At 71.6% G+C, this 112,223-nt stretch carries 108 protein-coding genes, 7 tRNA genes and 1 pseudogene (2 of these 116 cut by a window edge); 82 read left to right on the plus strand and 34 right to left on the minus strand.

Translation table 11 applies throughout. The features are described 5' to 3' along the window. On the plus strand, nt 1-726 hold the 3' portion of the coding sequence (locus MQE23_RS35515) for a DUF2510 domain-containing protein (RefSeq protein WP_243382870.1). It extends 192 nt beyond the left edge of the window; 726 of the gene's 918 nt are visible here — the last part of the coding sequence; its start codon lies beyond the left edge, outside the window; it ends in the stop codon at nt 724-726. 20 nt (nt 727-746) lie between these two features. On the opposite strand, the gene MQE23_RS35520 is transcribed toward MQE23_RS35515, so the two are convergent. Further along, a complete protein-coding gene (locus tag MQE23_RS35520) occupies nt 747-1,949 on the minus strand; it encodes an amino acid deaminase/aldolase (protein ID WP_243381271.1) in 1,203 nt (400 codons plus the stop codon). 1,272 nt (nt 1,950-3,221) lie between these two features. Here MQE23_RS35520 and MQE23_RS35525 point away from each other — a divergent pair. Genes MQE23_RS35525 through MQE23_RS35535 form a run of 3 tightly spaced genes read left to right on the plus strand, consistent with a single transcriptional unit; the run spans nt 3,222 to nt 5,998 of the window. After that, nucleotides 3,222-4,034 carry a hypothetical protein gene (locus MQE23_RS35525; protein ID WP_037667244.1) on the plus strand — a complete coding sequence of 271 codons (813 nt, stop codon included), beginning with the start codon at nt 3,222-3,224 and terminating at the stop codon, nt 4,032-4,034. A gap of 8 nt (nt 4,035-4,042) precedes the next feature. After that, on the plus strand, nt 4,043-5,209 hold the full coding sequence (mycP, locus tag MQE23_RS35530) for a type VII secretion-associated serine protease mycosin (RefSeq protein ID WP_037667255.1): 1,167 nt from the start codon (nt 4,043-4,045) through the stop codon (nt 5,207-5,209). Nucleotides 5,210-5,269: 60 nt separating this feature from the next. After that, nucleotides 5,270-5,998, plus strand: coding sequence for an SseB family protein (locus MQE23_RS35535; protein ID WP_243381273.1), 729 nt, complete (start codon nt 5,270-5,272; stop codon nt 5,996-5,998). Nucleotides 5,999-6,015: 17 nt separating this feature from the next. Here MQE23_RS35535 and MQE23_RS35540 read toward each other — a convergent pair whose 3' ends face one another. Beyond that, on the minus strand, nt 6,016-6,372 hold the full coding sequence (locus MQE23_RS35540) for a DUF1844 domain-containing protein (protein WP_082319848.1): 357 nt from the start codon (nt 6,370-6,372) through the stop codon (nt 6,016-6,018). Between the two features lie 394 nt (nt 6,373-6,766). On the opposite strand from MQE23_RS35540, the gene infC reads away from it, so the two are divergent. The 10 genes from infC (at nt 6,767) to MQE23_RS35590 (ending at nt 17,612) form a co-directional block, all read left to right on the plus strand. Beyond that, a complete protein-coding gene (gene infC / locus MQE23_RS35545) occupies nt 6,767-7,417 on the plus strand; it encodes a translation initiation factor IF-3 (protein ID WP_128092545.1) in 651 nt (216 codons plus the stop codon). Nucleotides 7,418-7,525: 108 nt separating this feature from the next. Beyond that, a complete protein-coding gene (gene rpmI, locus MQE23_RS35550; protein WP_003989075.1) occupies nt 7,526-7,720 on the plus strand; it encodes a 50S ribosomal protein L35 in 195 nt (64 codons plus the stop codon). Nucleotides 7,721-7,815: 95 nt separating this feature from the next. Beyond that, nucleotides 7,816-8,199 carry a 50S ribosomal protein L20 gene (gene rplT, locus MQE23_RS35555; RefSeq protein ID WP_010045263.1) on the plus strand — a complete coding sequence of 128 codons (384 nt, stop codon included), beginning with the start codon at nt 7,816-7,818 and terminating at the stop codon, nt 8,197-8,199. 92 nt (nt 8,200-8,291) lie between these two features. Further along, on the plus strand, nt 8,292-9,152 hold the full coding sequence (locus MQE23_RS35560) for an RNA methyltransferase (RefSeq protein ID WP_243381275.1): 861 nt from the start codon (nt 8,292-8,294) through the stop codon (nt 9,150-9,152). A gap of 54 nt (nt 9,153-9,206) precedes the next feature. Continuing rightward, nucleotides 9,207-10,349 carry an ATP-binding protein gene (locus MQE23_RS35565; protein WP_020272347.1) on the plus strand — a complete coding sequence of 381 codons (1,143 nt, stop codon included), beginning with the start codon at nt 9,207-9,209 and terminating at the stop codon, nt 10,347-10,349. A 129-nt stretch (nt 10,350-10,478) separates the two neighbouring features. After that, nucleotides 10,479-11,606 (plus strand): phenylalanine--tRNA ligase subunit alpha, encoded by a 1,128-nt coding sequence (gene pheS, locus MQE23_RS35570; RefSeq protein ID WP_020272346.1) that lies wholly within the window; start codon nt 10,479-10,481, stop codon nt 11,604-11,606. Further along, entirely contained in the window at nt 11,606-14,119 is a 2,514-nt protein-coding gene (gene pheT / locus MQE23_RS35575) for a phenylalanine--tRNA ligase subunit beta (RefSeq protein WP_020272345.1), read from the plus strand. The genes pheS and pheT overlap by 1 nt, the downstream gene beginning before the upstream one ends. A gap of 230 nt (nt 14,120-14,349) precedes the next feature. Next, nucleotides 14,350-15,360 carry a PP2C family protein-serine/threonine phosphatase gene (locus tag MQE23_RS35580; RefSeq protein WP_347710151.1) on the plus strand — a complete coding sequence of 337 codons (1,011 nt, stop codon included), beginning with the start codon at nt 14,350-14,352 and terminating at the stop codon, nt 15,358-15,360. Between the two features lie 258 nt (nt 15,361-15,618). Next, a complete protein-coding gene (locus MQE23_RS35585) occupies nt 15,619-16,959 on the plus strand; it encodes a hypothetical protein (protein WP_020272343.1) in 1,341 nt (446 codons plus the stop codon). A 107-nt stretch (nt 16,960-17,066) separates the two neighbouring features. Continuing rightward, nucleotides 17,067-17,612 (plus strand): NUDIX hydrolase, encoded by a 546-nt coding sequence (locus MQE23_RS35590; RefSeq protein ID WP_003989067.1) that lies wholly within the window; start codon nt 17,067-17,069, stop codon nt 17,610-17,612. Nucleotides 17,613-17,614: 2 nt separating this feature from the next. Here MQE23_RS35590 and MQE23_RS35595 read toward each other — a convergent pair whose 3' ends face one another. Continuing rightward, nucleotides 17,615-17,872, minus strand: coding sequence for a hypothetical protein (locus MQE23_RS35595; protein ID WP_010045250.1), 258 nt, complete (start codon nt 17,870-17,872; stop codon nt 17,615-17,617). 218 nt (nt 17,873-18,090) lie between these two features. On the opposite strand from MQE23_RS35595, the gene MQE23_RS35600 reads away from it, so the two are divergent. Then, nucleotides 18,091-18,321, plus strand: a complete 231-nt coding sequence (locus MQE23_RS35600; RefSeq protein ID WP_243381277.1) for a hypothetical protein — start codon at nt 18,091-18,093, stop codon at nt 18,319-18,321. Between the two features lie 22 nt (nt 18,322-18,343). Here MQE23_RS35600 and MQE23_RS35605 read toward each other — a convergent pair whose 3' ends face one another. Next, on the minus strand, nt 18,344-19,219 hold the full coding sequence (locus MQE23_RS35605) for a 3-hydroxybutyryl-CoA dehydrogenase (protein ID WP_037668906.1): 876 nt from the start codon (nt 19,217-19,219) through the stop codon (nt 18,344-18,346). A gap of 180 nt (nt 19,220-19,399) precedes the next feature. Here MQE23_RS35605 and MQE23_RS35610 point away from each other — a divergent pair, with 180 nt between their 5' ends. Next, a complete protein-coding gene (locus MQE23_RS35610) occupies nt 19,400-20,638 on the plus strand; it encodes a family 10 glycosylhydrolase (RefSeq protein ID WP_243381278.1) in 1,239 nt (412 codons plus the stop codon). A 1-nt stretch (nt 20,639) separates the two neighbouring features. Here the strand turns inward: MQE23_RS35610 and MQE23_RS35615 are convergent, their stop codons facing one another. Further along, complete coding sequence (locus MQE23_RS35615) at nt 20,640-20,840, minus strand: DUF1918 domain-containing protein (protein WP_010045242.1); 201 nt, start codon at nt 20,838-20,840, stop codon at nt 20,640-20,642. A 93-nt stretch (nt 20,841-20,933) separates the two neighbouring features. Continuing rightward, nucleotides 20,934-21,854, minus strand: a complete 921-nt coding sequence (locus MQE23_RS35620; RefSeq protein WP_243381280.1) for a DMT family transporter — start codon at nt 21,852-21,854, stop codon at nt 20,934-20,936. Between MQE23_RS35620 and MQE23_RS35625 the strand changes: the two genes are divergently transcribed. The 3 genes from MQE23_RS35625 to MQE23_RS35635 all read left to right on the plus strand — a co-directional run bounded on the left by MQE23_RS35625 (nt 21,853) and on the right by MQE23_RS35635 (nt 24,437). Next, nucleotides 21,853-23,289, plus strand: a complete 1,437-nt coding sequence (locus MQE23_RS35625; RefSeq protein WP_243381282.1) for a PLP-dependent aminotransferase family protein — start codon at nt 21,853-21,855, stop codon at nt 23,287-23,289. The two genes, MQE23_RS35620 and MQE23_RS35625, sit on opposite strands and share 2 nt — an antisense overlap. Nucleotides 23,290-23,329: 40 nt before the next feature. Beyond that, on the plus strand, nt 23,330-23,770 hold the full coding sequence (locus tag MQE23_RS35630; RefSeq protein WP_243381283.1) for a GNAT family N-acetyltransferase: 441 nt from the start codon (nt 23,330-23,332) through the stop codon (nt 23,768-23,770). Nucleotides 23,771-23,843: 73 nt separating this feature from the next. Next, complete coding sequence (locus tag MQE23_RS35635) at nt 23,844-24,437, plus strand: histidine phosphatase family protein (protein ID WP_020272334.1); 594 nt, start codon at nt 23,844-23,846, stop codon at nt 24,435-24,437. Here MQE23_RS35635 and MQE23_RS35640 read toward each other — a convergent pair. Continuing rightward, nucleotides 24,419-24,919: a DUF6314 family protein gene (locus tag MQE23_RS35640; RefSeq protein ID WP_037668900.1), complete on the minus strand. Its 501-nt coding sequence runs from the start codon at nt 24,917-24,919 to the stop codon at nt 24,419-24,421. The two genes, MQE23_RS35635 and MQE23_RS35640, sit on opposite strands and share 19 nt — an antisense overlap. A 137-nt stretch (nt 24,920-25,056) precedes the next feature. Between MQE23_RS35640 and MQE23_RS35645 the strand changes: the two genes are divergently transcribed. After that, nucleotides 25,057-27,540 (plus strand): alpha-L-arabinofuranosidase C-terminal domain-containing protein, encoded by a 2,484-nt coding sequence (locus MQE23_RS35645; RefSeq protein WP_243381285.1) that lies wholly within the window; start codon nt 25,057-25,059, stop codon nt 27,538-27,540. A gap of 75 nt (nt 27,541-27,615) precedes the next feature. Here the strand turns inward: MQE23_RS35645 and MQE23_RS35650 are convergent, their stop codons facing one another. Next, nucleotides 27,616-28,251 carry a VOC family protein gene (locus MQE23_RS35650; protein WP_243381287.1) on the minus strand — a complete coding sequence of 212 codons (636 nt, stop codon included), beginning with the start codon at nt 28,249-28,251 and terminating at the stop codon, nt 27,616-27,618. Between the two features lie 86 nt (nt 28,252-28,337). On the opposite strand from MQE23_RS35650, the gene MQE23_RS35655 reads away from it, so the two are divergent. The 8 genes from MQE23_RS35655 to MQE23_RS35690 all read left to right on the plus strand — a co-directional run bounded on the left by MQE23_RS35655 (nt 28,338) and on the right by MQE23_RS35690 (nt 35,744). Then, a complete protein-coding gene (locus MQE23_RS35655) occupies nt 28,338-29,024 on the plus strand; it encodes a VanZ family protein (protein ID WP_243381289.1) in 687 nt (228 codons plus the stop codon). A gap of 9 nt (nt 29,025-29,033) precedes the next feature. After that, entirely contained in the window at nt 29,034-29,729 is a 696-nt protein-coding gene (locus MQE23_RS35660; protein ID WP_020272329.1) for a response regulator transcription factor, read from the plus strand. Further along, a complete protein-coding gene (locus tag MQE23_RS35665; protein WP_243382872.1) occupies nt 29,722-30,801 on the plus strand; it encodes a HAMP domain-containing sensor histidine kinase in 1,080 nt (359 codons plus the stop codon). Before MQE23_RS35660 ends, MQE23_RS35665 begins: the two co-directional genes overlap by 8 nt. A gap of 82 nt (nt 30,802-30,883) precedes the next feature. After that, complete coding sequence (gene argC, locus MQE23_RS35670) at nt 30,884-31,912, plus strand: N-acetyl-gamma-glutamyl-phosphate reductase (protein WP_243381290.1); 1,029 nt, start codon at nt 30,884-30,886, stop codon at nt 31,910-31,912. Beyond that, the gene (gene argJ / locus MQE23_RS35675; protein ID WP_037668891.1) at nt 31,909-33,060 is read left to right on the plus strand and encodes a bifunctional glutamate N-acetyltransferase/amino-acid acetyltransferase ArgJ; all 1,152 of its coding nucleotides are present in this window, start codon (nt 31,909-31,911) and stop codon (nt 33,058-33,060) included. The genes argC and argJ overlap by 4 nt, the downstream gene beginning before the upstream one ends. Continuing rightward, the gene (argB, locus tag MQE23_RS35680; protein ID WP_020272325.1) at nt 33,057-33,980 is read left to right on the plus strand and encodes an acetylglutamate kinase; all 924 of its coding nucleotides are present in this window, start codon (nt 33,057-33,059) and stop codon (nt 33,978-33,980) included. Before argJ ends, argB begins: the two co-directional genes overlap by 4 nt. Before the next feature lie 8 nt (nt 33,981-33,988). Then, entirely contained in the window at nt 33,989-35,191 is a 1,203-nt protein-coding gene (locus MQE23_RS35685; RefSeq protein WP_037668913.1) for an acetylornithine transaminase, read from the plus strand. Nucleotides 35,192-35,198: 7 nt separating this feature from the next. Next, a complete protein-coding gene (locus MQE23_RS35690) occupies nt 35,199-35,744 on the plus strand; it encodes an arginine repressor (RefSeq protein WP_010045203.1) in 546 nt (181 codons plus the stop codon). A gap of 93 nt (nt 35,745-35,837) precedes the next feature. Here MQE23_RS35690 and MQE23_RS35695 read toward each other — a convergent pair whose 3' ends face one another. The 6 genes from MQE23_RS35695 to MQE23_RS35720 all read right to left on the minus strand — a co-directional run bounded on the left by MQE23_RS35695 (nt 35,838) and on the right by MQE23_RS35720 (nt 41,572). Beyond that, nucleotides 35,838-36,641, minus strand: coding sequence for an FAD:protein FMN transferase (locus tag MQE23_RS35695; protein ID WP_243381292.1), 804 nt, complete (start codon nt 36,639-36,641; stop codon nt 35,838-35,840). Next, nucleotides 36,634-37,689, minus strand: a complete 1,056-nt coding sequence (locus MQE23_RS35700) for an FMN-binding protein (RefSeq protein ID WP_243381293.1) — start codon at nt 37,687-37,689, stop codon at nt 36,634-36,636. Before MQE23_RS35700 ends, MQE23_RS35695 begins: the two co-directional genes overlap by 8 nt. A 40-nt stretch (nt 37,690-37,729) precedes the next feature. Next, nucleotides 37,730-39,112 (minus strand): ferredoxin reductase family protein, encoded by a 1,383-nt coding sequence (locus MQE23_RS35705; RefSeq protein WP_020272322.1) that lies wholly within the window; start codon nt 39,110-39,112, stop codon nt 37,730-37,732. A 168-nt stretch (nt 39,113-39,280) separates the two neighbouring features. After that, nucleotides 39,281-39,979, minus strand: a complete 699-nt coding sequence (locus MQE23_RS35710; protein WP_020272321.1) for a L,D-transpeptidase family protein — start codon at nt 39,977-39,979, stop codon at nt 39,281-39,283. Nucleotides 39,980-39,982: 3 nt separating this feature from the next. Beyond that, nucleotides 39,983-40,570: a pyridoxamine 5'-phosphate oxidase family protein gene (locus tag MQE23_RS35715; protein WP_020272320.1), complete on the minus strand. Its 588-nt coding sequence runs from the start codon at nt 40,568-40,570 to the stop codon at nt 39,983-39,985. A gap of 117 nt (nt 40,571-40,687) precedes the next feature. Then, nucleotides 40,688-41,572 (minus strand): hypothetical protein, encoded by an 885-nt coding sequence (locus tag MQE23_RS35720; RefSeq protein WP_243381295.1) that lies wholly within the window; start codon nt 41,570-41,572, stop codon nt 40,688-40,690. Nucleotides 41,573-41,790: 218 nt separating this feature from the next. Here MQE23_RS35720 and MQE23_RS35725 point away from each other — a divergent pair, with 218 nt between their 5' ends. The 5 genes from MQE23_RS35725 to MQE23_RS35745 all read left to right on the plus strand — a co-directional run bounded on the left by MQE23_RS35725 (nt 41,791) and on the right by MQE23_RS35745 (nt 47,762). After that, the gene (locus MQE23_RS35725; RefSeq protein ID WP_020269495.1) at nt 41,791-42,987 is read left to right on the plus strand and encodes an argininosuccinate synthase; all 1,197 of its coding nucleotides are present in this window, start codon (nt 41,791-41,793) and stop codon (nt 42,985-42,987) included. 69 nt (nt 42,988-43,056) lie between these two features. After that, nucleotides 43,057-44,490 (plus strand): argininosuccinate lyase, encoded by a 1,434-nt coding sequence (gene argH, locus MQE23_RS35730; RefSeq protein WP_243381297.1) that lies wholly within the window; start codon nt 43,057-43,059, stop codon nt 44,488-44,490. 143 nt (nt 44,491-44,633) lie between these two features. Beyond that, on the plus strand, nt 44,634-45,605 hold the full coding sequence (locus MQE23_RS35735) for an aldo/keto reductase (RefSeq protein ID WP_020269493.1): 972 nt from the start codon (nt 44,634-44,636) through the stop codon (nt 45,603-45,605). Between the two features lie 85 nt (nt 45,606-45,690). Continuing rightward, nucleotides 45,691-46,242: a TetR/AcrR family transcriptional regulator gene (locus tag MQE23_RS35740; RefSeq protein WP_243381298.1), complete on the plus strand. Its 552-nt coding sequence runs from the start codon at nt 45,691-45,693 to the stop codon at nt 46,240-46,242. Further along, nucleotides 46,239-47,762, plus strand: coding sequence for an MFS transporter (locus MQE23_RS35745; RefSeq protein WP_243381300.1), 1,524 nt, complete (start codon nt 46,239-46,241; stop codon nt 47,760-47,762). The genes MQE23_RS35740 and MQE23_RS35745 overlap by 4 nt, the downstream gene beginning before the upstream one ends. Before the next feature lie 35 nt (nt 47,763-47,797). Here MQE23_RS35745 and MQE23_RS35750 read toward each other — a convergent pair whose 3' ends face one another. Further along, the gene (locus MQE23_RS35750) at nt 47,798-48,472 is read right to left on the minus strand and encodes a lysophospholipid acyltransferase family protein (RefSeq protein WP_020269491.1); all 675 of its coding nucleotides are present in this window, start codon (nt 48,470-48,472) and stop codon (nt 47,798-47,800) included. 405 nt (nt 48,473-48,877) lie between these two features. Between MQE23_RS35750 and MQE23_RS35755 the strand changes: the two genes are divergently transcribed. From MQE23_RS35755 to MQE23_RS35765, 3 genes are all read left to right on the plus strand, one after another. Then, the gene (locus MQE23_RS35755; protein WP_020269490.1) at nt 48,878-50,068 is read left to right on the plus strand and encodes a glycerophosphodiester phosphodiesterase; all 1,191 of its coding nucleotides are present in this window, start codon (nt 48,878-48,880) and stop codon (nt 50,066-50,068) included. An 88-nt stretch (nt 50,069-50,156) separates the two neighbouring features. After that, entirely contained in the window at nt 50,157-50,663 is a 507-nt protein-coding gene (locus MQE23_RS35760) for a sigma-70 family RNA polymerase sigma factor (RefSeq protein ID WP_243381301.1), read from the plus strand. A gap of 45 nt (nt 50,664-50,708) precedes the next feature. Further along, on the plus strand, nt 50,709-51,206 hold the full coding sequence (locus MQE23_RS35765) for a GNAT family N-acetyltransferase (RefSeq protein ID WP_020269488.1): 498 nt from the start codon (nt 50,709-50,711) through the stop codon (nt 51,204-51,206). A 67-nt stretch (nt 51,207-51,273) separates the two neighbouring features. Here MQE23_RS35765 and MQE23_RS35770 read toward each other — a convergent pair whose 3' ends face one another. Together MQE23_RS35770 and MQE23_RS35775 are read right to left on the minus strand one after the other, a co-directional pair. Next, entirely contained in the window at nt 51,274-51,702 is a 429-nt protein-coding gene (locus MQE23_RS35770; RefSeq protein ID WP_243381303.1) for a hypothetical protein, read from the minus strand. Next, nucleotides 51,683-52,042 carry a hypothetical protein gene (locus MQE23_RS35775; RefSeq protein ID WP_020269486.1) on the minus strand — a complete coding sequence of 120 codons (360 nt, stop codon included), beginning with the start codon at nt 52,040-52,042 and terminating at the stop codon, nt 51,683-51,685. The genes MQE23_RS35770 and MQE23_RS35775 overlap by 20 nt, the downstream gene beginning before the upstream one ends. 69 nt (nt 52,043-52,111) lie before the next feature. Between MQE23_RS35775 and MQE23_RS35780 the strand changes: the two genes are divergently transcribed. The 6 genes from MQE23_RS35780 (at nt 52,112) to cbiE (ending at nt 57,907) form a co-directional block, all read left to right on the plus strand. Then, on the plus strand, nt 52,112-52,762 hold the full coding sequence (locus tag MQE23_RS35780; protein ID WP_020269485.1) for an HAD family hydrolase: 651 nt from the start codon (nt 52,112-52,114) through the stop codon (nt 52,760-52,762). Between the two features lie 386 nt (nt 52,763-53,148). Further along, complete coding sequence (locus MQE23_RS35785; protein WP_020269484.1) at nt 53,149-54,183, plus strand: ATP-binding cassette domain-containing protein; 1,035 nt, start codon at nt 53,149-53,151, stop codon at nt 54,181-54,183. Beyond that, a complete protein-coding gene (locus tag MQE23_RS35790) occupies nt 54,180-54,887 on the plus strand; it encodes a methionine ABC transporter permease (protein ID WP_010045156.1) in 708 nt (235 codons plus the stop codon). Before MQE23_RS35785 ends, MQE23_RS35790 begins: the two co-directional genes overlap by 4 nt. 62 nt (nt 54,888-54,949) lie before the next feature. Next, nucleotides 54,950-55,768, plus strand: coding sequence for a MetQ/NlpA family ABC transporter substrate-binding protein (locus MQE23_RS35795; protein WP_020269483.1), 819 nt, complete (start codon nt 54,950-54,952; stop codon nt 55,766-55,768). Between the two features lie 140 nt (nt 55,769-55,908). Beyond that, nucleotides 55,909-56,541 (plus strand): GNAT family N-acetyltransferase, encoded by a 633-nt coding sequence (locus MQE23_RS35800; RefSeq protein ID WP_020269482.1) that lies wholly within the window; start codon nt 55,909-55,911, stop codon nt 56,539-56,541. A gap of 145 nt (nt 56,542-56,686) precedes the next feature. Beyond that, a complete protein-coding gene (gene cbiE / locus MQE23_RS35805) occupies nt 56,687-57,907 on the plus strand; it encodes a precorrin-6y C5,15-methyltransferase (decarboxylating) subunit CbiE (RefSeq protein ID WP_020269481.1) in 1,221 nt (406 codons plus the stop codon). Nucleotides 57,908-58,250: 343 nt separating this feature from the next. Here cbiE and MQE23_RS35810 read toward each other — a convergent pair whose 3' ends face one another. Next, on the minus strand, nt 58,251-59,513 hold the full coding sequence (locus MQE23_RS35810; protein WP_243383011.1) for a hypothetical protein: 1,263 nt from the start codon (nt 59,511-59,513) through the stop codon (nt 58,251-58,253). On the opposite strand from MQE23_RS35810, the pseudogene cobT reads away from it, so the two are divergent. The 4 genes and pseudogenes from cobT (at nt 59,514) to MQE23_RS35830 (ending at nt 65,047) form a co-directional block, all read left to right on the plus strand. Further along, nucleotides 59,514-62,355: pseudogene (cobT, locus tag MQE23_RS35815) on the plus strand (nicotinate-nucleotide--dimethylbenzimidazole phosphoribosyltransferase). A gap of 159 nt (nt 62,356-62,514) precedes the next feature. Continuing rightward, nucleotides 62,515-63,756: a uroporphyrinogen-III C-methyltransferase gene (gene cobA, locus MQE23_RS35820; RefSeq protein WP_020269478.1), complete on the plus strand. Its 1,242-nt coding sequence runs from the start codon at nt 62,515-62,517 to the stop codon at nt 63,754-63,756. A gap of 63 nt (nt 63,757-63,819) precedes the next feature. Beyond that, the gene (locus tag MQE23_RS35825; protein ID WP_020269477.1) at nt 63,820-64,638 is read left to right on the plus strand and encodes an RNA methyltransferase; all 819 of its coding nucleotides are present in this window, start codon (nt 63,820-63,822) and stop codon (nt 64,636-64,638) included. 16 nt (nt 64,639-64,654) lie between these two features. Beyond that, nucleotides 64,655-65,047 (plus strand): NUDIX domain-containing protein, encoded by a 393-nt coding sequence (locus MQE23_RS35830; protein ID WP_020269476.1) that lies wholly within the window; start codon nt 64,655-64,657, stop codon nt 65,045-65,047. A 70-nt stretch (nt 65,048-65,117) separates the two neighbouring features. Here the strand turns inward: MQE23_RS35830 and MQE23_RS35835 are convergent, their stop codons facing one another. After that, on the minus strand, nt 65,118-66,617 hold the full coding sequence (locus MQE23_RS35835; RefSeq protein WP_243381305.1) for a serine/threonine-protein kinase: 1,500 nt from the start codon (nt 66,615-66,617) through the stop codon (nt 65,118-65,120). A 195-nt stretch (nt 66,618-66,812) separates the two neighbouring features. Here MQE23_RS35835 and MQE23_RS35840 point away from each other — a divergent pair, with 195 nt between their 5' ends. The 4 genes from MQE23_RS35840 to MQE23_RS35855 all read left to right on the plus strand — a co-directional run bounded on the left by MQE23_RS35840 (nt 66,813) and on the right by MQE23_RS35855 (nt 69,129). Continuing rightward, on the plus strand, nt 66,813-67,052 hold the full coding sequence (locus tag MQE23_RS35840) for a hypothetical protein (RefSeq protein WP_051185556.1): 240 nt from the start codon (nt 66,813-66,815) through the stop codon (nt 67,050-67,052). A 234-nt stretch (nt 67,053-67,286) separates the two neighbouring features. Next, complete coding sequence (locus MQE23_RS35845; RefSeq protein WP_020272470.1) at nt 67,287-67,493, plus strand: hypothetical protein; 207 nt, start codon at nt 67,287-67,289, stop codon at nt 67,491-67,493. A gap of 324 nt (nt 67,494-67,817) precedes the next feature. Next, nucleotides 67,818-68,759 carry an aminoglycoside phosphotransferase family protein gene (locus tag MQE23_RS35850; RefSeq protein ID WP_243381306.1) on the plus strand — a complete coding sequence of 314 codons (942 nt, stop codon included), beginning with the start codon at nt 67,818-67,820 and terminating at the stop codon, nt 68,757-68,759. Nucleotides 68,760-68,838: 79 nt separating this feature from the next. After that, nucleotides 68,839-69,129 (plus strand): zf-TFIIB domain-containing protein, encoded by a 291-nt coding sequence (locus tag MQE23_RS35855; RefSeq protein ID WP_082319853.1) that lies wholly within the window; start codon nt 68,839-68,841, stop codon nt 69,127-69,129. A gap of 93 nt (nt 69,130-69,222) precedes the next feature. On the opposite strand, the gene MQE23_RS35860 is transcribed toward MQE23_RS35855, so the two are convergent. From MQE23_RS35860 to MQE23_RS35880, 5 genes are all read right to left on the minus strand, one after another. Further along, nucleotides 69,223-69,294, minus strand: a tRNA-Val gene (locus MQE23_RS35860). A gap of 43 nt (nt 69,295-69,337) precedes the next feature. After that, nucleotides 69,338-69,409 (minus strand) — tRNA-Val (locus tag MQE23_RS35865). Nucleotides 69,410-69,434: 25 nt separating this feature from the next. After that, nucleotides 69,435-69,506 (minus strand) — tRNA-Val (locus MQE23_RS35870). Nucleotide 69,507: 1 nt separating this feature from the next. Further along, nucleotides 69,508-69,581 (minus strand) — tRNA-Cys (locus tag MQE23_RS35875). A 35-nt stretch (nt 69,582-69,616) separates the two neighbouring features. Beyond that, nucleotides 69,617-69,689: transfer RNA gene (locus MQE23_RS35880), tRNA-Gly, on the minus strand. A 176-nt stretch (nt 69,690-69,865) separates the two neighbouring features. On the opposite strand from MQE23_RS35880, the gene MQE23_RS35885 reads away from it, so the two are divergent. The 3 genes from MQE23_RS35885 to MQE23_RS35895 are packed head-to-tail and all read left to right on the plus strand — an operon-like array spanning nt 69,866 to nt 72,606. After that, complete coding sequence (locus MQE23_RS35885) at nt 69,866-70,909, plus strand: chorismate-binding protein (protein WP_020272474.1); 1,044 nt, start codon at nt 69,866-69,868, stop codon at nt 70,907-70,909. Then, complete coding sequence (locus MQE23_RS35890) at nt 70,906-71,727, plus strand: aminodeoxychorismate lyase (protein WP_020272475.1); 822 nt, start codon at nt 70,906-70,908, stop codon at nt 71,725-71,727. The genes MQE23_RS35885 and MQE23_RS35890 overlap by 4 nt, the downstream gene beginning before the upstream one ends. A gap of 54 nt (nt 71,728-71,781) precedes the next feature. Next, nucleotides 71,782-72,606 carry a GNAT family N-acetyltransferase gene (locus MQE23_RS35895; protein WP_243381308.1) on the plus strand — a complete coding sequence of 275 codons (825 nt, stop codon included), beginning with the start codon at nt 71,782-71,784 and terminating at the stop codon, nt 72,604-72,606. A gap of 63 nt (nt 72,607-72,669) precedes the next feature. Here the strand turns inward: MQE23_RS35895 and MQE23_RS35900 are convergent, their stop codons facing one another. Continuing rightward, a complete protein-coding gene (locus tag MQE23_RS35900; RefSeq protein WP_020272477.1) occupies nt 72,670-73,206 on the minus strand; it encodes a DsbA family protein in 537 nt (178 codons plus the stop codon). 163 nt (nt 73,207-73,369) lie between these two features. On the opposite strand from MQE23_RS35900, the gene MQE23_RS35905 reads away from it, so the two are divergent. Then, the gene (locus MQE23_RS35905) at nt 73,370-73,807 is read left to right on the plus strand and encodes a hypothetical protein (protein WP_243381310.1); all 438 of its coding nucleotides are present in this window, start codon (nt 73,370-73,372) and stop codon (nt 73,805-73,807) included. 152 nt (nt 73,808-73,959) lie between these two features. After that, the gene (locus MQE23_RS35910) at nt 73,960-74,136 is read left to right on the plus strand and encodes a hypothetical protein (RefSeq protein ID WP_020272479.1); all 177 of its coding nucleotides are present in this window, start codon (nt 73,960-73,962) and stop codon (nt 74,134-74,136) included. A gap of 81 nt (nt 74,137-74,217) precedes the next feature. Here the strand turns inward: MQE23_RS35910 and MQE23_RS35915 are convergent, their stop codons facing one another. Continuing rightward, complete coding sequence (locus MQE23_RS35915) at nt 74,218-74,778, minus strand: CGNR zinc finger domain-containing protein (RefSeq protein ID WP_020272480.1); 561 nt, start codon at nt 74,776-74,778, stop codon at nt 74,218-74,220. A 314-nt stretch (nt 74,779-75,092) separates the two neighbouring features. Next, nucleotides 75,093-75,506, minus strand: a complete 414-nt coding sequence (locus MQE23_RS35920) for an SsgA family sporulation/cell division regulator (protein WP_004002642.1) — start codon at nt 75,504-75,506, stop codon at nt 75,093-75,095. Between the two features lie 191 nt (nt 75,507-75,697). On the opposite strand from MQE23_RS35920, the gene MQE23_RS35925 reads away from it, so the two are divergent. From MQE23_RS35925 to MQE23_RS35955, 7 genes are all read left to right on the plus strand, one after another. Continuing rightward, nucleotides 75,698-76,156, plus strand: coding sequence for a TIGR02611 family protein (locus MQE23_RS35925; protein ID WP_020272481.1), 459 nt, complete (start codon nt 75,698-75,700; stop codon nt 76,154-76,156). A gap of 79 nt (nt 76,157-76,235) precedes the next feature. Further along, nucleotides 76,236-76,307 (plus strand) — tRNA-Val (locus tag MQE23_RS35930). Nucleotides 76,308-76,732: 425 nt separating this feature from the next. Continuing rightward, nucleotides 76,733-78,022, plus strand: a complete 1,290-nt coding sequence (locus tag MQE23_RS35935) for an extracellular solute-binding protein (protein WP_020272482.1) — start codon at nt 76,733-76,735, stop codon at nt 78,020-78,022. Continuing rightward, on the plus strand, nt 78,022-79,023 hold the full coding sequence (locus MQE23_RS35940) for a sugar ABC transporter permease (RefSeq protein WP_037669026.1): 1,002 nt from the start codon (nt 78,022-78,024) through the stop codon (nt 79,021-79,023). Before MQE23_RS35935 ends, MQE23_RS35940 begins: the two co-directional genes overlap by 1 nt. After that, nucleotides 79,020-79,913, plus strand: coding sequence for a carbohydrate ABC transporter permease (locus tag MQE23_RS35945; protein WP_020272484.1), 894 nt, complete (start codon nt 79,020-79,022; stop codon nt 79,911-79,913). The genes MQE23_RS35940 and MQE23_RS35945 overlap by 4 nt, the downstream gene beginning before the upstream one ends. Before the next feature lie 7 nt (nt 79,914-79,920). Then, on the plus strand, nt 79,921-80,511 hold the full coding sequence (locus tag MQE23_RS35950) for a hypothetical protein (protein ID WP_020272485.1): 591 nt from the start codon (nt 79,921-79,923) through the stop codon (nt 80,509-80,511). Nucleotides 80,512-80,624: 113 nt separating this feature from the next. Then, nucleotides 80,625-83,360: a hypothetical protein gene (locus MQE23_RS35955; protein WP_020272486.1), complete on the plus strand. Its 2,736-nt coding sequence runs from the start codon at nt 80,625-80,627 to the stop codon at nt 83,358-83,360. A 49-nt stretch (nt 83,361-83,409) separates the two neighbouring features. Here MQE23_RS35955 and MQE23_RS35960 read toward each other — a convergent pair whose 3' ends face one another. The 4 genes from MQE23_RS35960 to MQE23_RS35975 form a co-directional block, all read right to left on the minus strand. Then, nucleotides 83,410-83,616 carry a hypothetical protein gene (locus MQE23_RS35960; protein ID WP_020272487.1) on the minus strand — a complete coding sequence of 69 codons (207 nt, stop codon included), beginning with the start codon at nt 83,614-83,616 and terminating at the stop codon, nt 83,410-83,412. Between the two features lie 11 nt (nt 83,617-83,627). Beyond that, nucleotides 83,628-84,986, minus strand: a complete 1,359-nt coding sequence (locus tag MQE23_RS35965) for a diaminopimelate decarboxylase (protein ID WP_020272488.1) — start codon at nt 84,984-84,986, stop codon at nt 83,628-83,630. A gap of 284 nt (nt 84,987-85,270) precedes the next feature. Then, nucleotides 85,271-86,932: a helix-turn-helix domain-containing protein gene (locus tag MQE23_RS35970; RefSeq protein ID WP_020272489.1), complete on the minus strand. Its 1,662-nt coding sequence runs from the start codon at nt 86,930-86,932 to the stop codon at nt 85,271-85,273. A 134-nt stretch (nt 86,933-87,066) separates the two neighbouring features. Continuing rightward, entirely contained in the window at nt 87,067-89,508 is a 2,442-nt protein-coding gene (locus MQE23_RS35975; RefSeq protein WP_243381312.1) for a hypothetical protein, read from the minus strand. 61 nt (nt 89,509-89,569) lie between these two features. Between MQE23_RS35975 and MQE23_RS35980 the strand changes: the two genes are divergently transcribed. Further along, nucleotides 89,570-90,016 (plus strand): SRPBCC family protein, encoded by a 447-nt coding sequence (locus MQE23_RS35980; protein ID WP_020272491.1) that lies wholly within the window; start codon nt 89,570-89,572, stop codon nt 90,014-90,016. Nucleotides 90,017-90,055: 39 nt separating this feature from the next. Continuing rightward, a tRNA-Val gene (locus MQE23_RS35985) sits at nt 90,056-90,127 on the plus strand. Nucleotides 90,128-90,196: 69 nt separating this feature from the next. On the opposite strand, the gene MQE23_RS35990 is transcribed toward MQE23_RS35985, so the two are convergent. Continuing rightward, nucleotides 90,197-90,925 carry a 3'-5' exonuclease gene (locus MQE23_RS35990; protein WP_020272492.1) on the minus strand — a complete coding sequence of 243 codons (729 nt, stop codon included), beginning with the start codon at nt 90,923-90,925 and terminating at the stop codon, nt 90,197-90,199. Between the two features lie 167 nt (nt 90,926-91,092). On the opposite strand from MQE23_RS35990, the gene MQE23_RS35995 reads away from it, so the two are divergent. From MQE23_RS35995 to MQE23_RS36010, 4 genes are all read left to right on the plus strand, one after another. Then, complete coding sequence (locus MQE23_RS35995) at nt 91,093-91,659, plus strand: DUF4365 domain-containing protein (protein ID WP_020272494.1); 567 nt, start codon at nt 91,093-91,095, stop codon at nt 91,657-91,659. After that, nucleotides 91,656-92,891 carry a hypothetical protein gene (locus MQE23_RS36000; protein WP_243381313.1) on the plus strand — a complete coding sequence of 412 codons (1,236 nt, stop codon included), beginning with the start codon at nt 91,656-91,658 and terminating at the stop codon, nt 92,889-92,891. Before MQE23_RS35995 ends, MQE23_RS36000 begins: the two co-directional genes overlap by 4 nt. Nucleotides 92,892-92,983: 92 nt before the next feature. Further along, a complete protein-coding gene (thrS, locus tag MQE23_RS36005) occupies nt 92,984-94,960 on the plus strand; it encodes a threonine--tRNA ligase (RefSeq protein ID WP_037666960.1) in 1,977 nt (658 codons plus the stop codon). An 89-nt stretch (nt 94,961-95,049) separates the two neighbouring features. After that, a complete protein-coding gene (locus MQE23_RS36010; protein ID WP_020270008.1) occupies nt 95,050-95,607 on the plus strand; it encodes an HIT domain-containing protein in 558 nt (185 codons plus the stop codon). A 116-nt stretch (nt 95,608-95,723) separates the two neighbouring features. On the opposite strand, the gene MQE23_RS36015 is transcribed toward MQE23_RS36010, so the two are convergent. Further along, nucleotides 95,724-97,391 carry a membrane protein gene (locus MQE23_RS36015; protein WP_037666962.1) on the minus strand — a complete coding sequence of 556 codons (1,668 nt, stop codon included), beginning with the start codon at nt 97,389-97,391 and terminating at the stop codon, nt 95,724-95,726. Between the two features lie 172 nt (nt 97,392-97,563). Beyond that, nucleotides 97,564-99,762: an elongation factor G-like protein EF-G2 gene (locus MQE23_RS36020; RefSeq protein ID WP_243381314.1), complete on the minus strand. Its 2,199-nt coding sequence runs from the start codon at nt 99,760-99,762 to the stop codon at nt 97,564-97,566. A gap of 215 nt (nt 99,763-99,977) precedes the next feature. Between MQE23_RS36020 and pgsA the strand changes: the two genes are divergently transcribed. The 14 genes from pgsA to MQE23_RS36090 form a co-directional block, all read left to right on the plus strand. Then, nucleotides 99,978-100,754, plus strand: coding sequence for a phosphatidylinositol phosphate synthase (pgsA, locus tag MQE23_RS36025; RefSeq protein WP_243381316.1), 777 nt, complete (start codon nt 99,978-99,980; stop codon nt 100,752-100,754). Continuing rightward, nucleotides 100,751-101,659: a phosphatidylinositol mannoside acyltransferase gene (locus tag MQE23_RS36030; protein ID WP_020270012.1), complete on the plus strand. Its 909-nt coding sequence runs from the start codon at nt 100,751-100,753 to the stop codon at nt 101,657-101,659. Before pgsA ends, MQE23_RS36030 begins: the two co-directional genes overlap by 4 nt. Next, entirely contained in the window at nt 101,656-102,819 is a 1,164-nt protein-coding gene (locus MQE23_RS36035) for a glycosyltransferase family 4 protein (RefSeq protein ID WP_020270013.1), read from the plus strand. The genes MQE23_RS36030 and MQE23_RS36035 overlap by 4 nt, the downstream gene beginning before the upstream one ends. A gap of 44 nt (nt 102,820-102,863) precedes the next feature. Next, nucleotides 102,864-103,406, plus strand: coding sequence for a hypothetical protein (locus MQE23_RS36040; RefSeq protein ID WP_020270014.1), 543 nt, complete (start codon nt 102,864-102,866; stop codon nt 103,404-103,406). A 136-nt stretch (nt 103,407-103,542) separates the two neighbouring features. Beyond that, nucleotides 103,543-104,454, plus strand: coding sequence for a pyridoxal 5'-phosphate synthase lyase subunit PdxS (gene pdxS, locus MQE23_RS36045; RefSeq protein ID WP_020270015.1), 912 nt, complete (start codon nt 103,543-103,545; stop codon nt 104,452-104,454). A gap of 5 nt (nt 104,455-104,459) precedes the next feature. Continuing rightward, nucleotides 104,460-105,062 carry a pyridoxal 5'-phosphate synthase glutaminase subunit PdxT gene (gene pdxT / locus MQE23_RS36050; RefSeq protein ID WP_020270016.1) on the plus strand — a complete coding sequence of 201 codons (603 nt, stop codon included), beginning with the start codon at nt 104,460-104,462 and terminating at the stop codon, nt 105,060-105,062. A gap of 51 nt (nt 105,063-105,113) precedes the next feature. Next, nucleotides 105,114-105,866: a YebC/PmpR family DNA-binding transcriptional regulator gene (locus MQE23_RS36055; protein ID WP_020276516.1), complete on the plus strand. Its 753-nt coding sequence runs from the start codon at nt 105,114-105,116 to the stop codon at nt 105,864-105,866. Nucleotides 105,867-105,981: 115 nt separating this feature from the next. Continuing rightward, on the plus strand, nt 105,982-106,512 hold the full coding sequence (gene ruvC / locus MQE23_RS36060; protein ID WP_037673017.1) for a crossover junction endodeoxyribonuclease RuvC: 531 nt from the start codon (nt 105,982-105,984) through the stop codon (nt 106,510-106,512). Next, entirely contained in the window at nt 106,509-107,114 is a 606-nt protein-coding gene (gene ruvA / locus MQE23_RS36065; protein WP_020276518.1) for a Holliday junction branch migration protein RuvA, read from the plus strand. The genes ruvC and ruvA overlap by 4 nt, the downstream gene beginning before the upstream one ends. A 45-nt stretch (nt 107,115-107,159) precedes the next feature. After that, entirely contained in the window at nt 107,160-108,230 is a 1,071-nt protein-coding gene (gene ruvB / locus MQE23_RS36070; RefSeq protein ID WP_020276519.1) for a Holliday junction branch migration DNA helicase RuvB, read from the plus strand. A gap of 185 nt (nt 108,231-108,415) precedes the next feature. Next, a complete protein-coding gene (gene yajC / locus MQE23_RS36075) occupies nt 108,416-108,934 on the plus strand; it encodes a preprotein translocase subunit YajC (RefSeq protein ID WP_020276520.1) in 519 nt (172 codons plus the stop codon). A 132-nt stretch (nt 108,935-109,066) separates the two neighbouring features. Then, entirely contained in the window at nt 109,067-110,833 is a 1,767-nt protein-coding gene (gene secD / locus MQE23_RS36080) for a protein translocase subunit SecD (protein WP_020276521.1), read from the plus strand. A 1-nt stretch (nt 110,834) separates the two neighbouring features. Beyond that, nucleotides 110,835-111,950, plus strand: coding sequence for a protein translocase subunit SecF (secF, locus tag MQE23_RS36085; protein WP_020276522.1), 1,116 nt, complete (start codon nt 110,835-110,837; stop codon nt 111,948-111,950). Then, nucleotides 111,947-112,223, plus strand: partial view of an adenine phosphoribosyltransferase gene (locus tag MQE23_RS36090; protein ID WP_020276523.1) — the 5' portion only. 263 nt of this gene lie beyond the right edge of the window; 277 of the gene's 540 nt are visible here — the first part of the coding sequence; it begins with the start codon at nt 111,947-111,949; its stop codon lies beyond the right edge, outside the window. Before secF ends, MQE23_RS36090 begins: the two co-directional genes overlap by 4 nt.

Below are 112,223 nucleotides of genomic sequence, written 5' to 3' on the forward strand. Positions count from 1 at the left end.
GCGATCGTCACCGGAGCCCTCGTCCTGGGCGACGACGGTGACGGCGCGGAGACGCGAACGGCCCCGACATCCGCGCCCCCGGCCCCGAACGGACCGTCGGCGACGACTCCCGAGGCGTCCCCGTCCCCGTCCACGTCCGAGCCGTCCGCCGACGACCCGGCCGTCGTCGAGGACCAGCTCAACGGCGTCACCTTCCCGCTGCTCGACGGCTGGGTCCGGCCGCAGTACGTGGCCCAGGACGACGTCGTCATGACGACCGACGGCACCTACGACTGCCCCGGCGGCGTCGGCCTCTGCCGCCACGGCCTCGTCTTCTCCCGCACGGTGACCGAGAACGACGAGAAGTCCCCCGAGGCCCTCGCCAAGGCGGACATCAAGAACGCGGCCGACGAGGCCTACGACCGCGACACGCTCGGCCGCGAGCTCTACGGGGGCATCGAGTCGCACCAGCAGGTCGAGTCGGGGCCGGTCGCGGTGGCGGGCCGCGCCGGGTACCTCGTGCGCTGGCGCGTGCGGACCGCGAAGGGGCCGGGCGGCTACGTCCAGTCGCTCGTCTTCCCGTCCAGCGTCGGCACCGAGTCGCCCGTCCTCGTCCGCTACGTCTTCGACGCGGGCGAGGACGGACCACCGCTCGCCGACATGGACCGCATCACCAAGGGCATCCGGCCGTTCGGCGACGCGGACACCGGCGGCGGCGTGGGCAGCAGCATCGGCCCGCCGGACTGAACGGCACCGACAGCGGGCCGCTACAGGAAGGTGTGTCCCTCGCCGCGGTAGGTCGGCACGGTCGCCGTCACGGTGTCCCCCTCGACCAGGTGCAGCACGTCGAACCGCTCGCACAGCTCACCGGCCTTCGCGTGCCGGAACCACACCTTGTCACCGATCAGCAGGTCGTCGGCGGGCGAGCCGAGCAGCGGCGTCTGCACCTCACCGGCCCCCTCCTGAGGGTCGTAGCGCAGCCCCTCCGGCAGATACGGCACGGGCAGCCGGTCGGGCCCGGCCGCGCCGGAGGCGGGGTACCCGCCACCGAGGACCGTCACGACCCCGACGCCCGGCCGCCGTACCACGGGCTGGGCGAAGAGGGCCGCCGGACGCCCGCTGAACGACGTGTAGTTGTCGAACAGCCGCGGCACGTACAGCCCCGACCCGGCGCCGATCTCGGTCACCGCGTCCTCGGCCGCCGTGTGCTGCACCGAGCCGGTGCCGCCGCCGTTGACGAACTCCAGACCCGGCACGACGGCCCGCACCGCACGCACCACCTCCGCACGCCGTTCGGCGAGTTCACGCCTGGCGGCGGCCTGCATCAGCCGGACGGCACGGGACCGCAGCGGCCGCCCCGCCACCGCGTCCCCGACACCGGCGACGTGCCCCTCGTACGCCATGATCCCGACGACCTCGAAGCCCGGCCGGCGGGCCACGGCCCGGGCCACGTCGGCGACCTGGGCGGGGGAGTGCAGCGGCGAACGCCGGGCCCCGACCCGCACCCGCCCGCCGAGCAGCTTCAGGGAGGTGTCCAACTCCAGGCAGACGCGCACGACTTCACGACCGCCACCCCGCGAGGCGTCGATGAGATCGAGCTGGGCGACGTCGTCGACCATCACCGTCACGGCGGCGGCGAGCTTGGGATCACCGGCGAGTTCGGCGTACGCGGCCCGGTCCGCGGACGGGTAGGCGAGCAGCACGTCGTCGAACCCCGAGCGCGCCAGCCACAGCGACTCGGCAAGGGTGAACGACATGATCCCCGCGAAACCGTCCCGGGCCAGGACGCGTTCCAGCAGCGCCCGGCATCGCACCGACTTGCTGGCGACCCGTACGGGCTTGCCCCCGGCGCGACGGGCCAGATCGGCGGCGTTGGCGTCGAAGGCGTCCAGGTCCACGATCGCGAGGGGGGCGTCGAGATGGGCGGTGGCCCGGTCGTAACGGGCCCGGTCGGAGGCGCGCGCAGTCATGAACGCAGCCTGCCAGACAGGATTACCGCAGGGTAGGGGGACGTTCCGGGCAGATGCCCCGGGCTCGTGGACCGGTTCCCGTTCACGCAGGAACAAGCCGTAGAGTGACGCGCACGTACGGCGGAGCGGCGCCGGCCGGACTTCCGCGCCGGGATGACGCTCCCTCCGTACGGGTATGTGTGCCCGGGACGACTCAGTTCCGGGCCTCGGGCGGGACGACACCGGCCCGCGCAGTGCGCAGCGGCCCGGGTACGAGGAAACGGGGGGTGCATGAGCACGGAAGCACAGCGTGCCTCTTTCCCCCCGCGCCCCAGCACTCCGCCACGCCCTGCACACCCCCCGGCCTCGCCCGAAGGCGCCCAGGCGGCAGTCCCGGGTGCGCGGCGTCCCTCGCCGGAGCGGGACACGGACTCGTCAGGGTCTGCTGCCGCCGGGCAGGAAGCGACCTCTGGGAGCGGTGGAGCGGCCTCCGCCAAGACCGACGGCCCGAACGGCGGCCGCCGTTTCCCGACCTTCGACGACACCATGTCCCGGCGCACCGAGCCCGCCGCACCCCGGCGTGGCGAGTCGGCTGCTTCCCGGGGTGGTGAGTCGGCTGGTCCCTGGCGTGGCGAGTCGGCTGCTTCCCCGGGTAGCGAGTCGGCTGCTCCCCGACGCGGCGAGTCCGCTGCTCCCCGGGGTAGTGAGTCCGCTGCTCAACGCGGTGGCGAGTCGGCTGTTCCCCGGCGCACCGAGCCCGCCACACCCCGCCGTAGCGAGCCCACAGCCCCCCGCCGTACCGAGCCAACCCCCGCCCCGCCCCCGCCCCGCGCCTCCGACCGGTTCCCGGACACGCGGCCCGGCGTCGGCCGTGTGACGCGACCCGAGTCGAACAGGCCGTCCACCCCGCCCGACGCCCCTCCGCGACCGCGTCACCTCCCCACGCCGGGCTCGTCCGGCGGGCCGGGGTACGCCCCCACGACACGTCGTACCGGCGCCCCCGCCGAAAACTCCTCGGAGACGACCGCACGCCTGCGACCGGTCCCCGCCGGCCCGGCACCCGCCGAGCGAGCCGCGCGCCCGTCCTCCGAGCCTGCTGAATCCTTCGGCCGCCCCGGTTCCACGCGACCCGGTGTTCCGCCACGCCCCGCGCGGGAGCCACAGGCCACTGCCGAAACCGCCGACGGGCGTGGCATGCGCATGCCCTCCCCGCCCGCCCACCGGCCCACGGAGGTCTCTCCCGACCCGTCCCTCTCCTGGAGCGCCACTCCGCCCTCCGGCACACGCCCCGTCGTGTCCTTCGGAAAGCCCGAGGGGTACGACGGTGACGCGCGGCCCCGGCCGCTCGGACGGCGCGGGGCCTCCCAGGCCGCCGCTGCCGCCGTCTGTCTCGTGCTCGGGCTGGGGCTCATCTCGGGCGCGGTCACCGGGAGCTGGCTCGTGGGGGACTCCGGGGAGGAGGGCTCGCGCAGCACCTTCGCCGCGGCCGGCAGCCTCTGGCACAGCGTTCCCGTCGACCAGCTGTTCCCGCCCACCGTGCAGGGCCAGGGCGCCGGCCCCGGCGGAGCCGACCGCACCTGGACCCGGATCGCCGTCGCCCCGGACAGCGGCTGCAAGGACGCCTTCGACCCCCTGCTGCGCAAGGCCCTCGCTCCCGTCGGCTGCGAGCGGCTCCTGCGCGCCACCTACACGGACGCCACCGAGAGCTATGTGACCACCGTCGGCCTGCTCTTCACCACGGCCGACGCCCAGGGCATGACCTCTCTCGCGAACCGTTTCCGCAAGGAGCGCCTGGACCGCCGCAGCGACCTGATGCCCCTGCCGTACGCCGCGAAGGACACGCCCGCCGCCCACTTCGGCCCGGAGCAGCGCGCCGCCTGGACCGTCTCCGTGCTGACCGAGGCCCCGGTCGTCGTCTACGCCGTCTCCGGCTGGGCCGACGGCCGTACGGTCGACGACCCGCAGCCCGCCGGGGACGCCATGCAGTCCGGCGCCACCACCGCCCCCGCCCAGGCCGGCCTCGGCAACGAGGCCCAGGGCCTCGCCGACCGCGTCGAACGCGGCCTGCGCAAGAACGTCCGTCCGGCCACGGAGCAGCCGTCGTGAAAGCCGTCATGTCCCGCGCGGGCGGGTTCCTGAGTGTCCTCCTCGCCGCCGGCCTCGTCCTGGTCCCCTCCACCACCGCCCACGCCGACGGCATCCGCGCCCAGCAGTGGGCCCTGGAGGCCATGCACACCCAGGAGGCCTGGCGGACCACCAAGGGCGAGGGCGTCACCGTCGCCGTCCTGGACACCGGCGTCGAGGCCGACCACCCCGACCTGATCGGCAACGTCCTCACCGGCAAGGACCTGGTCGGCTTCGGAGCCGAACCCGGCGACCGCGCCTGGGCCCGGCACGGCACCGCCATGGCCGGCATCATCGCCGGGCACGGACACGGCCCGGGCGACGCCGACGGCGTCCTCGGCATCGCCCCCGAGGCGAAGATCCTCCCCGTCCGCGTGATCCTGGAGGACGGCGACCCCTCCCGCGCCAAGGCCCGCAGCACCCGCGGCAACGCCCTCGCCGACGGCATCCGCTGGGCCGCCGACCACGGCGCCGACGTCATCAACCTCTCCCTGGGCGACGACTCCGCCTCCGCCCATCCGGAACCCGCCGAGGACCAGGCCATCCAGTACGCCCTGAAGAAGGGCGTGGTCGTCGTCGCCTCCGCAGGCAACGGCGGCGAGAAGGGCGACCGCATCTCCTACCCGGCCGCTTACCCGGGCGTCATCGCCGCCACCGCCGTGGACCGTGCCGGAACCCGCGCTCCCTTCTCCACCCGCCGCTGGTACGCCACCGTCAGCGCCCCCGGCGTCGACGTCGTCATCGCCGACCCCGACCACAAGTACTACGAGGGCTGGGGCACCAGCGCCGCCGCCGCCTTCGTCTCCGGCGCCGCCGCCCTGGTCAAGGCCGCCCACCCCGATCTGAACCCGGCCCAGATCAAGTCGCTCCTGGAGGACACCGCCCGCAACGCCCCCGTCGGCGGCCGCGACGACTCCCGCGGCTTCGGCTTCGTCGACCCGGCCGCCGCCATCAAGGCCGCCGACCGGCTGAAGCCGCAGGGCCTCCACTCGGCGTCGTACGGCGCGAAGTACTTCGGCAGCGGCCCGGACGCCACCGGCTCCGGCGACGACACCTCCGACTGGGCCGCCCCCCTCGCGGGCAGCGCCGGCGGTGTCCTGCTGGTCGCGGCCGTGGTCCTGTGGCGCGGCCGCCGCGCGAGCCACGACGAGTTCTGAGCTTCGGCCGGCCGGACCGCCCGCCGAAGCGTCGGCACCCGGCCTATAGGGTCGATGACCGTGGCGAACAAGAACATCCCCGACTCCGGCTTCTCCGACGACGACGGCTCCGCCGACCCCCGGCTGAGCGCGGCACTCGCCGCCTGGTCGGAAGACCGCAGCGCCGTGGGCCCGGTCCTCGACGCCCTCAAGGGCGCCCGGCTGCTCGTCCCCGTCGTGGCCGTGCTCGGCGAGGTCGAGGAGGACGAGCGGGGACTGCGCCGCGAGAAGACCAGCGACATGGCCGTGCCGACCCTCAAGGCCGGGAACCGCACCGCCCTGCCCGCGTTCACCTCCACCGACTCCCTTGCCCGCTGGGACCCGGCTGCCCGCCCCGTCGCCGTGCCCCTGCACCAGGCCCTCCAGGCCGCCGCGCACGAGAAGGCGGACACGCTCGTGCTCGACCTGGCCGGGCCCGTGCCCTTCGAGCTGACCGGCCCGGCCCTGCTCGCGCTCGCGGAGGGCCGCACGACGACCGACCCGCTCGCCGACCCGGCCGTCGTCGGGGCGGTGCGCGACGCCGTCGCCGCCGAGCCCGCCGTCCTGCGCGCCCACCTCGGCCCGGGCCAGGCCGACGGCACCCTCGCCCTGGTCCTGGACCCGGCCGCCGCCCCCGCCGAAGCGGCCCGGGCGGTCGCCCGGCGGCTCGCCGCCGACGAGACACTGAGGGCCCGCCTGGTGCACGGCCTCGACCTGGCACTGCTGCCGGCCGGGGCCACGCCACCGGGCGAGCCCTTGTACGAACGCTGAGGGACCTGCCGTACCGGCTAGCCGTAGACCGGGCCCGTGTACTTCTCGCCCGGGCCCTTGCCCGGCTCGTCCGGGACGAGCGACGCCTCGCGGAAGGCCAGCTGGAGCGACTTCAGGCCGTCGCGCAGGGGCGATGCGTGGAACGAGCTGATCTCGGTGGCGGACGCGTCCAGCAGGCCGGCCAGCGCGTGCACCAGCTTGCGGGCCTCGTCCAGGTCCTTGTGCTGGGCGCCCTCCTCGGTCAGACCGAGCTTCACCGCGGCGGCGCTCATCAGGTTGACGGCGACCGTCACGATCACCTCGACCGCCGGGACCTCGGCGATGTCGCGGGCCATGGCGTCGAAGTCGGGGGACTCAGGAGGGGTCTCACTCATGCCCCACACGATAGGCGCAGGCCGGGCGTGCGCCGCACCAGGCCCCGGGGCGCCACGATTAGCTGTTCCTGGCCATTGCTGGTAATCTCGTGTAACGACCGGTCGGACCCGTATGCCTCGCGGCCCGCGAGCCCGACCCACAAGTGGAGGCTTTCGAACTCCCACCTGACCGCCCCCAGGGCGGCGGGTCACCGGTCAGATGGTTCCGCCCCAGTGGCGATCCGTCCGAAATCGCGCCCCGCGGCTCCCCCGCGGCGGTGCTCCGGTAGTTCGAGGAGCCCCGCCTGGGAATCGTCCGGGGCATTTTTTGTGCTTCGGCGCGGTTAGGTCTATCGAACAGAGACGTTACGCGGCCGTCCGCCAGACCGTCGCGTGGTGCTACCGAGGAGGATCCATCAGCGCCGAGCCCCGCATCAACGACCGGATTCGCGTTCCCGAGGTGCGACTTGTCGGTCCCAGTGGCGAGCAGGTGGGCATCGTCCCCCTGGCCAAGGCACTGGAGCTTGCGCAGGAGTACGACCTGGACCTGGTCGAGGTCGCGGCGAACGCCCGTCCGCCCGTGTGCAAGCTCATGGACTACGGGAAGTTCAAGTACGAGTCGGCCATGAAGGCCCGTGAGGCGCGCAAGAACCAGGCGCACACGGTCATCAAGGAGATGAAGCTCCGGCCGAAGATCGACCCGCACGACTATGACACCAAGAAGGGTCACGTCGTTCGGTTCCTCAAGCAGGGCGACAAGGTCAAGATCACGATCATGTTCCGTGGTCGCGAGCAGTCCCGGCCCGAGCTGGGCTACCGACTGCTCCAGCGGCTCGCGGAGGACGTCCAGGACCTCGGTTTCGTCGAGTCGAACCCGAAGCAGGACGGCCGAAACATGATCATGGTCCTCGGTCCGCACAAGAAGAAGACCGAGGCGATGGCCGAGGCTCGCCAGGCGCAGGAGGCCCGCAAGGCGGAGGCGAAGGCCAACCCCGGCCGCTCGCAGAACGCCGCGGACGCCGACGCGGACGTCGAGGCACCGGCCGAGGAGCCCGCCGAGGCGTGACCCCTGGGGACGCGAGTCCCAGGAAGCAACCGAAACAAGACGACGCTCCACCGTGCCCGGTTTCGCGACCGGGCACCGGAGCGCCACCGACGAGGAGAGTACGGCGCTATGCCGAAGAACAAGTCGCACAGCGGGTCCAGCAAGCGCTTCAAGGTCACCGGCTCCGGCAAGGTGCTCCGTGAGCGCGCCGGCAAGCGCCACCTGCTCGAGCACAAGTCGTCCCGTGTGACGCGTCGCCTCACCGGCAACGCCGAGATGGCCCCGGGCGACGCCAAGAAGATCAAGAAGCTTCTCGGCAAGTGACGCTCCGGCGCGCGAGCGCCGTACGTCAGGACCGGGACCCAATCGATACCGGGCCGTGTGAGGACCACCGCGGCCCCGCTACAAGGAGTTAAAAAGTGGCACGCGTCAAGCGGGCAGTGAACGCCCACAAGAAGCGCCGGGCGATCCTCGAGCAGGCCTCCGGCTACCGCGGTCAGCGTTCGCGCCTGTACCGCAAGGCCAAGGAGCAGGTCACCCACTCGCTGGTCTACAACTACAACGACCGCAAGAAGCGCAAGGGTGACTTCCGCCAGCTGTGGATCCAGCGCATCAACGCCGCTGCCCGCGCCAACGGCATGACCTACAACCGCTTCATCCAGGGTCTGAAGGCCGCGAACATCGAGGTCGACCGCAAGATCCTGGCCGAGCTGGCCGTCAACGACGCCGGCGCCTTCGCCGCGCTCGTCGAGGTCGCCCAGAAGGCGCTGCCGAGCGACGTCAACGCCCCCAAGGCGGCCTGACGCCGGCTCCGAGCCGATGTGACGGAAAGGACCCGCAGGCCCAGCGGCCTGCGGGTCCTGCTGTGCAGCCAGCTACTGAGAAAGCGAACGCAATGCCCCCCGCCACCCCCGAGCTCATCTCCCCCCGCTCCCCCCGCGTCCTGGCCGCGCGGCGGCTGGCGAAGCGGAACTTCCGGGGGAAGGAGCGGCTGTTCCTCGCCGAGGGGCCGCAGGCGGTGCGGGAAGCGGCCGGGCACCTGGCCGGGGGCGCGGCCACGCTCGTGGAGCTGTTCGCCACCCTGGAGGCCGCCGAGCGGTACGCCGACATCGTGGGGGCGGCCCGGGACGCCGGCGCCCGGGTGCACCTCGCCGCCGAGCAGGTCATCGCCGACATCTCCACCACCGTCACCCCGCAGGGCCTCGTCGGCGTCTGCCGGTTCCTGGACACACCCTTCGAGGAGGTCCTCGCGGCGCGCCCCCGGCTCGTCGCTCTCCTCGCCAACGTCCGCGACCCGGGCAACGCCGGAACCGTGCTGCGCTGCGCCGACGCCGCCGGGGCCGAGGCCGTCGTCCTGACCGACGCCTCCGTCGACGTGTACAACCCCAAGGCCGTCCGCGCGTCCGTCGGCTCCCTGTTCCACCTGCCCGTCGCCGTCGGCGTCCCCGTGGAGCAGGCGGTCGAAGGGCTGCGGGCCGCCGGTGTGCGCGTCCTCGCCGCCGACGGGGCCGGCGACCGCGACCTCGACGACGAGCTCGACAAGGGCACCATGGGCGGGCCGACCGCCTGGGTCTTCGGGAACGAGGCCTGGGGCCTGCCGGAGGAGACCCGCGCCCTCACCGACGCCGTCGTCCGCGTCCCGATCCACGGGAAGGCCGAGAGCCTGAACCTCGCCACCGCCGCCGCCGTATGTCTCTATGCGTCGGCGCGCGCACAGCGCGCCGCCGGAGGGTGCCGCTCCGTCACCGGGAACTAGTAGGGTGACCAGCTCAGGGACCCCTCTGTGGAGCCTTGGAGGTGGGGTACGGGGATGAGCGCCGGCACGAGCAGCGCACCGGGGGCCCAGGACGCCGGGAGCCCGCCCGCCGCGTCCCGGCCACCCGGTGATCTCGCCGACGTCGGCATCGACCCCGACATGCTGCCCGACGGACTCGTCGTCGCCGACGAAGAGGGCCGGGTCGTCTGCTTCAACGCCGCCGCCGAGCGCATCACCGCCGTCCGCGCCCGGGACGCCCTCGGGCAGAGCCTGGAGAAGGCCCTGCCATTAGAGGATCTGGAGGGGCGCCGCTGGTGGCAGCTGACCGACCCTTACGGCGGCCTCGCGATCCGGGTCGGACAGCCCGAGCGCAACCTCCTCCTCCCCGGCGGCCGTGAGGTGCTGGTCTCCGCGCGCTACGTCCGCACCCGGCCCACCGGGCCCCTGAGGCGCCTGGTCGTCACCCTGCGCGACACCGAGGCCCGCCGCCGCACCGAGCGCAGCCACGCCGAGCTGATCGCCACCGTCGCCCACGAACTGCGCTCCCCGCTCACCTCCGTCAAGGGCTTCACCGCCACGCTGCTCGCCAAGTGGGAACGGTTCACCGACGACCAGAAGCGGCTGATGCTGGAGACCGTCGACGCCGACGCCGACCGCGTCACCCGGCTCATCGCCGAGCTGCTCGACATCTCCCGGATCGACTCCGGCCGCCTGGAGGTGCGGCGCCAGCCCGTCGACATCGGCGCCGCCGTGGGCCGGCACATCCAGGCCTACGTCGCCGCCGGGCAGCCCGCCGACCGGTTCCTGCTGCGCGTCCAGCAGCCGCTGCCCGACCTGTGGGCCGACCCCGACAAGATCGACCAGGTGCTCAGCAACCTGCTGGAAAATGCCGTGCGGCACGGCGAGGGAACTGTCACGATCGACGTCACGGCCACGGCGTCCCCTCGTGAGGGCGAGGACACCGGTACGTCGGTCACGGTGAGCGACGAGGGGCCCGGCATCCCGGAGGAGTCCATGAACCGCGTCTTCACCCGCTTCTGGCGGGGCAGCAAGCGCGGCGGCACGGGCCTCGGGCTCTACATCGTCAAGGGCATCGTCGAAGCCCACGGCGGCACCATCACGGTCGGCCGCGCCCCCGGCGCCGGCGCCGAGTTCCGATTTACGTTGCCCGTGAGCGCTCCGGCCTATCTCGCCTGAGCAGCCCGCGGGCGCATTCGTACACCTCCACCCCGTTAGACTCGGCCATTGGCACCTTTGTGTCCCGCAGACGGCCGTCGGAGTCGGTGACGGGGACCTCCAGCCAGCCAATCGGAAGCACGGGAAGAGATGTCGGCACCGAATAAGTCGTACGACCCTGTAGAGGTCGAGGCGTTGAAACCGGAAGAGATCGAGCGCATGCGGGACGAGGCGCTCGCCGCCTTCGCCGCCGCGGACTCCCTCGAAGCGCTCCACGAGGCCAAGGTCGCCCACACCGGCCCCGCCTCCCCGCTGGCCCTCGCCAACCGCGAGATCGGCGCCCTGCCCCCGCACGCCAAGGCCGACGCCGGCAAGCGCGTCGGGCAGGCCCGCGGCGCCGTGAACAAGGGCCTCGCCGCCCGCCAGACCGAGCTGGAAGCCGAGCGGGACGCCCGTGTGCTGGTCGAGGAGGCGGTGGACGTCACGCTGCCCTACGACCGCGTACCGGCCGGCGCCCGGCACCCGCTCACCACGATGATGGAGCGGGTCGCGGACGTCTTCGTGGCCATGGGCTACGAGGTCGCCGAAGGGCCGGAGGCCGAGGCGGAGTGGTTCAACTTCGACGCGCTCAACTTCCTGCCCGACCACCCGGCCCGCCAGATGCAGGACACGTTCTTCGTGCAGGGCCCGAAGGGCACCGAGGAGTCCGGGTCCGGCGTCGTGCTGCGCACCCACACCTCCCCGGTGCAGGCCCGCGCCCTGCTCGACCGTGAGCTGCCGGTCTACATCGTCTGCCCCGGCCGGGTGTTCCGCACCGACGAGCTGGACGCCACGCACACGCCCGTCTTCCACCAGATCGAGCTGCTCGCGATCGACGAGGGCCTGACCATGGCGGACCTCAAGGGCACCCTGGACCACATGGTGCAGTCCCTGTTCGGCGAGGACATGAAGACCCGGCTGCGGCCGAACTACTTCCCCTTCACCGAGCCGAGCGCCGAGATGGACATGCTCTGCTACGTCTGCAAGGGCGAGTCCATCGGCAACCCCGACCGGCCCTGCCGCACCTGCTCGTCCGAGGGCTGGATCGAGCTCGGCGGCTGCGGCATGGTCAACCCGCGGGTGCTGACCGCCTGCGGCGTCGACCCCGAGAAGTACAGCGGATTCGCCTTCGGGTTCGGCATCGAGCGGATGCTGATGTTCCGCCACAACGTCGAGGACATGCGAGACATGGTCGAGGGTGACGTCCGGTTCACCCGGCCGTTCGGGATGGAGATCTGATGCGGGTCCCGCTTTCTTGGCTGCGGGAGTACGTCGACCTGCCGGCGACGGAGACCGGCCGAGACGTCCAGGCCAAGCTCATTTCGGCCGGTCTGGAGGTCGAGACCGTCGAGCAGCTCGGCGCCGACCTCAAGGGCCCCCTGGTGGTCGGCCAGGTGGCGACCATCGAGGAGCTGACGGAGTTCAAGAAGCCGATCCGCTTCTGCACCGTCGACGTCGGCCAGGCCAACGGCACGGGCGAGCCCCAGGAGATCGTCTGCGGCGCCCGCAACTTCGCCGTCGGCGACAAGGTCGTCGTGGCCCTGCCCGGCGCCGTCCTGCCCGGTGACTTCCAGATCGCCGAGCGCAAGACCTACGGCAAGATGTCCCGCGGCATGATCTGCTCCAGCGACGAGCTGAACATGGGCGACGACGGCACCAAGGGCATCATCGTCCTGCCGCCGGAGACCGAGGTCGGCAAGGACGCGATCGAGCTGCTGGAGCTGGTCGACGAGGTCCTCGACATCGCCGTCACGCCCGACCGCGGCTACTGCCTGTCCATCCGCGGCGTCGCCCGCGAGACCGCCATCGCCTACGGCCTGCCGCTGCGCGACCCGGCCCTGATCGACGTGCCGGGCCCGAACGCCTACGGCTACCCGGTGCGGATCTCCGACCCCACCGGCTGCGACCGCTTCACGGCCCGCACGGTGACCGGCCTGAGCCCCGAAGCCCGCTCCCCGATCTGGCTCCAGCGCCGGCTCCAGAAGGTCGGCATGCGCCCGATCTCGCTCGCCGTCGACGTCACCAACTACGTGATGACGGAGCTCGGCCAGCCGCTGCACGCCTACGACCGCGGCCTGGTCCAGGGCACCATCGGCGTGCGCCGGGCCGAGCCGGGCGAGAAGCTCACCACCCTCGACGGCGTCGAGCGCACGCTGGACGCCGAGGACCTGGTGATCACCGACGACCGCGGCCCCATCGGACTCGCCGGCGTCATGGGCGGCGCCAACACGGAGATCGCCGACCACGACGACACGGAGAACGCCACGGCGGACGTCGTCATCGAGGCCGCGCACTTCGACGCGGTGTCGATCGCGCGTACGGCCCGCCGGCACAAGCTGTCCTCCGAGGCGTCCCGGCGCTTCGAGCGCGGCGTCGACCCGCAGGCCGCCGCTGCCGCCGCGCAGCGCACGGTGGACCTGCTGGTGCTGCTCGCGGGCGGCACCGCCGAGGCCGGCGTCACCGAGGTCCTCGCCCCGACCGCGCCCCGCACCATCACGATCCCGGCCGACCACCCGGACAAGGTCGCGGGCGTGGCCTACGGCCGCGAGACCGTCGTGCGGCGGCTCCAGGAGGTCGGCTGTGACGTGTACGGGCAGGACGAGCTGATCGTCACCGTGCCGTCCTGGCGGCCCGACCTCACCGACCCGAACGACCTGGCCGAAGAGGTCATCCGGCTGGAGGGCTACGAGAACCTGCCCTCCACGCTGCCCAAGCCGCCGGCCGGTCTCGGCCTGACCAGCCGGCAGCGGCTGCACCGCCGCGTCGGCCGGGCCCTGGCCGGTGCCGGGTACGTCGAGGCGCTGAACTACCCGTTCATCGGCGAGCAGGTCTTCGACCAGCTCGGCCTCGAAGCGGACGACCCGGCCCGCCGCGTCGTGAAGCTCAGCAACCCGCTGAGCGACGAGGAGCCCGCGCTGCGCACGACGCTGCTGCCGGGCCTGCTCACCGCTCTGCGGCGCAACGACGGACGGGGCTCGCACGACCTCGCGCTGTTCGAGACCGGCCTGGTCTTCCGGCCGCGTGAGGAACAGCGGATCGCCGCCGTGCTGCCCGTCGACCGCCGCCCGACCGACGAGGAGCTCGCCGAGCTGAACGCGGCGCTGCCCGAGCAGCCGCGGCACGCCGCCGTCGTCCTCGCCGGTGCGCGGGAGCAGGCCGGCTGGTGGGGCAAGGGCCGTCCGGCCGACTGGGCCGACGCGGTCGAGGCGGCGCGGAAGGTCGCCCACGAGGCGGGCACCGAACTCATCATCCGCAAGGGGCAGTACGGGCCGTGGCATCCGGGCCGGTGTGCCGAGCTGGCGATCACCGTGGACGGTGCCGAGCGGGTCGTGGGCCACGCGGGGGAGTTGCACCCGCGCGTGGTGAAGGCGCTGGGGCTGCCGGAGCGTACCTGCGCGATGGAGATCGACCTGGACGCGGTGGAGTCGGCGGGTGACGCCATGGTGAAGGCGCCGCGCATCTCCACGTTCCCCGTCGCCACGCAGGATGTCGCCCTGGTCGTCGACGCGGTCGTTCCGGCGGCGGAGGTCGAGGAGGCCCTGCGTGCCGGTGCCGGGGAGCTGCTGGAGTCGATCCGGCTGTTCGATGTGTACGAGAACGCCGAGCAGTTGGGCGAGGGGCGGAAGTCGCTCGCGTACGCGTTGCGGTTCCGGGCGGCTGACCGGACGCTGACCGTGGATGAGGCTTCTGCGGCTCGGGACGCGGCGGTGGCCCTTGCCGGTGAGCGCGTGGGCGCCGAGTTGCGGAGTTAGCGCCGTGGGGGCTGTGCGGTGGTGTCGGCTGCGGGTTCGATGTGGCTGGTCGCGCAGTTCCCCGCGCTCCTTGAGGCGGGTCACCTCACTCGTTTGAGTGGTAAGGGTAGGTAAGCCTGCCCTTCTGGGTGTGCTGTCGACAGAATCGGACCGGCCCGTCTGGGCCGGTCCGATTCTGTGTGTCAGGGGCCTATTGGGGGGCCATCGGCATGATCCGCGTCAGGGGTCGGGTGCGAAGTCTCGGTCTGCCGGCTGTGTGGGGCGCGGCGGCCGTCACGTACAAGCTGGCCTGTCCGCTCGCCCAGGAGACCGGCCTCGAAGCGCGGATCGTGACCAGCGCCGTGTTCTTCGCGGTCGGTACCGGGCTGATCCTCCATGTGCGGCACACGCTGATGCGTGAGCTGCGGCAGTTGCGCCGCGTCGCGGGTGCCGCGCAGAGCGCGCTGCTGAGGCCGCTGCCCTCGTGCGTCGACGGACTGGACGTCGCCGCCGCCCAGTTGTCGGCGGAGCGTGGGGCGGCCATCGGCGGTGACCTGTACGAGGTCGTCGCCACCGAGTACGGAGTGCGGGCCGTGATGGGCGACGTACGCGGGCACGGGATCGGGACGTTCGGGACCGTCGCCGCCGTGCTCGGCTGTTTCCGTGAGGCCGCGCACGACGAGAAGGACCTCGGCGGTGTGCTGCACCGGCTGGAACGCGCCCTGGCCCGGCACCTGCGCCAGGAGCATCCGGCGGGCGCCGCCGAGGAGTTCGTGACCCTGCTGCTCGTGGAGATCCGCGCCGACGGGGAGATGACCGCACTGAACTGCGGGCACCCGTGGCCGTACCGGCTGAGCGGCACGGACGTCGGCCAACTCGCCCCCGTCGATCCGTATCCGCCCCTGGGCCTGTTCCCGCTTCCGGCCGAGCTGCCCACCGTAGGCCTGGGGTATCTGGAGCACGGTGATGCGCTGTTCCTCTTCACGGACGGTGCCCAGGACGCGAGGGACGCGCGCGGCCGGTTCTTTCCGTTGCCGCATGCTCTGACGAAGGCAGTGCGGGACGCGCCGTTCTCCTCGCAGACGATCCTGAGCAGGATTTCGCACGACCTTCTGCACCACACGCGAGGCGGACCGACGGACGACATCGCCCTGATGATCCTCACCAGGAGCGGGTGCACGTCCCTCAGGGGCACGGGGAACTGCGCGACCGGCCACGACGCACCCGCAGCCGACAACGCACCCGTCACACAACGGCGATGAACCACCCGGCGTGGCCGGCGGAGCCGTCCGCCCCGCCACGGAGTGTCGGGCAGGCAGCTGGGCGGACGGCGGAAGCGGGCCGCCGCACTGTACGAGGGGGAGCCGGCGGCCCGGCCGGCCTCTTGCGAGGCATTTCAGTCAACCGGCTGACGACTCTCCGCGACAGTGCGCACACAGTGCGGATTCGAGCACTCCGTTCACACCCCGTGTGAAGGCGGAGCCACTAATCTGGCCGCACCGAGCCACCGGGGGGCCCACATGCAGCCCAATACTCTGCTCGACGCGATCCTGGACGAGGCCGGGATCTCGCACGCGGGGCTGGCCGCACATGTCAACCAGGCGGGACGGGCGCGGGGCCTGTCCCTGAGGTACGAACACACCGCCGTCGCCCGGTGGTTGAAGGGGCAGCGTCCCCGGGGCCAGGTGCCCGACCTGATCTGCGAGGTGCTCGCCGCCCGGCTGCGGCGGCAGGTCACCCTGGACGACATCGGCCTGGGCGTGCCGGGCGAGCCGTCCGCACCGCACACCGGCTCGCTGTCCGGCTTCGTCGAGCGGGCCACCGCACTGTGGCGCTCCGACCAGCAGCAGCGCCCGCACATCCTGGGCGCCCCCGCGCTCACCGGCACGCCCGCCGTCATGCCGGTGTGGGAGTGGGAGAACCCGCCCGAGGACGTGGACGTCTCACGTGGCGGCAGACACCGCGTCACCCCGAGCGACCTGGAGATGCTGCGGGCAGCCCGTACGCACTACGAGCAGATGTACCGCAAGGCCGGGGGCATCGCCACGCGGGCCCGCATCGTCGGCTTCCTCAACGCCGAGGCCGCGCCGCTGCTGCGCGGCAGCTACACCGATGAGACGGGCCGTCAACTCCACCGCGCGACCGGCGGGCTGGTGGCCGTCGCCGGGATCTGCGCCTACGACTCCGACGCGCACGGCCTCGCGCAGCGCTACTTCCACCAGGCCCTGCGGCTCGCCAAGGCCAGCGGGGACCGGGGACTCGGCGCGTACATCATCGCGCTGCTGGTCAACCAGTCGCTGTTCATGCGGGAGTACCGGCAGGCCGTCGCCTTCGCGGAGGCCGCGCTGCGGGCCGCCGGCAAGCACATCACCCCGGCGCTCGCCTCCGACCTGTACGCGATGCAGGCGAAGGCGTACGCGCATCTCGGGGACGGCACGAGCGCCCTGTCCTGCATCCGGCGGGCCGAGCAGGCCGCGGCACGCATCCGGCGTGGCTACGAGCCCGACGAGACCGGCTATGTCCAGCCGGGGCTGGTCAACGTCCAGGTGGCGGAGGCGCTGCTGAGTCTCGGGGAGATCGCGGCCGCCGGCGAGCATGCCGCGGCCGCGGTCGACAACCCGGCGCACGACCGCGGCCGGGTGCACCGGCTGGCCATGCTCAGCACGATCGAGCTGCGGCAGGGCAACGCGGACAAGGCCGTGGCCATCGCCGTGCAGATGGCCGAGCAGGCCCGCGGCATGGAGTCCCAGCGGCTGCGCGACCGGCTGCGCGCGGTGCGGGAGCACCTGGTGCGCAGCGGCTGCGCCGGCACGGCCGAGGCGGCCGAACTCATCGACGGGGCCCTGCGCGTACCGTTGTAGACCCCGGGCGACGGCACCCGTGTCATCCCGAGCGACTGCCTGTGCGCCTGCTGTCAGTACGTCCCTACTGCGATATTGCCACTTACTCGACGGAAGGTGGCAGAACCGTGCAGTGGACGAAACACAACGAACAAGCTGTGTACTCAAACCGCTGGTTCAGCGTCAATCTCGCGGATGTCGAACTGCCGGACGGCCGGCACCTCGACCACTTCCTCATACGGCTGCGGCCCGTTGCCGTGGCCACGGTCGTGAACGAGGCCAACGAGGTGCTGCTGCTCTGGCGGCACCGCTTCATCACCGACAGCTGGGGGTGGGAACTCGCGGCGGGCGTCGTCGAGGACGGCGAGGACGTGGCCCGCGCGGCCGCCAGGGAACTGGAGGAGGAGACCGGCTGGCGGCCGGGACCCCTGCACCACCTGATGAGCGTGGAGCCGTCCAACGGGCTCACCGACGCCCGGCACCACGTGTACTGGGCCGACGAGGGCGAGTACGTCGGGCACCCCGTGGACGACTTCGAGTCGGACCGCCGGGAATGGGTTCCCCTCAAGCTCGTCCCCGACATGGTCGCCCGCGGGGAGGTCCCGGCCGCCAACATGGCGGCCGCGTTACTGCTGCTGCACCATCTCAGGCTCGGGCAGGACACGTTGCCCTGATCTCAACGTCCCAGTGCCTGCCAGATCGCCACGACGAGAGCACCCACGGCGGTGAGGGCGGCGACCGCGGGCAGCGGCCAGCGCGCGTGTTCGAGTGAGTTGATCCGGGTGTTGAGCTCGTCGAGTTCCTTGGCGGTCTCCTCGGTGCGGTGGCTGAGCAGAGCCAGCCCGCCCTCGACACGGGCGTACGCCACATCGAGGCGGCGTCGTAACTCTGCGAGTTCTCCGTGAACGACCGGATGCTCGGGATCGACGGTCACGAGTCCGCTCCTTTCCGTAGTCGCTGCACATCCCTTGCATGCGCACTGGGAGTCAACTCGCCTGGTGGATGCCTGGGGAGAGTGTGCGACGGGCATATGCGAGCCCGGCGCGCACACGGTGTGTGAATGCCACGGGCCCGGCACCAATTCCGGTGCCGGGCCCGTAGGTTGGCCGGATCCTGACCGTCAGTAATCAGCCTCGGGGGTACCCGGGGCGCATGACGAAGTGGCAGAAGAACGCGGCGTACGCGCTGGCGGTCTACGCGCTGATGGTCGCGGTGTTCCGGTACTCCTCGGGAGGGCAGGAGTGGGGCACGGCGCTGCTGCTCGCTCTCGTGACCACTCCGCTCGCCCTCTGGATGGGCTGGCTGCGCAGCCGCCTCAACGAGCAGGCGGCGGAATGGGGACGCCGCCGGTTCCGGCCGTGGCCGGAGGAGCGGCGGCGCTGAGATGCCGGCGTCAGCAGGGCGGTCAGTCGTACGTGTAGAAGCCCGATCCCGTCTTGCGGCCCAGCCGGCCCGCGTCGACCATGCGCTGGAGGAGCGGGGGAGCGGCGTACAGGGGCTCCTTGTACTCCTCGTACATCGACTGGGCCACCGAGGCGACCGTGTCCAGGCCGATGAGGTCGGAGAGCTTCAGCGGGCCCATCGGGTGGGCGCAGCCCATCTCCATGCCGTTGTCGATGTCCTCGCGGCTGGCGATGCCCGTCTCGAACATCCGGATCGCGGAGAGCAGGTACGGGATCAGCAGCGCGTTCACCACGAAGCCGGAGCGGTCCTGGGCACGGATCGCGTGCTTGCCCAGCACCTTCTCGGTGAACAGCTGGGCCCGGCTCAGCGTGCCCTCGGACGTGGTGAGGGCCGGGATCAGCTCGACGAGCTTCTGCACCGGGGCCGGGTTGAAGAAGTGGATGCCGATGACCTGGTCGGGCCGCGAGGTCGCCACCGCCAGCTTCACCAGCGGGATGGAGGAGGTGTTGGAGGCCAGGATGGCGTCGGGCCGGGTCACGACCTGGTCGAGCACCTGGAAGATCTCGGTCTTGACCTGCTCGTTCTCGACGACGGCCTCGATCACCAGGTCGCGGTCGGCGAACTCGCCGAGGTCCGTGGTGAAGCTCAGACGGGCCTGTGTGGCCTCCAGCTCCTCCTCGGTGATCTTGCCGCGCTCGGCTGCCTTGGCCAGGGAGTTGAACAGCCGGGTCCGGCCGATCTCCAGGGCCTCGCCGGTGGTCTCGGCGACCATGACGTCCAGACCGGACCGGGCGCACACCTCGGCGATCCCCGCGCCCATCTGACCGCAGCCCACGACTCCGACGCGTGCAATGTCTCCCGCTGGGATGTCCGTCACATCGTCCCTTTCGCTGCTGATCCACTTCTGGGCAGGTGCTCCGGGGTCCGGTCCCTGCTCCGTTCGTGCACGTTACTCCCAAGTATCGATGATCGATCGCCGGGGTCGCGCCCGCTTCGGGCATGCTGGGCGCGGAGCGATCCGCGACCGGGCGGATCCGCGGCTTTTTGGGGCATGCGGATGGGACGAGTGTCACGCAGGGCGTTCGCGGTGGCGGCGCTGTCGGCTTTCACGATGGTGCCTCCGGCGTCGGCCGCCCCCCAGCGCAACGGCAGGGGCCACAACAGGGCGGCCTCCGAGATGCGGGGCGTGTGGCTGGCCACCGTGGCCAACCGGGACTGGCCGTCGAAGCCGGGGCTGACCGCCGCGCGGCAGCGGGCCGAGCTGATCACCCACCTCGACAGGGCCGCCCGCAACCGGCTCAACACCGTGTTCTTTCAGGTCAGGCCCACGGCGGACGCCCTGTGGCCCTCGCCGTTCGAGCCGTGGTCGCAGTACCTCACCGGCACCCAGGGCAAGGACCCCGGGTGGGACCCGCTGGGCACGGCCGTGGCGGAGGCCCACGCCCGCGGCCTGAAGCTGCACGCCTGGTTCAACCCCTACCGGGTCGCCGCCCACACCGATCCGACCCGGCTGGCCGCCGGCCACCCCGCCCGCAGCAACCCGGACTGGGTGGTGGCGTACGGCGGGAAGCTCTACTACAACCCCGGGCTGCCCGAGGTCCGGGCCTTCGTGCAGCACGCGATGCTCGACGCGGTGGAGAAGTACCCGGTGGACGGCGTCCACTTCGACGACTACTTCTACCCGTACCCGGTGGCGGGCCAGGGCTTCGACGACGACGCGGCCTACGAGGAGTACGGCGCCGGCTTCCCGAACCGGGCGGCGTGGCGGCGGGACAACATCGACAAGCTGGTGCGGGAGACGGCGGAGCGCGTCAAGCAGGTCCGGCCCGGCACCCCCTTCGGCGTCAGTCCCTTCGGCGTGTGGCGCAACGCCGCCACCGACTCGCGCGGCTCGGACACCCGGGCGGGCGTGCAGACGTACGACGACCTGCACGCGGACACGCGCAAGTGGGTGCGCGAGGGCTGGATCGACTACATCGTCCCGCAGCTGTACTGGAACATCGGCTTCGCCGCCGCCGACTACGCGAAACTGCTGCCCTGGTGGGCGGACGTCGCGCGCGGCAGCTCGACGCGGCTGTACGTGGGGGAGGCGCTGTACAAGGCCGGTGACCCGGCGCAGCCCGCGGCCTGGCAGGACCCGGCCGAGCTGTCCCGGCACCTGACGCTGGCCGGGGATCACGCGCAGGTGCGCGGGCACGTCTTCTTCGCCGCCAAGGACATGGCGACCGATCGGATCGGGGCGATGGCGAGGGTGGCCGCCGACCACTACGGGCAGCCGGCGCCGCCGCCGCGCTGAATCACGGCCCGGTGGTGGTCTCCCGGTGCCGGATCTCGGTGTCGGGTCCCGGCGAGCACACGCCCTCGTGCCCGTCCTCGAACCGGACGCGGTACGGGGGGTTGCCCTCCTGGCCCAGCACTTCGACGATCTCGCCGACCTTGTCGTGCTGACCGACCACCCTGCCGTGCTGGACAAGCTGGTCGCCCACGGTTGCGCGCATCTGGGGCCTCCTCACGAGGTGCGGAGCAAGCGGTCCGTGGCCTTTGAGTCTACGGCCGGGGGCGCGACTCGGCAGGGGCCGTGCGTGCCCTGCTCAGCCGCGCGCCCGTTGTGTGACGGCGATGCAGACCAGCACCGCCACGGCTGTCAGCGGGGCGGCCACCGGCAGGTGCTCGCCCAGCAGCAGCACCGACCACACCAGTGTGAGCAGGGGCTGGGCGAGCTGCAACTGGCTGGCCTTCGGGATGCCGATGGCCGCCATGCCCCGGTACCAGACGACCAGCCCGAGGAACTGCGAGCCGGCCGCGACCCACAGCAGCCCGGTGACGCTGTGCGCGGTCAGCCGTACGGGTTCCTGCGCGAGGGCGAACGCGGCGACGGGCACGGTCAGTGGCAGGCACAGCACCAGCGCCCAGCCGATGACGTGCCAGCCCGGCATGACCCGGGCCAGCCGGCCGCCCTCGGTGTAGCCGGCCGCGCACACCAGCAGCGCCGCGAAGAGGTACACGTCGGCCGTGCTCAGGGCGCCGCCGCTCTGCTGCACCGTGAAGGCCAGCACCGCCGCCGCACCGGCCACGGACGCCGCCCAGAACGTGCGTGAGGGCCGGGTGCCGACGCGCAGGGCGGACAGGAGCGCGGTGGTCAGCGGGAGCAGTCCGACCACGACGGCGGCGTGCGCGGTGGTCGAGGTCTCCAGGGCGAGCGTGGTGAGCAGCGGGAAACCGAGCACGACACCGGCCGCCACGACCGCGAGGCCGGGCCAGTGGCGGCGGGCGGGCAGCGGGACGCGCAGGGCCAGCAGCGCACCGCCGGCGATCACCGCGGCCAGGACACTCCGGACGGCGACGAGCGACCAGGGCCCGAAGCCCTCCAGACCCCAGGCGGTGGCGGGGAAGGTGAGGGAGAAGGCGATGACGCCCAGGCCGGCCTGGAGGGTGCCGAGGCCGGGCCGCTGCTCCCGCTCCGTGGCGACTGCTATCCGGGAGGCGGTAGTAGCGCTACTCTTTACTCTCATGCAAGAGCGTAGCAGCGTCGGTGAACTGGTGGAGCAGCTGCGGCGAGAGCTCGACCGCTACTCGCCAGGTGGAAAGCTGCCGTCGAGCCGGGCCCTGGTCGAGCGGTTCCGGGTGAGCCCCGTGACCGTGTCGCGGGCGCTGGCGCAACTCGCCGCCGAGGGGCTGGTCGTCACCCGGCCCGGCGCGGGCGCGTTCCGCGCGCAGGCCCGTACGGCACCGGCCCCCGCCGGGGACACCTCCTGGCAGGAGGTCGCGCTCAGCGCCGACGGTGCCGCCGATCTCGTACCGCGCTCCGTGGACGCCTCCGGGGTGCTGGTCTCGCTGGCCGCCCCGCCGCCCGGCGTCATCGAGTTCAACGGCGGCTACCTGCACCCCTCGCTGCAGCCGGAGCGCGCGATGGCCGCTGCCCTGTCACGCGCCGGACGCCGCCCCGGTGCGTGGGGGCGTCCGCCCGTGGAGGGGCTGCCGGAGCTGCGCGAGTGGTTCGCGCGGGGCATCGGCGGGTCCTTCACGGCCGCCGAGGTGCTGGTCACCGCGGGCGGGCAGTCCGCCCTCACCACCGCCCTGCGTGCCCTCGCCCCGTCCGGCGCCCCCGTCCTCGTCGAGTCGCCGACCTACCCCGGCATGCTCGCCATCGCCCGTGCCGCGGGCCTGCGCCCGGTGCCCGTACCGGTCGACGCGGACGGGGTGAAACCCGCGCTGCTCGCCGACGCGTTCCGGGCCACCGGCGCCCCGGCCTTCGTCTGCCAGCCCCTCTTCCAGAACCCCACCGGTGCCGTGCTCGCCCCCGAGCGGCGCCGCGAGGTGCTGCGCATCGCCCGCGCGGCGGGCGCGTTCGTCGTCGAGGACGACTTCGTGCGCCGGCTCGTGCACGAGGACGCGGGACCGCTGCCGCGCCCGCTGGCCGCCGACGACCCCGACGGCGTCGTCGTCCACGTCTGCTCCCTCACCAAGGCGACCTCGCCGAGCTTCCGGGTGAGCGCCCTGGCCGCGCGCGGCCCGGTCCTGGAGCGGCTGCGCGCCATCCAGGTGGTCGACACCTTCTTCGTGCCCCGGCCCCTTCAGGAGGCGGCACTGGAACTCGTCGGCTCGCCCGCCTGGCCGCGCCATCTGCGAGCGGTGTCCGCCGAGTTGAAGGCGCGCCGGGACGCGATGACCGCCGCGCTCGCGCAGCACCTGCCGGAACTCGTCCTGTCGCATGTGCCGTCCGGCGGCTACCACCTGTGGCCGCGCCTGCCGGACGGGACGGATGAGCCGGCCCTCGCGGCGGCCGCCCTGCGCGCGGGCGTCGCGATCACCCCCGGTCGCCCCTACTTCAGCGCCGAGCCGCCGGCCGCGCACATCCGGCTGAGTTTCGCCGCGGTCGCGGGGACCGGGGAGATCACCGAGGGCGTACGGCGGCTGCGTACGGCCTGCGATGAGGTGCTGGGATAAGAGTTCGACGCATGGGCCGCCGACCTGCCAGCATCCCGTCATGACCGACACGCCGAGCCTGCCCGAGGGCTACGAGATCTCCACCGACCCCGCCCGCGTAGACGCCGAGCGGGTCCACCACTGGCTGTCCACCGACGCGTACTGGGCGCTGGGCCGCCCCCGCGAGAAGCAGGACCGGGCGATCGAGGGGTCGCTCAACTTCGGCGTGTACGACACGGTGTCGGGGGAGCAGGTGGCGTACGCCCGGGTCATCACGGACCGGGCGACCTTCGGATGGCTGTGCGACGTGTACGTCGACCCGTCGGTGCGCGGCAAGGGCGTCGGCACCGCGCTCGTGGCGGCCGTACGGGACGAGCTGCGGCAGGACGGGGTGCGCCGGGTCCTGCTCGCCACGCAGGACGCGCACGGCGTCTACGCGAAGCTCGGGTTCGCGGCGCTGGAGCGGCCCGAGCACTGGATGGCTCTCATCTTCGGCCCGTGAGGGCCGGTGCACCCTGGGTAACTCCTGGGTAACACCTCTTGACCTGCGCACTTGCGGCGCTCACCATCACCGCATGCCACTTCGGGTCACGTTCGTCGCCGCCGCGCGCAGCTCCCCGCTGCTCGCCGAGCGCTTCGAGGACGACCGGCCGCTGGACCAGGCCGGCTGGGGTGAGGTGGAGCGCGTCGCCCACGAGCTGCTGCCGCTCGCCGCGGCCGAGCTGCGCTACTGCTCGCCGACCCCGCGCAGCCGTGCGACGGGGGAGGGGCTCGGGTACGCGCCGCTCGTGCAACTCGGGTTGCGGGACTGCGACATGGGCCGGTGGCGGGGGCTGACCCTGGGCGAGGCCATGGCCAGGGAGCCGGAGGCGGTGGACGCCTGGCTCGCCGACCCGCGCGCCACCCCGCACGGCGGTGAGTCGCTGGTGGACTTCATCACCCGCGTCGGCGGCTGGCTCGACACCCGGCCCGTCGAGGACGGCTGCCGGGTCGTGGCCGTCGCGGAGCCGTCCGTGATCCGCGCCGCCCTGGTGTACGCCCTGAAGGCACCGCCCTCGACGTACTGGAACATCGACGTCCGCCCGTTGTCGACGACCGCCGTGACGGGCCGGGCGGGGCGCTGGAACCTGCGCTTCGACGGGGTGCCGGCTCAGACTTCGCGGGCGTAGCCGGTCTCGGCTTCGCGTGCGTAGTCGGTGCGCAGGACGAGGTCCTTGGCCGGGCCGCGTACGTGCCACACCGTCCGCCAGTGGTCCGGGTCGCGGACGGTGAACTCGCCGCGGTAGAGGTCCGCCGCGCAGGGGTGGTCGGCGACGTGCCGTCCGGAGGTCAGGTCCAGGTCGTGGAACGGCCGCCCGTCCGCGAACCGCACGTCCGCCGTGCCGCCCGGGCCCGGCAGGAACCGCAGCGTCCGTTCGGCGGGCCGGGCGACGCCCTGCCAGACGAACGTGCCGGACTCGTGGTGCAGCAGCCCTCCGCCCTGGAGCAGCCCTCCGCCTTCGAGCAGCCCGCCGTTCTCCTCCGCGGTGAACACGGTGGTCCCGGTGAACTCCCCCTGCTCGCCGCTCGCGAGATCCCGCACCGACCGGGCCACGCGCCAGCGCCCGGTCAGATACGCCAGTACGTCCGGCACTGGCCAGAACTCGCCCATTCCGTACCGCTCTCTGTCCCAGCCGTTGCTGCGCGACCCATTGACGCGCATCCGCCCCCTCCCTATCTTGCCGTTCGAAGTGCTGATCAATGTCTGATATTTCGAACACCCCTCTACCAGAGAGCCGCGGAGTATCCATGCCACGCACCGCCCGCACGCGATGGAGAGTCGGTCTCACGGCCACGGCCCTCCTGACGGCAGCAGCCCTCGTACCGGCCCCCGCGCACGCCGAGGACGTCACCGACTACGCGATCACCGTCGACCCGTCCGCCAAGGGCGCGGCGATCGACGACACGATGTACGGCGTCTTCTTCGAGGACATCAACCGGGCCGCCGACGGCGGTCTCTACGCCGAGCTCGTGCAGAACCGCTCCTTCGAGTACTCCACCGCCGACAACGGCTCCTACACGCCCCTGACCTCCTGGACGGCCGGCGGTACGGCCGAGGTCGTGAACGACTCGGGCCGCCTCAACGAGCGCAACCGCAACTACCTCTCCCTGGGCGCCGGTTCCTCCGTGACGAACGCCGGCTACAACACCGGCATCCGGGTCGAGCAGGGCAAGAAGTACGACTTCTCCGTGTGGGCCCGCGCCGAGAGCGGCAGCACGCTCACCGTCTCCCTCAAGGACGCGGCGGGCACGCTGGCGACCGCCCGGCAGGTGGCCGTCAAGGGCGGCTGGGCCAAGTACAAGGCCACCTTCACCGCGACCCGCACCAGCAACCGCGGCCGCCTCGCCGTGGCCTCGGCGAACGCGGCCGCACTCGACGAGATCTCGCTCTTCCCGCGCGACACCTACAAGAACCAGCCGAACGGCCTGCGCAAGGACCTCGCCGAGAAGATCGCCGCCCTGAAGCCGGGCTTCGTGCGCTTCCCCGGCGGCTGCCTGGTCAACACCGGCTCCATGGAGGACTACAGCGAGGCCTCCGGCTGGCAGCGCAAGCGCAGCTACCAGTGGAAGGACACCATCGGTCCTGTCGAGCAGCGCGCCACCAACTCCAACTTCTGGGGCTACAACCAGAGCTACGGCCTCGGCTACTACGAGTACTTCCGCTTCTCCGAGGACATCGGCGCCATGCCGCTGCCCGTCGTCCCCGCCCTGGTGACCGGCTGCGGCCAGAACAAGGCCACCGACGACGACGCCCTGCTCAAGCGGCACATCCAGGACACCCTCGACCTCATCGAGTTCGCCAACGGCCCGGCGACCTCCGAGTGGGGCAAGGTCCGCGCGCAGATGGGCCACCCCAAGCCCTTCCACCTCACCCACCTCGGGGTCGGCAACGAGGAGAACCTCCCCAAGGAGTTCTTCGCCCGCTTCCAGCAGTTCCGGGCCGCCATCGAGGCCAAGTACCCGGACATCACCATCATCTCGAACTCGGGCCCGGACGACGCCGGCACGACCTTCGACACGGCCTGGCAGCTCAACCGCGAGGGCAACGTCGACATGGTCGACGAGCACTACTACAACAGCCCGAACTGGTTCCTGCAGAACAACGACCGCTACGACTCCTACGACCGCAAGGGCCCCAAGGTCTTCCTCGGCGAGTACGCCTCCCAGGGCAACGCCTGGAAGAACGGCCTCTCCGAAGCCGCGTACATGACCGGCCTGGAGCGCAACGCGGACATCGTCAAGCTCGCCTCGTACGCCCCGCTGCTCGCCAACGAGGACTACGTGCAGTGGCGGCCGGACATGATCTGGTTCAACAACCACGCCTCCTGGAACTCGGCCAACTACGAGGTCCAGAAGCTGTTCATGACCAACGTCGGCGACCGCGTCGTCCCCTCGAAGGCCACGACCACGCCGAACGTCAGCGGCCCCATCACGGGTGCCGTAGGCCTCTCCACGTGGGCGACGAGCGCCGCGTACGACGACGTGAAGGTCACCTCGGCGGACGGCTCGACCCTGCTCAACGACGACTTCTCCGGTGACGCCTCGAAGTGGACCACCAGTGGCCGGGGCAGCTGGAGCATCCAGGACGGCCAGTACGTCCAGACCGACACCGCCGCCGAGAACACCATGGTCACGGCGGGCGACCCGTCCTGGAAGGACTACGACCTGCATGTGAAGGCCACCAAGAAGTCCGGCAAGGAGGGCTTCCTCGTCGCCTTCGGCGTCAAGGACACGGGCAACTACTACTGGTGGAACCTGGGCGGCTGGAACAACACCCAGTCCGCGATCGAGCAGGCCGTCGACGGCGGCAAGGGCACGCTGATGACGAAGGCCGGGTCGATCGAGACGGGCCGTGCCTACGACATCGACATCAAGGTGCGCGGCCGTCAGGTCACCCTGTTCCTGGACGGCAAGGAGTGGGGAAGCTTCAAGGACGACAAGCCGGCCGAGCCCTTCCGCCAGGTCGTGACCAAGGACGCGAAGACCGGTGACCTGATCGTCAAGGTGGTCAACGCCCAGTCCGCCGAGGCCCGTACGGCCGTCGACCTGGGTGGCGCGAAGGTCGCTTCCACGGCCCGTGTGACCACGCTGGCCGCCGACGAGGACGCGGTGAACACCGAGACGGACACGCCGGTGACGCCGGTGACGTCCACCTTCCGGGGGGTGGCCAAGAAGTTCACCTACACCTTCCCGGCGAACTCCGTCACCTTCCTTCGGATCAAGCAGAGGTAGCAAGCACCTCGCGTGGGCCGCTGCCCCCTGGGGCGGTGGCCCACGCACCTGCCCGGGTGCCGTCGAGGATCCGCGTCAGTGCGAGCCGAGGACGCAGAACTCATGGCCCTCCGGGTCGGACAGGCACGTCCACGGCACGTCACCCTGGCCGAGGTCGAGGTCGGTGGCGCCGAGGGTTTTCAGCCGGGCCACCTCCGCTGCCTTGTCGTCACCGGGGTAGGGCAGCAGGTCGATATGGACGCGGTCCGGCACGGTCTTCGCGTCGGACGAGCGACGGAACTCGAGGTACGGTCCTACGCCCTCGGCGGAGCGCAGCACCGCGTGTTCGCCGGTCACCTCGTGCAGGGTCCAGTCCGTCGCCTCGCCCCAGAATCCGGCCATGGCCCGCGGATCGGCGCAGTCGACCACCACCCGGGCGATCGGCCCGGTGTCCCGGTGGATCTCCCGAGGCTCCAGCACACAGAACTCGTTGCCCTCCGGGTCGGCGAGGACCGTCCACGGCGCGTCGCCCTGGCCCACGTCGGCGGGCGTCGCACCGAGAGCCTTCAGGCGCGCGACCAACTCCGGCCAGACGAAGCCGTCGCCGGGTTCCACGTTGGTCACACCGGGTCCCTCGCTGGAGACACCCCAGCCGAGCGCGTCCGCCCAGAAGCGGCCGACCGCCAAGTCGTCGAGGGCCTTTATGTTCACCTGAACAGGTCGCAGTGCCATACCGGCGATCTTGTTTCCGCGTGTATCGCGGGCGTATGGAAAATCGCATACGCCGCCGCAACGGCCCGCCGCCTCCAATGGGGGGCATGACTTCCGACGCATCCCTGTCGGCACCGCCCCGCCGCACGCGCGGGATCGTGCTCCTCGCTCTCGCCGTCCTCGGCCTGGCGAGCGCCTTGTTCGTCGTGCGGCGGCCGCTCATGATGTCCGCTCCGGTGTGCATGGCCGGGCGGTGGCACGGCTGCTTCGACACGTTCAACGGCGTGGTGCTCATGACGTTGGTCGCGCTGCCGCTCGCCGCGCTGGTGGTGTGGGCCCTGGCGCGCCGTCGGCGTGCCGCAGGCGTCACGTCGGCATGGCGGAAGTCGCTGGCCGAGGTGGGCATGGTCCACGGGACGGTGCCGTTCCTGTGGCTGACCATGATGCCGGGCGCCGGTGCCGGCGTCGTCCCCGGCCGGCTGAGCCTGGTGCCGCTGCGGGACCTGGTCACGATGGGGCCGCTCGGGATCGCCGGGAACCTGCTCGTCTTCGCGTCGCTGGGCTTCTTCGCCCCGATGCGGTTCGCGGCGCTGGCGTCTCTGCCGCGAGTCCTGGCGCTCGCGGCAGGCTGCTCGGTCCTGGTCGAAACCGCGCAGTACGTGCTGCGGCTGGACCGGGTCTCCTCCGTCGACGACGTCCTGGTCAACACCACCGGCGCCGTGCTGGCCGCACTGGCCTCGCGCCGCTGGTGGCGCACGTCTTCGCATACGTCTGTGACATGCCGTGCTGCTTAGGCTTCGGGCATGCGCGTACTGATCGTGGAGGACGAGCCCTACCTGGCCGAAGCCGTCCGTGACGGTCTGCGGCTGGAGGCGATCGCCGCCGACATCGCCGGCGACGGCGAAACCGCCCTGGAACTGCTCAGCGTCCACTCCTACGACCTCGCGGTCCTCGACCGCGACATCCCCGGCCCCTCCGGCGACGAGGTCGCCCGGCGCATCGTCGCCTCCGGCAGCGGCATCCCGATCCTCATGCTCACCGCGGCCGACCGGATCGACGACAAGGCTTCCGGGTTCGAGCTCGGCGCCGACGACTACCTCACCAAACCGTTCGAGCTGCGGGAGCTCGTCCTGCGGCTGAGGGCGCTCGACCGCCGACGCGCCCACGCCCGGCCCCCGGTCCGCGAGATCGCGGGCCTGCGGCTGGACCCCTTCCGCCGGGAGGTCTTCCGCGACGGACGCTACGTCCCGCTCACCCGCAAGCAGTTCGCCGTGCTGGAAGTCCTCGTTGCCGCCGAGGGCGGGGTCGTCAGCGCCGAAGAGCTGCTGGAACGGGCCTGGGACGAGAACGCCGACCCCCTCACCAACGCCGTGCGCATCACCGTCTCCGCACTGCGCAAACGGCTCGGCGAGCCATGGATCATCGCCACGGTGCCCGGCGTCGGCTACCGGATCGATACCGGCAGGGACACCAACGACCCCGGCCATGCGCATGCGTAGACGCCCCGGGCTCAGCGCCCGGCTGAAGCTCACCCTCAGCTACGCCGGATTCCTCGCCGTCGCCGGCGCGCTCCTGCTGGCCGTGGTGTGGATGTTCATCCTGCGCTACGTACCCGACAACAGCCAGGGCCTGCTCGGGACCTCGCCCAACCGCTACCTCCTGGTGCGCACCTTCGCCCCCGCAGCGGCCCTGGCGATGGGCTTCCTGCTCGTGTTCGGCCTCGTCGGAGGATGGATCCTCGCCGGCCGGATGCTCGCACCGCTCGACCGGATCACGGCCGCGGCGCGGCTGGCCGGGACCGGATCGCTGTCCCACCGCGTCCGCATGGAGGGCCGCCGCGACGAATTCCGCGAACTCGCCGACACCTTCGACACCATGCTCGAACAACTCGAGTCGCACGTCGCCGAGCAGCAGAGGTTCGCCGCGAACGCCTCCCACGAACTGCGCACCCCGCTGGCGATCTCGCAGACGCTGCTCGACGTAGCCCGCAAGGACCCCACGCGGGACCGAGGCGAACTCATCGAACGCCTGCACGCTGTCAACGCGCGCGCGATCGGCCTCACCGAGGCCCTCCTGCTGCTCAGCCGCAGCGACCGCGGCACCTTCACCCGCGAGAGCGTCGACCTCTCCCTCATCGCCGAAGAGGCCGCCGAAACCCTGCTCCCCCTCGCCGAACAGCGCGGGATCACGCTCGACGTCACCGGCGGAGCGGCCCGGGCCGTCGGCTCGGCGGAACTCCTGCTGCGGATGGTGACGAACCTCGTCCAGAACGCCCTCGTCCACAACCTCCCCGCAGGCGGCACCGTGACGGTCTACACCGAGGCGCACGGCGGCACGAGCCTGCTGCGGGTCGAGAACACGGGCCGCCGGCTCCCACCGGAACTGGTGCCGACCCTCACCGAACCCTTCCAGCGCGGAACGGAACGCGCACGCACCGACGAGCACGCCGGCGTCGGCCTCGGCCTGGCCATCGTGCACAGCGTCGTCCGCGCCCACGACGGGGCCCTGGAGCTCGTCTCCCGCCCGGCCGGCGGCCTGGTCGTCACGGTCCGGCTTCCCGGCACGCCGTAGGCAGCCTTTCCCGGGCATGGCGTGCGTGATTGCATAAAACTGCAGAGCAACGTATAGTCATGCCCTCTAAGGAGGAGGTTCCATGGCGGTACGTGCGGCAGTGGCCGGAGCGAGTGGATATGCGGGCGGGGAACTGCTGCGTCTGCTCCTGGCGCACCCCGAGGTCGAGATCGGCGCCCTGACCGGCAACTCCAACGCGGGGCAGAAACTCGGTGCGCTCCAGCCGCACCTGCTGCCCCTGGCCGGCCGAGTGCTCCAGGAGACCACGCCGGAGGTGCTCGACGGCCACGACGTCGTGTTTCTCGCGCTGCCCCACGGCCAGTCCGCCGCCGTGGCCGAGCGGCTCGGGCCGGACGTGCTGGTGATCGACATGGGCGCCGACTTCCGGCTCACGGACGCCGCCGCCTGGGAGCGGTTCTACGGCTCACCGCACGCCGGAACCTGGCCGTACGGCCTTCCCGAACTGCCGGGCGCCCGCGCCGCGCTGGAGGGGTCCAAGCGCGTCGCGGTGCCCGGCTGCTACCCCACGGCCGTCTCGCTGGCCCTCTTCCCGGCGTACGCCGCCGGACTCGCCGAGGCCGAGGCCGTGATCGTCGCAGCTTCCGGCACGTCCGGCGCGGGCAAGGCGCCCAAGCCGCACCTGCTGGGCAGCGAGGTCATGGGCTCGATGTCCCCGTACGGCGTCGGCGGCGGGCACCGGCACACCCCCGAGATCACCCAGAACCTCAGCGCGGCCGCCGGCGAGCCGGTCTCCGTCTCCTTCACGCCGACCCTCGCGCCGATGCCCCGCGGCATCCTCGCCACGTGCAGCGCGAAGGCGAAGGACGGCGTCACCGCCGAGTCCCTGCGCGCCGCCTACGAGAAGGCCTTCGCCGACGAGCCCTTCGTGCACCTGCTGCCCGAGGGCCAGTGGCCCGCCACGGCGTCCGTCTACGGTTCGAACGCCGTTCAGGTGCAGGTCGCGCACGACACGGCCGCCGGACGGATCATCGTGATCAGCGCCATCGACAACCTCACCAAGGGCACCGCCGGCGGTGCCGTCCAGAGCATGAACCTCGCCCTGGGGCTCGACGAGACCACCGGACTGACGACGATCGGAGTTGCGCCGTGAGTGTGACGGCAGCGAAGGGATTCACGGCGGCGGGCATCGCCGCCGGGATCAAGGAGAACGGCAACCCCGACCTGGCCCTCGTGGTCAACACCGGGCCCCGCCGCGCCGCCGCCGGCGTCTTCACCTCCAACCGCGTGAAGGCCGCCCCGGTGCTGTGGTCCGAGCAGGTCGTCAAGAGCGGCCAGGTGTCCGCCGTCGTCCTCAACTCCGGCGGCGCCAACGCCTGCACGGGCCCGAAGGGCTTCCAGGACGCGCACGCCACGGCCGAGAAGGTCGCCGAGGCCCTCGGGCGGGGCGCCATCGAGGTCGCCGTCTGCTCGACCGGCCTGATCGGCATCCTCCTGCCGATGGACAAGCTGCTCCCGGGCGTGGAGGAGGCAGCCGCGTCGCTGAGTGAGCACGGCGGTGAGAAGGCCGCGATCGCCATCAAGACCACCGACACGGTCCACAAGACGTCCGTCGTCACCAAGGACGGCTGGACCGTCGGCGGCATGGCCAAGGGCGCGGGCATGCTCGCCCCCGGCCTCGCCACCATGCTCGTCGTCCTCACCACGGACGCGGACCTGGACAATGACGTACTCGACAAGGCCCTGCGGGCGGCCACCCGGACGACCTTCGACCGGGTCGACTCCGACGGCTGCATGTCCACCAACGACACCGTGCTGCTGCTCGCCTCCGGCGCCGCCGGCGTCACCCCGGAGTACGACGAGTTCGCCGAGGCCGTCCGGCAGGTCTGCGACGACCTCGGTCAGCAGCTCATCCGGGACGCCGAGGGCGCCAGCAAGGACATCAAGGTCGAGGTGATCAACGCCGCGACCGAGGACGACGCCGTCGAGGTGGGCCGCTCCATCGCCCGCAACAACCTCCTCAAGTGCGCGATCCACGGCGAGGACCCCAACTGGGGCCGCGTCCTGTCCGCCATCGGCACGACGAAGGCCGCCTTCGAGCCGGACCGGCTCAACGTCGCCATCAACGGCGTCTGGGTGTGCAAGAACGGCGGTGTCGGCGAGGACCGCGACAAGGTCGACATGCGCTACCGCGAGGTGCACATCGTGGCCGACCTCGCCGCCGGGTCCGAGACCGCCACGATCTGGACCAACGACCTCACCGCGGACTACGTCCACGAGAACAGCGCGTACTCGTCATGAGCACCACCCGCAAACACACCGCCCTGCCCAAGGCCCAGATCCTCATCGAGGCGCTGCCCTGGCTGGTCCGGCACAACGGCAAGACGGTCGTCATCAAGTTCGGCGGCAACGCCATGATCGACGAGGACCTGAAGGCCGCCTTCGCCCAGGACGTCGTGTTCCTGCACCACGCCGGTCTCAAGCCCGTCGTCGTGCACGGCGGCGGCCCCCAGATCAGCGCCGCCCTCGACCAGCACGGCATCGTCAGCGAGTTCAAGGCGGGCCTCAGGGTGACCACCGAGGACGCCATGGACGTCGTACGGATGGTGCTGGCCGGCCAGGTGCAGCGCGAGCTGGTCGGGCTGCTCAACCAGCACGGTCCGCTCGCCGTCGGCCTGACCGGCGAGGACGCGCACACCATCACCGCCACCAAGCACCAGCCCGAGATCGACGGCGAACTCGTCGACATCGGGCGGGTCGGCGAGATCACCGCGATCGACACGGGCGCGATCGAGGCCCTGCTCGCCGACGGCCGCATCCCGGTCGTCTCCTCGATCGCCCGCTCCCAGGACGACGGACATGTCTACAACGTCAATGCTGATACGGCGGCTGCGGCACTCGCTGCTGCACTGGGCGCCGAAACCCTCATGGTCCTCACGGACGTCGAGGGACTCTACGAGGACTGGCCGAACAGCGACGAGGTGATCAGCCGTCTCACCGCCTCCGAGCTGGAGCGGCTGCTGCCCGAGCTGTCCTCCGGCATGGTGCCGAAGATGGAGGGCTGCCTGCACGCCGTACGCGGCGGCGTCACCACCGCCCGGGTCATCGACGGCCGGGTCCAGCACTCGATCCTGCTGGAGATCTTCACCGACGAGGGGATCGGCACGATGGTCGTGGCCGACGAGAAGCCCGAGGGACCGGGCGAACAGGGGGAGTCGTGAGCAACGTCGTGGGCAATCAGGAACTGACCGCGCGGTGGCAGAACGCGCTCATGAACAACTACGGCACCCCGAGGCTGCCGATCGTCCGCGGTGAGGGCACCAAGCTGTGGGACGCCGACGGCAAGGAGTACCTGGACTTCGTCGGCGGCATCGCGGTCAACGCGCTCGGCCACGCCCACCCGGTTGTCGTCGAGGCCGTGAGCCGGCAGATCGCCTCCCTCGGCCATGTCTCCAACCTGTTCGTCGCCGAGCCGCCGGTCGCGCTCGCCGAACGGCTGCTCCAGCTCTTCGGCCGCGACGGCAAGGTCTACTTCTGCAACTCCGGCGCCGAGGCCAACGAGGGCGCCTTCAAGATCGGCCGGCTCACCGGGCGGACCCACATGGTCGCGACCGAGGGCGGCTTCCACGGCCGCACCATGGGCGCCCTCGCACTCACCGGCCAGCCCGGCAAGCGGGAGCCCTTCCTGCCGCTGCCCGGCGACGTCACGCACGTCCCCTACGGCGACGCGCAGGCGCTGGCCGCCGCGGTGACGGACGAGACGGCCCTGGTCATCATCGAGCCGGTCCAGGGCGAGAACGGGGCCGTGGTCCCGCCCGCCGGCTACCTCAAGGCCGCCCGGGCCATCACCGCCTCCACCGGCGCGCTGCTCGTCCTCGACGAGGTGCAGACCGGCGTCGGCCGGACCGGGCACTGGTTCGAGTACCAGGCCCACGAGGGCGTGCTGCCCGACGTCGTCACCCTCGCCAAGGGCCTCGGTGGCGGGCTGCCGCTCGGCGCGACCGTCGCCTTCGGGCGCGCCGCCGAACTGCTCCAGCCCGGCCACCACGGCACGACCTTCGGCGGCAACCCCGTCGCCTGCGCCGCCGGGCTCGCCGTCCTCGACACCATCGAGAACGAGGGGTTGCTGCAGAACGTCAAGCGGCAGAGCGAGAAGTTGCGGGACGGGATCGAGGGCCTCGGTCACGAGTTGATCGATTTCGTCCGGGGCGCGGGTCTCCTCCTGGGTATCGTGCTCACCGAGCCGCTCGCGCCCCAGGTGCAGCAGGCGGCTCAGGACGCCGGCCTCCTGGTGAACGCGCCCGCTCCCGACGTCGTACGGCTCATGCCGCCGCTGAACATCGGTGACGACGAGGTGGACGCCTTCCTCCGGGCGCTGCCCGGCGTCCTCGACGCAGGCGCAGCCGACGGGGACGGACGATCCGGGGAATGAGACGACGATGAGCCAGGCGCAGGACCACGAGCAGCCGGGGGCGAACGGGCCCGCCGTGCCGCAGACCCGCACCGCACGCCACCGCCGGATCGTGGACATCCTCAACCGGCAGCCCGTGCGGTCGCAGAGCCAGCTGGCGAAGCTGCTCGCCGACGACGGGCTGAGCGTCACGCAGGCGACGCTCTCCCGGGACCTGGACGAGCTGAACGCGGTGAAGATCCGCAACACCGACGGCGACCTGATCTATGCGGTGCCGAGCGAGGGCGGTTTCCGCACGCCGCGCGCACCGCTGGGCGGGTCGGCGAAGGAGGAGCGGATGCGGCGGTTGTCGCAGGAGCTGCTGATCTCCGCGGAGGCTTCGGCGAACCTCGTGGTCCTGCGGACTCCTCCGGGGGCCGCGCAGTTCCTGGCGTCGGCGATCGACCAGGCCGAGCTGCACGACATCCTGGGGACGATCGCCGGTGACGACACGTTGCTGCTGATCAGCCGGAATCCTGACGGGGGGCAGGCGCTGGCCGACCATCTGCTGAGGCTGGCGCAGAACGGGCACTGAGCACGCCGTGGGGGTTGCCGTTGGTGGTTGTGTGCGGGTGTGCTGTGGTCGCGCAGTTCCCCGCGCCCCTGGGGCATCCGCCCCAGGTCCCACTCACCCCAGCCGCGCCGCCAACCCCCCGGTACAGCGCACCTCATCACCCGCGGTGATCAACAGCGCCTCGACCCCCGGCAGCGACTCCAGCCACGTCAAGCCCTCCCGCGACCCCATCGCGAACGCCGCCGTGGCCCAGCAGTCCGCCCACGTCAGCCGAGGCCCCACCACCGTGACGGCGACCAGGTCGGTCACGGCCGAACGGCCCGTGCGCGGGTCGACGATATGCGCGCCCCGCTCCGCGGTCCCGGACGTGGCCACGGCCAGTTCGTCCACCCCCGCCGCGGAGATCACCGCCGCGAGACCCCCCGGTCGCAGGGGATCCGAGACTCCGACGCGCCACGGCCGCTGCGCACCGGGAACACCGAGCAACTGCACATCGCCGCCGCCGTTGACGCTCACCCCACTCACCCCGGGCACCGCGGCCAACTGCCGTGCCGCCCGCTCGACCGCCCAGCCCTTCACGATGCCGGTCGGATCGAGGCGGCCCCCGTACGACGTGCTGAACCAGCCGTCGCTCAGCCGCTCCGCCTCGGCCGCCAGCTCCAGCACCTCGGCGACCTCGGGATCACACTCCTCGACCGTCCGCTCACCGCGTTGCAGCCGGGAGATCTGGCTGTCCTCGCGGTAGGTGCTGAACACCTCGTCGACCCGGTGCAGCCCGGCGACGGCTTCGTCCACCGCCGCGCGCACGGCGCCGGGATCCCCGCCGCGGACGTCGAAGGAGAAGACGGTCCCCATCGTCTCCTCCGCATGACGTACCGCGGCGGGAGCCTGTGCGGAGTCGGCCACCGTGTCAGCCACCGGCCTGGTCCAGCGCCGACTGGAGGGACTGCTTGTAGCCGGCACTGGTGTAGGTGGCTCCGGAGACGGCGTCGATCTGTGCGTTTCCGGCCGCGACGGCCGCCTGGTTGAGGCGGGGGACGGAGGAGGAGGTGATCTGGTCGCTGCGGCCGCCCTTGGGGGCCTGGACGGCTTCGGCCTTGGTGATCTTGCCGCCGGCGACGGTGATGCGGACCTGTACCGGGCCGTACTGGGTCTGCGCCACGCTGCCGGTGAGGGTCTGCGTCTGGGCCTGACCGCCCCCGGAGCCGGCGGCCTGGGACGAACCGCCCCCTGCCGGAGCCTTGTCCAGTGCGGACTGGAGGGACTTCTTGTAACCGGCGCTGGTGTAGGTGGCGCCCGAGACCGCGTCGATGTCCGCGCTCCCGGCCGCGACGGCCGCCTGGTTGAGGCGGGGGACGGAGGAGGAGGTGATCTGGTCGCTGCGGCCGCCCTTGGGGGCCTGGACGGCTTCGGCCTTGGTGATCTTGCCGCCGGCGACGGTGACGCGGACCTGCACCGGGCCGTACTGCGTCTGCGCCACATCGCCGGTCAGCGTCTGGGCGTTGCCCGAGCCCTGCGCGCCGCCGGCCGAGGCCTTGGCCTTGTCCAGCGCCGACTGGAGGGACTTCTTGTAGCCGGCGCTGGTGTACGTCGCCCCGGACACGGCGTCGATGTCCGCGCTCTGTGCGGCGACCACCGCCTGGTTGAGGCGGGGCACGGAGCTGGCGGTGATCTGGTCGCTGCGGCCGCCCTTGGGGGCCTGGACCGCCTCGGCCTGAGTGATCTTGCCGTTGCTCATGGTCAGGCGCACCTGCACCGCGCCGTACTGCGTCTGCGCCGCGTCACCGGTGACCGCGCCGTTCACGCCGCCCTGCGGGGCCTGCCCGGCCGCCGCGGGCGGCGCCTGCCCCGCCGCCTGGGCGGAGCCCGGGTCGGAGGCCGGCTTCAGTGACAGCAGCAGCACGATCCCGGAGACGGTGGCTGCGCCGGCGAGCACGGCACGCCGGACGGGGTGAGACTTCCTCATCGTTTCTCAAGCTCCTGAAGGGCCGTTGATGTCCCGTCGCTCACATCTCGAACGACTCGTGATGGATACGGCGGGCGGGGACTCCCGCGCCGCGCAGTGCCTCGTACACCGACTGCGCGAAGCCGGGCGGCCCGCACATGAAGACGTCGTGGTCGCCGATGTCCGGGATCTTCCGCCGGAGGGACTCCGCGGAGATGTCGGGGCGTTCCCCGTCGGGGCTGTTGACCGCGTACATCAGCCGCGCCCCGCGTTCGTCGGCGATCTTGGCGAGTTCGCCCCACAGGGCCAGGTCCTGGGTGCTGTTGGCCCGGTAGAGCAGCGTGATGTCGCCGGAGGCGCCGGGCAGCGTCTCGAACAGGGCCCGCATCGGGGTGATGCCGACACCGCCCGCGACCAGCAGCACCTTGCCGCGGCTGCGGCGTTGCGCGGTCATCGCGCCGTACGGGCCCTCCGCCCACACCTTGGTGCCGGGCTCGAGTTCGCGCAGCCGGGACGTGTGGTCACCGATCGCCTTGACGGTGATCCGCAGCATGTCCGGGCGGGGCGCCGCCGACAGGGAGTACGGGTGCGAACTGAAGCGCATGCCGGGCGCCTTGAACCGCCAGCGGAAGAACTGGCCCGCCTCCGCGCCCATCCGGTGCAGCTTGCGCCCGCCGATCAGCACGGACACGATCCCCGGGGTCTCCTCGATGACCGCCTCGACCCGCATCCGGTGCCGCAGGTTCAGCCGGATCGGGGTGAGGATCCGGTACCAGAGGACGAGCGCGGTCACCGCGCCGTACAGCCCGTACCAGAAGGTCTTCGCGGCGGGCTCGACGGCGAACTCGTTGCCGGTCGTGATCTGGTGCCAGAACGTCATGTACACCGACGCGTAGGTGAGCAGGTGCACGTGGTACCAGGTGTCGTACCCGATCAGACGGCGGACGCCGCCGATCGAGAGGATCCCGATGACGAACAGCAGGCCCGTGCCGATGGCGGCCTTGCCCATGTCCGGCAGCTGGTTGATGGAGTCGATCGTCTGCTGGACGATGTCGCCGAGCCCCTTGCCCGCCTGGAGGGCGTAGCCCCACATGGTGAGGAAGACGTGCGCGAGGACCAGGCAGAGCGTGTAGCGGCCGGTCATGGCGTGCCAGCGGGCGACCCGGTCGGTGCCCACTCGCCGCTCCAGCGCGGGCACCCGGGCCATCTGGAGCACCACCAGCGCCATGAGGTAGCCGGCGAGCAGGCCGGTGATCCGGCCCGCGGCCAGGATCTTGCTCGTGGTGTCCGCGAGGGACGGTGTGTTGTCCCACCACAGCCACAGCACGGCCGCCGCACCTGCCCACAGGGCGATCAGCAGCGGTACGGCCGGGGAGCGGCGCGGGCGGATGCGGCGCATCGTCTGGCGGCGGGCGGCACGGCCGCCTGCGAGCGTGGTGGTCACGGTTCCTCCGTGGGGACTTGACCCTTGGCCCACAGATACGTGCCGGGACACGGGAGTGTTCAGCCGCGTACCGAGTCGTGTGCGCACGGAGGTGACCAGCGGTAACCCGGACGGGCGCCAAGGCGGCCTCCCGGCTCCAGCAGCGGGCGCCGGAGCGGCGTCCCGGCTCTAGTAGCGCGTGACGGCGGTGGTCCCGCTCGCCGTCCCGACGGCGATGTGGGGGCGCTTCGCCGGGTCGGCCCAGCGGAGGAGCGTCCGCATGGCGCGCTTCGGCACGGACACGCACCCGGCCGTCGCCCCCCGCCCGTTGACATGCAGGAAGATGCCCGCGCCGCGCCCCCGCACCGGACGCTCGTAGTTGAAGCCGATGACGAGCGCGTGCGCGTACCGCTCGCCGTAGGTGATCAGGTGCTCGGACTCGGCGGCCCGGCAGTCGGCCGCGCGGGGCTCAGTCCAGCGGTTGTAGGAGCGGGAGCCGTTGTCCTGGCACCACCAGGAGTTCCGGTGCACCCGGCGGTACCTGTACGCCGTTCCGCGCGGCGCCGCCTTGATGCCGAAGGCGTACGGCAGCCCGTACAGACCCGTGGGCGTCGTGTTCGTCCCCTGGGTACGGGACGCGCCCTCGGCCAGCCCGTTCGCTCCGAACCGCGCGGGAGCGGAACCCGCCCTCACCCACCGCCCACCCCTGAGGTCCCACCAGGTGACCGTGCCCGTCGTCGAGGCCTTCCGCGGGGCGACCGCGGTGATCAGCTGGGTGCCGCCGCCGGTGTCCGTCATCCGGGCCGGCAGCGGGGACGAGGGGGCGGGCGGCCCGGCGCCGAGCACGACGAGGGAGGAGACGGCGAGGGCGACGGCACCGGGGCGCATGCCTCAGACGGTAGAGGGCGGCAGCGGCAACGGCAGCCCGGGTAGTCCGTCCAGGCTGGTCGCGATGTGCTCCTTCTTGGTGAAGTAGGCACTGAGCGAGGCGTCGTCCTCGCGGGCGAAACGCTTGCCGTGCAGGTCGCGTTCCGCCTCGTACGCCATGAAGGGCACGGCGTAGCCGCAGGTGTCGCGGACGAGTTCGGCCGTGACGACGATGATCGCGCGCAGCCCGTGCTGTGCCGGGTCGATGTCCGGAAAGTGGCCGAGCAGCTCTCCGAAACGGGGGTCGTCCCGGAAGACCGGCTCCCCGCGCCCGTGCACCCGGACGATGTTCGGCGGGCCCTGGAAGGCGCACCACATCAGGGTGATCCGCCCGTTCTCCCGCAGATGGGCGATGGTCTCGGCGTTGGAGCCGGCGAAGTCGAGGTAGGCGACGGTGTGGTCGTCGAGCACCACGAAGGAGCCCTTGAGTCCCTTGGGGGAGAGGTTGACCGTGCCGTCGGCGGACAGGGGAGCGGTGGCGGTGAAGAAGACCGGCTGCGCTTCGATGAACGAGCGGAGCCGGCCTTCTATGCGCTCATGTGTTTTTCCCATGCGACCGATTATGACGCAGGTCTTTCGACTGCCTAAAGGATGGCGTGTCCAAGGAATTGCCGCTCCCGTGGCCGCCCCGGCCGGCGCTCACGCGGGGCGGCCACAGTGCCTGTCACCTCACTTGGTGAGCGTGCAGGCGGCCAGGGAGTCCAGACCGGCCGGCTTCTCGGCCGTGCGGCCGATGGCCGTGGCGATGCGGTTGACGGTGGAGATCCGCTTGTCCTCCAGCGGGCCGAGGATGGCGTTCTGGACGAAGTTGGGCCCGCCCTGGCCGACAGTGTCGACGAGGCGCTTGTTGGCCTCCGCGACCTGCGTGTCCAGCAGCGCCAGGTTGCGGTCGACCTCGGCCTGGGCGGAAGCCGGGATCGCGGGCAGCTGGGAGGCGACGTCCGGGCAGCTGATCGTGCCGGCACCGGCGTTGCCCGCCTCGCCCGCACCCGCGTCCTCCCCGGCGCCCGCACCGGCCTCGGCACCCGCGCCGGCTTCGGCGCCCGCACCGGCCTCCTCACCGGCGCCCGCCTCGCCTCCCGCCGCCTCGCCCGCTCCGGCGCCGCCGTCGGCGTTGAGCTGGCAGGCGGCGAAGGCCTCCAGCCCCTCCGGCTTCTCGGCGGCACGCCCGATCGCGGTCTCGATGCGGTTCAGGGCGGCGACGCGCTTGTCCTCCAGCGGGCCGAGGATGGCGTTCTGGACGAAGTTGGGCCCGCCCTGGCCGACGGTGTCGACGAGACGCTTGTTGGCCTCCTCGATCTGGGTGGCCAGATCGCCGAGATTGCGGTCGACCTCCGCCTGCGCCGAGGCGGGGATGTCAGGCAGCTGGCCGGTGACGTCCGGGCACGTGATGGTGCCGGGACCCGCCAGCGTCCGGGCGTTCGTCCCGCCGCTCTCGGGCGTCTCCCCGGCGAGGGCGAAGCCGGCGATCACCGTGCCGGACAGTGCCACCGCGGCGGCGCCGCCGATGAAGCCGACGCGACGCTTGTTGTACTTCGGAAGAGCCCTGGACATGCGGATGCCTCACTAGGGGTCGGGGGATCGTCGGGTGTCGAAACGCGGCGCCTGCGTTCGGCGAGAGGTACGGGTAAGCGGTTTCGCGCGTTCAAAGGATCTTCGAAGTCGTTTCGGCATGGCCGGAATCAGGCCCTCGGTCCGAGACCGATTGACGAATCATGCAGAGCTCTGCATAATCATGCACGTCAGTATTCGCAGTATGAGGGGAAGAACCCGTGACCGAGCGCGTCGTACTCGCCTACTCCGGCGGTCTTGACACCTCCGTCGCCATCGGCTGGATCGCCGAGGAGACGGGCGCCGAGGTCATCGCGGTCGCGGTGGACGTCGGCCAGGGCGGCGAAGATCTGGACGTCATCCGCAAGCGCGCCCTCGCATGCGGCGCGGTGGAGGCCGAAGTGGCCGACGCCAGGGACGAGTTCGCCGAGGAGTACTGCCTCCCGGCGATCAAGGCCAACGCCCTCTACATGGACCGCTACCCGCTGGTCTCCGCCCTGTCCCGGCCGGCGATCGTCAAGCACCTCGTCGCCGCCGCCCGCAAGCACGGCGCCACGACCGTCGCCCACGGCTGCACCGGCAAGGGCAACGACCAGGTCCGCTTCGAGGCCGGCATCGCCGCCCTCGCCCCCGACCTGAAGTGCATCGCCCCGGTCCGTGACTACGCCATGACCCGCGACAAGGCCATCGCCTTCTGCGAGGACAAGGGCCTGCCGATCGCGACCACCAAGAAGTCGCCTTACTCCATCGACCAGAACGTCTTCGGCCGCGCCATCGAGACCGGCTTCCTCGAGGACATCTGGAACGCGCCGATCGAGGACATCTACGAGTACACCCAGAACCCGGCCCTCGCGCGCGAGGCCGACGAGGTGGTCATCACCTTCAAGGAGGGCGTGCCGGTCGCCCTCGACGGCAAGCCCGTCACCGTCCTCCAGGCCGTCCAGCAGCTCAACGAGCGCGCCGGAGCCCAGGGCATCGGCCGGATCGACATGGTCGAGGACCGGCTCGTCGGCATCAAGTCGCGCGAGGTCTACGAGGCTCCGGGCGCGATCGCCCTGATCACCGCCCACCAGGAGCTGGAGAACGTCACCGTCGAGCGCGAACTCGCCCGCTACAAGCGGGGCGTCGAGCAGCGCTGGAGCGAGCTGGTCTACGACGGCCTGTGGTTCTCCCCGCTCAAGCGCGCTCTCGACGGCTTCGTCAACGAGGCCAACCAGCATGTCACCGGCGACATCCGCATGACCCTGCACGGCGGCCGCGCGGTCGTCACCGGCCGACGCTCCGAGCAGTCGCTGTACGACTTCAACCTCGCCACCTACGACACGGGCGACACCTTCGACCAGTCCGCCGCCAAGGGATTCATCGACATCTACAGCCTGTCGTCGAAGATCGCGGCACAGCGTCAGCTGCGGGCGTAGCGCGACGGGAACCCGGCGTGGGCATATAAAGGTCCGCGTCACATCCAAACCTCTCTAGGAGCAACGCAAGTGAGCAGCAACAGCGGTGACGTACGGCTCTGGGGCGGCCGTTTCGCCGACGGTCCCGCCGAGGCCCTGGCCAAGCTGTCCGCCTCCGTCCACTTCGACTGGCGGCTCGCGCCGTACGACATCGCCGGTTCGCGTGCGCACGCGCGCGTGCTGCACAAGGCGGGCCTGCTCACCGAGGACGAGCTGACCCGGATGATCGCCGGGCTCGACCAGCTGGAGGCGGACGTCGCCGACGGCTCCTTCGTGGGCACCATCGCCGACGAGGACGTGCACACCGCACTGGAGCGCGGCCTGCTGGAGCGGCTCGGCCCCGACCTCGGCGGCAAGCTGCGCGCGGGCCGCTCCCGCAACGACCAGGTCGCCACCCTGTTCCGCATGTACCTGCGCGACCACGCCCGCGTCATCGGCGGCCTGATCGCCGAGCTCCAGGACGCGCTGATCGGCCTGGCCGAGGCCCACCCGGACGTGGCGATGCCCGGCCGCACGCACCTCCAGCACGCCCAGCCCGTCCTCTTCGCGCACCACGTCCTCGCCCACGTCCAGTCCCTGTCCCGGGACGCGGAGCGGCTGCGCCAGTGGGACGCGCGCACGGCGGTGTCGCCCTACGGCTCGGGCGCGCTGGCGGGCTCCTCGCTGGGCCTGGACCCGGAGGCGGTGGCGAAGGACCTCGGCTTCGAGCACGGCAGCTCGGGCAACTCCATCGACGGCACGGCGTCCCGGGACTTCGTCGCCGAGTTCGCGTTCATCACGGCGATGATCGGCGTCAACCTCTCCCGGATCGCCGAGGAGGTCATCCTCTGGAACACGAAGGAGTTCTCCTTCGTGACCCTGCACGACGCGTTCTCGACGGGCTCGTCGATCATGCCGCAGAAGAAGAACCCGGACATCGCCGAGCTGGCCCGTGGCAAGTCCGGCCGTCTGATCGGCAACCTGACGGGCCTGCTGGCCACGCTCAAGGCCCTCCCGCTCGCGTACAACCGCGACCTCCAGGAGGACAAGGAGCCCGTCTTCGACTCCATCGACCAGCTGGAGATCCTGCTGCCGGCCTTCACCGGCATGATGGCCACCCTCACCGTCCACCGGGAGCGCATGGAGGAACTGGCCCCCGCCGGTTTCTCCCTCGCCACGGACATCGCCGAGTGGCTGGTCAAGCAGGGCGTCCCGTTCCGCGTCGCCCACGAGGTGGCGGGTGAGTGCGTGAAGGTCGCCGAGGGCGAGGGCAAGGAACTGGACGAGCTGACGGACGAGCAGTTCGCGAAGATCTCGTCCCACCTCACCCCGGAGGTCCGCTCGGTCCTCAACGTCCCCGGAGCCCTGGCCTCCCGTAACGGCAGGGGCGGCACGGCCCCGAGCGCGGTCGCGATCCAGCTGGCAGAGGTGAAGGCGGACGTGGCGGCCCAGCGCGAATGGGCTCTGGCCAAGAAGAAGAGCTGAGACCTCAGGGGCGCGGGGAACTGCGCGAGCAACCAAGCACTACCCGCACCCGCAAACAAACAACAAGCCCCGAGCTCTGAGGCGAAGGTCATCCCGAGGGTTACGTTGGTCGAAAGCCGCAGCCGACCGAACGGAGCCTCCGGATGCCCTTCGCCCGCCTGGCCAATGCAACAACCCCCACCTGCCACATCGGCCTCGGCCTCGCCGCCGTCGGACGCCCCGGCTACATCAACCTGGGCCGCGATCAGGACCTGCCGGCAGAGCGCACGGTCGACGCTCTACGCGAGCGCACACATGAACTCCTGGACGCCGCCTACGCACAGGGCGTCCGCTACTTCGACGCCGCCCGCTCCTACGGCCGCTCGGAAGAGTTCCTCGCCGACTGGCTGAACACGAGGCCCGGCCTCGATGACATCGTCGTGGGCAGCAAATGGGGCTACACCTACACCGCCGACTGGTCCACGGACGCCGAGACGCACGAGGTCAAGGACCACACCCTCGCCACCTACGAACGGCAGCGCGCCGAGAGCGACGCCCTGCTCGGTGACCGGCTCGACCTCTACCAGATCCACTCGGTGACCCCGGACAGCCCGGCCCTCACCGACAAGGAACTGCACGCGAAGCTCGCCGAAGCCGCCGCCCGGGGACTCACCATCGGCTTCTCCACCAGCGGTCCCGCCCAGGCGGACGCGATCCGCGCCGCCCTCGCTGTAACGGTCGACGGCGAACCCCTCTTCCGTACCGTCCAGTCGACGTACAACGCGCTGGAGACCTCCGCCGCGCCCGCCCTCGCCGAGGCGCACGACGCCGGGCTCACCGTGATCGTCAAGGAGGGCATGGCCAACGGCCGGCTCGCCGGGCCGCACGCGCCGGGCGTCCTGAAGGAGATCGCCGAGGAGACCGGGCTGGGCTGCGACGCCGTCGCCCTTGCGGTGATCCTCCGGCAGCCCTGGGCCGGCGTCGTCCTCTCCGGCGCGGCGACCACGACCCAGCTCGCCTCCAATCTGCACGCGGCGGTCGTCGACCTCGACGACGACCAGCTGACCCGTCTGGCCACGCTGGTCGAGGAACCTCACGTGTACTGGGAGCGGCGCGGGCAGCTGCCCTGGCACTGATCGCCATCTCTCCGTGAAACGACAGCCGTGAGTCACGCATGCCCAGGGTGAGACATTCATGTCTCATATGAAGTATGGTTGTCTCATGGCTGTCGATCCTGACCATGTGCTGCGCGCCGCCGCGGCCCTGCTGACCCACAAAGCCACCGCGACCATGGACGAGGTCGCGAAGGCCGCCGGGATCAGCCGCGCCACGCTGCACCGCCACTTCGCCGGGCGGGACGCCCTCGTCCGCGCGCTGGAGTCGCTGGGCATCGCCGAATGCGAGGCCGCGCTGGACGCCGCCCGGCTCGACGAGGGCACGGCGAGCGAGGCCGTACGCCGGCTGGTCGGGGCCATCGAGCCCGCCGCCGGGCTGCTCGGGTTCCTCTACACCGAGAACCAGCTGTTCGAGGGCGAGGAGCAGAACGCGGGCTGGACGCTGATCGACGAGCGGATCTCCGCACTGTTCCGGCGCGGCCAACTCGGCGGAGAGTTCCGCATCGACCTCACGCCGGCCTGGCTCACCGAGGCGCTCTACGGCCTGCTGGCCTCCGGCGCCTGGATGGTGCAGAGCGGCAAGGGCGCCCCCAAGGACTTCCAGCACATGATCGTCGAGCTGCTGCTCGGCGGCGCACTACGGAGAGAGGAATCATGACCAGCACCCTGCAGCCGGCCGAGACGGCCGAGGCGGTGACGCGCCCGGGCCGCTGGCTCGCGCTCGGCGTCCTCGTGCTCGCCGTGCTGCTGGTGGCCGTGGACGCGACCGTCCTGGGTCTCGCGACCCCCTACATCAGCGAGGACCTCAAGCCCTCCGGCACGCAGCTGTTGTGGATCGGCGACGTGTACTCGTTCGTCATCGCCGGTCTGCTCGTCTCCATGGGCAGCCTCGGCGACCGTATCGGCCGCAAGCGGATCCTGCTGGTCGGTGCCACGGCGTTCGGTGCGATATCCGTGGTCAACGCCTACGCCACGACACCCGAGATGATGATCGTGGCGCGAGCGCTGCTCGGAGTCGCCGGCGCGACCCTGATGCCGGCCACGCTCGCCCTGATCCGCAACCTCTTCCACGACCCGCGCGAACGCAGTCTCGCCGTCGGTATCTGGGGCGCCACCGCCTCCGCCGGTACGGCCGTCGGCCCGATCGTCGGCGGGTTCCTGCTGGAGCACTTCTGGTGGGGCTCGGTCTTCCTGATCAACCTGCCCGTGATGGCCGTCCTGGTCCTCGTCGGCATCAAGCTGCTGCCCGAGTCGCGCACCGCGAACCCCGGTCCCTGGGACCTGGTCAGCGTCGTGCTGTCGCTGGTCGGCATGGTCGGTGTGGTGTACGCGGTCAAGGAGGCCGCCGCGCATGGCTTCGCGTGGGCCACCCTGGCCGCCGGCCTGCTGGGCGCCGCCGCCCTCTACGGCTTCATACGCCGCCAGCTCACGCTTCCGGCCCCGCTGCTGGACATGCGCCTGTTCCGTCATCGCGGCTTCAGCGGGGCGGTGCTGGCCGACCTGCTGACCATCCTCGGCCTGTCCGGGCTGGTGTTCTTCCTCTCCCAGTACCTGCAACTCGTCCAGGGCAGGCGCCCGTTCGAGGCGGGCCTGGCGGAGCTGCCCGCCGCGATCGGCGCGGTGGTGGCCGGTCTGCTCGCGGGGCGGGCCGCCCGGCGCTTCTCGGTGCGGGCCGTCGTCTCCGGGGGGCTCGCGGCGATCGGCTTCGCCCTGGCCGCGCTCACGGTGATCGGCCAGTCCACCGGCTACCCGCTGCTCGGGGCCGCGCTGCTGGTGGTCGGGGTTGGGGCCGGTTTCTCGTTCACCGTGACCGCCGACGTGATTCTCTCCAGCGTGCCAAAGGAGCAGGCGGGTTCCGCGTCCGCCGTGTCCGAGACGGCGTACGAACTCGGTGCGGCCCTCGGCATCGCCGTGCTCGGCTCGATCGTGACCGGCGTCTACAGCGACTTCACCGGCCCGGCAGGTACACCGGCCGCGGCCCACGAGTCACTGGGGGGCGCCGTCGAGGCGGCGGGGAGCATGCCCGCCCACACCTCCGCCGTGATGCTGGACGCGGCCCGCACGTCCTTCGTGGACGGCTTGGCGCTGGCGGCGGGAGCAGGCGCGGCGGTACTGCTCGCCGCGGCGGTCGCAGCATGGTTCATGCTGCGCGGCCAACGGCTCGACAGCCGGCCTTGAGGGGTGCGGGGCCGTGCCTGAGAAGCCGAACGGCCCTACGCGGCCTCTTTGGCCTTGCTCGCGTACATGTCCACGTACTCCTGCCCGGACAACCGCATGACCTCGCTCATCACCGAGTCGGTCACAGCCCGCAGCACGTACCGGTCGCGGTCCATCCCCTCGTACCGGGAGAACTCCATCGCCTCACCGAACCGGACGGTGACCTTCCCCGGCCGCGGCAGCCCCGCCCCGCCCGGCTGAAGCCTGTCCGTACCGATCATCGCGAACGGCACCACCGGTGCTCCCGTCATGAGCGTGAGCCGGGCGATCCCGGTACGCCCCCGGTACAGCCGGCCGTCGGGCGAGCGCGTGCCCTCCGGGTAGATGCCGAAGACCTTGCCCTCCTCCAGCACCCGGCGCCCGGTCATCAGCGCGGCGACCCCGCCACGGCCGCCGTCACGGTCCACGGGGATCATGCCGACGCCGGTGAAGAACCAGGCCATCAGCCGGCCCTTGAAGCCCTTGCCGGTCACGTACTCGTCCTTGCCGATGAAGAAGACCTGACGGTCGCAGACCAGCGGCAGGATCATCGAGTCGATGAACGTCAGGTGGTTGCCGGCCAGGATGACCGGACCGTCGCCGGGAATGTGCTCCGCACCTTCCACCTGAGGGCGGAACATCAGGCGCATGATCGGGCCGAGCACTGCCTTGATGAGCGCGAAGCGGGACAACGGACCCTCCGGTGTCAAGGGATTCTGTATGAGTCTGTGCAGGTGAGGACGATACTCGCGGCCCCGGGGATCGCGCACATCGGGCACGGCTGCTTAACCGAGGCCTTACGTACTGTTGACGCGTGTTTACCTGCGGTGACGCGCCATGGACGGTACGTAACCCGGCCGCCACATGTGACGGACGTCGCTCCCCGGGCGTATCGGACGCGTTCCCAGAACCGCCGCACCGAATCGCCGGGACGCGACGAACCCCGACGAGCCTCCGACGGGTCGTCAGTTCGCCGCCCCCACCAGCCACTACGACATCCTTCGTCACCCGCGTGTTCCGCCCGGCGTCTCCCACTCGTCATGTACGCGCCCGTACGATCGGCCCGCACGGACGAGCTCACGGCAGGGAGGGCGCTCATGGGAACGCAGAGGCCGAACGAGGAAACGAGCGGAACCGGACGGCGGGCCCTGCTCGGCGCGGCGGTCCTCGGCGCCGGGGGAGCGGTCCTCGGCATGGCCGGCACGGCGAGAGCCGACGGCGCCCGGCCCGGTGGCGGACCGGGCGGGTACGGCGTGCAGGGCGGGCTGAAGAGCCTGCCCAAGCCGACGATCGTCGGCCACCGCGGCGCCAGCGGCTACCGTCCGGAGCACACCTTCGGCTCGTACCAGCTGGCCCTCGACCTGGGCGCCGACATCGTCGAGGCGGGCGATCTGGTCCCGACGAAGGACGGGCACCTGGTCTGCCGTCACGAGCCGGAGATCGGCGGCACCACGGACGTCGCCGACCACCCCGAGTTCGCCGACCGCAAGAAGACCAAACTCCTCGACGGCGTCTCCACCACCGGCTGGTTCACCGAGGACTTCACGCTCGCCGAGCTGAAGACCCTGCGCGCGATCGAGCGCATCCCGGCCAACCGCCCGCACAACACCCTCTACAACGGCCGCTGGGAGATCCCCACCTTCGAAGAGGTCCTGAAGTGGCAGGACGAGCAGACCCGCGCACGCGGCAAGCAGGTGTGGATCTACCCCGAGCTCAAGCACCCCACCTACTTCCGCAAGCAGGGCCTGCCCCTGGAGGAGCGGGTCGCCAAGCTGCTGGGCAAGCACCGCAAGGACCGGCGCACCTCCCCGGTCATCATCCAGTCCTTCGAGCCGACCAGCATCGAGCGCCTGAACAAGCTCGTCGACAACCCCCTGGTCGTCCTGCTGTCCTCGGCGGACAGCCGCCCCTGGGACTTCGTCGAGACGGGCGACCCGCGCACCGTCGCCGACCTGGTCAAGCCGGCCGGCTTGCGGGAGATCGCCTCCTACGCGCAGGGAATCGGCCCGACCCTGGACCTGGTCATCCCGCGCGACGCCAAGGGCAGCCTCACGCAGCCGACGACACTCGTCCGGGACGCCCACAAGGTGGGTCTGATCCTGCACCCCTGGACGCTGCGCAACGAGAACCCCTTCCTGCCCGCGAACTTCCGCAAGGGCACGGACGCGGACGCCTACGGTGACGTCTTCGGCGCGTACCAGGCGTATTTCGCGACCGGTATCGACGGCGTCTTCACCGACCAGCCCGACACGGGCGTGCTGGCCCGCGAGGACTTCGTCGGCCACTGAGCGTCAACATCCGAGTTCACACCCCTCGGTCGGGTGAGCTTCGGCCGCCCGGGCAACCCACGGCCCGGGCGGCCGCGTCGCTCCGCATATGACGCCCGACCTGGTCACCGCCCTGCGTCCGCTGCTCACCGCCGAGGCCTCCGCGGAGGCATATGCCGCCGGAACCGATGCGGGTGACCTGGAGCAGGCGGTCTGGCTCCGGCTGCTGGAGCGCCTCGACGCCGATGGCCCGCCGCTCGACCCGCAGGAATGGCTCCGCCGAGCCGTCCGCTCGGAAGTGCGCCGCGCCCGCCGTACGAGCCGCCTCGAACGGCCGTACGCCGTCGAACCGGTCGATGACGGCGACCGCGGCCCCGAACAGCTCGCCCTCGCCGCGGCCCGGGGCCGTGCCCTGCGCGCGGCAGTACGCCGCCTCCCGGGCCGCTGCCCCCGGCTCATGGAGGCACTGCTCTCTCCCGAGGACCTGACATACCGGGAAATCGCGGGGGAGTTGGGTATCTCACAGGGCAGTCTTGGCCCGGAACGTTCCAGATGCCTGGGATGTCTGCGCAGATTGCTGGCGCCGGAGGTTGCGGCCCGCTGGGGAGGGGGATAGGAGTGAGGAACGACAGGTGATCAGATGAGCGGGAGGCGTGCGCACATGGGCATGAGCGTGACCATCTCTGCGGCGGCCGAGCAGGACGCGGAGCAGATCTTCAGGCTGCAATACCTGTGTTTCCAGTCGGAGGCGGCGCTGTACGGGAATTACCGCATCGACCCGCTCGTCCAAACCCTCGACTCGGTCCGCGAGGAGGTCGCCCGCGACTGCGTCTTCGTGGCCAGGCTCGGCGACGAGGTCGTCGGCTCGGTCCGCGGCTCGGTCACCGAGGACGGCGCCGCCGCGATCGGCAAGCTCTGCGTCCACCCCCGCCTCCAGGGCCACGGCATCGGTGCCCGCCTGCTCCGAGCGGCCGAATCGGCCCTCGCCGACCAGCACGGCGCCACCCGCTTCCGCCTCCACACCGGCCACCGCAGCGAGGGCAACCTCCGCCTCTACCGCAAGGTGGGCTACGAGACCGTCGGCACGTCCCAGGGCGCGGACGGCGTACCGATGATCGTCCTGGAGAAGCCGGCCAGTACCTACGCAGCGACGGCTTGAGTCTCGCCCCTAGGGGCGCGGGGAACTGCGCGAGCAACCACACATGGCCCGCGGCCGCCTGATCACCTCAGGCGGCATCCTCCTGCCGCGCACGCGACTTCCGCAGCCAGTAGATCGCCGATACCGGCAGCAGAATCGGGATGAACACATAACCCATCCCGAAGTCCGACCACACGGTCGCGTCAGGAAATGCCGACGGCTCGACCAGCGTCCACGTCCCCACCGTCAGCACACCCACCAACTCCGCGACACAACACACAAGCGCAACCCGCCGGGCCGTCTCCCCACCCCGCACCAGCGAGTACGTGATGAACCCGTACACCACACCGACCACCGCCGACAGCGAGTACGCGAGCGGCGCCCGGTCGAACTCCGTCGCGATCTGATACGCGGACCGCGACACCGCGCCCACGACCATCACGCCGTACAGCCACACCAGCAGCGTGCCCGGCCCACTGGTCAGCCGCCGGCTCACCTCAGCCTCCCCAGATGTCATAGAGCCGCACCTCCAGCACAGCCAGCACCACACCGCCGGCGGCGACCGTCACCGAACCCCACCGCGTGCGCTCCGCCAGCGACATGAACCCCGCCGCCGGGACACACGCGAACGCCCCGAGCAGATACGCCACGAAGATCGTCGTGCCCTGCTCCGGCTTCTCGCCCTGCGCCAGCAGCACGATCCCCACAACCAGCTGGACCAGTGTCAGCAGCGTGACCACGGCCATCCCGATGAAGTGCCAGTCCTTCGTCGGCTGGTCACGGAAGGCGGCCCAGCCGCACCAGGCGGCGAGCAGCAGCGCGGCGACGCCGGTCACCAGCGTCAGGGCATCAAGCATGCTGCGACCTTATTACGGCCGAAAAGGCCCGATGCCTGCGGCCCTGGCCTGCACCGTAGGGTCGAGGGCATGAAGATCCACGCGCACGCTCTGCTGTTCGACAACGACGGAACCCTGGTCTCCTCCCTCGCCTCGGTGGACCGCTGCTGGACGCGGTGGGCCACGGAGTACGGGATCACGCCCGAGGAGTTCGCCCGGGTCGAGCTGCACGGCCGGCCGGCCGCCGAAATAGCCGCCGACCTGTTGCCCGCCGGCGTGGTGCCGCAGGCCGTCGCGCGGATCGAGGACCTGGAGGTGGAGGACGTACCCAACGGCGGGGTGCACCTGCTGCCGGGGACCCGCGCCTTCCTCGACGCCCTGCCGGCGGAGCGCTGGGCCGTCGTCACCTCCGCCACCCGGCGGCTGGCCGAGGCCCGGCTCGACGCCGTCGGCATCCTGCCCAAGACGCTCGTCGCCGCCGACGACGTCACCCGCGGCAAGCCCGACCCCGAGCCCTACCTGCTCGCCGCCCGCACCCTCGGCGTCGACCCCGCCCGGTGTGTCGTCTTCGAGGACGCCCCCGCGGGCCTGACGGCCGGCCGCGCCGCCGGGATGACCACCGTGGCGTTGACCACAACCCACCAGGCCCACGAGCTCCAGGCCGACCTGGTGGTCGAGAACCTGTCGGCCCTGTCCGCACTGGTCACCGAGGAGGGTCTGGAGATCTCCCTCCGCGACTGACGGAAGCCGGCTGATCCCGGCCCTTGTCCACCGCTGTCCAGCATCCGGACAGCGGCGGCCGGTCAGGACCGTACGCATGTTTTACTGACGGCATGACCACGACGAGCGACCGCATCCCCGCGACCGAGGCGACCATGACGCCCGGTGCTCGTTGTATGTGTCGAATGTGCGCCTTCTAGAGGGCCCCCGCACCACCCCCTGAGCTCGCGCCCCGAAGCGAGACAGCGGCATGTCCGCACGCCCTGAGCGGTGCGTGACACCAAGCCGCCCGCGCACATGTTCTCCCCGGTTCCCCGCCCCAGCGAGAACCGTGTCGCGTCCCTGAACGAATGCCTCTGTGCCCGGGCACACCCACGCCCGCGCACTCGACAGTGACGGAAACCCACGTGATCACCACAACGGACCTGACCAAGGTCTACCGTTCGCGCGGCCGCGAGGTCACCGCCCTGGACGGCGTCGACCTGCACGTCCGCGAAGGCGAGGTGTACGGCGTCATCGGCCAGTCCGGCGCCGGCAAGTCCTCGCTCATCCGCTGCGTCAACCTCCTGGAGCGCCCCACCTCCGGCACCGTGACGGTCGCCGGACAGGACCTCACCGCCCTGGCCGGCCGCGGCCCGCGCGCCGGAAAGGAACTGCGGCAGGCGCGCAGCCGGATCGGCATGGTCTTCCAGCACTTCAACCTGCTGTCCTCCCGGACCGTCCAGGACAACGTCGAACTGCCGCTGGAGATCCTCGGAAAGTCCGGCACGGAACGTTCCCGCAAGGCACTGGAGCTGCTCGACCTGGTCGGTCTCGCCGACAAGGCCAAGGCCTACCCGGCGCAGCTCTCCGGCGGCCAGAAGCAGCGCGTCGGCATCGCCCGCGCCCTGGCCGGCGACCCGAAGGTGCTGCTGTCCGACGAGGCCACCAGCGCCCTCGACCCGGAGACCACCCGCTCGATCCTGGCGCTGCTGCGCGACCTCAACCGGCAGCTCGGCCTGACCGTCCTGCTCATCACGCACGAGATGGACGTCGTGAAGTCGGTCTGCGACTCGGCCGCGCTCATGGAGAACGGCCGCATCGTCGAGGCGGGCACGGTCAGCGAGCTCCTGGCCACGCCCGGTTCCGAACTGGCCGCCGCGCTGTTCCCGCTCGACGGCGAGGCCTCCGGCGAGGACCGCACCGTCGTCGACGTCACCTTCCAGGGTGAGAGCGCGACCCAGCCCGTCATCTCGCAGCTCGCCCGGACCTACAACATCGACATATCGATCCTCGGCGCCGCCATCGACACCGTCGGCGGCCTCCAGGTCGGCCGGATGCGCATCGAACTGCCCGGCCGCTACGAGGACAACGTCGTGCCGATCGGCTTCCTGCGGGAGAAGGGCCTCCAGGTCGACGTCCCGGGCCGCGAGGCCGTACTGGCGAAGGAGGGTGCCAAGTGACCTGGTCCGAGATGCAGCCCCTGCTGGAACAGGCGTGTTGGGACACGCTCTACATGGTCGGCTGGTCCACGCTCATCGCCGTCGTCGGCGGACTGCCGCTCGGGATCCTGCTGGTCCTGACCGACCGCGGCGGCCTGCTCCAGAACCTCGTCGCGAACAAGGTCATCGGGCAGATCGTGAACATCGCCCGCTCGCTGCCGTTCATCATCCTGATGGTCGCGCTGATGACCTTCACCCGCTGGATCACCGGCACCACCATCGGCCGCGAGGCCGCCATCGTGCCGCTCGCCATCGGCGCCATCCCCTTCTTCGCGCGCCTGGTCGAGACGGCCGTCCGCGAAGTGGACCACGGGCTCGTCGAGGCCGTGCAGGCCATGGGCGGCAACACCTGGACCGTCGTCCGCAAGGTCCTCGTGCCCGAGTCTCTGCCGTCGCTGATCTCCAGCACCACCACCACGATCGTCGCCCTCATCGGCTACTCGGCGATGGCGGGCACCGTCGGCGCCGGCGGCCTCGGCGACATCGCCATCCGCTACGGCTACCAGCGCTTCGAGACCCAGCTGATGTGGATCACCGTCGCGATCCTCGCCGTCGTCATCTCGGTCATCCAGTTCGCGGGCGACTACGCGGCCCGGTCCCTGCACCGCCGCGGCGCCCACTCGGGCCCCGCCCCGAAACTGCGGCTGCTCAAAGCCGCCTCCTGAACTCCCCGTTCACCCATAACGGGGTCGCACCACTCGCAAGGCCATAAGGAAAGGCACTTTTCGTGCGTAACACCGCCAAGATCACCACCGCCGTCCTCGCCGCCGGAGCCCTCACCCTCGGGCTCAGCGCCTGCGGCGCCGGCGACTCCGGCTCCGACGGACCCCTGATCGTCGCCGCCAGTCCCGTCCCGCACGCCGAGATCCTCAACTACGTCAAGGACAACCTGGCGAAGAAGGAGGGCCTGGACCTCCAGGTCAAGGAGTTCACCGACTACGTCACGCCGAACACGGCGACGCAGGACGGCTCCGTGGGCGCCAACTACTTCCAGAACAAGCCGTACCTCGACGACTTCAACAAGAAGAACGGCACCGACATCGTGCCCGTCGTCACGGTCCACCTGGAGCCGCTCGGCCTCTACTCCCACAAGGTCAAGAAGGCCGACGACCTGAAGAGCGGTGCGACCGTCGCCATCCCCAACGACACGGTCAACGAGGCCCGCGCCCTCAAGCTCCTCGCCGCCAACGGGCTCATCACCCTCAAGGCGGGCGTCGGCAACGAGGCGACCCCCTCCGACATCACCAAGAACCCCAAGAACCTCAAGTTCAAGGAGCTGGAGGCGGCCCAGACGCCGCGCTCCCTCGACGACGTGGACGCCGCCGTCGTCAACGGCAACTACGCCATCGAGTCCGACCTCAAGCCGTCGAAGGACGCCCTCGTCCTGGAGTCCCCGAAGAACAACCCGTACGGCAACTTCCTCGCCGTGAAGAAGGGTGAGGAGAACGACCCGCGCGTGAAGAAGCTCGCGAAGCTCCTCACCTCGCCCGAGGTGAAGAAGTTCATCCAGGACAAGTACGCCGGCTCCGTGCTCGCCTCCTTCTGAGCCCGCGCCCGGCACCCGTCCCGCACGGGGTCCTCCCTCACCGGGTGGGGGAGGGCCCCGTGGTGCGGATCAGTGCTTTCATGCTGCATGCTGGGCAGTTCAGCAGGCCCTGAAGGTTCACCGAAGGTTACGGAGCGCGCATGACGAGCACCTTTCCCAACGTCTCCATCAGCACGGAGCGGTTGGTCCTGCGCCCCTTCGAGGAGCCGGACATCCAGTCGTTCGCCGACATGATGAACGACGAGCTCGTCACCGCCTGGACCACCGTCCCGCACCCCTACACGGAGGCCCACGCCCGCTCCTGGATCACCGAACAGGCCCCCGCCGAGCGGGCCGAGGGCCGCGGCATCGTCTTCGCCGTCACCGAGTTCCTCACCCAGCGCCTCGTCGGCGTCGTCCACATCCGGAACACCGACTGGCGGATCCGCTCCAGCGAGATCTCCTACGTCATCGCCCCCTGGGCCCGCGGCGAGGGCTACGCCTCCGAGGCGGCGCTCATCACCGCGCAGTGGCTCTTCAACGACCAGAAATTCGAGCGCCTCGAACTGCGCACCCCGGCCGACAACACCGCCTCCCAGCAGGTGGCCCAGAAGATCGGCTGCATCAGCGAGGGAGTGCTGCGCGGCGCCTGGATAGCCCGGGCCCGGACGGACGACGGCGAGTGGACCGAGGTGCGCACCGACCTGATCGTCTGGAGCCTGCTTCCCGAGGACCTGGAAGGCGTCGGCGACCAGCTGCCCGGCGGCTTCACGTCCTTCGGCGACTGGAACTGACGCAGGCGACCGGAACGGACACCGCGCGCGACGGCACTGCCGCCCCTTCCGGCGGGTTCACCGGGTACTCTCACGGAGCCCGCCTGCGGGCAGCTCATCACACGGCACACACACGACCTGCGAAAACCCCTGGAGACTGACGACGATGGCCGACCGGGTCACGGTGATCGGCTGGGACGGTTCGCCGCTGACCACCGCGGCACGCGCCGCCCTGGGTGCCGCCACGCTCGTGGCGGGTGCCGCCCACCACCTGGCGCTCCCCGAGGTACCCGCCGGCGCCGAGCGCATCCGCCTCGGCAGCGTCGCACTCGCCGCCCGCCGCATCGCCGGCCACCGCGGCACGGCCGTCGTGCTCGCCGACGGCGACCCCGGCTTCTTCGGCGTCGTACGCACCCTGCGCGCCCCCGAGTTCGGCCTCGAAGTGGAGGTCGTCCCCGCCGTCTCCTCGGTCGCCGCCGCCTTCGCCCGCGCCGGCATGCCCTGGGACGACGCCCAGGTGGTCGTCGCACACCGCCGCACCCTGCGCCGCGCGGTGAACGTGTGCCGCGCCCACACCAAGGTGGCCGTTCTCACCTCACCCGGCGCCGGCCCCGCCGAACTCGGACTGCTCCTCGAAGGAGTCCACCGCTCCTTCGTCATCTGCGAGGAACTCGGCACCGCACACGAGCGGGTCAGCGTCGTCACCTCCGACAAGGCCGCCGACCACACCTGGCGCGACCCCAACGTCGTCATCGTCCTCGGCGGCCCGGCCGGACCCGGCACCGCGGGGGAGACCGGCGGCTGGATCGCCGGCCGCGACCCGTCCGCCGGACCACGAGGCTGGTCCCTGCCCGCCGACGCGTACGGCGGTGACCTCAAAGAGGGCGAGACGCAGCTGCTGCGCGCCTCCCAACTCGCCCGCCTCGGACCGCGTGTCGGTGACCTCGTGTGGGACATCGGCTGCGGCAGCGGAGCCTTCGCCGTCGAGGCCGCGCGCGCCGGCGCCGCCGTCCTCGCGGTCGACAGCGACCGGGCGGCCTGCGCCCGCACCGACGTGGCCGCCCGCCGCCTCGGCGTCCAGCTCCAGATCGTGCACGGCACCGCCCCGCACGTCCTGGAGAACCTGCCCGAACCCGACGTCGTTCGCGTCGGCGGCGGGGGAGCGGCCGTCGTCTCGGCCGTCGCCGACCGCCGCCCGCAGCGCATCGTCACGCACGCCGCCACCCGGGACGCCGCCGAACTCATCGGCCGGGACCTGACGGAGCACGGATACGGCGTCGAGTGCGCCCTGCTCCAGTCCGTCGAACTCGACACCCGGGCCTGGACGGAGAAGGAACGGAGCGTCGCGTTCCTGCTCAGCGGGGTACTGCCCCGGCGCAGCGCCTGACCCCGCCGCCGTCCCCGTGATCGGGTTGTCGTACTGCGCGCGGTAGGCTGGCCGATCGCTGCACCGCACGCGGACGTCCGGCAGTTCGTCGGCCAATGTCCGGAAAACCCGCCCGTTTTGGGGGGAGTGTGGTACGGCAGAACCGGAGGACGCGCAACGTGGCGCAGTCCACAGTGGAACCGTCGCGGATCAAGCTGCCGTGACGGTGCTTCGGCCGCAACAATGCCAGTGAGTGGCTTTGTCGCCTTTTCCGGGCGGGCCGTTCGTGCCGCTGGGGACGCACGCTCGTTCTTCACTGTGGGGCGGTCGGTGCGCCGTTCCGGGTGAGCTGGTCGTAGGAGCACTAACCGATGGGCGAGGGGTACGCATGACCGACACCGGCCAGGTCCCGGGCGAGGGACTGCCGGAGAGCGCAGGCATGGTGGAACAGCCGGGCGCCCCCGCGCACGGTGCGTACGCCTACCTCTCCGAGGACACCGTCGAGGACGAGGACCTGCTGCTGCCGGGCTCCCATGGCGCCTGGGGCAACGAGGTCACCCCGCCCGCGCCGGAGCCGGTCGTCGAGGCCGTGCACCAGCCGGGCCCGCACGAGCTCTCCGGCCGCGACAGCGGCTCGGTCGACCTCGGCGGCGTCCGCCTGCCCGACCCGCCGCCGATCCCGCCGATCACCCCGCGCCGGCCGCTGCACCTCGGCCCGCCTCTCCCCGACAGCTCCGCCAGCCCGGTGCGCTCGCTCGCCGACCGCGGCCCCGCGGAAGCGCCGGTACGACAGCCCGTGGGGGCGGCGCCCGGCCCCGAGTACCTCGACGGCCCGCGCGCCCCGGAGGCGCCCGCGCCGGCCGCCGCGCCCTGGGGCGCGCAGGTTCCGCCCCAGGCCCCGGTGAGCGCCGGGGCGGCGCCTGCGGAAACGGTTGTTCCGGCAGCGGAGCAGGCCGGCACGGCCCAGGCCGTCGCCACCGGGGTCGCCCCGGAGCCGGTCCCCGCGGCAGCGACGGCCCCGGCCGGTTCCGCGCAGGGCGCCTACGCGGAGCAGCCGGCGCAGGGTGTCTACGCCGAACAGGCCGCGCAGGCTGCGACGGCGCCGGACGAGCCCGCCGGTGCGCCGGTGGCCGCCGACGAGCCGGAGCAGGCCGTTCCCGCCGAGGGTGCGGCCGTTGTGAGTGCGGCCGTCGTGGGTGACCCCGCCGGCGTGGGTGCCGGTACCTCCGGGGACCAGGTGGCCGCGGCCGAGCCCGGGGTTGCTGGTGAGCCCGCTGGTGTGGGCGTTGGCCCGGAGGGTGAGCCGGTGGCCGAGGCGGAGCCGAGCGAATCGCCGGTTCCGGAGGATGCGCCGGGGCCGGTCGTGGACGGTTCCGGCCAGGACGGTGAACCGGCGCTCGCCGATGGTGCTCCCGACGTACCCGGGGGGCCGGGTGCCACCGGAGAATCCGCCGACGGTGGTGAGCAGGCCCCGGAGGCTGCTGCGGAGCAGGGCACGGCATCCGCTCCTGTCCCGGAGGCCGCACCGGTGCCCGAGGCGGTCCCGTTCCCGGAGGCCGCCACGGCGCCCGAGCCTGCTGTCGTAGTTCCGCCCGAGGCGGATGCAGGGCAGGCCGTCGCCGCCCAAATGCCGGACCCTGTGGGGCCCGACGCTGCGGCACAGGCACAGGCACAGGCAGCGGGGGCCACTCCCGAGGCTGCCGCACCGGGCGTGCCCGCGACCGAGTCCGTCGTGCAGGAGCCGGAGGCCGGTGACGACGAGGCCGCGGCACAAGCTGCTGAGCCGATTGCCCAGACCCCCGAGGCAACTGACGCCGATGCGGCCGCGCAGGAACCCGAGATGACGGCGCCGCAGACCGCCGCTGCCGCCCCCGAAGAGCCCAGCCCGGCCCCCGAAGCGCCCACGCCGGCGCCGGAAGCACCCGCCCCTGCCACCCCCGCCCCGACCCCCGAGGCGGTCGTCCCGGAAGCCGGCGCTCCGGCTGCCGAGGCCCCCGCGCCCGCCGGCGCACCCGCCCCCGAGGCGCCCGTCGAGGCACCGGAGGCCACCGCACCGACTCAGCCCCCTGCCGCAACCGTGCCTCCTCAGGCCACCGAGACGGCCACGCCCGACTCCGGAGCAGAGATCCCCGCACCTGCCCAGGCGGCCCCCGGCGAGGCGGCGGTACCGGCTCAGGCCCCCGAAACACCCGCACCCGACCCCACAGCCGAGGCGGCGCCGCCGGTATCCGAGCCGGCGGCCACCACCTCTGAGCCGGCAGCCGCCGCACCCGAGCCGGTGGCCGCCACCTCCGAGCCGGTGGCCGCCACCTCCGAGCCGGTAGCCGCCGCCTCCGACTCGGCAGCCACCGCACCCGAGCCGGCAGCCGTCACACCCGAACCCGCCGAAGCCACCCCGGCCCCCGCGGCACCGGAAGCCCCCGAACCCCCAGCCCCCGGAGACCCCCCCGGCATCCGCCGAGGACGTCACCGTCGTACTCCCCGGCCCGGCCCCGGACGAGCAGGCCGGACAGCATGTCCAGGGCCCGCAGCAGTCCCAGGGCGTCGTCCCCCAGCCGGCCCAGCCCGAGGCGGAACCCGTGGTCATCGTCCCCGCACCCCGCGAAGGCGACGCCGAACTCGCACAGAACGCCGACGACCTCGACACCCGGGGCGCCGAACAGGAAGACCTGGCGGATCAGGAACGCCACGAAGCAGAGAGCGCGGCAGCAGTGGCAGAAGCACGACAGTCCACCGGTCCCGCCGCCCCCGGCTACGACCCCGCCGAGCGCGAGGCCGTGCTGAAGGTCATGCGCGAACGCCGCGACATCCGCAACGGCTTCCGCAGTGACCCCATCCCGCACGAGGTGCTGCTCCGCGTCCTGGAGGCCGCCCACCACGCGCCCTCCGTCGGTCACTCGCAGCCCTGGGACTTCGTCGTCATCCGCTCCGCCGACACCCGGCGCGCGATGCACGAACTGGCCATGCGCCAGCGCGACGCGTACGCGAAGTCCCTCCCCAAGGGCCGGGCCAAGCAGTTCAAGGAACTGAAGATCGAGGCCATCCTCGACACCCCGGTGAACATCGTCGTCACCGCAGACCCGACCCGTGGCGGCCGCCACACCCTCGGCCGTCACACCCAGCCCCAGATGGCCCCGTACTCGGCCGCCCTGGCCGTGGAGAACCTCTGGCTCGCCGCCCGCGCCGAAGGCCTCGGCGTCGGCTGGGTCAGCTTCTTCGACGAGCGCGAGATGGTCCGCGCCCTCGGCCTGCCAGAGCACCTCGAGGTCATCGCCTACCTGTGCGTCGGTTACGTCGACGAGTTCCCGGACGAACCCGAGCTGTTGCAAGCGGGCTGGTCCAAGCGCCGCCCGCTGTCCTGGGTCGTGCACGAGGAGACGTACGGCCGCCGCGCCCTGCCCGGAGAGGAACCGCACGACCTGCTCGCCGAGACCGTCGCGCAGATCCGCCCGCTCGACGCCAAGGCGCTCGGCGAGGCGTGGGAGCGCCAGAAGCGTATGACCAAGCCGGCCGGTGCGCTGGGCATGCTGGAGATCATCTCCGCGCAGCTGTCCGGCCTGTCCCGCCAGTGCCCGCCGCCCATCCCGGAGCCCGCGGCCGTGGCGATCTTCGCCGGTGACCACGGCGTGCACGCGCAGGGGGTCACCCCCTGGCCGCAGGAGGTCACGGCCCAGATGGTGGCCAACTTCCTCGGCGGCGGCGCCGTCTGCAACGCCTTCGCGACCCAGGTGGGCGCCGAGGTCTGCATCGTCGACGTGGGTGTCGCCGCCGACCTCCCGGCCACGCCGGGCCTGCTGCCCCGCAAGGTCCGGGCCGGCACGTCCGACATGACCACCGGCCCCGCGATGACCCGCGAGGAGGCCAGGCAGGCCATCGAGGTCGGCATCGAAACCGCCCGCGACCTGGTCGCCGCCGGCAACAAGGCCCTGCTCACCGGTGAGATGGGCATCGCGAACACGACCGCCTCCGCGGCCCTGATCTCCGTCTTCACGGGTGTGGACCCGGCCGAGGTGACGGGCCGGGGGACCGGTATCAACGACGAGACCCTCGCCCGCAAGACCGAGGTCGTCCGCCGCGCCCTCGAACTCCACCAGCCGGATCCGGCCGACCCGATCGGCGTGCTCGCCGCGATCGGCGGCTTCGAACACGCCGCCATCGTCGGCCTCCTCCTCGGCGGCGCGTCCCTGCGCACGCCGGTGATCCTGGACGGCGTCAGCGCCGGAGCCGCCGCCCTGGTGGCCCGCGCCATCGCCCCGGAGGTCCTGGCGGCGTGCATCGCCGGCCACCGCAGCGCCGAGCCCGGCCACGTGGCCGCCCTGAACAAGCTCGGCCTGCGCCCCCTGGTCGACCTCGACCTCCGCCTCGGCGAGGGCACGGGCGCCCTCCTGGCTCTCCCCCTGGTCCAGAGCACGGCCAGAGCGATGCACGAGGTGGCGACGTTCGATTCGGCGGGAGTGACGGAGAAGTAAGGCTCCTGAGGTGCACGTGGGTCCGTGGGCACGGACCCACGCACCCGCACCCGGTGGCGACGCCCAGCCACCGGACACCTGTGCCACCCCGAACACCCGCGCCGTAAAATCCGCACGTCAGGGCTACCGAACCACCGCCGCAACAGGAGCCGCACCCTCATGGCCGAACACCCCGCCTACCCCGTAGGCCTCCGCCTCACCGGCCGTCGCGTGGTCGTCCTCGGCGGCGGCCAGGTCGCCCAGCGCCGCCTCCCGGCCCTGATCGCGGCGGGCGCGGACATCATCCTCGTGTCCCCCGAGGTCACCCCCTCCGTACAGGCCATGGCGGACGCCGGCGAGATCACCTGGCACCAGCGTCCCTACGAGGAGGGCGACCTCGCCGACGCCTGGTACGCCCTCATCGCCACCGGCGACACGGAAGCGAACACCAGGGCCTCCGCCGAGGCGGAACGCAACCGCGTCTGGTGCGTCCGCTCCGACGACGCCGACGAGGCGACGGCCTGGACCCCCGCCACCGGCCACAGTGAGGGCGTCACGGTCGCCGTACTGACCACGGACGCCCGCGGCCGAGACCCCCGCCACACCGCCGCCATCCGCGACGCCGTCGTCGAGGGCCTGCGCGACGGCACGCTCGTCGCCCCGCACCACCGCACCCGCACACCCGGAGTCGCCCTGGTCGGCGGCGGCCCCGGCGACCCGGACCTGATCACCGTGCGCGGCCGTCGTCTGCTCGCCGAGGCGGACGTCGTCATCGCGGACCGCCTCGGCCCGCGCGATCTCCTCGCCGAGCTCCCGCCCCACGTCGAGGTGATCGACGCGGCGAAGATCCCTTACGGTCGCTTCATGGCGCAGGAGGCCATCAACAACGCGCTGATCGAGCACGCGAAGCAGGGCAAGTCGGTGGTCCGCCTGAAGGGTGGCGACCCGTACGTCTTCGGCCGCGGCATGGAGGAACTCCAGGCCCTCGCCGAGGTCGGTATCCCCTGCACGGTCGTCCCCGGGATCTCCAGCTCGATCTCGGTCCCGAGCGCGGCCGGTATCCCGGTCACCCACCGCGGCGTCGCCCACGAGTTCACCGTGGTCAGCGGCCATGTCGCGCCGGATGACGAGCGCTCCCTGGTCGACTGGCCGGCCCTGGCCAGGCTGACCGGCACGCTGGTGATCCTCATGGGCGTCGACAAGATCGGAAAGATCGCGGAGGCGCTCGTCGCGCACGGAAAGCCGGCCGACACCCCCGTCGCCCTCGTCCAGGAGGGCACGACGGCGGCTCAGCGCCGAGTCGACGCCACTCTTGCGACGGTCGCGGAGACGGTCCGCACCGAGGACGTGAAGCCCCCGGCGGTCATCGTCATCGGCGAGGTCGTGAAGGTCGGCCCGACAGCCACCGCGCCCCGCGAGTAACCCCGGGTAACCCAACCCGCCCAAGCCGTTGGCACCGCACCCAGGACAAGGCAGTATCACCCTGTGGCCGATCTCATCACCGTCGAGGATCCCGACGACCCGCGCCTGCACGACTACACCGGCCTGACCGACGTGGATCTGCGCCGCAAGCGCGAACCCGCCGAGGGCCTCTTCATCGCGGAGGGCGAGAAGGTCATCAGAAGGGCCAAGGAAGCGGGCTACGAGATGCGGTCCATGCTGCTCTCGGCCAAGTGGGTCGACGTCATGCGCGACGTCATCGACGAACTCCCCGCCCCGGTCTACGCGGTCAGCCCTGAACTCGCCGAGCAGGTCACCGGCTACCACGTGCACCGGGGCGCGCTCGCCTCGATGCAGCGCAAGCCCCTGCCCACGGCGGCCGACCTCCTCCAGACCGCCCGCCGCGTCGTGATCATGGAGTCGGTCAACGACCACACCAACATCGGCGCGATCTTCCGCTCCGCCGCCGCTCTGGGCATGGACGCGGTCCTGCTCTCCCCGGACTGCGCCGACCCCCTGTACCGCCGCAGCGTGAAGGTCTCCATGGGCGCGGTCTTCTCCGTGCCGTACGCCCGTCTGGACACCTGGCCCAAGGGCCTGGAGTCGGTCCGCGAGGCCGGCTTCACGCTGCTCGCCCTCACCCCCGACGAGAAGGCCCGGCCCCTCGACGAGGCTGCCCCGCACACCATGGACCGCGTGGCCCTGATGCTCGGCGCCGAGGGCGACGGCCTCTCCACCCAGGCCCTGGTCGCCGCCGACGAGTGGGTCCGCATCCCCATGTCCCACGGCGTCGACTCCCTCAACGTGGGCGCGGCGGCGGCCGTGGCCTTCTACGCCGTGGCCACCGGCCGCCCGCAGTCCTGAGTCCTGGGGGCCGTACGTGGAACAGCGCCAGGCGATCGTCGCCGTACTGCGGCGCGGGGACCGCGTCCTGGCGATCCGGCGGGGCCCGGCGGTCGCCCGTCCCGGCTACTGGCAGCCGCTGAGCGGCAAGCTCGAACCGGGCGAGACCCAGGATCAGGCGGTCGTCCGGGAGGTCCGCGAGGAGGTCGGTCTCACCGTCGTGCCGCTGGCGAAGGTGTGGGAGTCGGAGACCGACGACCACCGCTTCCGCCTCCACTGGTGGACCGCCCGCGCCGACACGGGGGAGGTCGTCCCCGACCCCGGCGAGGTCGCCGAGACCCGCTGGGTCACGCCGCAGGAGTTCCTTGCCCTGGATCCGGTCTTCGACGGCGACCGCGAGTTCTTCGAGCGGATCCTGCCGGGGCTGTGACGACGGGCCTGAGGCAGCGAAGCCCTATGGTTCGCAGTTCCTGCGCTCCGAAGGCTTACGGTTCGAAGCCTTACGGTTCGAAGCCCTGCGGTCCGTAGCCCTGCTGGACGTGCCCCTGCCGGAGACCGCCCCCGTCGCCGCCGAGTCCGCGCGCCGAGCCCTGGCAGCCCTGCACCAGGGCGATGCCGACCGCCACCAGCAGCGTGACCACGACGAACACGAACAGCCGCTGCCGCAGCAGCCTGGGGTTGGCGGGCCGCAGCCCGGTCCCCGTGTTCCTGGGTCCCGGACGCCCGGTGCCGCTGTGCGGGGCGGGGCGGTTGCCGCTGTCCGACCGGGTCCCGTTGCGCCCGGTGGGCGTCGGCCGCGCTCCGGACCGCGACGGGGTTCCGCCGCGCGAGGCACCTGAGCCGCGCATCGGAGTCCGGCCGCGGTTCCCGCCGCCCGTCGGCCGGTTTCCGCCACTCGCCGCCCGGGCTCCGCCCCGCGCACCGGTTCCGCCCCGCGCACCGGTTCCGCCCCGCGCGCCGGCTCCGCTCTGGGAAGCCGGACCGTCCGGCGGCGGACCGCCGTCCCCCGGCCCGGAGGAGCGCCGCGCCGGGGGAGTCCCCCGGCCCCGCTGCGCCCCGGACGCCCCCGCACCCTGCTGCCCCTGCGGACGCCGGCCGCGCTCGGGATAGGTGTCGGTGGGCCGGTCGGTCTCGGCACTGCGCGGCGCGGGCGGCCGGACGCCGGCGAGGTCCTGCGCCTCGCGGGCCGCGATCTCCTTGAGCCGCATGGACAGTTGGAGCGTGCTGGGCCGCTCCTCGGGGTCCTTCGCCAGGCACGCCCGGACGAGCGGAGCCAATGCGTCGGGTACGCCGTGCAGCTGCGGTTCCTCGTGCACGACGCGGTACAGCATCACCTCGGAACTGCCGTGCCCGAAGGGCGAGTCGCCCATCGAGGCGTACGCGAGCGTGGCACCGAGCGAGAACACGTCCGTGGCCGGTGTGACGGCGACCCCGCGCACCTGCTCCGGTGCGAGGAAGCCCGGCGAGCCGACCGCCGTACCGACGTGGGTGAGCGTCGAGGCGCCGGTGGCCCAGGCGATGCCGAAGTCGATGATCCGCGGCCCCTTCGGGGACAGCAGGATGTTGGACGGTTTCAGGTCCCGGTGCACGACCCCGGCCTCGTGCACGGCGACCAGGCCCTCCGACAGGGCGGCACCGACCGCGGCGACGTCGGCCGCGCCGAGCGGCCCCTCGGCGGCGACCTTGTCGTGCAGGGAGGGGCCGGGTACGTACTGCGTGGCGAACCAGGGCCGGTCCGCGTCGAGGTCGGCTGCCACGAGCCGTGCCGTGCACCCGCCGCGGATCCGCCGCGCCGCCGAGACCTCCCGGGCGAACCGCGAGCGGAACTCCTGGTCCTCGGCCAGGTCAGGCCGGATGACCTTGAGCGCGACCCGCTGCCCCTTCTTGTCGGAGCCCAGGTAGACCACGCCCATCCCGCCCGCGCCGAGCCGTCTGTGAAGCCTGAACGAGCCGACGACGCGCGGGTCCTCGCGCCTCAGGCGCATCATCGCCATGTTCATCCCCGCTGCCCGGTCCTGTGACGAGCCACAGCTTACGTTTCCACGGCCGCCCGCGCGCAGAGGCCGCGCCCTCTCGGGGCGGCGGATTGTCAGTGGTGGGTGGGAGACTTGAAGGGTGGTCAGGGGGCGTGCGGACAGGCCGTGTTCGCGCGGGGGATGACCCCAACCGCCTGGCACGGAAGGGGGATTGAACCCGTGAAGGGTGACCGTGTGGAGATAGTCGTGGACGCCGGCGACACGACGCGCACGTACGAGGTGGTGGCGAGCAGGGCGGGCCGCAGGGTGGAGACGGCGGTACGCCGAGGTGTCGTGGAAGTGAGCGAAGTCACCAGGAGCGGAACTGTCGTGCGTACGGCCCGCTTCATGGCGAACCGGGTGCTGGCACTGGTCGAACAGCCGATTCCGAGGGAGGACAGCTCGGACAAAGCGGGGTGAGCCGGGCGCCCCTTCGGGGAAGACCCTGAGACCTAGGGCTTCGTCTCCACCCAGGGGAGTACACCGCAGGTGACGGCTCATCCTCCGGGAGGCCCGGCAATCGGTACGAGGGCATGACGCCCGGGACGGGCCGGACTCCTAGATTTGAGGTCAAGCGGCGGGTGCAGCACTCGTCCCCCGAGGTCAGACACCCGCCGCTGCCAACGACAACTGAGAACGGTCAGGAGAGGGACCATGGCCCACACGGCACCGCGGACGCTGATCCGCGAGGAGGGACGCAAGGTGTACGCCGCCGCGTTCCGCCGCCGCCAGGGCCGTCGCCACCCCGTGGTGGCGACGCTGATGGCCCTTCCCCTGGCGGCCCTGCTCCTCCTCGTCTTCGACGGGTGGGAGACGGTGGCCACACAGGCGTCGTCCGTGGGAGAGATGCTGGGGCGCTGAGCGGCGACCCCAGGCCCGGAAGAGCGGTCCGGGCGGGGACATCCCACCCATGAAACCCCGTGGGGACGGGGGTGCGGCGGACGGCACAAATGCCGGCGCAGCTGGGGAGCTGCGCCGGCATTACCTTTTGCGCGCGCCTGCGCCTGCGTACTAGGTGCAGGTCCGCTGAGCTGCGGGCAGTCGTGCCGCCGGGGCGGCACGGGTGGGCGCAGCGGTGCCCCGTTCCGCCGGGCTGCGGACCCACCCCGCCCCGGCACCGACGCCGAGCACTTGAAGCCGACAGCGCCTTACCGCCCGGCCTCACCTGCGCGTACTCTCGCCCCGGTGAAGCCCGCCCCCGCCCTGCTCGTACAGCAGCTCACCGCCAAGGCCCGAGCCACCGCTCACGCACGCTCCTCGGCCTGCCCCTGCGGCGCGGCCACCCTCGCGGACCACCCCGACGGCATCGTCGTACGGCACGCGGACACCGTCGCGAAGGCCCACCCCGAGGACACCGACCCCACAGAACTGACCACCCGTCTCACCCTCGCCACCCACCACCCCGGCATCCTCCTGCCCCCACTCGCCCCGGCCCCGGCCGACCTGCACGGCCGCCTCGTGACGTTCTGGCCGTACGGAACCCCGGTCGACCCGGACACCCCCGACGCCGCCCCCTGGGAAGCCGCCGCCATCCTCCTCGCCCGACTGCACCGCACCCCGGCCCCGCCGGAGACGCCCGCCATGCGAGGCCCCGCCAAGGCGGCCCACGCCATCGCCCGGCTCCGGGACACCGGCCCGCACCCCGCCGCACCCCCCGTCCTGCGCGCCTGGGACACCCTCCCCGCCTGGGCCCGCGCCGAGGCACCGATGCCGCACACCGGCACGTTGTGCCACGGCGACCTCCACCTCGGCCAGCTCGTACGCCACCCCGCCCCCGAAGGCCCCTGGCTGCTGATCGACGTGGACGACCTCGGCGTCGGCGTCCCGGCCTGGGACCTCGCCCGCCCTGCCGCCTGGTACGCCTGCGGGCTGCTCCCGCCCGGCGAATGGGCCCGGTTCCTCGCCGCCTACCGTGCCGCGGGCGGCCCCGCCGTCCCCGTCGACGGCGATCCCTGGCCCGCCCTGGACGTCCCCGCCCGCGCCCTCACCGTGCAGACCGCGGCCCGGTCCGTCGCCAAGGCGGTCGCGGCCGGTCGTGCCCTGGACGAGGTGGAGCAGTCGGTCGTGGACGCCTGTGACCGAATGGCCACCGTCCCGCCGCAGTTGGCGCAGGAGCACGCGAAGTAGGGTGCAACCGACCACAGCCGGACAGAGTCTGTCCTGGCGACACGGTAAGCAGGACCGACCGGCGAGGAGTTGAATCACCATGCAGTGTCCGAAGTGCCATGCGCCGATGCACACCTACAACCGCAACGGTGTCCAGATCGAGCAGTGCAGCGGCTGCCGCGGGATCTTTCTGGACTACGGCGAGCTGGAGTCGCTGACGCGCCTGGAGGCCCAGTGGTCCCAGTCCGCCCCGCCGCCCCCGCCTGCCCCGCAGGCCTACCCCGCCCCACCGGCCCCCGCCTGGGGCGCCCCGCACGGCGGCCACGGACACCATGGCCACCACGGTCACCACCGGCAGAAGAGCTTCGGGCGCATGCTGTTCTCGTCCTGACGCGAGCATCGCGGCACGGCGATCGCGACGATGGAGATCGCAATACGACGAAGCCCCCGGCCGATTCGTACGGCCGGGGGCTCCGGTGTGGTGTGGACGATACTGGGATTGAACCAGTGACCTCTTCCGTGTCAGGGAAGCGCTCTCCCGCTGAGCTAATCGTCCTCGGGACCATGACCACTCGGTGCAGCGGATCATGGGCACTGCGTGCGCGATACTGGGATTGAACCAGTGACCTCTTCCGTGTCAGGGAAGCGCTCTCCCGCTGAGCTAATCGCGCGGGTCGGATCTTCGAGCAGATCCAGTGGACGATACTGGGATTGAACCAGTGACCTCTTCCGTGTCAGGGAAGCGCTCTCCCGCTGAGCTAATCGTCCTTGGAGGTGGAGACGGGATTTGAACCCGTGTAGACGGCTTTGCAGGCCGTTGCCTCGCCTCTCGGCCACTCCACCAGGAGCGTGGGGGCCCGAAAGCCCCCTGTTCCTCGAGCGGACGACGAGGTTCGAACTCGCGACCTCAACCTTGGCAAGGTTGCGCTCTACCAACTGAGCTACGTCCGCTTGTCGTTTCGATCCGCTCTCGCGGCCCGGCGACGAGTTGAACTCTAGCGGATTCCGGGGCCAGCACAAAAACGCGTTTGTGCAGCGTGCTGCGCTTCCCCTGCTCAGGGCGGTCACAGGGCCTCGCGAAGGGACATCCGCCGGTCACCGCAGGACGCCCCCATAGACTCGACTGCGTGCTCGACCTCCCGCCCCTCGCCCGTTTCGGTGACCGTGTCGCCACCGGGCTCCTCGATGTCACCGACGATCCCGAAGCCCTGGAGTCCAGCGGCTTCTGGGCCGTCTGCGCCGACTTCGAGGGCCGTCTGACCTGCGCACGCTTCCGGGACGTGAGGCACGCGGCCGTGCCCGCCCCGGTGCCTGGCGCATGGCGGGGACCGGCAGCATGTGACTGGACGTCGTCGCTCGACCGCGCCGCGTACACGGCGGCGGTGCGGCGGATCCGCGAGCACATCGCGGCCGGCGAGGTCTACCAGGCGAACCTGTGCCGGGTGCTGTCCGCGCCCGTCGCGCCCGTCGCCGACGTGGACGCCCTCACCGCGCTGCTGGCCCGAGGCAACCCGGCACCGTATGCAGGAACGATCCGCCTGCCCGGTCACGGTGTGGAGATCGCCACCGCGTCCCCCGAGCTGTTCCTGCGGCGCGAGGGACGCGTCGTCTCCTCGGGGCCGATCAAGGGCACCGGCCGTACCGAGGCGGACCTGCTGGAGAAGGACTACGCCGAGAACGTGATGATCGTGGACCTGGTCCGCAACGACATCGGGCGGGTCTGCGCCACCGGCAGCGTGACGGTGCCCGAACTGTGTGCCGTCGAGAAACACCCGGGGCTGGTCCATCTCGTCTCGACGGTCCGCGGTGAGCTGGGGGAGGGGGCCGGCTGGGCCGAGCTGCTCGCCGCCGCCTTCCCGCCCGGCTCGGTCACCGGCGCGCCCAAGTCGAGCGCGCTGCGGATCATCGACGCACTGGAGACGGCGCCGAGAGGGCCGTACTGCGGAGGGATCGGATGGGTCGACGCCGACCGGCAGACCGGTGAGCTGGCCGTCGGCATCCGTACCTTCTGGATCGACCGGACCCACGGCATGCTGCGCTTCGGCACCGGCGCCGGCATCACCTGGGGCTCGGATCCCGAGGGGGAGTGGCGGGAGACCGAGCTGAAGGCGGCCCGGCTGCTCGCGATAGCGTCGGGAGCGTATGAGGTGAGTGGAGAGGACCTGACGTGAAGATCTGGCTCGACGGCGGCTTGCAGGACATCGAGTCCGCCCGCGTCTCCGTCTTCGACCACGGGCTGACCGTGGGCGACGGCATCTTCGAGACGGTGAAGGCCGTGGACGGCCGGCCGTTCGCGCTCACGCGGCACCTGGACCGGCTGACCCGGTCGGCGCGCGGCCTCGGACTGCCCGACCCGGACCACGACGAGGTGCGCCGCGCCTGTGCCGCCGTCCTGGAGGCCAACCCCATGCCGCTCGGCCGCCTGCGCATCACCTGCACCGGTGGCCACGGCCCGCTCGGCTCCGACCGTGGCGAGCACGGCCCGACCCTCGTCGTCGCCCTCGGAGAGACGACCCGCCGCGCCGACTCCACCGCCGTGATCACGGTCCCCTGGACGCGCAACGAGCGCGGCGCACTCACCGGCCTGAAGACCACCTCGTACGCCGAGAACGTCGTCGCCCTCGCCCGCGCCCGCGAACAGGGCGCCTCCGAGGCCCTGTTCGGCAACACGGTGGGACGGCTCTGCGAGGGCACGGGGTCCAACGTCTTCGTCGTCCTCGACGGCGAGATCCACACTCCGCCCCTCGCCTCGGGCTGCCTCGCGGGCATCACGCGCGCGCTGGCGATCGAATGGACCGGCGCCAGGGAGACCGACCTGCCGCTGGACGTGCTGGAGCGGGCCGACGAGGTCTTCTTGACGTCCACCCTGCGGGACGTGCAGGCCGTGCACCGGGTCGACGACCGTGAGCTGCCCGGCGCGCCCGGCCCGGTGACCGCCAAGGCCATGCGGATCTTCGAAGAGCGCTCCGGGGACGACCTCGACCCCTGACAGGTCCCGCATATTCGGCTGACCAGGGCCGTGGTTGCGGGTAGAACACCCCTGATGACCACGACCCTGCGGCCGACCGAGCCGCTTCAGCAGAACGCCGACGGGACGCGCTCACGCCGCTACCAGGTGTGCGTGAACAGCCGTCCCGTAGGGGCGATACACCTCGGCACGCATCCCGTGTTCGGCGACGCCGTGGCCCGGATCATGAAGCTGCGCATCGAGGAACCGGACCGCAGGCGCGGCCGGGGCACGGTGGCCGCGCTGGCCGCCGAGGAGGTGGCGCGCGGCTGGGGGTGCCGCCGTATCGAGGCGACCGTGCCCGCCGGCTCCGAGGCGGCGTTCCGGCTCGCCACCGCCCTCGGCTACGTCGTCCGCAACCGCGGTATGGAGAAGCCGCTCGGCGACACCCCACCGGAGCTGCCGGAGGGCAGCCGCGCCCGGCCCATGACCGAGGCGGAGTTCGGCCCCTGGCTGGAGAAGGGCAAGCAGGACTACGCGCAGAGCTGGATCGAGCGGGGCGTCCCGGAGGCCGAGGCCCGCGCCAAGTCGGAGCGGGACCACGCCACCCTGCTGCCCGACGGCCTCGCCACCTCCGGCACGCTCATCAGCGTCCTGGAACACGGGGGGACGGCGGTGGGCGTGCTGTGGCTCGCGCTGCGCGCGGACAGCTCCTTCGTCTTCGACGTCGAGACCCACGCCGCCCACCGCGGCAAGGGACACGGCCGCACCCTCATGCTGCTGGCCGAGGCCCAGACGGTCGTCGAGGGCAGGCGCACCATCGGCCTCAACGTCTTCGCAGGCAACACCCCGGCCGAACGGCTCTACGCGTCGCTCGGCTACGAGACGAACCTGTACGCGATGTACAAGCCGCTGTTCTAGCCTCAGCGGTCCTGCGGCCCAGCGGGGGGGCCAGGAACCGGGCCGAGGGCCGGGGCCGTCGGATCAGCCCTCCTGCTCCTGCTCCGGCCCGGCCAGCAGCCGGTCCGTGATCTGCTCGATCCGCTCGCGCAGCCCCTCCTGGCTCTTGCCACCGTCGAGCCGCTCACCGCCGATGACGTACGTCGGGGTGCCGGTCACGCCGATCGCCTTGCCCTCGGCCTGGTCGGCGTCCACGATCAGGATGTGCCGGCCGTCGACCAGGGCCGTGTCGAACTCCTCCGCGTCCAGGTCCAGTTCGCGTGCCACCTCGACCAGGAAGGGTTCTCCCTTACGGCCCAGTTCCTCGACCCGCCCCAGGAGCGCCTCGGCGTACTCCCATCCCCGGCCCTGCTCCCACGCCTCCTCCGCGGCCTGGGCGGCGGCGAAAGCGTGCTTGTTCTTCTCCAGGGGGAAGTGCCGCAGCCGCAGCTCCAGACGGTTGCCGTAGCGGGCGCGCAGGGCACGGAGGTCGTCCAGCGCGGTGCGGCAGTCCGGGCACTGGAGGTCGCACCAGACCTCGAGGACGGGGGTGGCGGCAGGGGCAGGGGAGGAGTCGCTCATACCGACAGTCTCCCAGGCCGTACACCCGCACCGGCACTTGTGGAGGAGGCGACCCGGAGATCTCCCTGATGTCGGGCCGGGGCATGGCCGCCCGGGGTAGGGCGGGTGCAGGATGGAAGGGACGAAGTGCCCCTGCCCGACCGCGCCACGCCTGGAGGACCGGATGATTGCCGAGACCGTCTGCTCCGCCGTGTCCGCGGCAGGCCTGGGCATCGCAGCCGTCACGGCGTACCGCAAGCGTTTCCTCGCGGCGACCCGTATCGCGGCGTACTCGCTGGTGCCGATCGGCCTGGTGATGACGGGCGTCGTCGAGTGGCTGGCCGACACCGCGCTGAGCCTGACCGCCTGGGCGGGCTTCGGGGTGCTCGCTGTCGCGTGGGTGCTGTTCATGACCACGCGTGTCGTGGAGCGCCGCCGCGGTGGCACCCGCAAAGAGCGCAAGGCGGCCCGCGCGGCCGCCGGGCCGGAGGCGGTGGCTCCGGCGGCCTCGGCGCCCTCCCTGGGCCAGGGGGCCCGCCCGGCCACCCGGCCCGCCGCGCCGACACGGGGCGACGACGACTTCAGCGACATCGAGGCCATCCTCAAGAAGCACGGCATATGACGGCCGCGCGCCGGTCGAATCGTCACAGTGAGTCGCCGGGCGCGCGGAAGTGATCACAACCTGAACCGGACCTCGCGGAATCGGCGCACACCCGCACGGAACGAGGCCGCTGATCGCGTCCGGCCGGGCGACTGCGTCATCATCGCCGCGAGATGCTGGACACGACGGAACAGAGCGACCCCGCGCCGCCGCAGGACGAGCCACGTCCCCGGCAGGACGAGCCACGTGGTTGCCTCTTCGCCCTATCCCAGCCACCGCTCATGATCTTCCTTGCGGTGATCGGGAGTCTGCTGCTCATGGCCTCGTTGCACGATCTGCTGTTGCTGTGAGCCGTACCCGCGGTACCCGGCGCCACCCGCCGGGACCGCGTCGGCATCGACCGTCCACCGCCACTCGCCCCGCGGTGGCGGTCAGCCCGCCGCTTCCTTGCGTCGCGCCCGGTACGCGGCCACATGCAGGCGGTTACCGCAGGTCCGGCTGTCGCAGTAGCGCCGCGAGCGGTTGCGGGACAGGTCGACGAAGGCCCTCCGGCAGTCGGGCGCCTCGCACCGCCGCAGCCGCTCCTGCTCCCCGGCGACCACGAAGAAGGCCAGGGCCATCCCGCAGTCGGCGGCCAGGTGGTCGGCGATGGAGGCACCGGGTGCGAAGTAGTGCACGTGCCAGTCGTAGCCGTCGTGGTCCGTGAGCCGGGGTGTGGTGCCGGCGGCGGCGACCAGCTCGTTGATCTGGCCGGCGGCGGTCCGGGCGTCGGGAGCGGCGAAGACGGCGGCGAACCGCCCGCGGATCTTCCGCACCGCCGAGAGGTCGAACTCCGAGAGCACTCCCACATCGCTGATCTTGTGGTTTCGTACGAAGTCCGCGAGGGTCGCCACGTCCGGCAGCCCGTCCGGTGCCGTGTCGTCCTCCGGTGCGGTGTTCACCAGATCGACCACGGTGTCGAGGGCGCACCGGGTGTCGTGGGTGATCAGCACGATTCGCTCCCTGGCCTGGGGGTCGGGCAGGCGCCCGCCGATGCTGGCCGATGGTAACGGCTCCACCACCGCCGGACCGCCCTGATGCCCGCACATGGCTTCGAATACAACGACGCCGGGCAGGCCGTGGTTCCCGCCCGGCGGCACGCGCGAACCGACCCGCGGCACACCCGATCCGAAACGGCTGCCCACGCGAGCCGGCGCCGCCCCGCGAGATCCGCGGTGCCGGCGCCGGTGTATCCCATATGCGGTTGTCCAGGCCCGAGCCGTCTCCCCGAGTCGACGGCACCGGGCTGCTTTGTGAGCGCCTCGACCTAGCTTTCCGCCAGGATGTGCGAGAGCTCCTGATCGAGGTCGAAGTGCCGGTGCTCCGTGCCGGGCGGCACGGCGGCGTCGGTCCGCTTCAGGAAGGACTCCAGGGCCCGTGCCGGGGCCTCGAGCAGCGCCTCGCCCTCCGGTGAGCTCAGGGCGATGCACACGACGCCCTGGCCGTGACTGCGCGACGGCCAGACGCGGACGTCACCGGTGCCCGTAGGGCGGTGAAGTCCCTCGGCGAGGAGGTCGCGGGCGAACACCCACTCGACGGTTTCCTCGGCTCCGGTGTGGAAGGTGGCGTGCACGGCGTAGGGGTCGGCCGTGTCGTACCGCAGGCCTGCGGGCACAGGCAGGGAGGACTCGCTCGACACAACGAGGCGCAGGTGCAGCTCGCAGCTGACCGTGGTGTTCATAAGCGCCAGGGCCTTTCGCTCAGTGTGCGCTCGGGGATTCGCACGTCGGCGAAATCGACATGCCACCTACGGTGCCGTTGTAAACCCCTCTGAGTGTTTTGCGTGCCTTTACGTAACTCTTCCGGCCGAGAGATCGTTCGCGCCGTGCGTCCATTCCGGTGACTGGTTTCGCTCCGGTAGTGTTTGGGCCTATGAATACGGGGAGTGACGAGCCGGGCGAGGTGGCTGTGGCGTCGGACGAGACGGGGACGGACGAGGTGCGCAGCGAGCAGGAGCGGGCGCTCGGCTCGCGGGCACCGGAATTCGTCAAAGCGCGCCGTCTGCTGCATGTGAGCTGGCAGGTCGGCATCTTCATCATCGGGCTCGCGGTCGTCGTGGCGGGCATCATCATGCTGCCCCTGCCGGGGCCGGGCTGGGTCGTGATCTTCGGCGGCATGGCGATCTGGGCGACCGAGTTCGTATGGGCTCAGCTGGTGCTCCGCTGGACCAAGCGGAAGGTCACGGAGGCCGCCCAGCGCGCCCTCGATCCCAGGGTGCGGCGGCGGAACATCATCCTGACGACCATCGGCCTGGTGATCGTGGCCGTACTGGTCGGTATCTACGTGTGGAAGTTCGGCATCGTCATGCCGTGGAAGATCAAGGACCAGTGAGCAGCGGCGGGGGTGCCGTTGCCGGCCGTCTCCTGGTCACAGGCACCCCCTGACATGGGGTAATGTTCTTCCTGCGTCCGGGCGATTAGCTCAGTGGGAGAGCGCTTCGTTCACACCGAAGAGGTCACTGGTTCGAACCCAGTATCGCCCACCCGGATCGGCGGCCCACCTGCGACTGCGCAGGTGGGCCGCCGTCGTTCGGTGCCTGGGCCGCCGCGCGCGGGTGTCTCCCGTTCCGGGGTGTCGGACGTCCGGCCGGCGGCTCCTCGAGGACGGAAACCGGTCACCTTCCGTCCGGTCCCGCGCCACCCGCCCCGGCGTCGTCTTTCGGTCGCTCCCGAAAGCCGTGTGGGCGGTCCCGACCCGTTCGGCCCGCCGACCACACCGGCCCCACCAGTGACATCACCCCGGCAGCCCCGGCGTAGCGCCCCCGCGTCCGGCCTCGCCGCCGGCCCGCTCGGTAAGAAATTCTTGTCCGAATCATTGACGCACCCTCAGCCCCTCCGTAACTTGTGCCAGCAAGCGCTTACTTGAAACGATTCATGCGAGCGGGACGATGTGCGGGGAGGGCCAACCGTGGTGAACGGCAGGAATGTTGAGAGACGTACGATTCTGAAGGCGGCCGGGGCCACGGCGGCCACGCTGGGGCTGGCCGCGACGACCGGCTGCGGTGGCGACGGAGGGACCTCCGCGGACGGGACGGTGACGATCCGTTACGCGTGGTGGGGTGCGGAGGACCGCGCCGAGCGCATCAACAAGACCATCGCGCTCTTCGAGAAGAAGTACCCGAAGATCAAGGTGAAAACGGACTTCCAGCCTTATCTCGACTTCTGGAAGAAGTTCAACACCCAGGCCTCCGGGGGAAATCCGCCGGACGTGTTCCAGAATGCCATCGGGTTCCTGCGCAAATACGACGCGAAGAACGTGCTGCTCGATCTCAGCGAGCAGGTCAAGGCCGGCAACCTCCGGATGGACGGATTCCGCGCCGGACTCGAGAAGTTCGGCGAGATCGACGGCAAGCTCCTCGGAGTTCCGGTCGGTTCCAACTCGATGGCCCTCGTCATCGACAAGCCCGTCTTCACCCGGGCCGGCGTGAAGCCGGAGCAGGGCTGGACCTGGGACGACTTCGACGCGGCGATGAAGAAGATCCGCGACAAGACGGGCCGCGCCGGCGACAGCGGCATGTACGGCGTCATGTACCTCTACGACCCCTACCTGCGCCAGCAGGGCAAGGCGTTCTTCACCGAGGACGGACTCGGTTTCACCGAGGCCGATCTGACGGAGTGGTGGACGAAGGCCAAGAAGGGCGTCGAGGAGGGCGTCTACGCCGACCCCAAGAAGGTCGCGCAGATCAAGCCCAAGTCGGCGGTCTCCGACGGAATCGCCGCTGGTGAGTTCACCTGGGACAACTTCACCGTCCGCTACACCTCCGAGGGCAAGAGCGAGTACGGCCTGGCACCCATCCCGACGACGGACGGCAAGAAGACCGGCCAGTACCTCGGCTCCCTCATGCTGAGCGCCTCCAAGCGCACCCAGCACCCCAAGGAGGTCGCCCAGTTCATCGACTTCATGGTGCACGACCCCGAGGTCGCCAAGATCATGGGCTACGACCGGGGCGTGCCCGCGACGCAGGCCCAGTTCGACGCGTACAAGCCGACCGACCCGGTCAACAAGGCCATCGCCGCGTACGAGCAGTCCCTCGTCGAGGCGGGCGTCCTGGAGCCCATCACCCCGCACCCCGAGGGCGCCGACATCTGCGAGGCCGCGTTCCTGCGTATCTCCGAGGAGATGGCCCTGGGCAAGCGGTCGGTGGACGACGCCGTCAAGCAGTTCTTCACCGAGTCGAAGACGGCTCTCGGCAGCTGATGGGAACCACCGTGACACACGCCCCTGCGATGGAGGGCCTGTCCCAGGACTCCGAGCCGCGGCACGGTCCGGTGAAGCCCGTGCGCCCCGCCGCCCTCAAGCGGCGGCGGCGCCGGGAGAACCTGGCCGGCTATCTCTTCATGTCTCCCTGGATCGCCGGGTTCCTGCTGCTCACCGCGGGCCCGATGGTCGCCTCGCTCTACTTCGCGTTCACCGACTACAACCTGTTCGACGCCCCCAAGTGGATCGGCCTCGACAACTTCTCCGAGATGTTCGGCGACCCCCGCTGGCGCCACTCGGTGCAGGTGACGCTCTGGTACGTCGTCGTCGGAACGCCGCTCAAGCTGCTCGCGGCCCTCGGTGTGGCCCTGCTCCTCGCGCAGAAGCGGCGCGGACAGGCCTTCTACCGGGCCGCCTTCTACGCGCCGTCGCTGATCGGCGCGAGCGTCTCTGTCGCGATCGTCTGGAAGGCGATCTTCTCGGACGACGCGATCGTGGACCGTACGCAGAAGATCTTCGGGATCGACGTCGGCGGCTGGACCGGCGACCCCGACATGATCATCTACAGCCTGGTGGCGCTCACCGTCTGGCAGTTCGGCGCCCCCATGGTCATCTTCCTGGCCGGCCTCAAGCAGGTCCCGCGCGAGCTGTACGAGGCGGCCGAGGTCGACGGGGCCGGCAAGCTGCGGCGTTTCTGGAACATCACCCTGCCGATGATCTCCCCGGTGCTCTTCTTCAACGTCCTGCTGGAGACGATCCACTCCTTCCAGATCTTCAGCTCGGCGTACATCGTCGGCGGCGGCGCCGGAAGCAACGCCTGCGGTCCCGCGGACGGCTCGATGGTCTACACCTGCTACCTCTACGTCCAGGGCTTCGAGAACAGCCGGATGGGTCTGGCCTCCGCCATGGCCTGGATGCTGCTCGTCGCGGTCGCCCTGGTGACGGCGGTGCTGTTCTGGTCCCAGAAGCGCTGGGTGCACTACGAGGAGGGCGCCCGATGAGCGCGCAGGCCACCGACATCACTCCGGCCCCCTCGACGCGAGGGGGCGGACTGCGGCACAAACTGCCCGGATCCCTCGCCTGGCACATCGGCTCCCTGCTGGTCCTGGCGGTGATCCTCTACCCGGTGATCTGGGTCATCGGCGGTTCCTTCAAGAAGAGCGAGGACATCGTCGGCAGCCTGGACCTCTTCCCGGGCGACCCGATCATCTCCAACTACACCAGCCTCGCCGACGGCATCGCCGACATCTCGATCTCCACCTTCTTCTACAACTCGCTCTTCCTCGGCGTCGGTTCGGTGATCGGGATCCTGGCGTCCTGCTCGCTGACGGCGTACGCCTTCGCGAGGATCAAATTCGCGGGCCGCAATCTGCTGTTCACGCTGATGATCGGCACCCTCCTGTTGCCGTACCACGTGCTGCTGATCCCGCAGTACGTGCTGTTCCGCAACATGGAGATGATCAACACCTACACACCGCTGCTGCTCGGCAAGTACCTGGCCACGGAGGCGTTCTTCGTCTTCCTGATGGTGCAGTTCATGCGCAACATGCCCAAGGAACTCGACGAGGCGGCCCGGCTGGACGGGTGCGGGCACTTCCGCATCTACTGGTCGATCATGCTGCCGCTGTGCCGGCCGGCCCTGATCACCAGCGCGATCTTCACGTTCATCAACTCCTGGAACGACTTCATGGGCCCGCTGATCTACCTCAACGAGCCCGACAAGTACACGGTCTCGCTCGGCCTGAAGATGTTCGTGGACCAGGACGCCGTGGCCAACTACGGCGGCATGATCGCCATGTCGCTGGTCGCGCTGCTGCCGGTGCTCGCCTTCTTCCTGGCCTTCCAGCGCTATCTGATCGACGGCATGGCCACGTCGGGTCTGAAGGGCTGAGGTGAGCATGGCCGGGACCCGGGTGAAAGCACGGGGCGAGTCGCTGCTCGCCGAGCGGTTCGCGGTGTTCGCCGAGTGCCTGCTGACCGGTGTGTGGATCGCGGTGGCCTCGCTGGGGGTCGTCACGTACCCCGCCGCGTTCGCCGCGGGTGCGCGGCACCTGCGGCGGCGCACCGCGCACGAGGGCGGTGGCCGGCGGGAGTTCGTCGCGGACTTCCGTACGGCCGTGCGCGGCGGGTGGCTCGCGGGGATCGCGGGGTGGGCGGCCCTGGCCGCGGTCTGGGTGGACGTCCAGGCGGTCCGTGCGGGGATTCCCGGCGGGCCGCTGGTCGGGGCCGTCGGCGTGTGCGCGCTGATCGGTCTGGTCGTGGCCGGGCTGCGGGCGGCGGCGGTCTGGGAGCCGGGGGCCCGCTGGCGGACGCTGCTGGCGGCGGCCTGGCGCCGGACGGTGCTCGACCCGGCCGGGTCCTTCCTGATCATCGGCGGGCTGGCCGTGGTGGTCGTGTCCGCCTGGTTCGCCGCGCCGCTGGCGGTCCCCGTCCTCGGGGCCGTCGCGGCGGCGGCCGTAGCCGTGGAGGAGCGGTACCGGCGCCGCTGACCGGCGGTGCCCCCCTGCCAGGTCGGCGCCCCGGGCGCCGCACCTCTCTCTGTCATGCCCCTGACCAGCGTACGGAATTGCTTCCCGCACGGACGAGGAAAGGCAGCAACGCCATGTCTCCCATCCCCCGCAGGTCCCTCCTGAAGGCGGCCGCCGTCGCCGGAGCCGCCGCCCAGTTCAGCTGGGCCCTGGGGACGCAGGACGCGCAGGCCGTCCCCAGAGCCGAGCCCGCCGACGCCGACCCGGTGACCCTCGACTGGCTGGAGGACGGCGCCCTCGGCGCGGCCCCCGGCTCCACCGTCGGCGTCCCCTGGCCGAAGGGCGCTTACCAGAAGGACCAGACGTTCGCGCTGACGGACGCGGACGGCAAGGCCGTACCCGTGCAGTCGTGGCCGATCGCCTACTGGCCCGACGGTTCCCTCAAGTGGACCGCCCACGCGGTCGGTTCGGGCGACGGCAAGCTCACCCTCACCGCCGGGACGCCCGCCGCGCCGGAGAAGAAGGTCACGGTCGACAAGAGCGGCGGCACCATCGACATCTCCACCGGGGTCATCACCGCCAGGATCGGCAAGTCCGGCTCCACGATCGTCAAGTCGGTCAGGCGGGGCTCGACGGAGATCGCGAAGAACGGCCGGCTCGTGCTGATCCGCCAGCCCGAGGTCGAGGACGAGGACCAGGGCGCGGTCAGGACCGAGCGCTTCGACGGCGCCGTCGACAAGGTCACCGTCGAGCAGGAGGGCCCGGTCCGCGCGGTCGTCCGCATCGACGGCAAGCACCGCAAGGGCAGCCGCGGCTGGCTGCCCTTCTCCATCCGGCTCTACTTCTACGCGGGCGCCGACTCCTTCCGCATGGTGCACACCATCACCTACGACGGGAAGCAGGAGCCCGGCAAGGCGAGCGGCGACTTCATCCGCGGCCTCGGCGTCCGCTTCACCGTGCCGATGCGCGACGAGTCCTACGACCGGCACATCCGCATCGGCGGCGAGGGCACCGGCCTGCTGCGCGAGGCCGTCAAGGGCATCACCGGCCTGCGCCGCGACCCGGGCGCGGCCGTGCAGGCGGCGCAGTACGAGGGCAAGAAGCTGCCCGACCCGGCCACCTGGGACCAGCGGGTCACCACCCGGCTGCAGTACATCCCCGAGTGGGGCGACTACACCCTCTCCCAGCTGTCCGCCGACGGCTTCACCCTGCGCAAGCGCACCAAGAAGGGCCACGGCTGGATCGCGGCGGGCGGCGGTCGGCGCGCCTCCGGCTTCGGGTACGTCGGCGGGGTGAGCGGCGGATTCTCCTTCGGCCTGCGCGACTTCTGGGAGAAGTTCCCCGCCCAGCTCGACATCCGGGACGCCCACACCGACGAGGCCGAGGTCACCCTCTGGCTCTGGTCCCCCGAGGCCCAGCCCATGGACATGCGCTTCTACCACGACGGCATGGGCCAGGACACCTTCCCGGAGCAGATCGAGGGCCTCAACATCACCTACGAGGACTACGAGCCCGAGTTCGGCACCCCGTACGGCATCGCCCGCACCTCCGAACTGCTCTTCTGGGCCAACGAGTCCACCCCGAGCGCCGAGCAGCTCGCCGGGCAGGTCGAGGCCGTCCGTGTCCTCCCGCAGCTCGCCGCCCCGCCCAGGCAGCTCATCAAGGCGGGAGTCTTCGGCAAGGGCCTGTTCGCCGAGCCCGACCGCTCCACCCCCGCCAAGGCGAAGATCGAGGACCACCTCGACTTCCTCTTCACCTACTACAAGGACCAGGTGGAGATGCGCCGGTGGTACGGCTTCTGGGACTACGGCGACATCATGCACACCTACGACACCGTCCGGCACCAGTGGCGCTACGACGTCGGCGGCTACGCCTGGGACAACTCCGAGCTGTCGCCGGACCTGTGGCTCTGGTACGCGTACCTGAGAAGCGGCCGCTCGGACATCTTCCGCTTCGCCGAGGCCATGACCCGGCACACCGGCGAGGTCGACGTCTACCACCTGGGCAAGTGGGCCGGCCTCGGCACCCGGCACGGCGTGCAGCACTTCGCCGACAGCGCCAAGCAGCAGCGCATCGCCAACACCACGTACCGGCGCTACTACTACTTCCTCACGGCGGACGAACGCGTCGGCGACCTCATGCACGCCAACGTCGACTCCGACGAGACGTTCCTCGCCCTCGACCCGCTCCGCAAGATCCGCACCGAGCCGTACACGCCCGACCGGCACGCCCTGTCGATCGGCTTCGGCACCGACTGGAGCGGCCTGGTCTCGGCGTGGCTGACGGAGTGGGAGCGCAAGGGCCCCAAGTGGGAGAAGGCCAAGGCGCGCGTGCTGTCCACGATGGAGACCATCGCCGCCCAGCCCAACGGCTTCGTCCAGGGCAGCGGTCTGTACGACCTGGACACCGGCAAGTTCGCCGTCGCCGCCCAGCCCAAGGTGGAGGTCTCGCACCTGTCGGCCGTCTTCGGACTCAACGAGCTGTGCGCCGAGCTCATCGACCTCGTCGACGTGCCGAAGTTCAAGGAGGCGTACCTCGACTACTGCCGCTACTTCAACGCCACCAAGGCCGAGCAGGCGGCCCGCTACGGCAGCAACTTCGGCTCCCTGATCCTCTTCCAGGGCCACTCGCGCCTCGACGCCTACGCCGCCGTCCAGTCCGGCGACGAGAAGCTCGCCAAGCGCGCGTGGGACAAGTTCTACAACTCCGACGGCTACAAGGAGTCCGCTCCCTGGAAGACGGAGAAGCTCAGCGGCCCGGTCACCCTGGTGCCGGGCAGCGAGGCGGCCTGGGTGTCCACCAACGACACCGCGCTGTACGGCCTCGCCGCGATCGAGAACCTGGCGCTGCTCGGGGACAAGATGCCGTAGCGGGGGCGGACGAGCGGATCCCGTGGCGTAGGCCCCGGGATCCGCTCGTCTAGTCGATGATCTGGTTGAAGAACAGGACGGCCGGGGCCACCACCCCGGCTCCGACGCTCACCGCGACCGGCCACACGTTGCCCGCCAGCGCCGCCAGAACAGTGGCACCGATGCCGACCAGGGCTGCCAGCAGGAAGACGATCGCGGCGCGCTGACTGAGGAGCGGTCCGTCCCGGCCGGGCCCTCGACGGTCGGCCTGTGCCACCTCGGTGCTCCTTACCCGACGCCGTGAGCGGGCTCGTGCGCCCGTTGCGGCAGAGGCGCGCCGTGGCCGCCCAGGACGGGCACCGGCACGTCCCACGGATCCTGCGCGGGACGCAGGAGTTCGAAGCGGACACGGCCGTCACCGCTCGTCCGGACCCCGTGCACGGCGGGTTCGGGCAGGCTGTTGTAGTGGAACGGCGTCGAGAAGTAGTAGGCGCCGGTGTCCGGGACGGCGATGAGGTCGCCGGGTTCCAGGAGCGGCAACGCCCGGTCGCGCGCCAGCAGGTCCCCGGCGAAGCAGGCGGGGCCCGCGATGTCCTGGCGGACCGGTCCGCCCCGTTTGGCCCGCCCGCTTCCGTCGTGCGCCTCGATCCGCAGGGGCCAGGCGTCGGGGTTGAACACGGTCCGGGTGGCCACCTGCACACCGGCGTGCGTGACCGCGATCGGCCGGCCGCCCATGCTCTTCGTGTACTCGACGTACGCGGCGGTGAACCCGTTCTTGGCGAGGACGGACCGCCCGAACTCGGTGACGATCTCGTACCCGCCGGAGAACAGCGCGGGCGCCTGGGCACGCAGCTGCCGGACGTACGCGTCGAAGGTCGGCGTGGTCTCGTCGTCGGCGAAGTTGACGGGCAGTCCGCCGCCGATGTCGATGCCGACGACCTGACGCCGCCCGAGGGAGGCGTTGACCTCCTCGGCGAACGCCACCGCCTGCGCGACCCCGCCGGCCATGAGGTCGAGCGGACAGCCCTGCGACCCGGCATGCGTGTGCACCCAGGTCAGCCACGGGTGGTCGTGGTAGGCGCGCAGCAACCGCCGTCGGCTGCCCGGGTCCGCCAGGGGGACGCCGAACTTGGAGGTGCTCGTCGCCGTGCTCATCGCGGCGATGCTGCCGCCGCCGAGCTGGGAGTTGACTCGCACCCCGATCCTCGACACCGGGACGCGGTCGCCCAGGGCCCGGTCGATCCTGGCCAGTTCCTGGTAGTTGTCCGCGTTGACGGTCACGCCCAGGTCCAGGGCGCGCCGCAGTTCGGCCTCCGTCTTGGCCGGCGAGTCGAAGACGATGCGCTCGGGCTCGAATCCGGCGGCCAGCGCGCGGGCCAGTTCACCCGCGGTGGCCACCTCGCAGCCCATGCCGAGCCGCCGCAGCTCCGCCAGCACCGGCACCAGGCAGTTGGCCTTGGCGGCGAACGCGTGCAGCACGCGCGGCGAAGAGGGGAAGGCGCGGTGCAGGGAGTCGACCGTCGCGGCGACGCCGTCGAGGTCGACGAAGGCGGCCAGCTGGGACCGCTCGGCGTCCAGCAGTCCCTGCCGCACCGCTTCCTGGAGGATCCGCTCGCGCCGCTCGGCGGCGGGGGTCGGTCCGGTCATGGTGAGCCCTCCGGTTACGCGCAGCACCCGGGACGGCCCCGGGGTGGAGTACCAGGCTGCTGTCCGCACCCGGACGGCGTCATCGTCGAGTCGTCAAAGACGCGGGCCTCGCCCACGGCGGCCGAACGCAACAACCCCCGTGTCATGCGAGGGCGTTGTGCGGTACGACGAAGGAGAGGCCCTGCGATGGTGGCCGCGGCCAAGCGGCCAAGCGGCCAAGCGGCCAAGCGGCCAAGCGGCCGAGCGGCCCACGGGACGCGCGGCCGCACCTCGGTGCCGGTCGCTCAGGAGCGTGCGCCGTCGGCTTCCGCGTCCAGACGCAACTGGAGCTGGGCGAGCAGCCGGGCGTCGGGGCTGTCCAGGTCCAGCCCCGACACCTGCGTGATCCGGCGCAGCCGGTAGCGCAGGCTGTTGGAATGCACGCCCAGCATGCGCGAAGCGGCGGCCACGTCACCGAAGTGGTCGAGGTAGGCGCGCAGGGTCTCCACCAGGCAGCTGCCGTTGTGATCGGCGTCGAACGCCCTCAGCCGGGCCACCGAGGTCCGCGGTGGCAGCGCCACCTCGCGCAGGGCGTCGACGACCTGAAGGATGCCCACCGTGTCCGCGACGTCCTCGCTCCGCGCGACGGTGCGTGGCCCGGCGGCCGCGATGAGCGCCTGAAGGGTCCGCTCGGCCGACCGGCGTGATTCGGGTGCCCCTGCCAGCCCGGGGACCACGTCGCCGAGCCCCACCCTCACCGACGTGCCGATCGTCACCGAAAGCTGTTCGGCCAGCGATTCCCCCAGCCGCGTCACCTGGCCGCCGGCCGCCCCCGGGTCGCGCTCCAGCCCGCCCAGCAGCACCAGGATCCTGCCGCCCGCCGGGACCACCACGACTCGGTGGCCCAGAGCCGCGCAGTGCAGGGCCAGCAGCCCGTACAGCCCGGACGGGTCGTCGTCGCCGTGGCGGCCGGACCCGGTTCCCACCGCAAGGACGGCACAGGGCTCGCGCGGCGGCAGCGAGGCCCGCTCCGCGAGCACCTCGACGGATCCGCGGTCCTCCAGCAGCGCCCGGGCCGCGTCCTCCACCAGGCGGCTGTCCGAGCTGTGGGTGCGGTGATGCAGCAGATGGGCGGCGGCGGCCCGGGCCGCCGCGCGCAGCGTCTCCGAGGCGTTCGGCGACAGCGGGCGGCCGGCGACCGCCGCCACCCAGATGGAACCCAGTGCCTCCCCGCCCGCCCGTACGGCGCCGACCAGGCGCTCCGGGTCCTGGCCGTGGGCCGGCCGGTGCAGCACGTCGCCCGCACCCCACAGCGCCTGGAAGAACCCCGCCTCCCGCATGGCCGCCACCCGCCAGGGCGGCACGCGACGGCCGAGGATGGTCAGCCGGCGCATCTCGTCCACGTTCTCCTCGGTGGAGGAATAAGCCAGCACCCGCGACTCCGTGTCCTCGATGGTCACCGAACCTCCCACCAGGGCCGCCACCGCATCGGCCAGGGAGTCCAGATCACCCAGGCGCACGCCGCTGGTCGCGGCCATCGGGGGAACGCCCGCCGAGGCCAGCCCCGCCCGCAGCACCCCCACGAGTTGGGCCCAGGTGCACCAGGCGGTACGGAAGAGCACCGCCGTGCCGCACTCCTGCGCGGCTGTCTGCAACGCCCGCGCGGCGGGTTCCGGCCGCCCCGGGCCGAACACCACACCCGCCGCACCCGCCTCACCGGCCCGGCGCACCACGTCGACCGCATGCGCCGAGCGCGGGTCGACGCCGACCGCGAGCAGTAACTCCCGCGGTCTGATCACGGGTTCGAGAGCGTCCAGCACATGGACGCCGGTGACACTCGTCCGCAGTCCCTCCGGGGCCGTGTGCAACTCCACGGCTCCCGCCCCCACCACCGAGAGCAGGTGCTCCAGCGTCCCCCGGTCCTCGGCGCCCCTGCCCCGCCCCGCTGATTCCTCCAGGTCCGTCATGATGCCTCCCCGTCCCGCCCGACCGTGTCGCCTGCCGCCAGCGGCCAATCGGAAAACGTATGACATCACGGGCCTTGTCCGCAGTCGATACGCCCGTACGCCCCGCCGAGGCGCCGACAGCGCGAGCGTCAGGGCTAGTTCATCCTGCCCAGCACATCCCGCACCCGCCGGACGTCCCGTATCCGCTGCTCGTACGTCGCCCCCAGTGCGAGCAGCAGGAGTCCGGCGAGGGCGGGAGGCGCCCAGCGGGGGAGTGCGCCGGTCACCTGTACGACGTACGGGGCGAGTTCGTGCAGCGTGACCAGGGCGAGCACCGAGCCGCCCAGCACCAGCGGCGCCTGGAGGTGGTGCCGGGCACCCAGCAGCGTGACCAGCAGTGCCGCCGTGCCCAGCAGCAACGGCCGCGTCCAGTGCGGGTCGGCCCAGGCCGCGACGAGGCTCGGCAGGAGCGTGGCGGCGAGTCCGGCGCCGTACGCCGTCCAGGAGGACGCCTGCGGGTCGCGGCGCCTGCGCAGGGCACCGACGAGCAGCGCCGGAACGGTCACCGGAAGCGTGTACGCCTCCGGTGTGCCGACCTCCCACGCGGCCAGGCGCACCCAGGCGGCCAGCACGAACAGGGCGGTGGCCGCATAGCCGACGGGGCGGCGGTCGGGGCGCAATGCCGTGCCTGCGGCGATGACGCCGCACAGCGCCAGTACCAGGGCGAGCAGCGGCGGATCGGTGACCGCGAGGCCCACGGCCAGCAGGCCGGAGGCGGCTCCCACGGCCTCGACCGGCACCGTCGCCCGGGACGCGGCGAGACGCGGCGCGAGCAGGGCGGCGGCCACCGGCACGGCCAGGACCAGCAGGGCGGTCCGGGCCGGCGGCCAGTCCGCGGCGGCACCCGTCGCCGAGGCCAGGGCGGCGGCGTACACGAAGGCGGCCGGAGCCGTGAAGGGGGCGAGGCTCACCCGCCACGAGGCCGCGGCCGGCAGGGCCGTCAGCACGGACAGCACGACCAGCGTCGCGGTCTGGGAGGCCAGGGAGACCAGGGTGAGGTCGACGGCCGTGACCAGGGCCAGGACGAGGGCGGTGACCCGCGCGCCGGACGTCGTGGTCCGGCCCAGGTACAGGGCGGCCGCCGTCATGACTCCCAGGACCGACATCCCCGCGAGGTGGGGAACCGCGAGGATCGCCGGAAGCAGCAGCGCCGCGGCCCACAGCAGACCCAGCGCACCGAGCCGGGCCCGCGGGCGCCACTGCTCCGCGCGGACCGCCGAGGCGAGCACGGCCGCGACCGCGAGCAGCACAACGGGAGCCGCCGCCGCGTCCGACGGCCAGGGGGCCTCGACGGCGACCGCCGCCCGGGCGTCCGACGGCGCACCGCTCCACACCCGGCCCAGCCAGCCCGCCGGCCCCATCACCACCAGGGCGACGACGGGCAGCGCCCACAGAAGAGACAGCGCCTGTACGACCGCGGAGGCCCAGGCGGCCCCGTGCCGCACCGCGTCCGGCAACAGCCCCCCGGCCCGCAGCCCCGCCAACAGCGCGATACCGAAGGCCAAATGAACCGGAACCACCCACTCCGTCGGTACTCCGAAGCGAGCCACCCCGCCGAGCGCACCCACGGTGAGCAGCCCTGCGGCCGCCGCGAGACCGAGGGCGTGCCGTACGCCCGGACCCGGGACCCGCCAGGCCGCACCCAGCGCGATCACCGCCGCGAGAAGGAGAAGCCCCCCGGCACGGGCGGAGTCGCCCGGGCCGTCAGCCGCCAGCGACAACCAGCCCGCGGCCAGGACGCCCCAGCCACCCATGGCGTACGCACCGACAACGGCGACGATCCGCACGGACCCGGCCGTCACCCGCAGCGCCGCCACCGCATCGAGCCCGGCCGTCACCAGCAGCGCGGCAGTGATCACATACGGACCCGCATCGGTGGCCAGGGCCCACAGCAGCAGGGGGAACTGGGCCGCGGCCAGGGCGGAGGGCAGGGGCAGGCGCAGCGTGGTCATGGCCGGCAGCAGCAGGCCGTACGCCGACCAGATCACCGCCAGCACCGCCGCCGCGGCCGCCGCGTACCCGGCACCGTCCGTCCCGGTGAGGGCGGCCTCGCGCAGCGCATACGCGTCCAGGACGGTCAGGGCGAGCCCGAGCCCGGCCACGGACTCCGCCGTCGACCGCAGCCCTCGCTTCAGCAGCGGCGCGGGCACGGCGAGCGCGGCCAGCGTGACCGCGCCGAGCACCAGTGCCCGCCCGGTGATCCCCATGTGTCCCCAGCTGACCAGTGTGAACACCGCCGCCGCGAGCGTGAGCAGCACACCGCCGAGCACCAGCAGCACGTTCTGCACGCTGGGCGCGGCGGTCTCCGGGCGGGACCATGCGACGGGCGGCGGTTGCGTCCGCGCCTGAGCCCAGGCCTGCTGCGGTTGTTGCCGTGCCTGTTGCAGGGCCGCGACCAGCCAGGCGCGACGGGTCAGCAACTGGGCCCGGCGGGCGTCCAGTTGCCGGAGTTCGGCGTCGAGGAGCCGCAGTTCCTCGGCCGGGGGCGGAAGGTGCGTCATGACCGGCAGTGTGGTCGGCGTCACCCCGTACGGCATGAGTGCGGGTACTCAGGCGCGTACTCAGACATCCCGCACCGCACGTGGGCAGACTGCCGTCATGGACTGGAACCACTACCGTTTCCGCACTCTGTGGACCCTGCCCGCGCCGCCCGCTCCCGTGTACGAGGCGCTGGAGCGCGCCGAGGACTACCCCCGGTGGTGGCGCCAGGTCCGGGAGGTGACCCGGCTCGACGACACCTCGGGGGTGGTCCGGATCCGCTCCGTCCTGCCGTACGACATGACCTTCACGGCCCGGGAGGTGCGACGTGACCCCGCGGCCGGCGTGCTGGAGATCGCCCTGTCCGGCGACATGGAGGGCTGGGCACGCTGGACGGTCACCTCGGACGGGGCGGGGACTCTCGTGCGGTACGACCAGATCGTCGACGTCCGCAAGCCGCTGCTGCGGCGCCTCGCCGTGCCCTGCCGGCCCGCCTTCCGGGCCAATCACCGGCTGATGATGCGCACGGGAGCGCGCGGACTGGCCCGGCACCTCCAAGCGGTTTGAAGGAAACGTGCCGGGACCTGTATTGTTCAGTGCGTTCCCGGGCGATTAGCTCAGTGGGAGAGCGCTTCGTTCACACCGAAGAGGTCACTGGTTCGAACCCAGTATCGCCCACCGGAAACAGCCGGTCCGTCACAGACGGACCGGTTTTTTCATGCCCCGCGCAGGTGTCCTGCCAGGTGCTCAGGCCGCCGCCGGCAGCTCCGGACGCAGCGGCCAGGCCGGGTCGACAGACTCCTCCACACCGCTGCGCGCGAACCACGCCTGGAGCCCCCGGGCCTGCGCCGCGTGCCACACCGCCTGCAGCGTGTGCAGCTCACCGGGGGCGAGGCGCTCCAGCCGCGACGCGAAACGGCGCCCTACCGCCCGGGTGACCTCCAGCGCCGCCACGGCGTCGGCCGCCGCGTCGTGCGCGCCCTCCAGGGCGACGCCGTAGTGCGCGCACAGATCCGTCAGGGTGCGGCGGCCCTTGCGGTAGCGGTCCAGGTGCTTGTCCAGGACCCTCGGGTCGAGCACGCACAGCGGCGCCGACTCGAACCAGCGGCTCAGGGACGAGGCGCGATGACGGCGCAACTCCCGGTCGAACAAGGTGAGATCGAACGGCGCGTTCATCACCACGACCGGGCGGCCGACGTGGGCCTGTTCGGCCAGCGCCTCCGCTATCTCGTACATCACCGGCGCCGGCCACCGGCCGTTGCGCTGCAGGTGTTCCTCCGTCAGCCCGTGCACCGCCGTCGCCTCGGCGGGCACCGGCACGCCCGGGTTCACCAGCCAGCGGCTGACCCGCGGCCGGATGCCCGGGGCGTCCTGGACGACGACGGCGGCCGACACGATGCGGTCGGTCTCGACGTCCACGCCCGTGGTCTCCGTGTCGAAGGCGGCCAGCGGGCCTTCGTACCAGCACGTCGTCATAGCCACACAACCCCTCGCTCACTTCGGCAGTTGACGCACCGTCCGCTGCCCGATCCGGTGATACCCGGGCTGTTTGCGCCGTACGCCGGAAGGAGACAACAGGAGTACGGGTCCGCGCAGTTCAACGGCCCGCACGGGGACCCACTTGTTCTGGAAGGCTGTTGGCCATGGCCATAGCGCAGCCCGAACGGGGCGGGCTGCTGCCCGAGCGCACGGCCCCCTCCCGCGGCACCCTCGCCACCACCGCCTGCATGGAGACACTCCAGGTCGGCTATCTGCACGCCGTCGCGGCGGCCGCCGGCTGCTCGCTCTCCCAGCCGTTCCCCGACAACGGCATCGACTGGCACGTCAGCCACAGCGCACCCGGGCACACCGTCGACGACGAGGTCACCATCAAGGTGCAGCTCAAGGCCACGTACCAGGTGCCGCCCGACCCACCGGGCCCCACCTTCGCCTTCACGCTCGACAACGACCACCTGGCGAAGCTCGCCCGCACACCCGTGTCGGTGCACAAGATCCTGGTGGTGATGCTGGTGCCGCGCTCCCAGGACGACTGGCTGCGCGCCGGCCACGACCGGCTCGACCTCAGGCACTGCTGCTACTGGACCAACCTCGCCGGCCAGCCGATCACCGGCCGCCGCCGCACCACTGTGCGCATTCCGACTTCACGCATCTTCGACGACCGGGCGCTGTGCGAGATCATGACGCGGGTCGGGACGGGAGGGAAACCGTGACGCACCGCCCGACAGAGGAGCCACTGAGGCCCGTGCGGCCCCACCCCGTCGACACCACGTTCAGCGGTGCTCCGCCCGAGCCCGTGGACGTCGACCCGGCCGTACTGGGCGCCCTGCTCCGCCGGCACGGCTGGCAGCGGCGCGGCGGCGCCCCGGGACGCTACGGCCGCTGGACGCCGCCCGGCCCCGGCGGCACCGGCACCAGCCTCCTCGTGCCCGAGAGCCGCGCCTTCCCCGACAGCGACGACCTGCTCGGCGAGGCCCTGCTCGCCCTGTCCCGCAGCGGCTCGCCCTCCGCCCGCGAAGTCCTCGTCTCCCTCGCCGTCCCCAGCGACGAGATCCGCTGGTGGCACGAGGTCCCGGCCGGGCCGGCCGGCGCGGCGCCCTGGACCGTCGAGGACCGGCTGCGCACCGCCGCCCGCCGGATGCTGCTCGCGGCGGCACTCGCCACCCGCGCCCGGGCCGGCTACCACGGCGCCCGGCACCGGCGCTCCGCTGCCGCGTCCCTGGACCACGTCCTCGTCGGCTCCGCGACGGACGGCCGGCTCACCGCCTTCGTGCCCGTCGAAGGCGGCCGACCTCTCGCCGTACGCCTCCACCAGGCCCTGTACGCCGCCCGTGAGGCCATCGACTACCAGCGCGCCACCGGCGGCATGGATGCCTTCGACGCCGCGGTCGAGGCGGGAGTGAGCCACGACCTCACCGAGGCCCTCGTCGCCCTGGTCCGGGGCACGGAAGGCGCCCGGATCGCCGTCGCGTGGGCCCCGGCCGCCGGTGTGCCCGAGGGCTGCGCGCCCTCCGCCGAGCCCGTCGAGTTCTCACCCGGCGACCTGCCCGCGCTGCGCGAGGCGGGCGCCCGCTACCTGCGCGAGGAACCCGCCGTACCGGTGCGGATCACGGGAGCGGTGACACGGATGCGCAGGTCGGGGCCGCGCGGCGAGGGCACCGTACGGCTGCGGGTGCTGGCCGGGGCCGACGTACCGGACGTCCGGATCACCCTCGACGAGGAGGCGTACCGGATCGCCGGGCACGCCCACCTCGTCGGGCTGCCGGTGCGGGTCCAGGGACGGCTGGAGAGCCGGGGCGGCTTCCGGCGCCTGACCGGCGCCCACGGTGTCGTACCGGTGCAGGTCGACGACGCCGAGCGGGACCGCCTCATGAAGGCGCTCCAGGAGAACGCCGGGGTGGCGGCCTTCTTCGAGGAGGCCTGCGGAGGGGACTGCGGGGACTGATTTCGCGAAGGGTGGTCCCGGGTCGGTACGATCCTTACTCGTGCGCGCGCTCCGGTATGGCGCCCGCAGCCCCCTTCAGTCAGGAGAGACCGGTGTCAGACGTCCGTGTGATCATCCAGCGCGATTCCGAGCGGGAAGAACGCGTGGTGACGACGGGCACTACGGCCGCCGAGCTCTTCGCCGGCGAGCGCTCGATCGTCGCCGCGCGCGTGGGCGGCGAGCTCAGGGACCTGTCGTACGCCCTGTCCGAGGGCGACGAGGTCGAGGGCGTCGAGATCTCCTCCGAGGACGGCCTGAACATCCTGCGCCACTCCACCGCGCACGTCATGGCGCAGGCCGTGCAGGAGCTCTTCCCCGAGGCCAAGCTCGGCATCGGCCCGCCCGTCAAGGACGGCTTCTACTACGACTTCGACGTCGAGAAGCCGTTCACGCCCGAGGATCTCAAGGCCATCGAGAAGAAGATGCAGGAGATCCAGAAGCGGGGGCAGAAGTTCGCCCGCCGCGTGGTCACCGACGACGCCGCCCGCGAGGAGCTGGCCGGTGAGCCGTACAAGCTGGAGCTGATCGGCCTCAAGGGCTCCGCCTCCTCCGACGACGGTGCGGACGTCGAGGTCGGCGCCGGCGAGCTGACGATCTACGACAACCTGGACGCCAAGACCGGCGAGCTGTGCTGGAAGGACCTCTGCCGCGGCCCCCACCTGCCGTCGACCCGTGCGATCCCGGCGTTCAAGCTGATGCGCAACGCGGCCGCCTACTGGCGCGGCAGCGAGAAGAACCCCATGCTCCAGCGCATCTACGGCACCGCCTGGCCGACCAAGGACGAGCTGAAGGCGCACCTGGAGTTCCTCGCCGAGGCCGAGAAGCGCGACCACCGCAAGCTCGGCAGCGAGCTCGACCTGTTCTCCATCCCGGAGCAGATCGGCTCCGGCCTCGCCGTCTTCCACCCCAAGGGCGGCGTCATCCGCCGGGTCATGGAGGACTACTCGCGGCGCCGCCACGAGGAGGAGGGCTACGAGTTCGTCTACACCCCGCACGCGACGAAGGGGAAGCTCTTCGAGACCTCGGGCCACCTGGACTGGTACGCCGACGGCATGTACCCGCCCATGCAGCTCGACGAGGGCGTGGACTACTACCTCAAGCCCATGAACTGCCCCATGCACAACCTGATCTTCGACGCGCGCGGGCGCTCCTACCGTGAGCTGCCGCTGCGCCTGTTCGAGTTCGGGACGGTGTACCGGTACGAGAAGTCGGGCGTCGTGCACGGCCTGACCCGGGCCCGTGGCTTCACCCAGGACGACGCCCACATCTACTGCACCCGCGAGCAGATGTCGGAGGAGCTCGACAAGACGCTCACCTTCGTCCTCGGCCTGCTGCGCGACTACGGCCTGACCGACTTCTACCTGGAGCTGTCCACCAAGGACCCGGAGAAGTTCGTCGGCTCGGACGAGGCCTGGGAAGAGGCCACGGAGACCCTGCGCCAGGTGGCGGAGAAGCAGGGGCTGCCCCTCGTTCCCGACCCGGGCGGCGCCGCCTTCTACGGCCCGAAGATCTCCGTCCAGACCAAGGACGCCATCGGCCGCACCTGGCAGATGTCGACCATCCAGCTCGACTTCAACCTGCCCGAGCGCTTCGACCTGGAGTACACGGCCGCGGACGGCTCCAAGACCCGCCCGGTCATGATCCACCGCGCGCTGTTCGGCTCGATCGAGCGCTTCTTCGCGGTGCTCCTGGAGCACTACGCGGGCGCCTTCCCGGCGTGGCTGGCCCCGGTCCAGGCGGTCGGCATCCCGATCGGCGACGCGCACGTCGAGTACCTGGAGAAGTTCGCGGCGGCAGCCCGGAAGAAGGGCCTGCGCGTCGAGGTGGACTCCTCCTCGGACCGTATGCAGAAGAAGATCCGCAACGCCCAGAAGCAGAAGGTGCCCTTCATGGTCATCGCGGGCGACGAGGACATGTCCCACGGGTCCGTGTCCTTCCGCTACCGCGACGGCTCCCAGGAGAACGGCATCCCGTTCGACGAGGCCATCGCGAAGATCCTCAAGGTCGTCGAGGAGCGGGCGCAGGTCTGATCGCAGGGCGCGACCACGCCCCGGCCGAACCGCGTACGGGCCCCCGGGAGATCCCGGGGGCCTTTGCCGTACCCCCAGCTCGACGCCATATGCTGCACTGCATGACGAGTGAGCCGGAGCAGCAGCTGGGAGTGGGGACGCAGGACGCGTTCCAGCGTCTGTGGACGCCCCATCGGATGGCCTACATCCAGGGTGAGAACAAGCCGACCGGCCCGGGCGCCGGCGACGGCTGCCCCTTCTGCTCGATCCCGGCCAAGTCCGACGAGGACGGGCTGGTCGTCAAGCGCGGCGAGCAGGTCTACGCGGTGCTCAACCTGTACCCGTACAACGGCGGGCACCTGATGACCGTGCCCTACCGGCACGTCGCCGACTACACCGACCTGACGGCGGGGGAGACAGCCGAGCTCGGCGAGCTCACGAAGCAGGCGATGACGGCCCTGCGCACGGCCTCCGGCGCCCACGGCTTCAACATCGGCATGAACCAGGGCTCGGTCGCCGGCGCGGGCATCGCGGCGCACCTGCACCAGCACATCGTGCCGAGGTGGGGTGGCGACACGAACTTCATGCCGGTGGTGGGACACACGCGGGTGCTGCCGCAGCTGCTGGCGGACACCCGGAAGATGCTGGCGGAGGCTTGGCCTTCGTAAGGCGCGGCGTTTGACGGCACGCTCGGTTGCTGTGCTGCCGGGTGGGTGCGCAGCCCGGCGCTGCGGGGTGCCGCCGCGCCCACCCGTGCCGCCCCAGCGGCACGACTGCCCGCGGCTCAGGCGTCGTAGACGTCGGCCTTCTTCGGCGAAGCCTCCTGCACCGCCCCGCTGAGCGCCGCCGACCTGGACCCGAACTTCTCCACGTCCACCCCGTTCTCCCGCAGCACCTTCAACGCCGCCGCATGCACCACCCGCAGCACAGGCGTCGCCGCCCGCAGCGCATCGTCCGCCATGAACCGGTGCCGCCACGGCTGATCCGCCCAGGCGTGCCGCAGGCCGAACGGTTCCGGAAGCGTCAGGCTGCCGCCGAGCCAGTTCAGCAGCGGCGGATACCAGGTCAGCGGGGCGCGCGCGGCCAGCCGTACCACCTCGTCGGCGTCGATCAGGGGCATCTTCACGGTGCGGGTCTCCCAGAAGCGGACGGCCTTCTGGACCGTCTTCTCCTTGGCTGCCGGCTTCTCGTTGAACAGGGAGTTGACCGGCCCCAGCGCGTGCCCGGTGACCTCGATGCGCAGCGTGTCGTGCAGCACCGTCACCGTGATCAGCATCGTGATGACCAGGTGGCCGTCCCACAGGGTCCACTGCACGCCGAGATAGTGCCGGTCGCCGCTGCCGAACTGCTGCTTGTTGCAGATGTCCTGTATGGCGTGCGTCCGCACCGTGTACGCGTCGACGTCCGCGCCGCTCGGCCGGGACACCTCCGTCGCCTTCTCGCCGATCGGTGTGACGATCCAGTGCGTGATGGACGGCTTGGGGAAGCCGCCGGTGTTGATGGACGTGCGCTCCAGCATGCCCAGGCCGCCCTGGACCGCCACGATGACGTCCCAGCTGCGGAAGGGGTGGAAGTCCTTGCCCGGCTCGGCGGACACCAGCTCCTCCGCCAGCTGCCAGCTGCCCCACCGCGTGCCCATGCCGAGTATGCCCTTGGGCCCCGCGTAGAAGACCGAGTTGGACCGCTGCTCGGCGCTCAGGCGCGCCAGCTCCTTGCGGACCTGCTCGGCCGCGTCCCCCGGGTTGCCCGGCACCGCCTCGGGGATCTTGGCGCCCACGCCGCCGCCCGACAGCAGGCTCGACCAGCGCTCCCGCAGGTCCCGGGCGGTCCGCTCGCAGATCTGCTTGGCCCAGAACCAGCCGACGACCGGCATGACGACCGCCGCGCGCCCGTACAGGGCCCAGAATCCTTCGAACGGCATGCGGATCAGGAACAGCACGGCGAGCGCGCCCACGGCGACCAGCAGGGTCGTGGCGAGGGCGCCGGCGCGCTTGTCCTCCCGCTTGGCCATGGTGGTGCGCAGCGTGAACACCAGCAGCCACACGAGGAACCCCGGCAGGAAGAGCACCCCGCAGATCACCGTGACCGCCGACAGCCAGTTGTCGCGGTCGCGGCGGATGCGGTGGGCCGCCAGGCAGTGCTCCACGACCACCTGCGGCTCGATCCCGAAGGACTGGATGACCGGCTTGCGCCCGGCGCCCAGCATGCGGTCGATGACGGCGCGGGAGAAGGCCTCGCCGAAGTTGGGGCGGAAGATCTTCGCCCAGGAGCGCGGTGGGGTCACCTTCGACTGGTGCCACTCGTTGTCGGCGTTCAGGATCTTGGCGACCTCGTCGTCCCGGTACGCCGCCGCGGCCAGCGCGTAGGTCGCCGCGGTCTGGCCGCTCGCACCCGCCAGAGGCACCTGGGCCCCTGGGCTGAAGTCGAATCCGTCCGTCACTGCCGCCCCCATCGCTGCCGCTTCCGCATCAAGCGGCCTTCCCGAGTTCCGCGCTCCGCACACCTGTTGATCAGGTCATCAGCGTATCCGCAGGCACCGACATCCGTCGGCGGGCGGTCCTTCGAACCGCCCGCCTGTTCGGAGGGAGCCCTCAAGGGGGCCACTTGGCCCCCTCAGGCCCCAACTAGGAGGCTTTGCGCTCCTCTTCACGGATCCGGTCCGCGACCTGCTGCGGCATCGGCTCGTGGCGTGCGTACCGGCGGCTGAAGCGGGCCGTGCCGTGCGTCATCGACCGCAGGTCGATCGCGTACCGGCCGATCTCGATCTCGGGCACCTCGGCCCGGATCAGGGTGCGCCCGCCGGGTGTCTGCTCAGTGCCGAGCACCCGGCCGCGCCGCCCCGACAGGTCGCTCATCACGGCGCCCACGAAGTCGTCGCCGACCAGCACCGACACCTCGGCCACCGGCTCCAGCAGATGGATCTTCGCGTCGGACGCCGCCTCCCGCAGCGCGAGCGCCCCGGCCGTCTGGAACGCGGCGTCGGAGGAGTCCACCGAGTGCGCCTTGCCGTCCAGGAGGGTCACGCGTACGTCGATGAGCGGATGTCCGGCGGCAACTCCCTTGGCTGCCTGGGCCCGTACGCCCTTCTCCACCGAGGGGATGAACTGCCGGGGCACCGCGCCGCCGACGACCTTGTCCACGAACTCGATGCCCGAGCCGCCCGGCAGCGGCTCCACCTCGATCTCGCAGATGGCGAACTGCCCGTGCCCGCCGGACTGTTTGACGTGCCGGCCACGCCCGGCCGCCTTGGTCGCGAACGTCTCGCGCAGGGACGCCCTGTGCGGTACGACGTCGACCTGGACGCCGTAGCGGCTGCGCAGCCGCTCCAGGGCCACGTCCGCGTGCGCCTCGCCCAGACACCACAGGACCACCTGGTGGGTGTCCTGGTTCTGCTCGAGCCGCATCGTCGGGTCCTCGGCCACCAGCCGGGCCAGGCCCTGCGAGAGCTTGTCCTCGTCCGGTTTGCTGTGTGCCTGGATGGCCAGCGGCAGCAGCGGGTCGGGCATCTGCCACGGCTCCATGAGCAGCGGGTCGTCCTTGGCGGACAGGGTGTCGCCGGTCTCGGCGCGGCTGAGCTTGGCCACGCACGCCAGGTCGCCCGCGATGACGTGCGACACCGGGCGCTGCTGTTTGCCGAACGGTGTGGACAGGGCGCCGATCCGCTCGTCGACGTCGTGGTCCTCGTGCCCGCGGTCGGCCAGGCCGTGCCCGGAGACGTGGACCGTCTGGTCGGCGCGCAGGGTGCCGGAGAACACGCGGATCAGCGACAGCCGGCCGACGTACGGGTCCGAGGAGGTCTTCACGACCTCCGCGACCAGGGGCGCGTCCGGGTCGCACGGCTTGAGCTCGCGCGGCTTGCCGTCGACGGTCGTCACCCGCACCGTCTCGTGCTCCAGCGGCGTGGGGAAGCCCCGGGTGATCAGCTCCAGCAGCTCCACCGTGCCGAGCCCCTGCCGGGAGCCGTCCGTCGCAGGGGCGGCGGCCAGGACCGGGAAGAAGACCCCGCGCGCCACGGCCCGCTCCAGGTCGTCGATCAGGGTCTTGACGTCGACCGGCTCCCCGCCGAGGTAGCGGTCCATGAGGGTCTCGTCCTCGCTCTCCGAGATGATCCCCTCGATCAGCCGGTTGCGGGCCTCCTCGATCAGCGGCAGCTGGTCCTCGCCCGGCTCGGACTCCTTGCGCTCGCCGGTCGAGTAGTCGAACAGCTTCTGCGACAGCAGTCCGATCAGGCCGGTCACGGGAGCGTGCCCGTCCGGCGCCTGCGGGCCGTGCAGCGGCAGGTAGAGCGGCAGGACCGCGTCGGGGTCGTCCGCGCCGAAGGCCTCCGCGCAGATCCGGGTCATCTCCTCGAAGTCGGCGCGTGCCGCCTCCAGGTGCGTGACGACGATGGCCCGGGGCATGCCCACGGCCGCGCACTCCTCCCACACCATGCGGGTCGAACCGTCCACGCCGTCCGAGGCCGAGACGACGAAGAGGGCCGCGTCCGCCGCGCGCAGACCGGCCCTGAGCTCACCGACGAAGTCGGCGTATCCGGGGGTGTCGAGGAGATTGACCTTGATCCCGTCCCACTCGACGGGCACCAGGGAGAGCTGCACCGAGCGCTGCTGCCGGTGCTCGATCTCGTCGTAGTCGGAGACGGTGCCGCCGTCCTCCACGCGGCCCGCCCGGTTCACTGCCCCCGCCGTGAGCGCGAGGGCCTCCACCAACGTGGTCTTGCCCGATCCGGAGTGGCCGACCAGCACCACATTCCGTACGGACTGGGGGTGGTCGGCCGCCTGTGCCCTGCCGGCGGCCCCAGGGTGTGTCTGTGCCTTGTCGCCCATGATCCTGCCTCCCGTGCACGGTGAGGTCACTGTGGGCGCGGACACGCGGGATCCGCGTGCGGTGCGGCTCCGGCGACGCCCGCGGTCATTCGACCTTCCCACTCCTGTCACGGTGCGTCCATACGAAGGACGTGATCGCGCCCCACCCCGCGCACCGGTGCGCCGTGACACGGGCCTCGGGTCCCGCCCGTCGCCCGCACGCGCGCGTGGCTACGATGGGCCAGCCGGTGGCCAGCAGGGGCCAGACGGCGACACCGACCCTCGGGAAGGCCATGCTGAACAAGTACGCGCGTGCATTCTTCACGCGTGTTCTCACACCGTTCGCCGCGTTTCTGATCCGGCGGGGCGTCAGCCCCGACACCGTCACGCTCATCGGCACCGCCGGTGTGGTCGCGGGCGCGCTGGTCTTCTACCCCATGGGCGAGTTCTTCTGGGGCACGGTCGTGATCACGCTGTTCGTCTTCTCCGACCTGGTCGACGGCAACATGGCCCGCCAGCTCGGCCGCTCCAGCCGCTGGGGCGCCTTCCTGGACTCCACGCTCGACCGGGTCGCCGACGGCGCGATCTTCGGCGGCTTCATCCTCTGGTACGCAGGCGGGGGCGACGACCTCGTCCTGTGCGCCGTCTCGATCTTCTGCCTGGCCAGCGGCCAGGTGGTGTCGTACACCAAGGCCCGCGGCGAGTCGATCGGCCTGCCGGTCGCCGTCAACGGGCTGGTCGAGCGGGCCGAGCGGCTGGTGATCTCCCTGGTGGCGGCCGGCCTCGCGGGCCTGCACGCGTTCGGTGTCCCGGGCATCCAGTACCTGCTGCCGGTCGCCCTGTGGATCGTCGCCGTGGGCAGCCTCGTCACGCTGATCCAGCGGGTCGTCACGGTCCGCCGCGAGTCCGCGGAGGCCGAGGCCGAGGCCGCGACCGCGGCCGCCGAGCGGGACGACAATGAGGGCGAGCAGAAGAACGAGAACGCCTCTCACGGGAGCGAGGCGGCCACGTGAGCGCACAGGACCGGCTGACGGACGCGCTGTACGGCCTCGGCTGGAGCACTGTCAGGAAGCTCCCCGAGCCGGTCGCCGTACGGCTCGGGCGCACCATCGCCGACCTCGCCTGGAAGCAGCGCGGCAAGGGCGTACAGCGGCTGGAGAGCAACTACGCGCGCGTGGTGCCCGGCGCGAGCCCCGAGCGCCTCGCCGAACTCTCGCGCGCGGGCATGCGGTCGTACCTGCGCTACTGGATGGAGTCCTTCCGCCTCCCCGCCTGGAGCAGAGAGCGCATCGAGGGCGGCTTCGTCGGCAAGGACCTGCACTACCTGACCGAGGGCCTGGCCGCCGGCAAGGGCGTCATACTCGCCCTGCCCCACCTGGCCAACTGGGATCTCGCCGGCGCCTGGGTCACCACCAAGCTGGGCATCCCCTTCACGACGGTCGCCGAGCGCCTGAAGCCGGAGTCGCTGTACGACCGGTTCGTCGCCTACCGCGAGGGGCTCGGCATGGAGGTCCTGCCGCACAGCGGCGGCACCGCCTTCGGCACCCTGGCCCGGCGGCTGCGCGACGGCGGCCTGGTCTGCCTGGTCGCCGACCGCGACCTGTCCGCCTCCGGCGTCGAGGTCGGCTTCTTCGGCGACACGGCCCGGATGCCGGCCGGACCGGCCCTGCTCGCCCAGCAGACGGGTGCCCTGCTGCTGCCCGTCACCCTCTGGTACGACGACTCGCCCGTGATGCGCGGCCGCGTCCACCCACCCGTCGAGGTGCCCGAGTCAGGCACGCGCGCCGAGAAGACGTCTGTCATGACACAGGCGCTGGCCGACGCCTTCGCCACGGGGATCGCCGACCACCCGGAGGACTGGCACATGCTGCAGCGCTTGTGGCTCGCGGACCTCGACCCTGCGAAGGGGACCTCGTGAGGATCGGCATCGTCTGCCCGTACTCCTGGGACGTACCGGGCGGCGTCCAGTTCCACATCCGGGACCTGGCCGAGTACTTCATCCGTCTCGGCCACGAGGTGTCCGTCCTCGCGCCGGCCGACGACGACACGCCCCTGCCGCAGTACGTCGTCTCGGCCGGGCGCGCGGTGCCGGTGCCGTACAACGGCTCGGTGGCCCGGCTCAACTTCGGCTTCCTGAGCGCCGCCCGGGTGCGCCGCTGGCTGCACGACGGCGCGTTCGACGTCATCCACATCCACGAGCCGACCTCGCCCTCGCTCGGCCTGCTGACCTGCTGGGCCGCCCAGGGACCGATCGTCGCCACGTTCCACACGTCCAACCCGCGATCCCGGGCCATGATCGCCGCGTACGCCATCCTCCAGGCCGCCCTGGAGAAGATCAGCGCGCGGATCGCGGTGAGCGAGTACGCCCGGCGCACGCTGGTGGAGCACCTCGGCGGGGACGCGGTGGTGATCCCGAACGGTGTCGACGTCGACTTCTTCGCCAAGGCCGAGCCCAAGGCCGAGTGGCAGGGCGACACGGTCGGCTTCATCGGGCGCATCGACGAGCCCCGCAAGGGCCTGCCGGTGCTGATGAGGGCCCTGCCCAAGATCCTCGCCACCCGCCCGCAGACCCGGCTGCTGGTCGCCGGGCGCGGGGACGAGAAGGAGGCGGTGGAGAGCCTGCCCGCCGAGCTGCGCTCCCGCGTCGAGTTCCTCGGCATGGTCAGCGACGAGGACAAGGCCCGCTTCCTGCGCAGCGTCGATCTGTACGTCGCGCCCAACACCGGCGGCGAGAGCTTCGGGATCATCCTGGTCGAGGCCATGTCCGCCGGAGCCCCCGTCCTCGCCTCCGACCTGGACGCCTTCGCCCAGGTCCTGGACCGGGGAGAGGCCGGGGAGCTGTTCCCCAACGAGGACGCCGACGCCCTGGCCGACGCGGCCGTTCGCCTGCTGGACGACCCGGGCCGCCGCGCGGAACTGCGCGAGCGGGGCAGCGCCCACGTGCGGCGCTTCGACTGGTCGACCGTCGGCGCGGACATCCTGTCCGTCTACGAGACGGTGACGGCGGGCGCGGCGGCGGTGGCCGAGGACGAGCGGACGAGCGGGCTGTGGGGCCGGCTCGGGCTGGCCCGGGACTGACCGGCCACCCGGCCGTGTGAGCAGGCACCGGTAGCCTCTGGGCCGTGACCGCAACCCTCATCTGGATCCTCGTCGCCCTCGTGGTGATCGGCCTGTACCTGAGCTGGACGGCCGGGCGGCTGGACCGGCTGCACGCGCGCATCGACGCGGCGCGCGCCGCACTCGACGCACAACTGCTGCGCCGCGCCTCCGTCGCCCAGGAACTGGCCACCTCCGGGGTGCTCGACCCGGCCGCCTCGATCGTCCTCTACGAGGCCGCGCATGCCGCCCGTCAGGCGGTGGAGGAGCAGCGGGAGGTCGCCGAGAGCGAGCTGAGCCAGGCGTTGCGGGCCGTGTTCGGGGAGGTCCAGCAGGTGGAGGCGGTGCGCGAGGCGCCCGGGGGCGAGGAGGCCGCCGAGGAGCTCGCGCAGGCGGTGCGGCGCGTCCCGATGGCCCGCCGCTTCCACAACGACGCCGTACGGGCCGCCCGTGCCCTGCGCCGGCACCGCAAGGTCCGCTGGTTCCGGCTGGCGGGCCACGCCCCGTTCCCCCTGGCCTTCGAAATGGATGACGAGCCTCCGACGGCCCTGGCGGACCGGGCCGCCTGAGCCCCCGTTCACGCGCCGTTCCCCGGCCGTCCGTCGGAAAAGGATCCACAGCGTTCCCATTGGCCCTTGCTGTGGCCTGGTCCCCTCACGTTTCCTCGGTGCTGCAGAATTCCCCCTTTCCGTAGCGAGGTCACCCGTGTCCACCACGTCCCCCAACTCCCAGGCCCCCGAGACCGGCACCGCCCGTGTGAAGCGCGGTATGGCCGAGCAGCTCAAGGGCGGCGTCATCATGGACGTCGTCACGCCGGAGCAGGCGAAGATCGCCGAGGACGCGGGCGCCGTCGCCGTCATGGCCCTGGAGCGAGTCCCGGCCGACATCCGCAAGGACGGCGGCGTGGCCCGCATGTCCGACCCGGACATGATCGAGGGCATCATCGACGCCGTCTCGATCCCGGTCATGGCCAAGTCCCGCATCGGCCACTTCGTCGAGGCCCAGGTACTGCAGTCCCTCGGCGTCGACTACATCGACGAGTCCGAGGTCCTCACCCCGGCCGACGAGGTCAACCACTCCGACAAGTGGGCCTTCACCACGCCGTTCGTCTGCGGCGCCACCAACCTGGGCGAGGCCCTGCGCCGCATCGCCGAGGGCGCCGCGATGATCCGCTCCAAGGGCGAGGCCGGCACCGGCAACGTCGTCGAGGCCGTCCGCCACCTGCGCCAGATCAAGAACGAGATCGCCAAGCTGCGCGGCTTCGACAACAACGAGCTGTACGCCGCCGCCAAGGAGCTGCGCGCTCCCTACGAGCTCGTCAAGGAGGTCTCCGAGCTCGGCAAGCTGCCGGTCGTGCTGTTCTCCGCGGGCGGCGTCGCCACCCCGGCCGACGCGGCCCTGATGCGCCAGCTCGGCGCCGAGGGCGTCTTCGTCGGCTCCGGCATCTTCAAGTCCGGCGACCCGGCCAAGCGCGCCGCCGCCATCGTGAAGGCCACCACCTTCTACGACGACCCGAAGATCATCGCGGACGCGTCCCGCAACCTCGGCGAGGCCATGGTCGGCATCAACTGCGACACCCTCCCCGAGACCGAGCGCTACGCCAACCGCGGCTGGTAACCCCCATGAGCACTCCTGTCATAGGCGTCCTGGCCCTCCAGGGCGACGTACGGGAGCACCTCGTCGCCCTGGCCGCGGCCGATGCCGTGGCCAGGCCGGTGCGGCGCCCCGAAGAACTCGCCGAGGCGGACGGCCTCGTCATCCCCGGCGGCGAGTCCACCACCATCTCCAAGCTGGCGGTGCTGTTCGGCCTGATGGAGCCGCTCCGCGCGCGCGTGCGGGACGGCATGCCCGTCTACGGCACCTGCGCCGGCATGATCATGCTCGCCGACAAGATCCTCGACCCGCGCTCGGGTCAGGAGACCGTCGGCGGCATCGACATGATCGTGCGCCGTAACGCCTTCGGCCGGCAGAACGAGTCCTTCGAGGCGGCCGTCGACGTCAAGGGCGTGGAGGGCGACCCGGTGGAGGGCGTCTTCATCCGCGCCCCCTGGGTCGAGTCCGTCGGCGCCCGGGCCGAGGTGCTCGCCGAGCACGACGGCCACATCGTCGCGGTCCGCCAGGGCAACGCTCTGGCCACGTCGTTCCACCCGGAACTGACCGGCGACCACCGTGTGCACGCCCTGTTCGTCGACATGGTGCGCGAGAACCGGACGGCCCAGTCCTAGTAGGATTCCTGCGTTCGTTGCTGAGATGGGTTACGCGAAGGAGACAGGCAGATGTCCGGCCACTCTAAATGGGCCACGACGAAGCACAAGAAGGCCGTCATCGATGCCAAGCGCGGCAAGCTCTTCGCGAAGCTGATCAAGAACATCGAGGTGGCGGCCCGGATGGGCGGCGCCGACCCCGAGGGCAACCCGACGCTCTACGACGCCATCCAGAAGGCGAAGAAGTCGTCGGTCCCCAACAAGAACATCGAGTCGGCGGTCAAGCGCGGCGCGGGCCTGGAGGCCGGCGGCGCCGACTACGAGACGATCATGTACGAGGGTTACGGCCCGAACGGTGTCGCGGTGCTCATCGAGTGCCTCACCGACAACCGCAACCGCGCCGCCTCCGAGGTCCGCGTCGCCATGACCCGCAACGGCGGCTCCATGGCCGACCCGGGCTCCGTGTCGTACCTGTTCAACCGCAAGGGCGTCGTGATCGTCCCCAAGGGCGAGCTGACCGAGGACGACGTGCTGGGCGCCGTGCTCGACGCGGGCGCCGAGGAGGTCAACGACCTCGGTGAGACCTTCGAGGTCCTCAGCGAGGCCACCGACCTGGTCGCGGTCCGCACCGCCCTCCAGGACGCCGGCATCGACTACGACTCCGCCGACGCCAACTTCGTCCCGACCATGCAGGTCGAGCTGGACGAGGAGGGCGCCAAGAAGATCTTCAAGCTCATCGACGCGCTGGAGGACAGCGACGACGTGCAGAACGTCTTCGCCAACTTCGACGTCAGCGACGAGGTCATGGAGAAGGTCGGCGCGTAACGCCGCCACGGGCTCCGCAGGACCCGACGGGCCGACGGGACACACCCCGTCGGCCCGTCGCGTTGTCGGTGCCACCCGATAGCCTGCAGGAACAGGCGATCGAGAGGGAGGACGCGTGCGCGTTCTGGGGGTGGACCCGGGCCTGACCCGGTGCGGTGTCGGCGTGGTCGAGGGCGTCGCCGGACGGCCGCTCACGATGATCGGCGTCGGCGTCGTCCGCACACCGGCGGACGCGGACCTCGGCAGCCGCCTCGTCGCCATCGAGCAGGGCATCGAACAGTGGCTGGACGAGCACCGGCCGGAGTGCGTCGCCGTCGAGCGCGTCTTCAGCCAGCACAACGTCCGTACGGTGATGGGCACGGCCCAGGCCAGCGCCGTCGCCCTGCTGTGCGCCTCCCGTCGCGGAATCCCCGTGGCGCTGCACACGCCGAGCGAGGTCAAGGCCGCCGTCACCGGCAGCGGCCGGGCCGACAAGGCCCAGGTGGGCGCCATGGTGACCCGCCTCCTCCGGCTCGGCGCACCGCCCAAGCCCGCCGACGCGGCCGACGCCCTCGCCCTCGCCATCTGCCACATCTGGCGCGCCCCCGCGCAGAACCGACTCCAGCAGGCCGTCGCCCTGCACACATCGAAAGGCCGTACGGCATGATCGCCTTCGTCAGCGGCACCGTCGCCGCGCTCGCCCCCGACGCCGCGGTCGTCGAGGTCGGCGGTGTCGGCATGGCCGTCCAGTGCACGCCGAACACGCTGTCCACGCTCCGGATGGGCCGGCCCGCCAAGCTGCACACCTCCCTCGTCGTACGGGAGGACTCACTGACCCTGTACGGCTTCGCGGACGACGACGAGCGGCAGACCTTCGAGCTGCTCCAGACGGCCAGCGGCGTGGGACCGAGACTCGCCCAGTCGATGCTCGCCGTGCACACCCCGGACGCCCTGCGCAGGGCCGTCGCCACCGGCGACGAGAAGGCGCTCACCGCCGTCCCCGGCATCGGCAAGAAGGGCGCCCAGAAGCTGCTCCTGGAGTTGAAGGACCGTCTCGGCGAGCCGGTCGGCGCCCCCGCTGTCGGTACGGCCGTCAGCGCGGGCTGGCGCGACCAGCTGCACGCAGCCCTGATCGGCCTCGGCTACGCGACCCGGGAGGCCGACGAGGCGGTGACGGCCGTCGCCCCGCAGGCCGAGGCCGCAGAGGGCACGCCGCAGGTGGGACAGCTGCTGAAGGCGGCCCTGCAGACCCTGAACCGCGCCCGCTAGTCCGAGCAGTCCGTACCTCCGTACCGAGATTCCGAGGCACACTCCATGAACTGGGACGACACGACCGACGCCGACGCCGCCGAGCGGCTGGTGGACTCCGTCGCCGACCGTGAGGACCAGGCCGTCGAGGCCGCCCTGCGCCCCAAGGACCTGGGCGAGTTCATCGGCCAGGAGAAGGTCCGTGAGCAGCTCGACCTCGTCCTGCGTGCCGCACGCGCGCGTGGTGCCACCGCCGACCACGTGCTGCTCTCCGGCGCCCCCGGCCTCGGCAAGACCACCCTGTCGATGATCATCGCGGCCGAGATGGGCGCCCCCATCCGCATCACGTCGGGCCCCGCCATCCAGCACGCGGGCGACCTCGCCGCGATCCTCTCCTCCCTCCAGGAGGGCGAGGTCCTCTTCCTCGACGAGATCCACCGCATGTCCCGGCCCGCCGAGGAGATGCTGTACATGGCGATGGAGGACTTCCGCGTCGACGTCATCGTCGGCAAGGGCCCGGGCGCCACCGCCATCCCGCTGGAGCTGCCCCCCTTCACCCTGGTCGGCGCCACCACGCGCGCGGGCCTGCTGCCGCCCCCGCTGCGCGACCGGTTCGGCTTCACCGCGCACATGGAGTTCTACGAACCGGCCGAACTGGAGCGGGTCATCCACCGCTCCGCGGATCTCCTCGAAGTCGAGATCGAGCCGGACGGCGCCGCCGAGATCGCCGGCCGCTCCCGCGGCACGCCCCGTATCGCCAACCGTCTGCTGCGCCGCGTCCGGGACTACGCGCAGGTCAAGGCCGACGGCCTGATCACCAGGGACATCGCGGCCGCCGCCCTCGCCGTCTACGAGGTGGACGCCCGCGGCCTCGACCGCCTCGACCGGGGCGTGCTGGAAGCCCTGCTCAAGCTGTTCGGCGGCGGACCCGTCGGCCTGTCCACGCTCGCGGTCGCGGTGGGGGAGGAGCGTGAGACCGTGGAAGAGGTCGCCGAGCCCTTCCTGGTACGGGAGGGCCTGCTGGCCCGCACCCCGCGCGGCCGGGTCGCCACCCCCGCCGCATGGGCGCATCTCGGCCTCACCCCGCCCCGCTCCCAGACCACCGGAAACGGACAACAGGACCTGTTCGGGGCGTGACGGCACCGTCACCGCTCCGTGGCGGCGAGGCCAGTGGCCGGAGCAGGAACCCCGGTGCCATGCTGAGCGTTGTTCCATGCGCGCGGACTCGCTTAGACTCCGCCGATGCCGCCTTTGTCGGCGGCGTACACACCCCCAACCATCTGGCCGCTCACAGCGCGGTCGTGTGAAGGAAGTACCGACCCGTGAGTCTCCTGACCCTCCTCCCGTTCATCGTGCTCATCGGGGCCATGTTCCTGATGACCCGGTCGGCCAAGAAGAAGCAGCAGCAGGCCGTGGAGATGCGGAACCAAATGCAGCCCGGCAGCGGTGTCCGCACCATCGGGGGCATGTACGCCACCGTCAAGGAGGTGAACGAGGACACCGTCCTCGTCGACGCCGGCCCGGGCGTCGAGCTCCTCTTCGCCAAGAACTCCATCGGTGCCGTCCTCACCGACGACGAGTACAACCGCATCGTCCACGGCGTCGAGCACGACCTGAAGTCCGACGCCGACCTCGTCCCGGACGACGCCTCCTCCCTCACCGAGACCGACGACTCCGCCGCCGACGCCGGCGCTGACGACAAGGCCGTCGACCTCGGCAAGAAGGACACGGCCGACGAGCCGGCCGACGACGCCCCGGCCGGCGAGGCGAAGCCGGCCGGCGGCGAGGCGAAGACGGACGAAGAGCCGAAGAAGACCGACGGCGACTCCGAGGCGAAGTAGTCGCGTCCCGGGGTGCGCGGGCCCGGCCCGCGCACCCCGGGACACGACCGGCTCGCACGGAATCCCGACACCATGTCATGGCCGCCCGTCCGCCGATCCGGAGCGCGGCGGCCCGAGAGGGAGTACGAGAAGGTGGCCACACCTAAAAAGGGCCGGAGCGCGAGCGCCCAGAGCAAGCCGGGGCGCTCGCTGGCCCTGATCCTGATCGCCATCGCGGCGCTCACCGGTGGGATGTTCGCCTCGGGACACACGAAACCGCGTCTCGGCATCGACCTGGCCGGCGGTACGAGCATCACGCTCGAGGCGGTTCCCGAGGCCGGCAACGAGGCGGCGATCAACAAGACCAACATGGACACCGCAGTCTCCATCATGGAGCGCCGTGTCAATGGTCTGGGCGTCTCCGAGGCCGAGGTCCAGACGCAGGGCCGGGACAACATCATCGTCAACATCCCCAAGGGCACGAACTCCGAGCAGGCCCGCAAGCAGGTCGGCACCACCGCCAAGCTGTACTTCCGCCCGGTCATCGCCACCGAGGTCTCCGGCGGCGCCGGCGCGGCCAGCCCCTCGCCGAGCCCCACGGGAAGCCCCTCGGACAAGCCGTCCGGCAAGGCCACCGACAAGCCCGAGGCCACCGACAAGGGCTCCGCCTCGCCGTCCGCCTCTCCCACCACGCAGGGCCGAGCGGTCACGGACGCGCTGAAGGCCGATGCGACGCCGTCCGCGAGCGCCTCGGACAAGGCGAAGGCCAGCCCCTCCCCGTCCGCGTCCGGCGGCACCGCCGCCGACGACGCGAGCAAGCTCCAGGAGCAGTACGCCAAGCTCGACTGCACCAACGCCAAGACCCGCTCCGCCGTGGGCGACGGCGTCAAGGCCTCCCAGCCCACCCTGGCCTGCGGCAAGAACTCGCAGGGCCAGTGGCAGAAGTACATCCTCGGCCCGGCCGAGGTCGACGGCACCGACGTCGACAAGGCCCAGGCCGTCCTGAACACCCAGACCGGTGCGGGCTGGACGGTCACGATGGACTTCACCGACGAGGGCGGCAAGAAGTTCGCGGACATCACCGGCAAGCTGGCGAAGAACCAGTCGCCGCAGAACCAGTTCGCGATCGTCCTCGACGGCGACGTGGTCTCCGACCCGTACGTGCGGCAGGCGCTCACCGGCGGCAACGCGGAGATCTCCGGCAACTTCAACCAGCAGTCCGCCCAGGACCTCGCCAACATGCTGAGCTACGGTGCGCTGCCGCTGACCTTCCGCGAGGACAGCGTCTCGACCGTCACCGCCGCGCTCGGCGGTGACCAGCTGAAGGCCGGCCTGATCGCCGGCGCGATCGGTCTCGCGCTGGTCGTCATCTACCTGCTGCTCTACTACCGCGGCCTGGCGTTCATCGCGATTCTCTCGCTGCTGGTCTCCGCCGCCCTGACCTACACGATCATGGCGCTGCTCGGCCCGACCATCAATTTCGCGCTGAATCTGCCCGCCGTGTGCGGTGCCATCGTCGCGATCGGTATCACGGCGGACTCGTTCATCGTGTACTTCGAACGCGTCCGCGACGAGATCCGCGAGGGCCGCTCGCTGCGCCCCGCCGTCGAACGAGCCTGGCCGCGCGCCCGGCGCACCATCCTGGTCTCCGACTTCGTGTCGTTCCTCGCCGCCGCGGTGCTCTTCATCGTCACCGTCGGCAAGGTCCAGGGCTTCGCGTTCACGCTCGGCCTGACCACCCTGCTCGACGTGGTCGTCGTGTTCCTCTTCACCAAGCCGCTGCTGACGCTGATGGCCCGCCGCCCGTTCTTCGCGAACGGCCACAAGTGGTCCGGCCTCGACCCGAAGAGCCTCGGTGCGAAGCCCCCGCTGCGCCGCACCCGCCGCCCCGCCGCCCCCGTCGACACCAAGGAGGCCTGAGATGTCGAAACTCGGCACCCTCGGCGCCCGACTGCACCGTGGCGAGGTCGGCTACGACTTCGTCAAGAACCGCAAGATCTGGTACGGCCTCTCCATCCTGATCACCATCACGGCCATCGTCGGCCTGGCGGTCCGCGGCCTGAACATGGGCATCGAGTTCCAGGGCGGCGCCGTCTTCAACACCCCGAAGAACACCAGCGCCTCGGTGTCCCAGGCGGAGGGCTACGCGGAAGAGGCCTCCGGCCACGACGCGATCGTCCAGAAGCTCGGCGACGGCAGCCTGCGCATCCAGGTCGCCGGCATCGACACCGGCGCGGCCGACAAGATCAAGGACAAGCTCTCCGACGACCTCAAGATCGAGAAGGAGCAGATCAACGCCGAACTGGTCGGCCCCAGCTGGGGTGACCAGATCGCCAACAAGGCCTGGCAGGGCCTCTGGATCTTCCTCGTCCTCGTGGTGATCTACCTGGCGATCGCCTTCGAGTGGCGCATGGCGCTGGCCGCGTTCGTCGCCCTGATCCACGACATCACCATCACGGTCGGCATCTACGCCCTGGTCGGCTTCGAGGTCACACCGGGCACGGTGATCGGTCTGCTGACCATCCTCGGCTACTCGCTCTACGACACGGTCGTGGTCTTCGACAGCCTCAAGGAACAGACCAAGGACATCACCAAGCAGACCCGCTGGACCTACAGCGACGTCGCCAACCGCTCGATCAACAGCACCCTGGTCCGCTCCATCAACACCACGGTGGTCGCGCTGCTGCCGGTCGCGGGCCTGCTGTTCATCGGTGGCGGTGTCCTCGGCGCCGGCATGCTGAACGACATCTCGCTGTCGCTCTTCGTCGGCCTCGCCGCCGGTGCGTACTCCTCGATCTTCATCGCCACGCCGCTCGTCGCCGACCTGAAGGAGCGCGAGCCGCAGCTGAAGGCCCTCAGGAAGCGCGTCCTCGCCAAGCGGGCCCAGTCCGGAGCCCAGGGCGAGACCGAGGCCGACGGCGCCGACGAGTCGTACGACGGCGAGCCCGAGGACGCCGCACCCGCGGTCGTCGGTCCCCGCAACCAGCCCGCGTCCCGCACCCGCGGCCGTGGCCGCCCCTCGGGGAAGCGCCGATGACCGACATCAGGGAGCTGCTGCTCAGCCGCATCAGGGACGTCGCGGACTACCCGGAGCCGGGCGTGATGTTCAAGGACATCACCCCGCTCCTGGCGGACCCGGCGGCGTTCACCGCGCTCACCGACGCCCTCGCCGAGATCGCCGAGCGCACCGGTGCCACCAAGGTCGTCGGCCTGGAGGCCCGGGGCTTCATCCTCGGCGCCCCGGTCGCCGTCCGCGCCGGCCTCGGCTTCATCCCCGTACGCAAGGCGGGCAAGCTCCCCGGAGCCACCC

The sequence above is a fragment of the Streptomyces sp. HP-A2021 genome, assembly GCF_022807935.1.
GTDB classification, from domain to species: domain Bacteria; phylum Actinomycetota; class Actinomycetes; order Streptomycetales; family Streptomycetaceae; genus Streptomyces; species Streptomyces afghaniensis.

What these genes read in the sequence shown, in the direction of transcription:
- mycP (WP_037667255.1), top strand. Translation starts at nt 4,043, where the DNA reads ATGTCCCGCGCGGGCGGGTTCCTGAGTGTCCTCCTCGCCGCCGGCCTC.
- MQE23_RS35610 (WP_243381278.1), top strand. Translation starts at nt 19,400, where the DNA reads ATGGGACGAGTGTCACGCAGGGCGTTCGCGGTGGCGGCGCTGTCGGCT.
- MQE23_RS35560 (WP_243381275.1), top strand. Translation starts at nt 8,292, where the DNA reads ATGCCCCCCGCCACCCCCGAGCTCATCTCCCCCCGCTCCCCCCGCGTC.
- MQE23_RS35635 (WP_020272334.1), top strand. Translation starts at nt 23,844, where the DNA reads ATGCCACTTCGGGTCACGTTCGTCGCCGCCGCGCGCAGCTCCCCGCTG.
- MQE23_RS35625 (WP_243381282.1), top strand. Translation starts at nt 21,853, where the DNA reads ATGCAAGAGCGTAGCAGCGTCGGTGAACTGGTGGAGCAGCTGCGGCGA.
- MQE23_RS35945 (WP_020272484.1), top strand. Translation starts at nt 79,020, where the DNA reads ATGAGCGCGCAGGCCACCGACATCACTCCGGCCCCCTCGACGCGAGGG.
- MQE23_RS35900 (WP_020272477.1), bottom strand. Translation starts at nt 73,206, where the DNA reads ATGAGCGACTCCTCCCCTGCCCCTGCCGCCACCCCCGTCCTCGAGGTC.
- MQE23_RS35745 (WP_243381300.1), top strand. Translation starts at nt 46,239, where the DNA reads ATGACCAGCACCCTGCAGCCGGCCGAGACGGCCGAGGCGGTGACGCGC.
- MQE23_RS35650 (WP_243381287.1), bottom strand. Translation starts at nt 28,251, where the DNA reads ATGGCACTGCGACCTGTTCAGGTGAACATAAAGGCCCTCGACGACTTG.
- MQE23_RS35990 (WP_020272492.1), bottom strand. Translation starts at nt 90,925, where the DNA reads ATGACGACGTGCTGGTACGAAGGCCCGCTGGCCGCCTTCGACACGGAG.
- MQE23_RS35955 (WP_020272486.1), top strand. Translation starts at nt 80,625, where the DNA reads ATGTCTCCCATCCCCCGCAGGTCCCTCCTGAAGGCGGCCGCCGTCGCC.
- MQE23_RS35895 (WP_243381308.1), top strand. Translation starts at nt 71,782, where the DNA reads ATGACCACGACCCTGCGGCCGACCGAGCCGCTTCAGCAGAACGCCGAC.
- MQE23_RS35835 (WP_243381305.1), bottom strand. Translation starts at nt 66,617, where the DNA reads ATGAACATGGCGATGATGCGCCTGAGGCGCGAGGACCCGCGCGTCGTC.
- MQE23_RS35970 (WP_020272489.1), bottom strand. Translation starts at nt 86,932, where the DNA reads ATGACGGACCTGGAGGAATCAGCGGGGCGGGGCAGGGGCGCCGAGGAC.
- MQE23_RS35780 (WP_020269485.1), top strand. Translation starts at nt 52,112, where the DNA reads ATGAAGATCCACGCGCACGCTCTGCTGTTCGACAACGACGGAACCCTG.
- MQE23_RS35925 (WP_020272481.1), top strand. Translation starts at nt 75,698, where the DNA reads ATGAATACGGGGAGTGACGAGCCGGGCGAGGTGGCTGTGGCGTCGGAC.
- MQE23_RS35660 (WP_020272329.1), top strand. Translation starts at nt 29,034, where the DNA reads ATGCGCGTACTGATCGTGGAGGACGAGCCCTACCTGGCCGAAGCCGTC.
- MQE23_RS35585 (WP_020272343.1), top strand. Translation starts at nt 15,619, where the DNA reads ATGCAGCCCAATACTCTGCTCGACGCGATCCTGGACGAGGCCGGGATC.
- MQE23_RS35740 (WP_243381298.1), top strand. Translation starts at nt 45,691, where the DNA reads ATGGCTGTCGATCCTGACCATGTGCTGCGCGCCGCCGCGGCCCTGCTG.
- MQE23_RS36015 (WP_037666962.1), bottom strand. Translation starts at nt 97,391, where the DNA reads ATGGGGGCGGCAGTGACGGACGGATTCGACTTCAGCCCAGGGGCCCAG.
- pheS (WP_020272346.1), top strand. Translation starts at nt 10,479, where the DNA reads ATGTCGGCACCGAATAAGTCGTACGACCCTGTAGAGGTCGAGGCGTTG.
- MQE23_RS35600 (WP_243381277.1), top strand. Translation starts at nt 18,091, where the DNA reads ATGACGAAGTGGCAGAAGAACGCGGCGTACGCGCTGGCGGTCTACGCG.
- cobA (WP_020269478.1), top strand. Translation starts at nt 62,515, where the DNA reads ATGGCCGAACACCCCGCCTACCCCGTAGGCCTCCGCCTCACCGGCCGT.
- MQE23_RS35950 (WP_020272485.1), top strand. Translation starts at nt 79,921, where the DNA reads ATGGCCGGGACCCGGGTGAAAGCACGGGGCGAGTCGCTGCTCGCCGAG.
- MQE23_RS35770 (WP_243381303.1), bottom strand. Translation starts at nt 51,702, where the DNA reads ATGACATCTGGGGAGGCTGAGGTGAGCCGGCGGCTGACCAGTGGGCCG.
- MQE23_RS35710 (WP_020272321.1), bottom strand. Translation starts at nt 39,979, where the DNA reads ATGCGCCCCGGTGCCGTCGCCCTCGCCGTCTCCTCCCTCGTCGTGCTC.
- MQE23_RS35995 (WP_020272494.1), top strand. Translation starts at nt 91,093, where the DNA reads ATGGCCATAGCGCAGCCCGAACGGGGCGGGCTGCTGCCCGAGCGCACG.
- MQE23_RS36020 (WP_243381314.1), bottom strand. Translation starts at nt 99,762, where the DNA reads ATGGGCGACAAGGCACAGACACACCCTGGGGCCGCCGGCAGGGCACAG.
- MQE23_RS35965 (WP_020272488.1), bottom strand. Translation starts at nt 84,986, where the DNA reads ATGACCGGACCGACCCCCGCCGCCGAGCGGCGCGAGCGGATCCTCCAG.
- MQE23_RS35910 (WP_020272479.1), top strand. Translation starts at nt 73,960, where the DNA reads ATGCTGGACACGACGGAACAGAGCGACCCCGCGCCGCCGCAGGACGAG.
- MQE23_RS35540 (WP_082319848.1), bottom strand. Translation starts at nt 6,372, where the DNA reads ATGAGTGAGACCCCTCCTGAGTCCCCCGACTTCGACGCCATGGCCCGC.
- ruvA (WP_020276518.1), top strand. Translation starts at nt 106,509, where the DNA reads ATGATCGCCTTCGTCAGCGGCACCGTCGCCGCGCTCGCCCCCGACGCC.
- MQE23_RS35735 (WP_020269493.1), top strand. Translation starts at nt 44,634, where the DNA reads ATGCCCTTCGCCCGCCTGGCCAATGCAACAACCCCCACCTGCCACATC.
- MQE23_RS35980 (WP_020272491.1), top strand. Translation starts at nt 89,570, where the DNA reads ATGGACTGGAACCACTACCGTTTCCGCACTCTGTGGACCCTGCCCGCG.
- pgsA (WP_243381316.1), top strand. Translation starts at nt 99,978, where the DNA reads ATGGGCCAGCCGGTGGCCAGCAGGGGCCAGACGGCGACACCGACCCTC.
- MQE23_RS35755 (WP_020269490.1), top strand. Translation starts at nt 48,878, where the DNA reads ATGGGAACGCAGAGGCCGAACGAGGAAACGAGCGGAACCGGACGGCGG.
- MQE23_RS35905 (WP_243381310.1), top strand. Translation starts at nt 73,370, where the DNA reads ATGATTGCCGAGACCGTCTGCTCCGCCGTGTCCGCGGCAGGCCTGGGC.
- MQE23_RS35715 (WP_020272320.1), bottom strand. Translation starts at nt 40,570, where the DNA reads ATGGGAAAAACACATGAGCGCATAGAAGGCCGGCTCCGCTCGTTCATC.
- MQE23_RS35565 (WP_020272347.1), top strand. Translation starts at nt 9,207, where the DNA reads ATGAGCGCCGGCACGAGCAGCGCACCGGGGGCCCAGGACGCCGGGAGC.
- pdxT (WP_020270016.1), top strand. Translation starts at nt 104,460, where the DNA reads ATGAGCACTCCTGTCATAGGCGTCCTGGCCCTCCAGGGCGACGTACGG.
- MQE23_RS36010 (WP_020270008.1), top strand. Translation starts at nt 95,050, where the DNA reads ATGCTGCACTGCATGACGAGTGAGCCGGAGCAGCAGCTGGGAGTGGGG.
- MQE23_RS35520 (WP_243381271.1), bottom strand. Translation starts at nt 1,949, where the DNA reads ATGACTGCGCGCGCCTCCGACCGGGCCCGTTACGACCGGGCCACCGCC.
- MQE23_RS35765 (WP_020269488.1), top strand. Translation starts at nt 50,709, where the DNA reads ATGGGCATGAGCGTGACCATCTCTGCGGCGGCCGAGCAGGACGCGGAG.
- pheT (WP_020272345.1), top strand. Translation starts at nt 11,606, where the DNA reads ATGCGGGTCCCGCTTTCTTGGCTGCGGGAGTACGTCGACCTGCCGGCG.
- MQE23_RS35800 (WP_020269482.1), top strand. Translation starts at nt 55,909, where the DNA reads ATGACGAGCACCTTTCCCAACGTCTCCATCAGCACGGAGCGGTTGGTC.
- MQE23_RS35975 (WP_243381312.1), bottom strand. Translation starts at nt 89,508, where the DNA reads ATGCCGTACGGGGTGACGCCGACCACACTGCCGGTCATGACGCACCTT.
- MQE23_RS35690 (WP_010045203.1), top strand. Translation starts at nt 35,199, where the DNA reads ATGAGCCAGGCGCAGGACCACGAGCAGCCGGGGGCGAACGGGCCCGCC.
- MQE23_RS35700 (WP_243381293.1), bottom strand. Translation starts at nt 37,689, where the DNA reads ATGAGGAAGTCTCACCCCGTCCGGCGTGCCGTGCTCGCCGGCGCAGCC.
- MQE23_RS35775 (WP_020269486.1), bottom strand. Translation starts at nt 52,042, where the DNA reads ATGCTTGATGCCCTGACGCTGGTGACCGGCGTCGCCGCGCTGCTGCTC.
- MQE23_RS35640 (WP_037668900.1), bottom strand. Translation starts at nt 24,919, where the DNA reads ATGGGCGAGTTCTGGCCAGTGCCGGACGTACTGGCGTATCTGACCGGG.
- MQE23_RS35720 (WP_243381295.1), bottom strand. Translation starts at nt 41,572, where the DNA reads ATGTCCAGGGCTCTTCCGAAGTACAACAAGCGTCGCGTCGGCTTCATC.
- MQE23_RS35760 (WP_243381301.1), top strand. Translation starts at nt 50,157, where the DNA reads ATGACGCCCGACCTGGTCACCGCCCTGCGTCCGCTGCTCACCGCCGAG.
- argC (WP_243381290.1), top strand. Translation starts at nt 30,884, where the DNA reads ATGGCGGTACGTGCGGCAGTGGCCGGAGCGAGTGGATATGCGGGCGGG.
- MQE23_RS35845 (WP_020272470.1), top strand. Translation starts at nt 67,287, where the DNA reads ATGGCCCACACGGCACCGCGGACGCTGATCCGCGAGGAGGGACGCAAG.
- MQE23_RS35855 (WP_082319853.1), top strand. Translation starts at nt 68,839, where the DNA reads ATGCAGTGTCCGAAGTGCCATGCGCCGATGCACACCTACAACCGCAAC.
- ruvB (WP_020276519.1), top strand. Translation starts at nt 107,160, where the DNA reads ATGAACTGGGACGACACGACCGACGCCGACGCCGCCGAGCGGCTGGTG.
- MQE23_RS36055 (WP_020276516.1), top strand. Translation starts at nt 105,114, where the DNA reads ATGTCCGGCCACTCTAAATGGGCCACGACGAAGCACAAGAAGGCCGTC.
- MQE23_RS35655 (WP_243381289.1), top strand. Translation starts at nt 28,338, where the DNA reads ATGACTTCCGACGCATCCCTGTCGGCACCGCCCCGCCGCACGCGCGGG.
- MQE23_RS35620 (WP_243381280.1), bottom strand. Translation starts at nt 21,854, where the DNA reads ATGAGAGTAAAGAGTAGCGCTACTACCGCCTCCCGGATAGCAGTCGCC.
- rpmI (WP_003989075.1), top strand. Translation starts at nt 7,526, where the DNA reads ATGCCGAAGAACAAGTCGCACAGCGGGTCCAGCAAGCGCTTCAAGGTC.
- MQE23_RS35645 (WP_243381285.1), top strand. Translation starts at nt 25,057, where the DNA reads ATGCCACGCACCGCCCGCACGCGATGGAGAGTCGGTCTCACGGCCACG.
- argB (WP_020272325.1), top strand. Translation starts at nt 33,057, where the DNA reads ATGAGCACCACCCGCAAACACACCGCCCTGCCCAAGGCCCAGATCCTC.
- MQE23_RS35665 (WP_243382872.1), top strand. Translation starts at nt 29,722, where the DNA reads ATGCGTAGACGCCCCGGGCTCAGCGCCCGGCTGAAGCTCACCCTCAGC.
- cbiE (WP_020269481.1), top strand. Translation starts at nt 56,687, where the DNA reads ATGGCCGACCGGGTCACGGTGATCGGCTGGGACGGTTCGCCGCTGACC.
- MQE23_RS35920 (WP_004002642.1), bottom strand. Translation starts at nt 75,506, where the DNA reads ATGAACACCACGGTCAGCTGCGAGCTGCACCTGCGCCTCGTTGTGTCG.
- secF (WP_020276522.1), top strand. Translation starts at nt 110,835, where the DNA reads ATGTCGAAACTCGGCACCCTCGGCGCCCGACTGCACCGTGGCGAGGTC.
- MQE23_RS35940 (WP_037669026.1), top strand. Translation starts at nt 78,022, where the DNA reads ATGGGAACCACCGTGACACACGCCCCTGCGATGGAGGGCCTGTCCCAG.
- MQE23_RS35630 (WP_243381283.1), top strand. Translation starts at nt 23,330, where the DNA reads ATGACCGACACGCCGAGCCTGCCCGAGGGCTACGAGATCTCCACCGAC.
- MQE23_RS35615 (WP_010045242.1), bottom strand. Translation starts at nt 20,840, where the DNA reads ATGCGCGCAACCGTGGGCGACCAGCTTGTCCAGCACGGCAGGGTGGTC.